The sequence below is a fragment of the Candidatus Nanopelagicales bacterium genome (assembly GCA_041393815.1).
GTDB lineage: Bacteria > Actinomycetota > Actinomycetes > S36-B12 > JAWKJK01 > JAWKJK01.
Map to the genome: position 1 here is coordinate 632915 of JAWKJK010000001.1, position 115343 is coordinate 748257.

Here is a 115343-nt window from a genome sequence, read left to right on the forward strand (position 1 = left end):
GCGGGCCGACGCCGGACCGTACGACCGCTCGTCGCTGCTGCCGCGAGCCGCGGCGCTGTCCCGCCCGCTGCTGCTCGTCCACGGACTGGCCGACGACAACGTGGTCGCCGCGCACACCCTGCTCCTGTCTGCGGAGCTGCTGGCTGCCGGGCGCCCGCACACCGTGCTCCCGCTGAGCGGGGTCACGCACATGACCCCGCAGGAGGTGGTGGCGGAGAACCTGCTGCTGCTGGAGCTGCGGTTCCTGCGCGAGGCGCTCGGCATCCCCGCCGAGGGGTAGCCGCTCGCGCGTCGGTCCGTGCCGGCCCGCTCCCGCTCGCCCGCGCCGGCCTCACCCGCCCCCCTCCGCGAGTGCTCGCCCGTGGGGGTTTCGGGACGGTCCCGAAACCCCCACGGGCGAGCAATCAACGGAGGGTCAGGTGTCCAGGCGGCGGCCGAGGCAGCGCGACAGCGGGGAGTCGCGGTAGTGGCCGAAGCCGGGGACGGGCTGGTACCCGCAGGACTCGTACAGCGCGATGGCCTCGGGCTGCTCCAGCCCGGTCTCCAGCACCATCACGTCGGCACCGGCGGCCCGGGCCGTGCCCTCCAGGTGGGCCAGCACGGCCCGCGCGAAGCCGCGCCGCTGCTGGGGTGGCACCACGTACATCCGCTTCACCTCGGCGGCCAGGCCGCCGCCGAGCGCGGACACGTCGGGGCGCAGCCGCCAGCCACCCATCGCGACCGGGGTGCCGTCGAGCAGCCCGACGAAGAAGGCCCCCGACGGGGGCGCGAAGTGGTCGTCGTCCACGGCGGTCTCGTCCTCGCCGCCGTAGCGGCGGACGAACTCCTGCTGCAGGTCCGCGACCAGCGCGACCACCTCGGGGTCGCCGTAGTCGCGTGCCTCGATCACGAGGGGCATGCGCTGGCGGTTCGGGCGCGGGCGGCCTAGTGGCCGTTCCCGGGGCCGGGGTCGCCCGGGCGGGCGATGCCGTGCAGGTCCACGCCCTCGGGCACCTCGCCCATCTGCAGGTCGTCCGGAGCCGGCTGGCCACGACGAGCCTCGGTCACCGCGGCCGCGTCGCGGGCCGCCTCCTCGGTGGACTTCTCCTCCGGGAAGTGACAGGCCACCTCGTGGCCGGGCGACAGCTCCCGCAGCTCCGGCACCTCCGCCTTGCAGCGGTCCTGCGCCTTCCAGCACCGGGTGTGGAACACGCAGCCGGGCGGCGGGTTGATCGGGCTGGGCAGGTCGCCCTCGAGCAGGATCTTGGTGCGGCGCTGCTCCTTCGCCGGGTCCGGCACCGGGACCGCGGACAACAGCGCGTGGGTGTAGGGGTGCCGCGGCCGCTCGTACAGCTCGTCCCGGTCGGCGGTCTCCATGATCTTGCCGAGGTACATGACCGCGACCCGGTCGGAGATGTGGCGGACCACGGACAGGTCGTGGGCGACGAAGACGTAGGCGATGCCGAACTCGTTCTGCAGGTCCTCGAGCAGGTTGATGACCTGCGCCTGGATGGACACGTCCAGGGCGGACACCGGCTCGTCGGCGACGATCAGCTTGGGCCGCAGCGCGATCGCCCGCGCCACGCCGATGCGCTGGCGCTGGCCGCCGGAGAACTCGTGCGGGTAGCGGTTGTAGTGCTCGGGGTTGAGGCCGACCCGCTCCATCAGGTCCTGGACCTCGGCCTTGATGCCGCGCTCGGTCTTGATCCCCTGCACGCGGAACGGGGCGCCCACGATCGTGCCGATGGTGTGCCGCGGGTTCAGCGAGGAGTACGGGTCCTGGAAGATCATCTGCATCTCGCGACGCAGCGGACGCATCTGCTGCCGACCGATGTGCGTGATGTCGCGGCCGTCGAACTCCACCTTGCCGCCGGTCGGCTCGAGCAGCCGGGTGATGGTCCGGCCCGCGGTGGACTTGCCGCAGCCGGACTCCCCCACCAGGCCCAGCGTCTCACCGGGGTTGACGTAGAACGACACCCCGTCGACCGCCTGAACGGCGCCGACCTGCTTCTGGAAAATGATCCCCTGGGTGATGGGAAAGTGCTTCTGCAGGTCCGTGACACGCAGCAGCGCATCACCGGACCCGGCGCCCGAGCGCTCGGCGACCGGCTCTGTCGTGGTCACGCGCGTCCCTCTTCCTTGCGTCCTCGTTCGTCCTGCGTCTGACGTGGCCGGCCGCTACAGCCGGGGCTTGATCTCCTGCTGGAAGATCTCCCGGCGCTCGCTGGCGGGCAGGTGGCAGCGCACCAGGTGGCCGGCGGTGGTGGGGGCCAGGTCGGGGTTCTCGGTCGTGCAGGCCGCACCCACCCGGTCGACGTACGTGCAGCGGGGGTTGAAGACGCACCCCTTCGGCACATTGATCAGCGACGGAGGGGAGCCGGGGATCGGGTCGAGCCGGGTCTTGCGGGCCCGGTCCATGCGCGGCATCGAGGCCAGCAGCCCGAACGTGTACGGCATCTCCGGGGTGTAGAAGACGTCGTTGACGGTGCCCTGCTCCACGCAGCGCCCGCCGTACATGACCACCACGTCGTCGGCGGTCTCGGCGACCACCCCGAGGTCGTGGGTGATGATGATGATCGCGGAGTTGAACTCCTGCTGGAGCTCCTTCATCAGTTCCAGGATCTGGGCCTGCACGGTCACGTCGAGCGCCGTCGTCGGCTCGTCGGCGATGAGCAGCTCGGGGTCGTTCATCAGGGCCATCGCGATCATGGCCCGCTGCCGCATGCCGCCGGAGAACTGGTGCGGGTAGTCGTCGAAGCGCTTGACCGGGTTGGGGATCCGGACCTTGTTGAGCATGTCGATCGCCCGGTCGCGCGCCTCGGACTTCGACGCCTTGGGGTGGTGCACCCGGTAGGCCTCGACCAACTGGGCACCGACCTTGTAGTAGGGGTGCAGCGACGACAGCGGGTCCTGGAAGATCATCGCGATCTTGGACCCACGCAGCGTGCGCATCTCCTCGGCGTCCATGCCGACGAGCTCCTGGCCGTCCAGCCAGATCTGGCCGGACACCTTCGCCCGCGTCTTCTTGTGCAGCCCGAGGATCGCCTGGCTGGTCACCGACTTACCCGACCCGGACTCGCCGACGATGCCGAGCGTGCTGCCGCGGTCGACGGTGAACGTCAGGCCGTCGACGGCCTTCACCAGGCCGTCCTCGGTCGGGAAGTGGACCCGGAGGTCGCGCACGTCGAGGAAGGCCCGCGGCGGCTCCGCCGGCGTCGCCGGCTGGGGCCGGTCGATGGTCGTGGTCATGACAGGTCTCCGGTCGTCGTGGCGGTCAGCTGTATCTGACCCGTGGATCGATGACGCCGTACAGCACGTCGACGACCACGTTGGCCAGGACGATGAAGATCGCGGCGAAGATCGTGACCCCCATGATGATCGGGAGGTCCTGCGAACGGATGGCATCCACCGCGAGCCGGCCGAGGCCGGGCAGGCTGAAGGTCGTCTCCGTCAGGATCGCACCGCCGAGCAGCGCGCCGATGTCCAGCGCGAAGATCGTGACGATGGGCGTGAGGGCCGCGCGCAGCGCGTGCTTGCCGATGACCTTGCGGCGCGGCAGTCCCTTGGCCGTCGCCGTGCGGATGTAGTCCTCGCTCATGGTCTCGAGCATGTTGGCCCGGGTCAGCCGGGCGTACAGCGCGGCGTAGAGGAACGCCAGCGACACCCAGGGCAGGACCAGGTTGCGCGCCCACTCGGCCGGGTTCTCCGAGAAGGGCACGAACGTCACGTTGGGGAACCATCTCAGCGCCGGTGGCCCGTAGCTGAAGATGTACAGCAGCAACAGACCGGTGAAGTAGATGGGCAGCGACACACCCGCGAGAGCGATGATCATCGCGAATCTGTCGAAGAAGGACCCGCGTCTCAGCGCGGACAGGATGCCGATGCCCAGGCCGACGATCAGCCACAGGATGCTGGCCCCGATCGCCAGGGACAGCGTCACCGGGAACCGGTCGATCATCAGTTCCCACACCGGGGTGTTCAGGCGGAAGGAGTAGCCGAAGCACGGCGCCGGGCACTCCACCTCCTGGGTGCCGTCGGTGAAGGTGCGACCGGTCACGATGCCGGTCATGTACGTCACGTACTGCTCGACGATGGGCTTGTCCAGCCCGAGCCGCTCCTCCACCGCGGCGACCTGCGCCGGGTTGGCGACCTTGCCGACGTAGAGGTACGCCGGGCTCGCTCCGGTCAGCACCGGGGTCACCTGGAAGATGCCGAAGGTCACGATGCTGACCACGACGATGACGAGGCCGGCGCCGAGGAGGCGGCGGATCACATAGCGAGCCATACGTGCCGCGCGGTGTGGCCGGCGGGGTTGCCCCCGCCGGCCACACCGGCGTTCACCTCATTCCTGCGAACTCGTGAGGATTACTGCGACTGGGGAATCACTGACCGTCGGAGACGCCGATGTTCACGTAGTCGTAGTAGTTGCCCACGCCACCGTTGAGGTAGATGTTCGTCAGGCGGGGGTTGCGGTAGTACAGCGCCTTGTCGAAGACGTAGGGCAGGTACACCGCGTTCTCCATGACGTACTGGTCGACGCTCTTGCCGAGGGTCTCCTGCGTCGCGGCGTCGGGAGAACCGGCGTCCACGGAGTTCAGCAGGTCGTTGATCCGCGGGTCGTCCAGCGACGGGTAGTTGGAGTTACCCGCCTCCTTGATCGCGTCGCCGTTGGCGATCGACTGCCAGAAGCCGAAGGCGTTCGGGAAGTCGGGGCCCCAGCCGGCGATCGCCAGGCCGAGCTTCTTGTCGATGATGTTCTGCGGCGAGCCGATGAACGTCGAGTAGTACGTCGCCTGCTCACCGGGGGCGGCCTTCACGTTGATGCCGACGCGGGCCAGGGCGGCCTGGGTCGCGTTGAAGACCGTGATGCCCTTGCCCTCGGGCACGTACGCCATGTTGACGTCGAAACCGTTCGGCTGGCCGCACTCGGCCAGCTTCTGCTTCGCCATCTCCAGGTCGCCGGTGCTGTCCGGACCCGTCGGGTACAGGTCGGACGTCTCGTCGTAGCCGGGCAGGTTCGGCGGGGTCATCACGTTCGCGATGTCGCCACCGACGATCTCGCCGCCACGGGCCAGCTGCAGGTCCTTCTTGTTGATCGCGTAGAAGATCGCCTCGCGGCAGGCCTTGTTGTCCAGCGGCGGGAAGGTCTGCGCCACGGACAGGTACCGGATGAAGCCGGTCACCGGGTTGTCGGCGTTCTCCTTCAGGGCCGGGTCGGTGAAGATCTTCGTCTGGAAGGTCTGCTGCACACCGCCGTCGGCGATCAGGTCGAGGTCACCGGCCTCGAGCCGCTTGTCGATGTCGTCCGGGTTGGTGTAGACGGTCAGCTCGACCGAGTCCACCTTCGGCGTGCGGATCTCGTCCGTCGCCTGGTCCCAGTTGTCGTTGCGGACGAACGTGACCGACTTGCCCGGCTCGTAGTTCTCCATCTTGAACGGACCGGACGACGCCGGGTCGTTCGTGTAGGTCGCACCGGTGTCGCGGGCCTTCGGCACGGGGGCCGAGGTCGGCAGCGCCATCAGGTAGTCGAAGGACGCGAACGGCTGGGTCAGGTTGAAGACGATGGTCTGGTCGTCGGGGGTCTCCACCGACTTCAGGCCACCGGTCTTGTCCTGGTACGGGCCCTTGTACTCGCACTCACCCGCGGCGTCGCACTTGGACAGGATCGGCTGGTAGTAGAACGACGGGCCACCGTTGATGACGTCGACCGCGAAGAGCCGCTCGATCGCGTACTTGACGTCGCCCGAGGTGATCGGGGTGCCGTCGTCCCACTTGAGGCCGCTCTTGAGCTTGTACGTCCACTGGGTCTTGTCCGCGTTGGACTCACCCAGCGACTCGGCGAGGTCGGGGACGACCTGCGTGCCGGCCGCGCCGGGCTCGGGCGCGAAGCCCAGCAGCGAGCGCGTCATCAGCCGCTGCATGTCCCAGCACCAGGCGTAGTAGGTGCGGGCCGGGTCCCACGAGTCGCAGTCGCCGGTCGCACCCAGCTTCAGGGTGCCGCCGGTTGCGTCGGACGGGTTGACCACGCCGTTGACCGCGGCGTCGAAGCCGGAGGCACCGCCACCGGACGACGCCGACGCCGACGCCTCACCGGACGCGGAACCGGACGTGTCGCTCGACGACCCGCCGCCACAGGCGGCCAGGGCCAGAGCCCCAACCACGCCGACGGCCGCGAGCTGCGTCGCGCGTCGATAGTTCGCCATGAACCTGATCCTTCTCCTCGGGATCCTCGGGTCACCGGATGGTGCCCGGTCCCGGCGCCGGGCGCCGGGAAGTCTGTGGTGCCCTCAGCCGCTGTGCGGCTCCGGGGCGGGATGGGTTCCGGTCATCGCTCGCCTCACCCGGCGGACTTCGGGTCGAAGGCGTCGCGCAGGCCGTCGCCGAACAGGTTGAACGCGAGCACCGTGATGAAGATGGCCAGGCCGGGGACCACCATGAACCACGGGTCGATCGAGAACGTCGTCGTCGCCGTCGACAGCATCTGGCCCCACGAGGGCGTCGGCGGCAGCAGGCCCACGCCGAGGAACGACAGCGCGGCCTCGGCCAGGATGTTCACCGGGATCGTCAGCGTCGCGTAGACCAGGATCGGCGCCACCAGGTTCGGCAACAGCTCCTTGTAGAGGATGCGGCCGTTGCGGGCGCCCAGGCTGCGGGAGGCGTCGACGAACTCCTTCTCCCGCAGCGAGAGGACCTGGCCGCGGATGATGCGGCCGATGTACGCCCAGCCGAAGAAGCCGATGATGACCACGAGCAGGCCGACCCGCAGGCCGTCCCCGCTCAGGCCGGCGAACGCGTCCACGCTCTGGAAGATGACCAGGATCGCGATCGAGAACAGCAGCACCGGGAACGCCAGCATGATGTCCATGAACCGGCTGATCAGGGTGTCGGCCCAGCCGCCGAAGAAGCCGGAGGCGATGCCCAGCAGCACGCCGATGACCACCGACAGCGCGGTGGCGGCGAACGCGATGATGAGGGAGTAGCGAGCGCCGTACACGATGCGGGCGAGGATGTCGCGGCCGCTGACCGGCTCGATGCCCAGCGGGTGCTCCCGGGACGCCCCGCTGAACGGGCCGACCGGAAGGCTCGTCGTGGGGTCGAGCTGGTCGGTGTTGAACGAGAACGGGTCCACGTTGAAGATCGAGCAGATCAGCGGGGCGAAGACCGCCATCAGGATGATCAGGACGATGACGACCCCGCCGGTCATCGCGATCTTGTCGCGGCGTAGCCGACCCCAGGCGATCTGCCAGAGCGAGCGACCCTTGATCGCGGTGCCGTCCTGAGCCTCGGGCACGCCGTCGGACGGCATCGGCTCCAGCGGAGCCTCGACGGGGACCGACATGGGCGTTCCGGGCCTTCCTGCGAAGGGGCAGTCCCAGGGGGACGGACGACGGTGCGCACGCTACGTCACTCGAGCGGCGCGATTGAAACACACCCCCGCCCACGTGTCCGAATCGTGACACCGCTTGGGACCGTAACCATCTCGCAACAATCGCCCCGTGACGGCAAGAACTGCGGGGGACCCGGCACCGGACGACAGATCGTCCCGCACCCGAGCCGTCGCGGGGCTCCGATGCGGGACGAACTGACGTGCCGTCAGCAGCGGCTCAGCCGCGGTTGCGTCCGCGGGCGCGGGTCTTCTCCCGCTCGACCGCGGCGAGGACCACCTTGCGCAGCCGGACCACCGCTGGAGCGACCTCCACGCACTCGTCCTCGCGGCAGAACTCCAGCGCCTGCTCCAGGGACATCTGCTTGTGCGGGATGAGGGGCACCAGGACGTCACCGGTGGACGCCCGCATGTTCGTCAGCTTCTTCTCCTTGGTCGGGTTGACGTCCATGTCGTCCGACCTCGAGTTCTCGCCGACGATCATCCCCTCGTAGACCTCGGTGCCCGGCCCGACGAACATGGTCCCGCGCTCCTGCAGGTTCGCCAGCGCGTAGCCGGTCGTCATGCCGCGCCGGTCGGAGACGAGCGAGCCCGTCGGCCGGGTGCGCAGCTCGCCGTGCCACGGCTCGTACCGGTCGAAGACGTGGTGCAGCAGCCCGGTGCCGCGGGTCTCGGTGAGGAACTCGGTGCGGAACCCGATCAGCCCTCGAGCGGGGACCAGGTACTCCATCCGGATCCAGCCGGTGCCGTGGTTGACCATCTGCTCCATCCGGCCCTTGCGCAGGGCCATCAGCTGCGTCACGACGCCGAGGTAGTCCTCGGGGATGTCGATGGACAGGTGCTCCACCGGCTCCATCAGCACGCCGTCCACGGTGCGGGTGACGACCTGCGGCTTGCCCACGGTCAGCTCGAACCCCTCGCGCCGCATGATCTCGACCAGGATCGCCAGCTGCAGCTCGCCGCGGCCCTGCACCTCCCAGGTGTCCGGGCGCTCGGTCGGCAGCACCCGGATCGACACGTTGCCGATGAGCTCCGCGTCGAGCCGGTTCTTCACCAGCCGGGCGGTCAGCTTGGTGCCGCTCTGGCCGGACAGCGGCGAGGTGTTGATCCCGATGGTCATGGAGATCGACGGCTCGTCGACCGTGATGACGGGCAGTGCCCGCGGGTCCTCGGGGTCGGCGAGCGTCTCGCCGATGGTGATTTCCGGTATCCCCGCGACGGCGATGATGTCGCCCGGGCCCGCCTCCTCGGCGGGCACCCGCTCCAGCGCGTCGGTCATCAGCAACTCGCTGATGCGGACCCGCTCGACGTTGCCGTCCTTGCGGCACCAGGCGACCTGCTGGCCCTTGCGGATGGTGCCCTGGTGCACCCGGCACAGGGCCAGCCGTCCCAGGTAGGGCGAGGCGTCGAGGTTGGTGACGTGCGCCTGCAGCGGCGCGCCCTCGTCGTACGCCGGGGCCGGGACGGTGCGCATCAGGGTGTCGAAGAGGACCTGCAGGTCCGGCCGGTCCGGCATGCCGCCGTCCTCGGGCCGGTCCAGCGAGGCCCGGCCGGCCTTCGCGGACGCGTACACGATCGGGAAGTCGATCTGCGACTCGTCCGCGTCGAGGTCCAGGAACAGCTCGTAGGTCTCGTCGACCACCTCGGCGATGCGGGCGTCGGAGCGGTCCACCTTGTTGACCACGAGCACCACCGGGAGCCGTTTCTGCAGCGCCTTGCGCAGGACGAACCGGGTCTGCGGCAGCGGGCCCTCGCTCGCGTCGACGAGCAGCAGGACGCCGTCGACCATCTCCAGGCCGCGCTCGACCTCGCCGCCGAAGTCCGCGTGCCCCGGGGTGTCGATGATGTTGATGGTGACCGGGTCGCCGTCGGGACCGCGGTGCCGGACCGCGGTGTTCTTGGCGAGGATCGTGATGCCCTTCTCCCGCTCGAGGTCCATGGAGTCCATGACACGGTCGGCGACGTCGCCGGTCTCGGCCTGGTGCTCGGTGAAGGCTCCCGACTGCCAGAGCATGGCGTCGACCAGCGTGGTCTTGCCGTGGTCGACGTGGGCGATGATGGCGACGTTGCGGAGGTCCTCGCGGGCGGGCATGCGGGCAGGCTCGATTCCGGTGGGGAGAGGGGGAGGGCCCCAGGATAGTCGCGGTCGGGGCCTGCTCCCGAATCGTCGCTCGTGGGCCGGGCCGAGCCTCCCCCGCCGGCCTACCCCTTCGACTTCCTCTTGTTCTTCTTGCCCGACTTCTTCGGCGTGTCCTTCGACGGTCCGGCGTCCTCGCCCTTCTCCGCCTCCAGCTGCGCCTTGATCTCCCCGAAGCGGGCCTCCACCTCGGCCGGGACCTCCGGGTAGCGCAGGTCCATGCCGGTGATCGTGGTGGACACGATGTCGGCGACCGCGGCGCGCATCGCCCACTTGCGGTCCGCGGGAATGACGTACCACGGGGCCCACCGGGTCGAGGTGGCGTTGATGGCCTCCTCGAACGCGGCCTGGTAGTCGTCCCAGTACGCCCGCTCCGCCAGGTCGTTCGGGCTGAACTTCCAGTGCTTGTCCGGGTTGTCCAGGCGCTCCAGGAAACGGTCGCGCTGCTCCTCCTGGGACACGTTGAGGAAGAACTTCAGGATCACCGTCCCGTTGCGCGCGAGGTGGCGCTCGAAGGCGTTGATGTCCTGGTAGCGGTCGTTCCAGAACTGCCTGCCGCGCGCGCCCGGCGGCAGCTTCTGGGACGCGAGGATGTTGGGGTGCACCTTCACCACGAGGACCTCCTCGTAGTAGGAGCGGTTGAAGATGCCGATGCGACCCCGCTCCGGCAGCGCCACCGTGTAGCGCCACAGGAAGTTGTGGTCGAGCTCCAGCGCGCTGGGCACCTTGAACGAGGAGACCTGCACGCCCTGCGGGTTCACGCCGGACATGACGTGCTTGATCGTCCCGTCCTTGCCGGCCGCGTCCATCGCCTGGAAGACCAGCAGCAGCGAGTAGCGGTCGTCGGCGTACAGCAGCTCCTGGGCCTCCGCCAGCGCCGCCTTGGACTCGGCCAGCAGGTCCGCGGCGCCTGCCTTGACCTCCTCCCGGGGCAGGTCGCGCAGGTGCGGCGGGAGCCAGCGGGGGTCGTGGTCGGTGATCCGGAAGGTCTCCCCGGCGCTCACCTTCAGCTGCTCCAGGACGGCGGGTTGCATGGGCACGGTGGCCTCCCGGTGACTGGCCGTGGCGGCGCCGCACCGGCGCCGGATTCGATCATGGCAGCCCCCGGCCCGCCATGCCCTCCCTATCGCTGCCCTCCCTGTCGCTGGCCCTAGCCGTCGTACGCGGCCCGGAGCAGGCTGGCGGCATGACGGGGCGGCTGGCACGGGTGGTGGCGGTGGGGCTCGCGGTCGGGGGGCTGGTGGCCGGCTGCGGGGGGTCCAGCGAGCCGACCGGCTCGGTGCCCGCCTCCCCCGACCGCACCGCCTCGGGAGACGTCGCCCCCGACGTCACGGCGACGCAGGACGTCCCCGCCAGCGAGGCCGCGGACCTGCCGGGTGACGCGTCGGCCGAGGCGGTCGTACTCCCGGCCCAGCCCGTGGCCTGGGACGTCGACCCCTGCTCGCTGGTCACCGCCGCCGAGGTGGAGGCCGCGACCGGAGAGACCGTCACAGGGACTGCGGAGCAACCCCCGATCACTTGCCTCTACACCCTGGACGGTGTCGACGTGTTCGTCTCGGTCGAGGACGGCGAGGGCCGGATGGGCGGCCCCGCGGCGGTGTACGAGGGCTACCTCGGCTGGCTGCCGACGGGAGAGGCGGTCGAGGTGGAGGGCGTCGGCGAGTCCGCGCTGTACGCGCCCAGCGTGCGCGGGCTGGCGGTGCACGTCGGCGACGGCCGCTACCTGGCGGTGGGGGTGAACGGCGGGTTCAGCGTCCTGGCCGAGCCACAGCAGGCCCTGGTCGAGGTGGCGAACGCCGCGGTGGGACGCGCGTAGACGTTGTGGTGCCGGTTGCGCGAGCTAGGGCTCGCGCAACCGGCACCACAACGTCTACCCGCCGGAGGGACGGGCTACGCGCGCACGGCCGTGGTGCGGACCTCGAGGCCCGTGCCGTCGTCGGTCACCCGGTAGTCGACGGACACGGCGGCCAGGTCGGCCAGGGAGGAGACGTGGGTTCCTCCGCACGGCACCGAGGCAGAACCCTCGGCGAGGTCGCACGACCACTGACGCCGCGCGGTCACGGTGTCGTCGCCGTCACTGAGGACCCGGACCTCGGCGCCGTCGGACAGCCAGGCGGCCAGCCGCGCGTTGACGCGGTCCTGGACGTCGGCCACCTGCGCCAGCAGGTCGGCGGACTCGAAACCCTTCTTGCGCAGCGACTTGCCCAGCCGATAGGCGTCGAACGCGCCGTCCGGGAGGATCCGCGATTCGGTCAGTGCCAGCTGGTCGAAGTCGGGGTGGCCCAGGGAGTCCGAACGGCCTGGGTCCTTCCGCCACATGCCGGCGACCTCTGCGTTGAGCGCGAACGCGGCCAGGTGGCAGGCGGTGTGGCCCGCCGACAGCGCCGCCCGGGACGGGCCGTCGACGGTGAGGGACACCGCGTCCCCCACGGCGGGCGCGGTCGCCGAGTCGTCGAGGACGTGGACCACGACCCACGACCAGCCCTCCTCGCCGCGGCGCACGGGGATGTCCGCGCCGACGAGGACGTTCCCGTCCGGCGACACGGCCCCGGTGACGCAGTCCACGACCGGGCGGGCAGCGAGACTCCCGACGTCGCCGGGCTGGTCGGGCCAGGTGTGGTCCACCGGATGGAACGGGGTGGTGTCGGTCACGACGCCCACCCGTCCGCCGTCGAGGGGCACCACCGCGACGACGGTCCCGGTGCCGTCGACCGCGCCGGAGGGGTACGTGACCAGGGTGCTGTCCATGGCCCGATACTGCCCGGCCGGCTCAGTGCGCGAGCGCGGTGGGGCTCTCCACGTGCGTGAGGTGGCCGTCGAGGATCTCGAACACCCGGTCGGTGTAGGGGACCATCCGCAGGTCGTGGGTGACCATGATCCCGGTCTTGCCCCGGCCCTTGATCTCCCGTCGCAGCAGCTCGACCACCTGCTTCCCCAGCTTCGTGTCGAGTGCTGCGGTCGGCTCGTCGACCAGGACCAGGTCCGGGTCGTTCATCAGCGCCCGGCCGATCGCCACCCGCTGCCGCTCGCCGCCGGACAGCTGCTCCGGCAGGTTCTTCGCGCGCGCGGCCAGCCCGAGCTCCTCCAGCAGCTGGTCGGCCCGCTGCTGCGCCTGCTTGCGACCGATGCCGGGAGCGAGCGTGGACACGTACAGCAGGTTCTCCTTGGCCGTGAGGAAGGGGACCAGGTTCGCCGACTGGAACACGAAGCCGACCTTCTCCGCCCGGAACCGGGTCAACTCCTTGCGGGAGAGCCCGGTCACGTCCGTCCCCCCGAGCTTGACCACGCCGGACGTGGGGGACAGCAGGCCGCCGATGATCGAGATCAGCGTGGTCTTGCCCGATCCGGAAGGCCCCAGCAGGGCGACGAACTCGCCCTGGTCGACCGCCATCGTCGCGTCGGCGACGGCGGTGACCGCGGTGTGGCCCTCGCCGTAGGTCTTGGTCACGCCGGCCACGTGCAGCAGCGCGTGCGTGTGCGTGGCGGCGTCCTCGGCCGGGTCCGGGCCCGGCCCGGACGGGACCGTGGTGGTGCCCTCGATCACCGGGTCGGGCTCCGTGGTGGGCTCGTGGGCGGCGGGCTCGTGGGTCGCGCTCACAGCGCTCCTCCGATCGCGGTGGCGGGGTCGATGCGGGCGATGCGCCGCAGCGAGAACGCGGCGCCGACGACGCCGGCGACGACGGTGAAGATGGCGATGGTGACGAGGGTCTCGGTGCGGAACAGGGTCGGCACGGCGGGCGGGATCGCCGCCCCGAGCAGCCGGGCCGCCAGGGCGCCGACGACGACTCCGACGGCGGAGGCGACGACGGCCTGCACGATCACCCCGACGCCCAGCCGGCCGGTGGACGTGCCCAGCGCCTTGAGGGCGGCGAACAGCTCCCGCTTCTCCAGGATCAGCAGCGCGAAGAACAGCGCGACCACCAGGGCGGCGACGGCCAGGGTCGTGTAGATGATCGCGCTGAGAGTGGACTTCTGCTGCTCCACGCCGGGGATGGCCAGGCCGGTGGCCTCGGCGCCGAGCACAGCGGTGCCCGGCACGGCGGCAGCGACCGCGGCCAGGTCCGCGCCCTCCGCGGTACGCAGCGCGACCGCGCTGACGACGTCGTCCTGACCGCGGAGCTCGGGGCGGACCGCGTCACGCATGGCGCGCCAGGTGTCGACGGTGGTCCAGACGGTGGGCTGCAGCTGGTACGAGGCGTCGGTGACGATGCCGACGACCTCGACCGGGACGTCTCCGACCGTCAGCGTGCTGCCGACCGCGACGCCTTCCTCGAGCAGCCGGGAGTCGACGGCCGCGGCACCGTCCTCGCCGGGCTCGGGCAGTCGGCCCTCCCGCAGCGTCGTGGGCACGCCGGCGCCCTCGGGGTCGACGCCCACGACGGCCAGGTCGACCTCTCCCTGCGGCCCGGTGCCGCCGGTCAGCAGCAGGCCGACGGGGGACGCCTGCTCCACCCCCGGAGCGGCGGCGAGCTCCGCCACATCCGCGGCGGGCAGCGTGGACCGCACCAGCGATCCCTCGGCCTCCTCGCTGAACGCGTACGCGGTGGCGTTGCTGGACCGGATGGCACCGGTGGAGCCGTAGAACAGCCCGTCGGACAGGGCGCCGAGGATCAGCACCAGGAAGACGATGAGGCTCAGCGCCGAGACGATCGACGCGAACCGGCCCTTGGACCGGCGGATCTCGTTCAGTGCCAGCATCACCGGGCTCCCGCCGCGCTGAAGGGGTCGATGCGCGCGATGCGCCGCACGCTGAGCAGGCCGGCCAGCAGCGAGAAGACCAGGACGCCGAGGACCGTACCGATGACGAGGCCGGGCTGGAGGCTGACCGGGATCCCGGTGTTCAGTCCCTGGACGGCCAGCAGGGTCAGGGCCACCGCGACGACGGAGGCCAGCAGGACCACGATCGTGATCTGCAGCGAGACGGTCGCGGAGAGCCGGCCGGTGGAGGCACCCACGGCGCGCAGCAACGTGAACACCTTGAGCTTCTGCACGGTGAGGATCAGGAAGAAGAACCCGATGACCACGATGCCGATGACGAACGTCAGCCCCACCAGGATGCCGAAGGTCTGGGACACCGACTCGACCCCGGGGATCTTGCCGACCGCGTCATCGAGCGTGTAGCCGGTGACGCCGTCCACCGCATCGGACACCGCGGCGGCCACCGCCGCCGGGTCCTGGCCGTCCGCCACCGTGACCGCGACGGCGTTGACCGGGACGAAGGGGGCCCCCGGGTTGGCCGACCGGACGATCTCGTCGTAGGTGCCGAGGTCGACGTACGCCGTGGGGATGGCGCTGAACTGCGCACCGCGCAGCAGCCCGACCACGGTGAGCTCGACGCCGCCGGGGCGCACCTCCACCGTGTCGCCGAGCGCGACCCCGCCGCCGTCGACTGCAGCCTCCCCCGGCGCCTCGGGCAATCGCCCGGACGACAGCCCGGTCGGCTGCCCCGGCGCGCCCGGCTCGAACCCGAAGACCTGCAGGTCCTCGGTGCCGTCGGGCAGCGGGCTGCTCGTCGTGAGCGTCGCGATGGCGGCGGCATCGGCCACGCCATCGACCGCCCCCACGGCCGTCACGACCTCGGGAGCCAGCCGGCTGGCCTGGATGTTGTCGCGCGCCGCGGCGGAGTAGACCAGGACGTCCGCGTCGAGTCCCTCCAGGGCACCGGTGAACGAGCGGATGAGCGCCGACGACAGGGTCGACAGCAGCAGCACCAGGAACACCAGCAGCGCGACCGCCCCGGTGAGCAGGCCGAAGCGCAGCGGCGCACGCCGCACCTCGGTCAGGGCCAGGCCCACGGTGACTCCCCTCGCGTCCTCGACGATCCGCACCCATCCTGGTGGCGGTACCCGCGTTCGGCATCTCGAGCCGCCGGGCGGCCCGACGTTCCTCAGCAGGCGAAGTATTTATACTCAGCATGCTGAGGATCAGCAAACTGAGGAACGCCGGATACGCTGTGACAGTGGTCTCACCCGGTCGCGATGTCCCCGCCGACGACTCCCCCGAGTCGTGGACGCTGAGCCGGCTGCTGGTGACCGCGACCCGGCTGGTGGAGCACGGGATCGCCGAGGAGCTCCGACCGTACGGACTGACCCATGCGGGCTTCGGAGTGCTCGCGATGGTGCATCCGGGACCACTCAGCCAGCGGGAGATCGCCCACCGCGCCCGCGTGGAGGAGCAGACGGTCAGCCGCACCGTCGAGCGGCTGGAGCGCCTCGACCTGGTCCGCCGGTCCCGTGACCCGCACGACCGACGGCGGGTACTGGTCGAGCCGACCGCTGCCGGCCGACGGGCGTTCCGGGCCGCGACCCGGCACGACCGCGCCGAGGAGTTGCTGGCCGAGCTGCCCGACCCGGAAGGGTTCCGGGCCCAGCTGGCGACGCTGGTCCGTCGCCTCGGCGGCGAGGACGCCGTGCCGCTCCCGGACGAGCACTGAGCGAACGAGCACCGGGCGGAGGGGCACCGGGCGGACGGGCACCGAGGTCGGTCGGCTACCGGAGCAGACCCGCCACCGCGCTCACCGCCGGCAGGTCGCCCGGCAGCCAGCCGACGTCGTTCAGCTCCGCCACCGTCAGCCACCGGACGGCGTCGTGGTCGAGCAGGGGCACCGGCTCGGCGTCGGGCGCCAGCCGCACCTCGTACACCACCAGGGCCAGGTGGTCGGCGAGCGGGAACGGTCCGCCGACCCGCTTCCCCACGTCGGCGGTGACACCCAGCTCCTCGCGCAGCTCGCGGGCCAGCGCCGCCTCCGGCTCCTCGCCGGGTTCCACCTTGCCGCCGGGCAGCTCCCAGCCGCCTGCGAGCTCGGGCGGCGCCGTCCGCCGCGCGGCGAGCAGTCGACCGTCACGCACCACCGCCCCTGCGACGACCAGCCGACGGCCGTCCGGCAGGACGTGCGTGTCGCGTACCCCGTCCCCGGTCACGCCGGCGGAGTCTGCCAGGCTCGCGACGTGGCGCGACGACTTGATGCCGCCGAGGTGGACCGTCAGCTGGTCAGCCTGCCCTCCTGGCGCGGGGACGTGACCGCGCTGCACCGAGAAGCGCGGATGCCCGACTTCCTCGCGGCGATCCGAGCGGTGGACGACGTCGCGCTGGAGGCCGAGGACATGGACCATCACCCCGACATCGACATCCGCTGGCGCACCGTGCGCTTCACCCTCCGCACCCACGCGCAGGACGGGGTGACGCAGCTCGACGTCGAGCTCGCACACCGGATCGACGAGATCGTCCGGAGGCACGACGGTGAGTGACGGGACCCGGCCAGGTCGCCGGGGGCTCCGCACGGCCGGGCCCCAGCATGAGCCGCACGACGCGGTCGCGCTGGCCGAGCGCACCAACCGGATCCGCGCGGCGGTGCTCGGTGCCAACGACGGGATCGTCTCGACCGCGGGTCTGGTCCTCGGCGTGGCCGGCGCCACCACCTCGACCCCGGCGATCCTCACCGCCGGCCTCGCCGGGCTGGTGGCGGGTGCCCTGTCGATGGCGGCCGGGGAGTACGTGTCCGTGAGCTCCCAGCGCGACACGGAGGCCGCGGCCGTCGACCGGGAGAAGGTCGAGCTGGCCACCGACCCGGACGGCGAGCTGGCCGAACTGGCCGACCTCTACCAGCAGCGTGGCCTGTCGCCCGAACTGGCCCACGAGGTGGCTGAGGAGCTGACCCGGCGGGACGCGCTGGCCGCGCACTCCGAGGTGGAGCTGGGCATCGACCCGGGAGAGTACGTCAACCCGTGGAACGCCGCGGTGTCGTCGCTGCTGTCGTTCACCGCGGGGGCCCTACTCCCGCTGCTCGCGATGGCGTTCGTCCCGCAGCCCCTGCGAGTGCTGGTCACCTTCGTCGCGGTCCTGGCGGCGCTGACCCTGACGGGGTACGTCAGCGCGCGGCTCGGCGGGGCCCGACCCTGGCGCGCGGTGGCGCGCAACGTCGGCGGCGGAGCGTTCGCGATGATCGTGACGTTCGCGGTCGGCCGGCTGATCGGGAACTGGGTCTGACCGCGACCTAGCCTGGTGCGATGCGCGGGCTGCTGATTCTGCACGGCTGGACCAACGTCCGGCCGGCCGGCCACTGGCAGCGGTTGCTCGCGGCCGCCGCCCGGGCCCGGGGCGACTGCGTGCTGTACCCGCAGTTCCCCGACCCGGACCTGCCCGTCCTGGCGGACTGGCTGGACCTGCTCGCCGCCGAACTCCACCAGCTCGACGAGGCCGGGGTGACCGAGCGGGTCGTCGTCGCCCACTCGCTGGGCTGCCTGACCTGGCTGCACGCCTGCGCCCAGGAGATCGTCCCCACATCGGTGGACCGGGTGCTGCTGGTGGCCCCTGCCGCCCCCGCGCTCCTGGACGAGATCCCGGACTTCCGTCTGGACCCCGCGGACCCGGGTGTGGGGTCCGCGCTGCGCGCGGCGAGCCGCTCGGCGCTCCTGGTGGGTAGCGACGCAGATCCGTGGACCCCGGCAGGGCTGCACGCGACGTTCGGGGCGCCACTCGGGATCCCGTCCGTGGTCATCCCCGGTGGCGGCCACCTGGCCCTGTCCGACGGCTGGGGTCCCTGGCAGGGCGTCATCGACTGGGTCGCAGACCCGTCCGCGGACCTGACCGTGCGCTGACTGGGCACGTCGACGCCCACAGATGTGAGCCCAGTGGTTGCTACCCGCACCCGATCGGCCCCGGAGACGACCACTGGGCTCACATCTGCGTGATGCGCTGCGCCGACGACCGGGGCCGCGCGGTCCGCGGGCTCGGTCTACACGTTGAAGCGGAACTCCACGACGTCGCCGTCCTGCATGACGTAGTCCTTGCCCTCCATCCGAGCCTTGCCCCGCGCCCTGACCTCCGCCATCGACCCCGCGTCGACCAGGTCGTCGAACGACACGACCTCGGCCTTGATGAAGCCCTTCTGGAAGTCGGTGTGGATGACCCCGGCGGCCTCCGGGGCGGTGGCGCCCTTGCGGATCGTCCAGGCCCGGGCCTCCTTGGGCCCTGCGGTCAGGTAGGTCTGCAGCCCCAGGGTGTCGAACCCGACCCGGGCGAGGGCGTTGAGACCGGACTCGTCCTGGCCGACCGACTGCAGCAGCTCCAGCGCCTCGTCGTCGGGGAGCTCCGCCAGTTCCGCCTCGAGCTTCGCGTCCAGGAACACGGCCTCGGCGGGGGCCACCAGCTCGCGGATCCGGGCCTTGAACGCCTCGTCGCCGAGTTCCTCCTCGTCGACGTTGATGACGTACAGGAACGGCTTGGCCGTCAACAGGAACAGCTCGCGCAGCGGCTCGGGGTCGAGGCCGGACGCGAAGAGCGTGGTCCCCCCGTCGAGCACCTCTCGGGCCTCCTCCGCCGCGGCGAGGGCACCGGCCCGGTCCTTGGCCATCCGCGCCTCCTTCTGCAGCCGCGGGATCGCCTTGTCGAGGGTCTGCAGGTCGGCCAGAATCAGCTCGGTGTTGATGGTCGCCATGTCCTCCTCGGCGGCCACGCGGCCCTCGACGTGGACGACGTCGGGGTCGGTGAACGCGCGCAGGACCTGGCAGATGGCGTCGGACTCCCGGATGTTGGCGAGGAATTTGTTGCCCAGCCCGGCTCCCTCGCTGGCGCCGCGCACCAGGCCCGCGATGTCCACGAACGAGACCGTGGCCGGGATGATGCGCTCGGACCCGAAGATCCCCGCGAGCACTGCCAGCCGGGGGTCGGGAACGCCCACGACGCCGACGTTGGGCTCGATCGTCGCGAACGGGTAGTTGGCCGCCAGCACCTCGTTCTTGGTCAGCGCGTTGAACAGCGTGGACTTGCCGACGTTGGGGAGACCGACGATGCCGATGGTGAGAGCCACGGGGCGCCATCCTAGGTCCGCGAGCGGGGTGCTCAGGCACGGGCGAGAGGCCGCGACGCCGTGACGGCACGCCTGGTCCGCGCGGGGTCCCGGGCGTTGTCAGACCCCCCGGGCATGCTCGGGGTATGGACACCACCGGGCTGCTCCCGCTCCTCCTCGCTGTCGCCCTCGCGCTGCTCGCCGCCGCAGCGGGAGGGGCCGTGGGTATGCGGCTGGGGAGGCGGTCCGCGACCGCCGAGGCCGAGCCGCGGCTGGCCGCGCTGCAGGCGACGCTGGAGGCCGAGCGGCGGGCCGCGGACGAGCGGGCGGCGCACGCGCGCGCCGAGGTGGCGCGCCGCGACGAGGTGGGCGCCCTGGTCGCACCCGTGGCCGGTTCGCTGCAGGCGTTGGAGGACCGGGTCGCCGCTGCGGAGCGGGCCCGGCTGACGGCCCAGGCCGAGCTGGCCGAGCAGGTACGCGGCCTGGCGACCGGGACCGAGGCCGTCCGGCGCGAGGCCGGTCGCCTGGTCACGGCCCTGGGCCGCAGCGAGGTACGCGGGCGGTGGGGCGAGATGCAGCTGCGCCGGCTGGTCGAGGTGTCCGGGCTGCTGGCGCACGTGCACTTCGTCGAGCAGGACACCCGGCGCTCGGACGACGGGGCGGTGCGCCCGGACCTGGTGGTGCACCTGGCCGACGACAAGCAGGTGGTCGTGGACGCGAAGGTGTCCCTGCACGCCTTCCTCGACGCCGAGGCGGCCGAGGACGAGGCCGGCCGCACCGAGGCCCTGGCCCGGCACGCCGCCGAGGTGTCCTCTCACGTGGACCGGCTGGCGTCGAAGGAGTACTGGCGGGCGTACGAGGGCACGCCGGAGTTCGTCGTGCTGTTCCTGCCGGCGGAGTCGCTGCTGGGTGCCGCGCTGGCCCAGGACCCGTCGCTGCTGGACCGGGCGTTCTCGCGGGGCGTGGTGCTGGCCACGCCGACCACGCTGCTCGCGCTGCTGCGCACCGTGGACCACGGCTGGCGGCAGGACGCGGTGGCGCGCAACGCGCGGGAGATCCACGAGCTGGGCCGGGAGCTGCACGCCCGGCTGGCCACCATGGGCGGCCACCTGTCCCGGCTCGGCACCGCGCTGGACGGGGCGGTCGGGCAGTACAACCGCACCGTCGCCTCGCTCGAGGGCCGGGTGCTGGTGTCGGCGCGACGGTTCACCGACCTTCGGGTGGCCAGCGAGCCGCTGCCGGAGATGGCCCAGGTGGAGCGGGTCGCCCGCCGGCCCCAGGCCCCCGAGCTCGGGCCGGAGGGTGCGGACGCGGTGGCGGTGGTCGCGACCGAGGAGGCGACGGGGGATGCGCATCCGGGCGCGACGGAGGACCCGCTCGCGGACCAGCCCGCCGACGCGGAGGCGGACGCAGCCGTGGCGGAGGCGGCGGGCTGGGGGGCCTCGGGCGCGCCCCGATCGGATGCGCGCGCCGGCTGACGTACCGTTTCCCCCCGTGAGCACGCAGCGGCCCGAGGACGAGGGCCCCGTCGGGGCGTCGGGTCGGCCGACCCACGACCCGATGTTCGAGGACCCGTCCGACACCCCGCCCGTGCTGGACCCCACCTGGCGCGAGCCACGACCGGCGACCGGGTCCGTCCGCACCTCGGGGGCAGCCGCGCCCTCCGCCCCGGCTCAGGACCGACCCGCGACCCCGGCACCGGCCCCCGCAGCCGCGCCCGAACCGGACCCGGACCCGGAACCGGAACCCATGCCGGAGCCCGTACCCGCGCCAGAGCCGGAGCCGGAGCCGCACGCGGCGGCGCAGCCCGAGCCGGAGCGGGTCCGGATCCTGGAGCCGGAGTCCGCACCGCCGGAGCCGAAGCCGGACGCGACGGCGCAGCCCGAGCCGGTCGTCGGGGGGCAGCACGAGGCGGACCCGGCCGCCGCGCCTGAGCCACTCGCCGCTACCCCACCGGCAGCCGAGCACGCACCCGCGGATCACGCCCCGCCCGGTGATGCCGAGCCGGCCGCCGCGGCCTACCCGGCCAATGCCGCGGACGCGGGCGCAGGGACGGGTCGGGAGGGTCGGCTGTACCGGTCGGTCGGGGCGGAGGGGGCCGCCGCGGTGGCGGCCACCCCGGCGCTGTCCGCGGACGCGCTTGCCACGCTGCGCTCGGTGGCCCGCCGGACCGGCGACGATCAGCGCCCGGTCATCAGCATCAGCTCCGGCACGGTCGCCGCCGGCGCCGCCGCACCGGCCGCGGGTGCCGCGGTCGGTGCCTGGGACGACCGGGTCGCAGACCCGGCCATGCCCGGCGACGCGGCACCCGGCCCCGCCGCACCGCCGGCGGCCGGGACGTCGGCGGGTGCGGCCGCCGGAGCCGACGCAGGCACTGCGGGATCCCTGGCGACGGAGGGGCACATGCACGCCGGCGGCGGCCTCACGGCCACCGGGGTCTGGGTCGTGGTGGTCGGGGTCACCGTCATGGTGGGGTTCGCCGACGCGCTCATCACCGGAGAACTGCGGTGGATCACCGGGCTGGGACTGCTCGCCTCGACGGTCTACGCCGCCCTGCTGGTGCGGCCGATGGACCTGTGGGTCGCGGTCATCGCGCCGCCGCTGGCGTTCCTGGCCGCGACCCTGACCGCGGGCCAGCTCACGGTCTCCGGCGGCGGCAGCCTGCTCACCCGGGAGGCGCTGCTGGTGTTCGAGTCGCTGTCCTTCAACGCCCCGTGGATCCTCGGCTCCACCGCCCTCGCGCTGGTGATCGTCTGGATCCGCCGGCGCCGCTACAAGAAGTCCGGCATCTACCAGCCGTAGCCGCGGTAGCGCCCAGCCGGCCCCGGCCGATCGGTCCGTACCGGCCGCTCAGTCCTTGCCGGCGGCCTTGAGGTCGCGGCGCAGCTCCGGCGGCAGCGAGAACACCAGCCGCTCCTCCACGGCGTCGACCTCCTCGAGGTCGTCGTAGCCGCGCTCGGCCAGCCACTCCAGCACGCCCCGGACCAGGACCTCCGGGACCGACGCGCCGCTGGTGACGCCCACCGTCCCCGCGTCCGCGATCCAGGCCTCGTCCATCTCATCGGCGGTGTCCACGCGGTACGCCGTCCGGGCGCCCGCCTCCAGCCCGACCTCGACCAACCGGACCGAGTTCGACGAGTTACCGGAGCCCACGACGATGAGGACGTCGCAGCGCGGGGCGATCACCTTGACCGCCGCTTGGCGGTTCTGGGTGGCGTAGCAGATGTCGTCGCTGGGCGGGTCGATCAGCTGCGGCACCCGCGCCTTGAGCCGTGCCACCGTCTCCAGCGTCTCGTCGACCGACAGCGTGGTCTGCGACAGCCAGGCGACCTTCTCGTCCGGGCCGATCTCGATCTCGTCGGCGTGCGAGGGGCCGTCCACCAGGGTGATGTGCTCGGGCGCCTCGCCGGTGGTGCCGATGACCTCCTCGTGGCCCTCGTGCCCGATGAGGAGGATCCGGTAACCGTCGTGCGCGAACCGGCGGGCCTCGGAGTGCACCTTGCTCACCAGCGGGCAGGTGGCGTCGATGGTCTTGAGGTTGCGCGCATCGGCCTCGTCGTGCACGACCGGGGCCACCCCGTGCGCGGAGAAGACGACGACCGAGCCCTCCGGGACCTCGTCGGTCTCCTCAACGAAGACCGCGCCCCGCTTCGTCAGCACGTCGACCACGTACTTGTTGTGCACGATCTCCTTGCGCACGTACACCGGCGCGCCGTACAGCTCCAACGCCTTCTCGACGGTGACCACGGCGCGGTCGACACCCGCGCAGTAGCCGCGGGGCGCGGCGAGCAGGACCTTGCGACCGGTGGGCATGCGGCCATCGTAAGTGCGCCCGGCGAGAGCCGCCCCCGGGCGCAGGCTGCGTACGCTCCCCCGCGTGGGCCTCGACACATCACCCGAGCACCCGGCCGCGGTCCGCACCGTCGCGCAGGGGATCGCCGGCTGGGTCGCCCGGCTGGGGCAGGTCTGGGTCGACGGGCAGGTGGCCCAGCTGTCCCGCCGCCCCGGCGCCCCCACCGTGTGGATCACGCTGCGCGACACCGATGCGGACATGTCGCTGACCGTGGTGACCCGGAGCGCGGTGGTGGACGCGGTCTCGCCGCCGCTGGCCGAGGGCCAGCGTGTCGTGCTGCTCGCGAAGCCGGAGTTCTGGACCGGTCGCGGCCAGCTGCAGCTGCGGGCCAGCGAGATCCGGCCGGTGGGACTCGGGGCGCTGCTCGCCGAGTTGGAGCGGCTCAAGGGGCTGCTGGCCGCGGAGGGCCTGTTCGCGGCCGAGCGCAAGCGGCCGCTGCCGTTCCTGCCCCGCCGGGTGGGCCTGGTGTGCGGTCGCAACAGCGCCGCCATGCGCGACGTGCTGGTCAACGCCCGGGCGCGCTGGCCCGCGGTCGACTTCGAGGTCCGCGAGGTGGCGGTCCAGGGGGTCCAGGCGGTCAGTCAGGTGGTCGCCGCGTTGCAGGAGCTCGACGCGCTGCCCGACGTCGACGTGGTGATCGTCACCCGGGGGGGCGGGGGCGTCGAGGACCTACTGCCGTTCAGCAACGAGGCCCTGGTACGCGCGGTCGCCGCCTGCCGGACCCCGGTCGTCAGCGCCATCGGCCACGAGCAGGACACGCCGCTGGTCGACCTCGTCGCCGACCTGCGCGCCTCCACGCCGACCGATGCCGCCAAGCGAGTAGTGCCCGACCACCGCGAGGAGACCGAGCGGATCGCCAGCGGCCTGGCCCGGGTGCGCCGGGCGTGGGCGCAGCGGGTCGCCGGGGAGGAGCGCTGGCTGGCGGACGTACGGCGGCGTCCGGCGCTGTCCGACCCGGACAGCCTGCTCGCGTCCCGGCGGTCCGACGTCGAGGGGCTCGCCCAGCGGGCGCTGCGCGCGGTGGACGTACGGGTGGACCGGGCTGTGGACGACCTCGAGCACGTCCGGGCCCGGGTCCGCGCCCTGTCTCCTGCCGCGACGCTGGACCGCGGGTATGCCGTCGTGCAGACCGAGGCCGGCGCGGTGGTCCGGGACCCCGCCCAGGTGGAGACCGGGGACGACGTACGGATCCGGGTGTCCGGCGGCGCGTTCGGCGCGCGGCGGACCTAGGGTTCCTGCCGTGACCGCGACCCCCGCCGACGCCCTGCCGGGCGGCCCCGAGCCCGAGGCACTCAGCTACGAGCAGGCCCGCGACGCCCTGGCGGCCGTGGTGCAGCGGCTGGAGTCCGGCGCGGGGACGCTGGAGGAGTCGCTGGCGCTGTGGGAGCGCGGCGAGGCCCTCGCCTCGGTCTGCCAGCGCTGGCTGGACGGCGCGCGGGCCCGGATCGACGCCGCCCGCGCTACCGCCACGGCCGCCGAGCGGCCCCCAGCGGGGACCGCAGACCCCGAGGACGAGGCCCCCTTCTAGTCCCGCAGAGGACGGGGTGAGCAGAACGGGGGCGGAGCGGGGCGGATGGCTCAGGCGGTGACAGCGGGCTCCGCGAGCGAGCCGGCGACCCGCTCCAGCAGGTCCCAGTCCACCGTGCCGGAGACCACGACGGTGACGCCGTCGACCACCGTCACCAGCGAGCGCCGCTGGGCGTCCGGCGACTCGTACCGCTGCCAGGTCGTGCCGTCCACGTCGGACTCCCCGGCGGGTCGGCCGTCGGCGGTCTGCTCCTCGACGTAGCTCGACCGGTCGGTGGCCGACTGGGCGACCTGCAGGTACTGGTCGTCCGGGGTGACGTATCCCAGGTGCCAGGCCGGGTCGGGGTCGGACTCCTCGGTCGGCTCCCACCGGGCACTGGTCACCCGCCACCCGTCGCCGAGGCCGGCGGGCACGAGCACCGGGTACTCCGCCTCCGACTGAGCCCGGATCAGGACCGGGCCGTAGTCCACGGCCTTGACCGCCTCCGGCTGCGGCCGCCAGGTCACCAGCAGCAGCAGGCCGACCACGACGAGGACGACCAGCATCGACCGGACCATGTCGCTCACGGTCCGGCTCGCCCGCGGTCTGCCCTCGCTCACCGGGCCATGGTCCCTGACCGGCGCCCCTCGCGCCCGACGGGGGTCGCCGACCCGTGCCGCGGGCAGCAGGCCCCTAGGCCGGGTAGACCTCCACCTCGGCCGCCTTCACGGTCGCCCACAGCCGGGAGCCCGGGGCCAGCTCCAGGGCCGCCACTGCCCCCGGGGTCACGTCGGCCGCGAGCGGGGTGGGGCCCGCCAGCGACACGCGGACCAGGTCGCCATGGCGCTGCAGGTCCGCGACGTCGACCTGCAGCACGTTGCGCGCGCTGCCCTCGGGGGGCTGCCGGTGCAGGGTGACCGCGCGCGGGGGGAAGCACAGCAGCACGGACCCCTGCGCGGAGTGGTCGCCGATCCACCGGGTGCCGTCCCCCAGCACCACCGACCCGCCGGCGGCGTCGCCGCGCAGCAGGTTCAGGCCCAGCACCCGCGCGGCGTAGTCGGTCCTCGGCCGCCGCACCAGCTCCGCCGGGGTGGTGTCGTCGGACACCCGCCCGTCCTCGACCACGAGCACCCGGCGGGCCAGCACGAACGCGTCCAGCGGGTCGTGCGTCACCACCAGCACCGGCGGTCCCGCAGCCGCGAGATGGTCGCGCAGCACGGTCCGGACGTCGGAGCGCGCGGCCACGTCCAGCGAGGCCAACGGCTCGTCCAGCAGGAGCAGCCGGGGCCGGGTGGCCAGCGCGCGGGCGAGCGCGACCCGCTGTGCCTGCCCCCCGGACAGCGTCCGGGGGCGACGCTCGGCCAGCTCGGCCAGGCCCACCCGCCCCAGCCACTCCAGTGCCTCGGTCCGCGCCACCGCGCGGCCCTCCCCCCGCATCCGCGGCCCGAAGGCCACGTTGTCCGCCACGGTCAGGTGCGGGAACAGCAGGTGGTCCTGGAACACCATCCCGACGGCGCGGCGGTCCGGCGGTGCGAACACGCCGCGGTCCGGCTCGTCCCACGGCTGCCCGTCGACGCGGACGAAGCCCGACGCCAGCGGCACCAGCCCGGCCAGCGCCCGCAGCAGCGTGCTCTTGCCCGCTCCGTTGGGGCCGAGCACGGCCACGACCTCGCCGGGCGCGACCCGCACGTCCGCTTCCAGCCGGAAGTCGCTGCGCTGCAACCGGATGTGGGCCACCAGCCCGGGTTCGGCACCGCCATCCGCGGTCACCGGAACGCACCCGCCGACGCCCAGCGGCCGCGGAGCGCGACCAGGACGGTCACGGACACCACGAGCAGGACGAGGCTGAGAGCGAAAGCCGCGTCGGGGTCGGTGTCCAGCGCGAGGTAGACGGCCAGCGGCATGGTCTGGGTGCGCCCAGGTACGTTGCCCGCGAAGGTGATCGTCGCACCGAACTCGCCCAGCGCACGGGCCCAGCACAGCACCGTGCCCGCCACCAGCGCCGGGGCCACCATCGGCACGGTCACCCGCCGGAACACCCGCCACGGCGACGCACCCAGGGTCGCCGCGGCCTCCTCGTAGCGCGGGTCGGCCGAGCGCAGCGCGCCCTCCACGGTGATCACCAGGAACGGCATCGCCACGAACGCCTCCGCGAGCACCACCGCCCAGGCGGTGAAGGGCAGCGAGAAGCCGGTGAGCTCGTACAGCGGACCGCCGACGACCCCGCGTCGGCCGAAGGCGAGCAGCAGCGCCACTCCCCCGACGACGGGCGGCAGCACCAGCGGCAACAACACCAGCGCGCGCACCAGGCCGCGACCGCGGAACGGCACCCGGGCCAGCACCCACGCCAGCGGCAGCCCCAGGACGAGCGACAGCGCGGTCGCTGCCGTGGCGGTGAGGACCGACAGCCGCAGGGCCTCCACCACGGCGGGCTCGGTGAGCAGGTCCGGCAGGGAGGACCACGGTGCCCGCAGCAGCAGGCCCACGAGCGGGACGAGGAGGAACGCGACCGCCAGCACCGCCGGGACGGACAGCAGCCAGGGCGGTCGCGCCCGCGTCTCCCGCCGTACCCGCGTCCCGCTGACGTCGGTGCTGGTGCCGGTGCCGAGGGACGCGCTCACGGCGACCCGAATCCCGCGGCGGCCAGCGCCGCGCGCCCCTGCTCGGACAGCACCAGGTCCACGAAGTCGGCGGCCGCGTCCGGGTCGGCCGCCTCCGCCAGCGCCGCGATCGGGTAGGAGGTGGTGACGTTGACGTCGTCCGGTACGTCCACCACGCGGACGCGGTCCCCCGCGGCGCGGGCGTCGGTCACGTAGACCACGCCCGCGTCCACCTCGCCCAGCGTGACCTTCGTGAGCACCGCCTTGACGTCGGCCTCGTACGTCGCCGCCTCGACCGGGACGCCGGCACGCTGCAGCATCTCGGCGGTCGCCGCCCCGCAGGGGACCTGCTCCTGGCAGACCGCGACGGAGACCCCGGGCGCCGCGAGGTCCTGGAGCGAGCCGACCCGGGTCGAGTCCGCGGGGGTGACGATCGCGAGCCGGTTGGTGGCGAAGACGGCAGGCGTTCCGGCCGCTGCGCCCGCGTCCACCACTGTCGCCATCGTCGCGTCGCTCGCTGCCGCGAACACGTCGGCCGGGGCGCCGGCGACCACCTGCTGCGCCAGCCCGGAGCTCGGACCGAACGACAGCCGCAGGTCGACGCCGGGGTGCTCGGACCGGTAGGTCTCCGCCAGCGCCTCGAAGGCCTCGGTGAGGGACGCCGCGGCGAGCACGGTCACGGTGCCCGACCCGCTGCCGCCGGAGCCCTCCGAACCCCCGGCGCCACCCCCGCACCCGGCCAACCCCAGGCTCACGGCCAGCGCGATCGCCCCCAGCGCAGCGACCCGGCGGTGCCCCCGCAGCGCCCGCTGCCGCTCAGTCGGCATCCGGCACCTCCAGGCCCAGGTTGGTGGCCTTGACCGTGCACACGACCAACGACCCCGGCTCCAGCCGGAGGTCGTCCACCGCTTCGGCACTGACCAGCGCCACCATCCGGAACGGGCCGGCCTGGACGTCCACCTGCGCCATCACGGTGTCGCGCACGACGCGCGTCACCAGGCCGGTGAACCGGTTGCGCGCCGAGGAGCGGCCGCCCGGCGTCGGCGTGTCCGCCGCCGCCTGCGCGACCCGGGCCAGCTCCACCCCGTCCACCACCAGCCGACCCGCCTCGTCGCGCTCCGCCGGCAGGCTGCCGCGGTCCACCCACCGGCGGACGGTGTCGTCGCTGACACCCAGCAGGCCGGCCGCCTGACTGATCCGGAAGTACGGCATGGATCGGCACCCTAGACCCGTATCTGCATCTACGCGCACCGTCTGGAGTTCCGTATCCGCGGGCACCACGGATTCGACCCCGGGACCCGGCGACGCCCCTGCCCCGGCCGATACGCTGAGCCCGTCCGGGGCGCCAACGTCCCCGGTGGCGTACGACCGCCGCAGCAGTCGCAGCGAGGAGGGGTCACCCCATGAACCCCGGCCGTGTCGGCCAGCCCGAGGCACCCGACCGCAACCTGGCCCTGGAACTGGTCCGCGTCACCGAGGCCGCCGCGATGGCGGCCGCCCGCTGGGTGGGCCGCGGGGACAAGAACGACGCCGACGGGGCCGCGGTCAACGCGATGCGCTCGCTGATCGGCAGCGTGTCCATGGACGGCGTCGTGGTCATCGGCGAGGGCGAGAAGGACAACGCCCCGATGCTGTTCAACGGCGAGCAGGTCGGCGACGGCACCGGTCCGGAGTGCGACGTCGCGGTCGACCCAATCGACGGCACGACGCTGACCGCGAAGGGCATGGCCAACGCGATCTCGGTGCTCGCGGTGGCGGAGCGCGGGGCGATGTACGACCCCTCGGCGGTCTTCTACATGGAGAAGCTGGTCACCGGGCCGGAGGCGGCCGACGTCGTCGACATCACCGCGCCGATCCGCAGCAACCTGCGCTGGATCGCGAAGGCGAAGGGCGAGAGCATCGGCGACCTCACGGTCTGCATCCTGGACCGGCCCCGGCACGAGCGGATCGTCCACGAGGTCCGCGAGGCGGGCGCCCGGATCAAGTTCATCACCGACGGCGACGTCGCGGGGGCGGTCATGGCCGTCCGCGACGGCACCGGCGTCGACCTGCTGCTCGGCATCGGCGGCACGCCGGAGGGCATCATCGCGGCCTGCGCGATCAAGTGCCTCGGCGGCGTGATCCAGGGGCGGCTGTGGCCGCGCGACGACGACGAGCGGGCCAAGGCGATCGACGCGGGCCTCGACCTCGAGGAGGTCCTGCTCACCGACGACCTGGTCACCGGCGACAACGTGTTCTTCTGCGCCACCGGGATCACCGACGGCGAGATCATGAAGGGCGTGCGCTACCGCCCGCACCGCGCGCTGACCCACTCGATCGTCATGCGCAGCAAGAGCGGCACGATCCGCGAGGTGCTCAGCGAGCACCAGCTCGACAAGCTCGGCCGCTACTCCTCGGTCGACTTCGACGGCGCCGGCTGATCCGGTGCCGGCCGGTCCGATGCTGGTGGTCCTGGGGGAGGTCGTCGTCGACCTCCTGGAGCAGTCCGACGGCGACCTGCGCCCGGTGCCCGGCGGCAGCCCCGCCAACGTGGCGCTGGCCCTCGCGCGCCTCGGTGACCACGTCGAACTGATGGCCCGGTTCGGCGGCGACGCTCTCGGCGACCGCTGCGAGCGGCACGTCCGGGACAACGGGGTCGGGCTCGCGTACGCGGTCCGCGCCGACCAGCCGTCCACGCTGGCCCTGGTGACGCTGGACGAGCTCGGGCACGCCCGCTACGGGTTCTGGACCGAGGGCACCAGCGACTGGCAGTGGACCGCGGCGGAGCTCGCCGCGACCCCCACCGACGCAGCGGCCCTGCACACCGGCTCACTGGCGTCCTGGCTGCCGCCGAGCGCGGCACCCGTGCTGGACCTGCTGCACCGAACCCGGGCGGCCGATGCCACCACGGTGTCGTACGACCCCAACGTGCGAGCGGCGCTGATGGGGACGCCCGACCAGGGGCGGGCGGCGGTCGAGGGGGCCGTCGCGGCCGCCCACGTGGTGAAGGCCAGCGACGAGGACGTGGCCTGGCTCTACCCGGGGACCGGGCTGACCGAGGTGGCCGCCCGCTGGCTCGGACTCGGGGCCGACCTGGTCGTCGTGACCCGCGGGGCGGACGGCCCGCTCGGGATCACGGCCGACGCCGTCGTGGACCGCGCCGCTCCCGGCGTGCGCGTGAGCGACACCGTGGGCGCGGGCGACACGTTCACCGCCGGCCTGCTGCATGGACTCGCCGCCCGGGACGCGCTGGGGGCAGGCCCGTCCGCGCGGCTGCGCGCGCTGTCCGCCGACGCCCTGGGGGACGTGCTGCACACGGCCGCGGCCGCCGCCGCGCTCACCTGCACCCGCCCCGGCTGCGACCCGCCCACGGCGGCCGAGCTCGACGCCTTCCTCGCCGCCGAGCCCACCCCGTGACGCCCGCGCACCCGCCCGAGCGAGCGGCTCCGCCGTACGCCGACACCGTGGCCGCCGGCCGATCGAGGCTGGCGGAGGCCCTCGCCGGCGACCCGGACCTCGGCGACGTCCTGGACCGCTACGACCGCTGGGCCGACGACCTCGCCGTGGCTCTGGCCGCGGTCTACCCGGTGGCGGAGGTGCTGCCCCGGGTGGTCGACCTGGTCGCCGCCGCGCACCTCGGCCGGTCGGCCCGGTTGCGCGGGCGGGACCGGCAGCGCCTGCTCAACCCGGACTGGTTCCAGCGCAGCGACGCCCTCGGCTACGCCGCCTACGCGGACCGCTTCGCCGGCACCCTGCGCGGCGTGGGCGAGCACATCCCGTACCTGTCCGAGCTGGGGGTCACCTACCTGCACCTGATGCCACTGCTGCAACCACGTCCCGCGCCCAACGACGGTGGCTACGCCGTGGCCGACTACCGCGCGGTGCGCTCCGACCTGGGCACCATGGCCGACCTCGAGCGGCTGGCCGAGGACCTGCACGAGGCGGGCATCTCGCTCACCCTGGACCTGGTCCTCAACCACGTCGCGCGCGAGCACGCCTGGGCCGAGGCGGCCCGCGCGGGCGACCCGCACTACCGCGACTACTTCTACGTGTTCCCCGACCGCACGGTCCCGGACCGCTACGAGCGGACGCTGCCGGAGGTGTTCCCCGCGTTCGCCCCGGGCAATTTCACCTGGGACGACGACCTGTCCGGCTGGGTCTGGACGACGTTCAACTCCTGGCAGTGGGACGTCAACTGGGCCAACCCGGACGTGTTCTGCGAGTACGCCGACATCGTGCTGTACCTCGCCAACCGGGGCGTGGACTGCCTGCGGCTGGACGCGATCGCGTTCACCTGGAAGCGGATGGGCACCGACTGCCAGAACCAGCCGGAGGTACACGACCTCACCCAGGCGCTGCGCGCGATCGCCCACATGGCCGCGCCGTCCCTGGTGTTCAAGGCCGAGGCCATCGTCGGTCCGGACCAGCTGGTGGCCTACCTGGGCACCGGGGCGCACGCCGGCCGGGTGTCGGACCTGGCCTACCACAACAGCCTGATGGTGCAGATCTGGTCGTCGCTGGCGACCCGGGACGCGCGACTGATGGCGCAGGCGCTCAAGCGGTTCCCGGTGATCCCGGTGACCGCGTCGTGGGCGACCTACCTGCGCTGCCACGACGACATCGGCTGGGCCATCGACGACGCCGACGCAGCCGCAGTCGGCTGGAACGGCTACGACCACCGCGCGTTCCTCTCGCGCTTCTACACCGGCGAGTTCCCCGGCACGTTCGCCCGCGGCGCCGAGTTCCAGCCCAACGAGCTCACCGGGGACCGGCGGGTCAGCGGCTCCGCCGCGAGCCTGGCGGGGGTCGAGATCGCCTGGGAGCACGGCGATCCGGCGGCGCTCGATCTCGCGATCGGACGCCTGCTGTGCGGCTACGCGATGGTCCTCGGCTTCGGCGGGCTGCCGCTGCTCTACATGGGCGACGAGTTGGGCCTGCTCAACGACCTGTCCTACCTGGACGAGCCACCGCATCGCGACGACAACCGGTGGATGCACCGGCCGCCGATGCCGTGGCACCTGGTCCAGGAGCGTCATGACCACCACACGGTGATGGGGCGGGTGTTCTCGGGGGTGCGCCACCTGGTCGCGGTGCGCCGGGCGACCGAGGCGCTGCACGCGTCGGTCGGGACCACCGTGCTCGCAGCCGCCGATCCCGCCGTCGCGGTGTTCGTGCGGCGGCACGCGGCCGCGACCGTGGTGGAGCTGTTCAACCTGTCCGAGCAGGACCGCGCCGTTCACCTGGACGAGGTGGCCGCGTACGGGGTGGGCAGGCCGTTCGACCTGCTGCACGACCGGGTCCCGGAGGTGCACGACGGCTGGATCCACCTGCCGCCGTACGCCGTCCGCTGGCTGGTGGACGAGTCGCGCAGCAGCTAGGCCGAGGGACCGGGCGGCAGCGCGGGGGTCTTCGGGCGCTTGATGTCGATCCCGCCGAAGATGGCGACGCCGACGACCCGAACGACGGGACCGCCGGCCGGTGGCACCACCGTGTCCGAGGGGGCGGAACGTCCGCCGAAGACCGCGAACCCCTCCAGCCGGACCTCGACCCCGTGCGGGACGACGATCTCGACACCCCCGAAGATCGCGGTCGCGGTGATGGTGACTTCGTTCCGCTCGAGCACCGCGGAGGACAGGTCGAGCTCGACCCCGCCGAACATCGCGAACGCGGTCAGCTCACCGGGCACGACCCACCGGCCCTTGCGCTCCTCGCCGCCGAAGACGGCGATCGCGGGCCCGGCGGCCGGCGCGGCGGTGCCCGCGGGCGCGACCTCGATGCCCCAGGCGCCACCCGGCTGCACGGTGCCGTGCGGGGCCGACGCGTGCGGGGGGACCGGCGGGCCCGCCTGCCGGGGGACCGCCGGCAGCGTTCCGTGCCCCACCGGCAGATCCGTGACCAGCCCGGCGAGGTCGTCGTACGTGCGCGCTCGGTAGGCGGCGTCCATCCGCTCCTCGTACTCCTCGCGCTGCAGCCGGCCCTCGGCGTACGCCTCCCGCAGCACCGCGACGTAGCGCTCGCGGTCGGTGTCGGAGGCGCGCAGGCCCCCGGGTCCGGCGGGCGACGCCGGGACCGGCCGGTCCGGCTCGGACGAGGCGGGCGGGGGCGGCGGCGACTCGGTCACGGCCCCGACGCTAGCGTGGCGGCGCCTGCCGGCCCGGACGAAGGGACACCATGACGACCGCCTACGGGATCGTGACCGGCGTCCTCGTCATGGCGGTGCTGGCCGCCGCGATCCCCAAGCTGCGGCTGACGGTGGGGGCGCGCCAGCAGTTCCGCCGGCTCGGCGGCGGGGACCCGGTCATCCGGCTGGCGGGGGCGACGGAGACGGCGGCCGCCGTCGGGCTGGTGGCGGGGTTCTGGCTGCCGTGGCTCGGGGTCGCCGCCGCCGCGGGTCTGGCCGTCCAGCTGCTGCTCGCGGTGGGCTGGCACCTGCGTGCGAAGGACGAGGCCCCGCGGGTGATCCTGCCCCTGGTCCTGCTGGCGCTCACCGCGGTCGCGCTGGTGCTGCGCCTGGAGACGATGCCCTGACGAGCGCGCGGCCGGAACGGGGCGCGGTCAGGAGCCGAGTTCGGTCAACGGCTCGGGCCCGGGGCGCGCGTACAGGTAGCCCTGACCGAGGCCCCACCCCGACACGAGGAGGGTCTCCTCCTCGTCGGCCGTCTCGATCCCCTCGGCCACCGCGGCCAGGCCGAGACCGGCGACCAGGCCAGCCATCCCGGTCACCAGCGCGCTGCTCGCCTGGTCGCGCCGGTCGAGCGCCCGCACGAAGCTGGCGTCGAGCTTCAGGCCCGTGACGGGGAGGTCGCGGAGCACGGCGACCGAGGAGTAGCCGGTCCCGAAGTCGTCGAGGTAGAGCCCGACACCGCTGTCGCGCAGGCGGGCCAGGTCCGCCCGGGTGGAGTCCAGGACCGTCAGCGCGGCCGTCTCGGTGATCTCGACGATGAGCCGGTCGGGCGGCACGCCGTACTCGTCGAGGGTGGCGGCGAAGCGGTGTGCCCACTCGGGTCGAGCCAGCTGGACCGCGGAGACGTTCACGCTCATGCGACCGGGCAGGTCGGGTCGGTCACGCAGCAGTGCGCAGACCTTCTGGAGGACCAGCTCGCCCAGAGGGACGATGAGCCCGGTCTCCTCCGCGACCTGCAGGAAGGTCCCGGGCAGCTGCAGCCCGCGGACGGGGTCACGCCACCGGACCAGTGCCTCGTGCCCGACGACCGTGCGATCGCGCAGGCTGATGACGGGCTGGTAGTGGACCTCGAACCCGTCCTCGACGAGCGCGCGACGCAGGCCGTCCTCGACCGTGAGCCGCGCCATCGCGCGCTCGTGCATCCGCAGGTCGGAGAACACCCAGCGCGCCCGGCCCTCGGACTTCGCGCGGTAGAGCGCCGCGTCGGCGTCGCGCAGCAGCGTCGCGGACGTCGACCTCGCCGTGGACACGGTCATGCCCAGCGACGCGGTGGGGACTACCCGGTGGCCCTGCAGCGACACCTCCTGGTTGATCGCGATCATGATGCGGTCGGCCAGCAGCTCCAGCGCGCGCGGCTCCGCGACACCGGGCACCACGGCCACGAACTCGTCCCCGCCCGAGCGCCCGACGTGGACGTCGACACCGGCAGCGCCGGCGACGCGGTCCGCCACGATCGCCAGCAGCTCGTCCCCGGCCTCGTGCCCGAGCGACTCGTTGACCACCTTGAAGTTGTCCAGGTCGAGGAACAGCACTCCCACCCCGGTGCCGCTGCGCTTCGCCGCGCGCAGCTCGGTCTCCAGGATGTCGGCGATCCAGGACCGGTTGCGCAGACCCGTGAGCGGGTCGTTGAAGGCCCGGTAGACCAGCTCCTCGCGGGCCCGGTGCTCCGCGGTCATGTCCTCGAACTGGGTCATGAAGTGCTGGACCTCGCCGTCCGGTCCGCGCAACGCGATGGCGGCGCAGCGGGTCCAGACGGTCTGGCCGTCGACCCGGACCAGGCGCAGGTCGCTCAGCATGATCCGGTCGGCTCCGCCGCGCAGCGCCTCGACCTGCTGGTCGACACGGTCGCGGTCCTCCGGGCTGATCTGGAGGTCGTAGCGGGAGCCGACCAGGGAGTCGACGTCGCGACCGAGCATGTGGCACAACGCCGGGTTGGCCGACTCGACGGTGCCTTCCGGGGAGACCAGGGCGATCCCGACCGTCGCGGACTCGACGGTGCTGCGGAACCTCCGCTCGGACTCCTCGAGCGCCCGCTGGCGTTCCAGCTGCTCGCTCATGTCCCGGCCGAACATCACGTAGCCGTCGCCGAACTTCCACACGTCCACCTCGAAGGAGCCGCGGACACCGTTCTCGTCGAACGTCGGGATGAAGACGTGCTGCTTCTCCCCGGACTCCACGGCCCTCTTGTAGACGTCGAACCACCCGTCGGGGACGTGCGAGGGGAACATCTCGACCAGGCCGCGACCCAGGATCTCCTCGGCCGCCCGGCCCATCATCCGCAGGCCCGCGGCGTTGAGGTAGACGTAGTCGAAGTCCACGATCTCGCCGGACGCGTCCCGGCGGGACCGGGTGATGATCATGATCGTGTCGATCTGGTCCAGGGACTCGCGGAACAGTTGCTGCGGATCGCCGCCGGCGAACTCGCTGCCGGCGTCAGGCTGCCCCGTCGCAGGTGACGAGGTGTCCATCGCTCCCCCCGGAGAGGTCACGAGTATCGTGGCCGGTCCCAGAGAAGCACCAGGGCGTGGAGGTGTCCACCCGACGGCACGTCGGGCGGACGCCGGCGATCGGCGCTCAGGCCGGCATCGCACGCACGAAGCGAGCGGCCGCCTCGACCTCAGGGGCGAGGTAGCGGTCCTGACCCGGACCCGGCACGGTCTCCCGCAGGGCGTCCACGACGGCGCGGCTCCGGGGCGACGGCGTCAGCGGCTGGCGCAGCTCGATCGCGCGCGCCGCCGTCATCAGCTCGATGCCGAGCACCGCGGTGAGGTTGTCGACGATGCTGCGCAGCTTGCGGGCGGCGTGCCATCCCATCGACACGTGGTCCTCCTGCATCGCCGAGCTCGGGATCGAGTCGACGCTGGCGGGTGCGGCCAGCCGTTTGCAGTCCGACACCAGGCCGGCCTGGGTGTAGTGGGCGATCATCAGGCCCGAGTCCACCCCGGGGTCCTCGGCGAGGAACGGCGGCAGGCCGTGCGAACGCTTGACGTCGAGCATCCGGTCGGTGCGCCGCTCGGCCATCGAGGCCACGTCGGCCGCGGGGATGGCCAGGAAGTCCAGCACGTACGCGACCGGCGCCCCGTGGAAGTTGCCGTTGGATGACACCGAACCGTCGTCGAGCACGACCGGGTTGTCGATCGCGGCGGCCAGCTCCCGGTCGGCGACGAGGGTCGCGTGCGTCACGGTGTCGCGCAGGCCACCGGTGACCTGCGGGGCACAGCGCAGCGAGTAGGCATCCTGGACCCGGTCGTCGCTCTCCAGGTGGCTGGCGACGATCGGGGACCCGGCCAGGTGGTGCAGCATCCGGGCCGAGCTGAGGATCTGCCCCGGGTGCGGCCGCAGCGGCTCGTGCAGCTCGGCCCGGAAGACGCTGTCCGTGCCGAGCAGCCCCTCCACGCTCATCGCCGCGCCGATGTCGGCGACGTCGCACAGGTGCGACAGGTCCTCGATCGCGAGGATCAGCATCCCCAACATGCCGTCGGTGCCGTTGATGAGCGCGAGGCCCTCCTTCTCGTGCAGCTCGACCGGCGCGATCCCGTGCTGGGCGAGCATCGGGGCCGCCGGGACCGCGGTCCCGTCCGGACCGAGCACCTCCCCCTCGCCCATGAGCACCAGGGCGCAGGAGGCGAGCGGCGCCAGGTCGCCGCTGCAGCCCAGCGAACCGAACTCCCGCACGACGGGGGTGATCCCGGCGTTGAGCAGGGCGGCCATCGTCTCGGCGACGACCGGGCGAGCGCCGGTCCTGCCGGAGGCCAGGGTCTTCAGCCGGAGCAGCATCATCGCCCGGACCACCTCGGGCTCGACCGGGTCGCCCCAGCCGGCCGCGTGCGAGCGGACCAGCGACCGCTGCAGCTGGACCCGGTCCGCCACGGGGATGTGCCTCTGGGCCAGCGCACCGAAGCCGGTGGAGATCCCGTAGACCGGCTCCGCGGCCACGGCCAGCCGCTCGACATGGGCGCGGGCGACGGCCATCGCGACCAGCGCCTCGTCGGACAGCGCGACCCGGGCGTCCTCGCGGGCGACGGCGACGACATCGGCACGCGTCATTCCGAACGTCCCGACGGTCACGGTCTGCGTCATCAGGGGACTCCTTCGTGAAGGTCGGCCGGGCGGAACCGGGTCGTGCCGCGGCGGCGCCGGTGACAGTGTGCCGCGTCGTACCCGGGCATAGGGTCGGAGCATGCCCGAGTTCGTCTACACCGACCTGCTCCCCCTCGGTCCCGACCGGACCCCGTACCGGCAGATCGCGGTGGACGGGGTCGACACGGTCGAGGTGGGGGGGCGCACCTTCCTCACTGTCGAGCCCGAGACCCTGCGCGCCCTGACCTTCGAGGCGATGCGCGACATCCAGCACCTGCTCCGGCCGGCGCACCTGGCCCAGCTGCGGTCGATCCTCGACGACCCGGAGGCCAGCCCGAACGACCGGTTCGTCGCGCTGGACCTGCTGAAGAACGCGAACGTGGCCGCCGGCGGCGTCCTGCCGATGTGCCAGGACACCGGGACCGCGATCGTCATGGGCAAGCGCGGCCAGCACGTGCTCACGACGGGCCCGGACGAGGCGGCCATCTCCCGGGGCGTGTTCGACGCCTACGAGCAGCTGAACCTGCGCTACTCGCAGATGGCTCCGCTGTCGATGTGGGAGGAGCGCAACACCGGGACCAACCTGCCCGCCCAGATCGAGCTGTACGCCGACACCGAGCCGGGTCACGAGACGACCTACAAGCTGCTGTACATCGCCAAGGGCGGTGGCTCGGCGAACAAGAGCTACCTGTACCAGGAGACGAAGGCGATCCTGAACCCCGCGTCGTTCCGGACGTTCCTGGACGAGAAGCTCCGCCTGCTCGGCACCGCGGCATGCCCGCCCTACCACCTGGCCATCGTCGTCGGCGGCACCAGCGCGGAGTACGCCCTGAAGGCGGTGAAGTACGCCAGCACCCACTACCTCGACGAGCTGCCCGTGCACGGGTCGGAGCTCGGCCACGGTTTCCGCGACCTGGAGATGGAGGCCGAGGTCCTTGCGATGACGCGGGAGTTCGGGATCGGGGCGCAGTTCGGCGGAAAGTACTTCTGCCACGACATCCGGGTCGTGCGGCTGCCGCGGCACGGTGCGTCGGTCCCCATCGCCATCGCGGTGTCCTGCTCCGCGGACCGGCAGGCGCTCGCGAAGATCACACCGGAGGGCGTGTTCCTCGAGCAACTGGAGACCGACCCGGCGCAGTACCTGCCGGACGTGTCCGACGAGCACCTCGACGACGACGTGGTCCGGATCGATCTGAACCAGCCGATGGACGAGATCCGAAAGGCGTTGTCGCGGCTGCCCGTTCGGACCCGGGTCTCGTTGACCGGGCCCCTGGTGGTGGCACGCGACATCGCGCACGCGCGCATCAAGGAGATGCTGGACCGGGGCGAGCCGATGCCCGCGTACCTGCGCGACCACGCGGTCTACTACGCCGGACCGGCCAAGACGCCGGAGGGTTACCCGTCCGGCTCCTTCGGGCCGACGACGGCGGGCCGGATGGACGCCTACGTCGACCAGTTCCAGCGTGCCGGCGGCTCATTCGTCATGCTGGCCAAGGGAAATCGGTCGAAGGCCGTGACGGATGCGTGCCGGGACAACGGCGGCTTCTATCTCGGTTCGATCGGCGGCCCGGCTGCGCGGCTGGCGAAGGACAACATCCGCAAGGTCGAGGTGCTGGACTTCCCCGAGCTGGGGATGGAGGCGGTCTGGCGGATCGAGGTCGAGGACTTCCCCGCGTTCGTCGTCGTCGACGACAAGGGCAACGACTTCTTCGCGGACACGCTGCGACCGGTGGCCCTCACGATCCCCGTGGGGCCGCCCGAGAGTCGTTGAGCGACAACCGAAGTCGACCAGCCGAATTGCGTCGGGGCCGCACTCCCTCATACGGAGTGCGGCCCCGACGTGTGTGCTGGGGTGGCTGGGGTCAGAAGCCGCAGCTGTAGCGGCCCCCACGCCAGTGGCCGGAGCCCCGGCCGTGGTTCCACATGGTCCAGAAGGCCTCGTCCTGCTCGGCGCGGTTCCACCGCGCGGGCGACGTGCCCGCGAGGTCCGGGCGGCCCATGCGGCGGGCAGCCTCGGCGGCGGTGCCGATCGTGAACTGGTAGGCCCCGTGCCACGCGCCGTTGGAGGACACGACACGGTAGTAGCCCATCGACTCACGCTTCACGATGCACTTGCGGGTGCTCTCGTAGCGGGCGTCGTAGTACTTGCCGGTGTAGGCGCTGCGGTGCACGCCGGTCATGTCGTTGGCCAGCCGGGCGGCGGCGCGGGCGGCGCGCTGCGCGGCCAGCTTGCGCTTGCGCTCCTTGGCCTTGCGCTTGGCCTCGGCCTTCGCCTTGGCCTTGGCCTTCGCCTTGGCCTCGGCCTCCTTGCGGGCCTTCTCCGCGGCTGCCGCCTCGGCGGCGCGGCGCTCGGCGGCCTCGGCCTGGGCGAGGGCGGCGGCGTCGGTGGCCGTCGTCGTCAGCGTCTGGGCGCCCGACCCCTGCGAGGTCTCGGCGAACGTGGGGCCGGCGACGAGTCCCAGGGTGAGGGACGCGGCGACGAACCCGGTCACGAGCTGAGGTACCACGAACAGTTCCTTCATCGGGCGTCGCGCTCCGGCGCGCCGACGCTGGCGTTCCCCTGTCGCGGTCACAGCCGAGCCGGACTTCCGGACTCACTCGCTCGGCGGTGCTCGGGCCCGGCGGCGCCGCGTGGGGCGCCCGGCGGGCGGCGCCGGTAGGGGACCGACCGAGTTCCTCCTCGGCTGACGCGTGGGCGTCCGATCCGCTCCCGGCACGGGGAGCTTGCGCCTCTAACGTGCCCGCATGTCACAGGAATGTCACGCCAAGGTCACGTGGCGCCCCTCACGCCGATAAGGGACGTACGGGGAGCGAAACGGACATCTCGCCCACGCAGCCCCACGTGGCCGTGTGAGGTAGACCACAGGAAGTCCCGGGGACTGCTGTCCCGCGGGTCGGGACGGATCGGGGAGATGACACGCTTCGTCACGGGGCGGATGCATTGCGCGACAACGGAAACGGCCCTTCCGGGTCACTCCGGGACGCCCTCGGGGTCTCCCCAGGGTCGGCCTCGCCGGCGGCGCGGCGGGTCAGATCGGGAGGTCCTCCAGCATCTCGGTGACCAGGGCCGCGATCGGCGAGCGCTCCGAGCGGGTCAGCGTGACGTGGGCGAACAACGGGTGCCCCTTGAGCTTCTCCACCACCGCCACGACCCCGTCGTGGCGACCCACCCGCAGGTTGTCCCGCTGGGCGACGTCGTGGGTGAGCACCACGCGGGAGTCCCGCCCGATGCGCGACAGCACGGTCAGCAAGACGTTGCGCTCCAACGACTGTGCCTCGTCGACGATGACGAACGAGTCGTGCAGCGAGCGGCCGCGGATGTGGGTGAGGGGCAGCACCTCCAGCATCCCGCGGTCGACGACCTCCTCGACGACCTCCTGCGTGGTGAGCGCACCGAGGGTGTCGAACACGGCCTGGCCCCAGGGCGACATCTTCTCGTGCTCGGTGCCGGGCAGGTAGCCGAGGTCCTGTCCCCCGACGGCGTAGATCGGCCGGAAGACGACCACCTTGCGGTGCTGACGGCGTTCGAGCACCGACTCCAGCCCGGCGCACAGGGCCAGCGCGCTCTTGCCGGTGCCCGCGCGACCGCCGAGGGAGACGATGCCGACCTCGGGGTCGAGCAGCAGGTCCAGCGCGATCCGCTGCTCCGCGCTGCGGCCGTGCAGCCCGAACGCCTCGCGGTCCCCGCGCACCAGCCGGACCCGCTTGTCGGAGGTGACCCGGCCCAGCGCGCTGCCGCGGTCGGACAGCAGGACCAGCCCGGTGTGGCAGGGCAGCTCGCGCGCGGCCTCGACGTCGACCACGCCGTCGTCGTACAGCGCGTCGATGTCACCGCTGGCGACCTCGAGCTCGGACATCCCGGTCCAGCCGGACTCCACGACGAGCTCGGCGCGGTACTCCTCCGCGGCCAGCCCGACCACCGACGCCTTCACCCGCATCGGGAGGTCCTTGCTGACCAGAACGACGTCGCAGCCCTCGGCGGACAGGTTGCGCGCGACGGCCAGGATGCGGGAGTCGTTGTCCCCCAGCTGGAAACCGGTGGGGAGCACGGAGGTGTCGGTGTGGTTCAGCTCCACCCGCACGGTTCCGCCGGCGTGGCCGACGGCGATCGGCTCGTCCAGGCGTCCGTTCTCGACGCGCAGGTCGTCGAGCAACCTCAGTGCGGTTCGGGCGAAGTAGCCCAGCTCCGGGTGCGTCCGCTTGGCCTCCAGCTCGGTGACCACCACGACCGGGACGACCACCTCGTGCTCGTCGAACCGCAGCAGCGCGTGCGGGTCGGAGAGCAGGACGCTGGTGTCGAGGACGTACGTGCGGCGATCACGCGCGCGGGAGGAGCGTCGTCGGGCAGCGGGCACATCGGCCTCCCCGGTGCGGGGCGGCCGAGAGCCGGTCCCCGCGGCAGTCGGTGGACCGGCGGGCGCCGGCCCGGTGCGGACGACGCTACGGCCCGGTGGGGCCCGGGACGGGGAGCGCCACGCCGACGCCGGGTGGACGGCGGATGTCGGGTGGCGGAACTTGGCGCGGGGGCGGGGAAGCCGTGTCGGGCGCCGGGTCAGGCGCCGTAGCGGCGGTGGCGGTCGGCGTAGGCGCGCAGCGCACGCAGGAAGTCGACGCGCCGGAAGTCGGGCCAGTAGGCCTCGCAGAAGTAGAACTCCGAGTGGGCGCTCTGCCACAGCAGGAACCCGGACAGCCGCTGCTCCCCGGACGTGCGGATGAGCAGGTCGGGGTCGGGCTGGCCCTTGGTGTAGAGGTGCTGCGCGATGTCCTCGACGTCGAGCACCTGGGCCAGCTCGTCCAGGCTGCCGCCGCGCTGGGCCTGCTCGTGCAGCAGGGCGCGGACGGCGTCGACCACCTCGCGCCGGCCGCCGTACCCGACCGCGACGTTGACGATCATCCCGTCGACGTCACGGGTGAGGTCCGCGCTCTCCTTGAGGATGCGGGCGGTCTCGTCGGGCAGCAGGTCCAGGGCGCCGACCGGGTGCAGCCGCCAGCGTCGGGTCGACGCCAGGGCGGTCACCGTGTCCTCGATGATCCCCATCAGCGCGGCCAGCTCCGGGGCGGGACGGGTGAGGTTGTCGGTCGAGAGCAGCCACAGGGTGACGACCTCGACCCCGGCCTCCTCGCACCAGCCGAGGAACTCCTCGATCTTGGCGGCGCCCGCGCGGTGGCCGGCCGAGGAGGTGGACCCGTGCATCTCGGCCCAGCGGCGGTTGCCGTCGAGGATGACGCCGACGTGCCGCGGGTGCCGGTCCGGCGGGATCTGCGCCCGCAGCCGGCGCTCGTACGCCCCGTAGAGGAGGTCGGACAGGCCCACGCTCGGAGGCTACCGCGCGCATCGGCCCGAACCCGCCCGGTGGCGGTGACGTCGGGCAGGGTGGCAACCTACGCTGACGTAACCGTAGGGAGTACGCTCCCGGCCGTGAGCGAGATCGTCGATGCCCCCTCGCGCTCGCCCGCGGGGGTCCGGCCGGCGCTGCGCGGCTGGCTGCACGCGGGTGCCGCGCCCGCCGTGGCGGCTGCGGGGCTGGTGCTCGTCGTCCTGTCCCCGTCGTCGATGCGGGTCGCGGTGAGCGTGTACGCGGTCACCGCCACGCTGCTGTTCGCGATCAGTGCCGCGTACCACCGGCTGGCCTGGGGGCGGCGCGGGGAGAGCGTCTTCAAGCGCCTCGACCACGCGACGATCTTCCTCATCATCGCGGGCAGCTACACGCCGTTCGCGCTGGCGCTGCTGGATCCGGGGACGGCCCGGACGCTGCTGCTCGTCGTGTGGTCGGGAGCCCTGCTGGGCGCGGTGTTCCGGGTGCTGTGGGTGGAGGCGCCGCGGTGGCTCTACACCCCGATCTACGTCGCGCTGGGGTGGACGGCGGTGTTCTTCCTCGGGGACTTCGCGCGGACCGCCGGTACCGCCGTGCTCGTGCTGATCGTCGTGGGCGGCGTCCTGTACTCCTTGGGCGGGCTGGTGTACGGCCTGCGCCGGCCGGACCCGTCGCCGCGATGGTTCGGGTTCCACGAGGTGTTCCACGCGTTCACGCTCGGGGGTTGGACGGTGCAGCACGTGGCGGTGTGGCTGGCGGTGCTCCGGATCGCGACGTAGAGCCCGGGACGTCGGGGACGTCGGGGACGTCGGGGACGTCGGGGACGTCGGGGACGTCGGCGGCGTCGGGGCAGAGCGATGCCGGGTTTTCGTCTGCGGCGTAACGGATTTCGTGTGCACAGGGTCTTGCGCGGTGTCGGACCTGGCGGGTACACTCGTACACATGTTCGATCCCGTGGTTCCCGGTCCGCGGACCTCCCGCGCGTGGGACGCCGCCCTGCTCGCGCAGGCCGTGGCGGTGGGGCCGGGTCCGGTGGCGATCGGTCTGCTGGAGCAGGTCGACCCCGACGCGTTGTGCGGGCATGACCGGGTGGTGTTCCTGACGACGTGGCAGGCCCAGGCCGCGTGGGTGACCGCCCGGTCGTACGCCGCGATCGTCCCCGTGGTCGGGCCGGAGCCGGCCGGGGATCCCGACCCGGACGACGAGGCGGGCGGCCCGGTGGACCTCGGGCCGTTCGAGTGCGTGGAGGAGGCCCGGCACGCCGAGGTCGCCGCCGCCTGCCGGCTGTCCACCACCGCGGCGTCGGACCGCATCAGTACCGCCCGGTTCCTGGCCGGTCCCGGTGCCCCGGTCGCCGGCATGCTGGAGACCGGGGCGTGGGGGTACGGGCACCTGTGCGCGGTGGTGTCCGAGACCGCCGAGCTGTCCGCGGACCTGACCGAGAAGGTCGTGCAGGTCGTCGTCGCCGACACCCTGCCGGACGCGGACGGGCAGCCCTCGCGGTACGCGGAGGAGACCCCGGGCCGGCTGCGGCACCGCATCCGCCGCACCATCCTCAGGATCGACGCCGCCGCCGCCGCGGAACGCGCGAAGAAGAGGCGGCGGGAACGGTCCCTGCGGATCAGCCCGCTGCCGGACTTCCGCGCCAAGATCACCCTGGAGGCCTCCCAGCCGATGGCCTCATGGGCCTGGCGCCAGTTCGACACCTGGGCCCGCGCCCGGCAAGCCACCCTGAAGGACCCGGCCGCGGACCTCACCGCCCTGCTCGGCCCGTGCACCTGCCCCGACGACACCGACACCACCCGAGCCGCCGGGCCGGTGGGCACCCTCGCCGCCTTGCGCGGCCATCGCGCGACCGGCAGTCACGGCACCGCTGCCGCCGCTGACCCGGGCAGCGTCCGGGCGCACCAGCTCGGCTGCCCGCACCACCCCGACACCACCCTGGAAGCCCTGCGCGCCGACGCCGTCATCGAAGCCGCCCGCCTGCTCATGCGGACCCTGGGCCACGACAGCGGCGACGCCCCGCCCACCACCGGCTCTGCCACCGGCATGGTCGCCCACGGCAGCAGCGCCGCGACCGCGGCCACCGGGACCACGGGCAGCGGGACCTCAGGCAACGGCACCGGGACCTCAGGCAGCGGGACCTCAGGCAGGGACACCGCCGGCGGCACAGGGGCGAACGCGGGTGCTGGTGCGGACGCTGGAGCGAGCACGGGCGCTGGCGCTGGCACGGGTGGCAGCGGCGGGCGGGGACGGTCGTGGTCGTCCGCGGTCGTCATCGTCGACGCCGCCACCCTGCTCGGCCTGGCCGACAACCCCGGCTGGGTCCCCGGCCACGGCTGGGTCCCCGCACCCCTCGCCCGCGAACTCGCCGCCACCGCCGATGCCTGGCGGGCGTTCCTCACCGACCACGGCCGCCTCGTCGCCACCGGCGCCGCCCGCTACCGGCCCAGCGACCGGCTGCGGGAGCTGGTCACCGCCCGGGACACCACCTGCACCTTCCCCGGCTGCACCATCCCCTCAGTCCACACCGACCTCGACCACGCGGCCACCTACGACGGGGCGAACACCACAGCGGCGAACCTGCATCCGGCCTGCCGGCGGCATCACCGGATCAAGACCCACACGGCCTGGTCCGCCGCACCGGATCCGGGCAGCGGAAGGATCCGGTGGACCAGCCCCACCGGACACACCTACCCCACACCCCCGGACCCCATCTGGGACACCGGTCCCGTCGGTCCTGACCTTCCCGCGAGCACACCGAAGATCGCCGACCCCGACACCCTCGAGGCCGGAGACCGCGCCCGAACCGACCCGCCGGACAGGACCGACTCACCCGGCAGCACCGTCCCGTCGGTCAGCGCGCTCGAGACCTGGCTCACCGCGTACCTCGCTGCCTGACCGCGTCGCGCTCTCCGGTGCAGCGCGGGAGAGCTGCCCGCCCATCCCGCCGCGGTCACGCGGTGCCGGTGAGTCGGCGGTGCAGCGCGCAGGCCGACATGGATCGGCAACTCGGACGATGGACCACGCTCCCCACGACCGGCGTGCCAGCTGCCCGCGCGCCGCATCCCGACGAGCGAGACACGCGGTGGCCACGGACGAAGGCCACCGCGAACACCGGTGGCCCCGTCCGTGGCCGCGCCACCCACCCGGGCGGCGTCCGCCGGCTGGCGGTGGATTCAGTCGGCGTCGGGGCCCTGCTCCCGAACCCGCTGCACCTGCTCCATCGCCTCGCGCAGCTCGGCCAGCCAGGTCTCGGCGTTGCGTCCGACCAGCTTCACGCACCAGGCGAGCGCGTCCGAGCGGGACCGGGCCACCCCCGACTCCACCAGGGTGTCCAGCACGACCCGCTCCGGCTGGCGCAGCCGCGTCATCACCGGTGCCGACAGGTTGGTGAACAGTTCCCGCCTGCCGTCGACCACCACGCCCCAGGCCACGTGCCGCTGTGCGCGGTGCTCCAGCTCGCGGGCGATCTCGATCCGGGCCTCCCGGGTGGACTCCCGGAAGGCGGCGGCACGTCCGGCCGCCGCGGCGGACCGCTCCGCGTCCGCCGCATCGTCGGCCACCTCGACGGCCGGCAGCGTTCCCACGATGGTGATCTCCTCGCGGTCCACCGTCACCTCGGGGGCGGCGGTGAACCAGTCCTGCGGGAGTCGTCCGGTCAGCCAGCCGCGGATCGTGGCCGCGGCGTCCTGTGTCGTCGTCATGGAGCGACGATTACATGATTACCTGCTTGCGTCCATAGCACCGGAGCCTGGTTCACCGAGGGCGGACAGGGCCACCCGGACGGGTCCCGGAGCGCACCTCGGCACCGCGCTCCCGTCAACCCACCCGGGTCCCCAGCTCCCCCGCCAGTACCGCCGGATCCGTCGTGGGCAACCCGCACACGAAGTGCCGACACACGTACGCCGCGGGCGCCCCGCCCACCAGCGGCCGGTCGCGCAGCAACGGCACGGACGGATCGGTGGCCGGGTCCCCCACCGCCACAACGAGGCCCGGGGCCGGCGAGCCGAGGGCCAGCCGGTGCAACGCCCCGGTGCGCGGGTCGTCTGCAGGCCCGACGACGGCGACCTCCCGCGGCCCGTCGACCAGGGCCTCCGCCACCGCCAGTCCCCAGCCCACGGCCCGGGGCGCCCGCACCGCGAAGCTCGACACCACCCCCAGCGCCCGCTCCGCCGCTGTGCGGTGGGTGTCCGAGCCGGTGTACGCCGCGTACGTCAGCAACGCACCGGCGGCGGCCAGCCAGCCGGACGGGGTCGCATTGTCCGAGGGGTCCCGCGGCCGGCGGACGAGCCGCTCGGCGTCGTCCGCGGTGTCGTGGAAGCCACCCTGCCCGTCGGCGAAGTGCGACAGCAGCACGTCCAGGAGCACCCCGGCGAACGCCAGCCACTCCTCCTCGCCGGTGACGGCGAACAGGGTGAGGAACCCCTCCGCCACGTCGGCGTAGTCCTCCAGCACCCCGTCGTTGCGACCCGGTCGCCCGTCGCGGGAGGTACGGCACAGCCGGTCCCCGTGCTCCCCCACGCCGAGGTGCACGGCGAGCAGCAGGTCGGCGGCCGCCTCGGCCGCCTCCACCCACCGCGGCTCGTCCAGCAGCGCCCCCGCCTCCGCGAGAGCGGCGATCGCGAGGCCGTTCCACGCGGCCACCACCTTGTCGTCCCGGCCGGGCTGCGGCCGCTGACCGCGAACCTCGAAGAGCCGGACCCGTACGGACTCCCAGCGGTCGGCGTCGTCCGGGTCGTGGCGCAGCTGCAGCACCGAACGGCCGTGTTCGAACGTGCCGTGCTCCGTCACGTCGAGCAGCGCGGCCGCCCACGCCCCGTCGTCCGCGCCGAGCACCTCGACGAGCTCATCCGGTGTCCACGCGTAGGTGAGCCCCTCGACCCCGTCGGTGTCGGCGTCCAGCGCGGAGGCGAAGCCCCCCTCCGGCGTCCCCAGGTCCCGCACCAGGAACTCTGCGGTCTCGCGCGCGACCCGGGCCGCCAGCGGAGACCCCGTCAGCCGCCACCAGTGCAGGTACACCCGCAGCAGCAAGGCGTTGTCGTACAGCATCTTCTCGAAATGCGGGACGACCCAGTCGGCGTCCACGGAGTACCGCGCGAAGCCCCCGGCCAGCTGGTCGTACATGCCGCCCCGCGCCATCGCGTCACAGGTCCCCACCACCATCGCCAGCGCGGCCGGGTCACCGGTCCGGGCGTGCTGGCGAAGCAGGAACTCCAGGATCATCGACGGCGGGAACTTGGGCGCCCCGCCGAACCCCCCGCGCGCCGGGTCGTACTGCCGCTCCAACGCGCGCACTGCCGCGTCCAGCAGCTCCGCGGGCGGCGGCTCCTCACCCGCCGGTGGCATCTGACGGGAGGTCAGCGCCGCGGTGATCCGCTCCGCCGACTGCAGCACGTCATCCCGACGCGTTCGCCACGCGTCGCTGATCGACTGCAGCAGCTGCAGGAACGACGGCATCCCGTGCCGCGGCGCCGGCGGGAAGTACGTGCCCGCGTAGAACGGGTTGCCGTCGTGGTCGACGAACACCGACATCGGCCAGCCGCCGCTCCCCGTGAGCGACACGGTCGCCTCCATGTAGACAGAGTCGACGTCCGGTCGTTCCTCCCGGTCCACCTTGACGCTCACGAAACGGTCGTTCAGGTAGGCGGCCGTCCCGTCATCCTCGAACGACTCGTGCGCCATGACGTGGCACCAGTGGCAGGCGGAGTACCCGATCGACACGAACACCGGCACGTCCCGGCGGCGTGCCTCCTCGAACGCCTCCGGTCCCCACTCCCACCAGTCCACCGGGTTGTCTCTGTGCTGCACCAGGTACGGGCTGGTCGCGTCCGCGAGACGGTTCGGCACGGGTCGTCCTTCCGGGAGGCTCGGAGCCGGACCCGGCCATCCTCCCCCGGCCCGGGGCGAGGCACGAGCGGAAACCCCGGTCGCGGGCGCCGCCGCCGGTCGTTACCCTGGCCGTAACGACCCTCACATCCACCGGCCGCGGGCCGCGCGTCGGCCTAGCATGGAAGAGCAGCGGCGACGCCGCGGTCGATCTGGGGGCCCGATGAAGGTCGTCAGCCACGGGGGGTTGGTCAGACCGGTGCGTGCCGAGGTCGCGATCCGTTCGCTGCTTGACGCGTTTGCTGACCCCGTCGTGCTGCTCGCCCCCGTCCGAGACGATCAGGGACGAGTCGTCGATTTCGAGTACGTCGAGGCCAACGCGGCGGCGTGCGCGTTCGAGGGGATCCAGCACGAGCGATTCCTCGGGTCACGGATGCTGCAGATGCACCCGGGCAACCTGGAGGCGGGAACGTTCGACAGCTACGTCCGGGTCCTGGAGACCGGCGAGCCCTTCTCACTGGACGATGCCGTGTACACGTTGGAGGCATCCGGGCACGTCCGGGTGTTCGACGTGCGTGCGGTCCGGGCGGACGGCCTGGTGACCCTGACGTGGCGGGACGTGACGGCCAGGCACGAACGGGTTCGGCTGCTGGCGGAGTCCGAGGAGCGCTACCGGCTGCTGGCCGAGAACTCCTCGGACGTGGTGATGCGCTCCCGCGACAACCACGTGGTGTGGGTCTCGCCCTCGCTGGAGCGCATGCTGGGCTGGACGCCGGAGGAGTGGATCGGGCACTCGCTGGCCGAGTTCGGCCACCAGGAGGACTACCCGGTCGTGCAGGACGCGCTGCAGCGGATGGACGCGGGGGAATCCATCGTGATGCGTGTCCGCGTCGTCGACAAGACCGGAACGCTGCACTGGGTCGAGCTGCATGCTCGGACGTACCTGGACGCGAGCGGGACTCCGAACGGTGTCCTGTCCAGCTTCCGCACGGTGGACGAGGAGGTCGCCGCCGCCGCGGCCCTGGAGCGGCTGGCCCGGTTCGACGCGCTGACGGGGCTGCTCAACCGCCACGAGGCCTTCCGCGTCATCCAGGCCGCGGGCTCGCGTCGCCGCCGGCCCGGCGACCAGCTCGCGGTGCTGTTCTGCGACGTCGACCGGTTCAAGGACATCAACGACGAGCATGGGCACGCGGCCGGGGACGCGGTGCTGCGGGAGTTCGCGCTGCGCATCAGCGAGACGGTGCGACGCGACGACCTGGTGGCGAGATTCGGAGGTGACGAGTTCGTCGTCCTCCTCGAGGGCGTGCACGACCTGGCCGAGGTCGTGGGGATCGCCGAGAAGATCCGCGTGGCGGCGAGCCGGCCGGTGCGGCACGACGGCATGGCGATCTCGTCCAGCGTGAGCATCGGCGCCGCCCTCGCTCCTCCCGGCGGGGACACCGAGCAACTGCTCAACCGCGCAGACACGGCCATGTACGAGGCCAAGCGCGCCGGGCGGAACCGCGTCGTCGCGATCGACGACCGACACACGCCTGCGGGCCTCGACGTCGACCCGGACCGTCCGAGCAGCTGAAGCAGCGCCTGACCCACGCACCGGCGTGACGTGGCCCGCCCCGCGCTGGCTGCGCAACGTCAGCCTGACCCGGCGTAGCGTCGCGTCCGGCGCCAGCGCCACCCGGCTGGCAGCTCCTCGGAGAGGGGACTCCGGTGCGATCGTTGCGGACGTCCGCAGTCATGGCTGTCGTCCTTGCTGGTTCCGTCCTCAGCACCGGGATCGCCACAGCCGGACCCGCTGCGGCGGGGAGACCGGCCGCGAGTCCTTCGGCGGCGCCGATGGGGTCCGCCCCGGCTGTCGCCCCGACCGGGGAGTCCACTGCACCGGCTGCACTTCGCTGGCGCCCCTGCGAGAGCCGGGCACTGCGGGGCTACGACTGCGCCCGGCTGAAGGTCCCCCGGGACTGGCAGCAGCCGGCACTGGGGACGATCACGCTGGCGATGGTCCGCCACCGCAGCACAGGAGCGACATCCGAACGGATCGGGTCCCTGTTCATGAACCCCGGTGGCCCGGGAGGAACCGGGCTGGACACCATCACCGCCGCCTGGGGCTTCCTGCCCGAGGCGGTGCAGGAGCGGTTCGACCTCGTCTCGTGGGACCCGCGCGGGCTCGGTGCGTCCACGGCGCTCGTGGGCTGCCGGTCGGTGACGTGGTCGCCCCCGCCAGCGACCGGCCCGGTCGACTGGTCCGCGATACAGGCCCGGGTGCGGGCCCAGGTGGCCGACGCCAACGCCGACTGCGTGGCGAAGAACCCGCAGCTGGCCCCGTACATCGGCACCCGCCAGGTGGTCCGCGACCTCGATGCAATGCGCTCCGCGGTCGGGGACACCCGGCTCAACTACTGGGCCTGGAGCTACGGGACTCGCATCGCGTACACGTACGCACTGACCTTCCCGGGGAAGCTTCGGGCTCTGGTGCTCGACGGCAGCATCAGCCCGCACGGATCCCTGGCCGGGTTCGCTGCCCAGTTCGACACTGCCGCCGACACGGCCCTGGGCCTGCTGTTCCAGACCTACCCGCAGTCCGCCACGCACTACCGTCGCGTGCTGCGTGGCCTGCACCAGGCGCCGTTGCGGCTCAACGCGCAGCGCACGTTCACCCGGTGGGACCTCGGCCGGTTCCTCGAGGAGTACGCCCAGTGGGAAAGCCTGTATGAGCCCGTGGCCGGCTACCTGAAGGACCTCGACACGGCCCTGTACGGCAGCCCCGCCGAGCGGCGGCGCGCGAAGGCGCGGCTGCTGCGTGCGGCCCCCTTGCCGTACGACGCCATGACCGGAGCCCCCGCGATCATCCAGTGCCTGGACTACGCCGACCGCCAGACCGCCGCGCAGCTCGACGCCGCCGCCGCCCAGGCCCGCATCGCCGCCCCCATCACCGGTTGGTACCGCAGCGTCGGCGTCGCCGCACCCTGCGAGGGGCTGAACCTGACCCCCGACCCGGTGCCCACGACGGTGCCGGCCAACTGGACGGCGCGGCTGCTGCTCCTGGGCGCCACCCTGGACGCCCAGACGGCGTACGTCTGGACGACCCAGATGGGGACCCTGTTCCGCGCCTCCCGGGTCGTGACCTACGTCGGCGCCAAGCACGTCACGTTCGGCGCCGCCGGTTCCGCCTGTGTCGACCGGCATGCCACCCGCTACCTTCTCACGCTCCGGCTGCCGTCGGTGAACGTGAGCTGCCCACACGTCCCGTCACGGCCCTGATCCGCGTCGGTGACAATCACGCCGTGGAGCACACGTTCACCGCGCCCCTGTGGCGCTGGCAGGGGGACGGGGCCTGGCACTTCGTGTCGCTCCCGGAGGCGGTCGCCGACGAGCTCGACGACTCCCCGCTTCCGCGACGCGGCTTCGGGTCGCTCCGGGTCCGGGTGACCGTGGGAGGCACGACCTGGTCCACCTCGGTGTTCCCCGATACCGCACGGGGGACCTTCCTCCTGCCGATGAAGAAGCAGGTCCGTGACCGGGAGGGGCTGCTGGAAGGGGACCCGGTCACGGTGACGCTGCAGCCGCTGGAGTCCGAGTAGGACCCGGCGACCCCTCGCGACCAGCAGGCCCGCGACAACGTCGGGTCCGCCTGATGCCGCGCATCCCGTAGCGGCGGCTGCGAGACTCGCGACGCGCCCGGCGCTCACCGGGCCGATGCCGGACGGAGGCGACCATGAACCAGCGGCCGGTCGGGGTGACCGTCGTCGGAGTCCTCGTGCTCATCGCCGGCGTCTTCTACGCCGTCGGCGGGATCCTGGCGCTCGTCTCCGAAGTCGGTCTCGGGATCGAGGACTTCGCCGCCTTGCCGATCATCCTGCTCGTCGTCGGCCTCATCTACCTGCTGGTCGCGAAGGGCTTGTTCGACGGCAGCCCGGTCGCCCAGCTCGTCGTCGGCATCGTGACGGTACTGGCGCTGATCGGCCTGGTCATCAACCTGTTCGCGGGCGGGATCAAGGCCGAGGAGATCCCCGGCTTCGTCGTCGCCGCCGCGATCAACCTGCTGATCCTGGTGATCCTGTTCGGCGCCAAGGGCCGCGCCTTCTTCAGCCGCTGACCCCCCGGGCGACCCGGAGCACCTCCACCCCCCGTCGAGTCGCTCTGCCCCGCGCGTCGAGGCCCGTTCCGACCTCGCGGACGCGATGCTGTCCACGGGCCGCCATCACCGGCCCGACGGCCGGAGGGAGCGCACGTCCGTGGGTTACCGGCGTCAGCTGCGACGACTCTCCCTCCTGGCGGTGCTCCTCCCCGTCGTCGTGGCCCTGCTGGCCGGAGCGGCACCCGCCCGCGCCGCCGACGACGCCGGTGCGGACCCGGCGGCCGTGGAGCTGGCCGAGCGCTACGCCCCGGTCGTCGTCATCCGCCAGCAGGAGGTCGAGTGCGGCCCCGGCGAGCCGTACCTGCCCACCTCCGTCGACGTCGTGCTCGGCCGCAACGACGTCGTCCTGCGCGGGCCGGACGGAGCCGTGGTCACGACCGCCCCGACCGCGGCCGACCTGTTCGGCCTCGGCGACGGCTACTACCTCGACCTGCCCGGCAACCCGCTGGACCCCGGGTGCACGTACGAGGAGTGGTTCCGCGAGGTCGCCCGCGACCTCCCCCCGACCGTCTACGCCCGGGTCGCGACCGACCCCGCCCACCCCGAGCAGCTGGCTGTTCAGTACTGGTTCTTCTGGGTCTTCAACGACTGGAACGACAAGCACGAGGGCGACTGGGAGATGGTCCAGCTGCTCTTCGACGCCGACACCGCCGAGCAGGCGCTGGCGTCCGAGCCGACGACGGTCGCGTACGCCCAGCACGAGGGCTCGGAGACCGCCGACTGGTCGTCCGACAAGGTGCTGCGCGACGGAGACCACCCGGCCGTCTACCCCGGGCAGGGGTCGCACGCGGCGTACTTCACCCAGGCGCAGTGGTTCGGCAAGTCCGCGGCGGCCGGCTTCGGCTGCGACGACACGACGGCGCCCGGCGAGGAGCTGCGGCCCGAGGTGGTGCTGCTGCCCGACGCCGTCACCTCCGCCAACGACCCGTTCGCGTGGCTGGGCTTCACCGGACGCTGGGGGCAGAAGGAGGCGTCGTTCAACAACGGCCCGACCGGGCCGAACACCAAGGACCAGTGGGACGCCCCGGTGACCTGGGTGGTGGACGAGGGCCGTCCCGACGCCGTGGCACTGCCGCCGCTGCCGGGCGAGGCGGTGGACGCCTTCTGCGGACTCACCGCGGCCGGGTCGCTGCTGTTCGTCGACCTGATGGACTCGCCCTGGATCGTCGTCGGCGTCCTGGCGGTGCTGGTCGCTCTCCTCGCGCTCGGCATCGCCCGGACCCGATGGCGGCCGGTGAGCGTCGACCCGGTGGACCAGCAGCGGCGTGCCGGCCAGATCGTGCTGGCGTCGTTCCGGCTGGTGCTGGGCCGCCCGGCGGTGTTCGTCCCGCTGGCGCTGATCACCCTGGCCAGCACGGTCCTCGTCGGCACCCTGCAACGGGTGCTGCTGGAGATCGGGATCCCCGAGGGCCTCACCGACGTGCGCGGCACGACCGGAGCGTGGCTGCCCCAGCTGCTGGCGGGCCTGCTCACCCTGCTGGTCGCCTTCCCGCTGTACCTGTGGGTCGTGACCGCGACCGCCCGCGCCGTGGGCTACCTCGCCGAGGGCTCCACCGCGACCCCCGGTCGCGCGCTGGGGGAGGCCGCCCGGCATCCGCGCGCCGCCGTCACCGTCGTCGTGCAGCAGATCGTGCCGGCCGTCCTCGTGGCCACGCTGCTGCTCTCGCCGCTGGGGCTGTGGCTGCTGGCGCGGTGGGCGGTGGCCTACCCGGCCGCAGCGACCGAGGGCGCGGGCATCCGCGCGTCACTGCGCCGCAGCGCGACCCTGACGAAGGGGCACCGCTGGCGCACACTCTGGCTGACTCTGCTGGTCCTGCTCGGCGCAGCCTGGGTCGGCCCGCTCGTGGGCGCGCTGCTCCTCCTGGTCACCGGCGTCCCGTTCTGGGTCGCCAACCTGGCCACCGGCATCGTCGCCGCCCTGCTGGTGGTCGTCTCCGCGACGGCGTTCGCCCTCCAGCTGCTCGACCTGAGGACGCGAATCCCGACCGACGAGCAGGTCAGACCGGGTGCGCCCGGCCGCCGGAGATGATCCCGCCGAGGAAGCGCACCACCCCGACGATGATGCCGATGCCGCTGCCCAGGATCCCGATCGCGAGCCCGAGCCGGACCAGCCAGGCCCAGCCCTCCCCCGCGAAGGTGAACGGGAAGACCGTCCAGACCTGCACCAGGACGGCGAGCGCGAACACCGCGGTGACCGCGTCCCCCAGCCCGCGCAGCCAGCGCGGGTCACCGATCACGTACAGCAGGTTCACCACGATGCCGGCGATCAGGGAGGCGTCCACGATCGGCAGGACGTCGACGGTCGCATCGGTGAGGAACGGGACCGCCTCCCAGCCGGGCCAGACGTGGATCGCGTACAGCAGGGCTGCGTTGATGGCGGCGGCGATCAGGTAGCCGGCGACCCGGGAGCCGCGGGACCGGGGGCGTCGGTCCCGGCGCACGGACGTCGCGCCCGTAGGTGGCGACGGGTCCGGGGAGTTCGGGGACGAGGGGGACGTCGGGATCGTCGACACGGCAAGCACCTCCGCGGGACCGCTCCCGTCCACCGTAGGCGGCCGCGATCCGTGTGCCATGGGGCGAAGGTCAGGCCGCGAGCCGGGGCAACGCGAAGCCGTCCCCGATCACCGCGGCTGCGCACGCGGCGCGGACGACACCCGGATCCCCCCGCGGTCTGCCCGCTTGGCCTCGTACAGCGCGCGGTCGGCGGACCGGACGAGCTCCTCCAGGTCCGTCGGCTCCCGGCCGACCGGGAGCGCGGCGATGCCCGCGCTGACCCGGATCTGACCGCCCTCGCCGGGCCCCGCCGCCGGGGCGATCAGCTCCTGCTGGATCCGGCGGACCACCTCCCACGCCTGGGTCAGGTCGGCGCCGGGCAGCAGCAATGCGAACTCGTCACCCCCGATGCGTGCCACCACGTCGACCGTGCGGCAGGACCGCGCGAGCGTCTCGGCGACGCGCAGCAGCACCGCGTCCCCCGCCGCGTGGCCGAACCGGTCGTTGACCGGCTTGAGGTCGTCCACGTCGAGGATCACCACGCTGAGGGGTGTCGGACGGCGGCGCACCCGCTCGATCGCGCGGACCCCCCGTTCGCTGAACGCCCGGCGGTTCGCCAGCCCGGTCAGCGGGTCGGTGCGCGCCTGCTCCTCCAAGTCGTGCTCCAGCTGCCGGCGCGCCGTGACATCGCGGAGGACGACGACCCGGCCGATCCGCCGGCCGCGCCCGTCGTCGAGCGGGGATATCGAGACGTCGACCACCAGCGGAGGCGCGGCCGAGAGGGACACGTCGCCCCCGGCGCCCACCGGGTCGGACACCAGGAACAGCAGCCCCGGTACGGCACAGACCTGCACGAGCGGGGCCCCGGAGGGAAGCGGGTCCGGGAGCCCGAGCATCCCGACGGCTGCCGCGTTGGCGTCGGTGACCCGGTCCTGCGGGTCGAGCACCAGGACGCCGTCCGGGATGTGGTCCAGCACCGCATGCCGCGCCACCGGGAGCACGGTCAGCAGTCGGAATCTCACCAGCGCGAACGCGAAGGCCGCGGCGCTGATCGAGAAGGCGAACGGGGTGGGGTCCGCAGCCAGCGTCGCCGAGCTCGCCACCAGCAGGATGTTGGCCAGCCAGGGGACGCTGATGCCGACCAGCACGGTGGCGGCCTGGCGGCGGAAGACCCCGTGCGCCCGGGTGAAGCGGAGGACCAGCACGACCGTGGCCACCAGGACCAGCAGGTACGAGTAGGCCACGTTCAGCCAGAACACCGGGCCACCGGTGCGGATCAGCTCGACGGAGTCCGACCGGTCCGGTCCGAAGAACAACCCGTGCGCCCCGTCGGTGAACAGCAGCAGACCGACGACCACCGGCTCCACGCTCAATGCCGCGATCACCGGTCCCGTCAGCCACGCGTCCCGGGCGGAGAACCGGACCGCGAACACCAGCAGCGCGACCGGCACGACGAGCACGCCCACGTACGTCAGGTCCAGCCAGAAGTGGACCGAGGGGGCCGGCGCGGCAGCCCAGGTCGCCGCGTACGCCAGGTCCCACCACGAGGTCGCCAGCAGCAGCACGGTCAGCGCGGGAGCGGCCGCGGAGAACCGGCGCCCCTGCCACACCACGACCGCCAGCACGAGGCAGACCAGGCCGGTGGTGCCGAGCACCGCGGCCAAGGCAGGGACGGGCGGGGCCAGGGTAGTCACCTCCGGATCGGTCCTCTCCGCACCGTAGTTGCCGGGTCCGTAGCGTTTCTCGGCGACGCGACCGCCCCGAGGGCTAGGGTCCGCGCCATGGGCACGACATCCGTCTCCGAGAAGATCACCGTCAACGCGCCGTTCGCGACCGTGCTGGCCGCGGTCCGCGACACCGCGTCCCAGCCCCAGTGGTTCCCCGGGATGATCAGCGCCGAGGTGCTCGAGGCTGACGACGAGGGCAGGACGCTGCGCGCGCACCAGGTCAACGACGTCAAGATCGCCAAGGACGAGTTCGACCTCGCGTTCGTGCACACCGACACCGGCGTCTCGTGGGAGCTCGAGGCGCCCAGCAAGGCGCAGAAGTCCGCCAGCGGCTCCTGGCAGCTGGTCGACAAGGGCGGCAGCACCGACGTGACGCTCAGCCTCGCCATCGACTCCTCGCTGCCCCTCCCCGGGTTCGTCCTCAAGAAGACGTTGGGCGACACCGCCAAGGGCGCCTGCAAGGGTCTGAAGAAGTGGTGCGAGTAGCAGCCGGGCCGCGCACCCGGTGGGACCGCTAGCAGGGCTCCGCGTCGTCGAACTGGCCGGCATCGGACCGGTGCCGTTCGCCGCGATGCTGCTCGCCGATCTCGGCGCGGATGTCGTCCGCGTCGACCGCCCCTCGCCGTTCCCGGTCGACCCTGCGGCTCCCCGCGATCCGGTCCTGCGCGGCCGGCGCTCGGTGGCGGTGGACCTCAAGGCCGAGGCGGGCCGCGACGTCGTGCTCGATCTCGCCGGCTGGGCCGACGTGCTCCTCGAGGGCTTCCGCCCCGGGGTGATGGAGCGCCTCGGACTGGGACCCGACGCGTGCCACCTGCGCAACCCCGCCCTGGTGTACGGCCGCATGACCGGCTGGGGCCAGGACGGCCCCCGCGCCTCCCAGGCGGGGCACGACATCGACTACATCGCCCTCACCGGCGCCCTGCACGCCACGGGTCGCGCCGACGAGCAGCCGGTGCCGCCGCTGAACCTGGTCGGTGACCTCGGCGGTGGCGCCCTCTACCTCGTCGTCGGCGCGCTGGCGGGGGTGCTGCACGCGCGGACCACGGGCCAGGGCCAGGTCGTGGACGCCGCCATCGTCGACGGCACCGTCTCCCTCGCGCACTTCATCCGCGGGCTGCAGCACCTGGGGATGTGGGGCGCCCCGCGCGGGCGCAACCTGCTCGACACCGGCGCCCCGTTCTACGAGGTGTACGCCTGCGCCGACGGCCTGCCCCTCGCGGTGGGCGCCCTCGAGCCGCAGTTCTACGACGAGCTGGTGCGGCGCAGCGGCATCGAGGTCACGCCCGAGGTCTCACCCGAGCGGCGGCTGGACCCGCGGACCTGGCCCGAGGCCAAGCGCCAGTGGGCGGCCCTGTTCGCGACCCGGCCGCGGGCGGAGTGGCTGGACCTGCTGGACCACACCGACGCCTGCGTCGCCCCGGTCCTGGACTGGGACGAGTCGCTGCGCGACGAGCACCTGGCGGCGCGGGGCACGTACGTCGAGCACGACGGGTTCCTCCAGGCGTCCCCGGCGCCGCGGTTCGACGTCACCCCCGCCGCGCTGGACCGGCCGGCGCCGTGGCCGGGACAGCACACCGACGAGGTGCTGGCGCTGCTGGGTCGCGACGCCGTTGCCGTGTCCGCCCTGCGGTCGGCCGGCGCGGTCGCCTGACGCGACCGGCGTCCCACCCCTCGCCGGACGGGGACCATCCGCCCTGCAACCACCCCTCCGGTCGGACTAGCGTCGAAGGCGTCAGGCCGCCGTCCGGAAGGGGGTGCGCCGTGATCGCGACGCGCTCGACCCCGATGCCGTCCACCTCCCCCACCCGTGCCCCCGCCCGCGCGACGCGCACCCGACGCCGCTGGGTCGCCGTGATGGCGGCCGGCACCCTCGCCCTGGCCGGCGCGGCCTGCTCCCCCCAGCGGGTCGAGCCGTCGGCGTCGACGTCGGGCGGGCAGACGGTCCCGTTCCACCCGCTCTACTTCTCGGGGGCGGCGCCGAACGCGACCGGCGGCGTCAGTGACGCCGACGTCACCTTCCAGCGCGGGGGCGACGTGCTGCGGGTCGAGTTCTCCGAGGACCAGGTCGAGGGGGTCGGCGACCAGATCCGGGCCGCCTCGTGGAGCGCGGTCACGGTGGCCTCGCTGCTCACCGGAGCGCCCGTCACGGGCACCTACCGGTTCACCTACACCGGCTACGCCGACGGTCCCAGTGCAGGAACCCTCACCACCGTCGCCGTCCTTGCCGCGCAGCGCGGGATCACGATCGACCCGAAGGCGACCATGACGGGGACGATCAACCCCGACGGCACCGTCGGACCGGTCGGTGGCATCCCGCAGAAGCTCCAGGGGGCCGCGGACAACGGGTTCACCACCGTCCTGGTGCCGGCCGGCCAGCGCAACGACGTCGACGCGAACACCGGCAACCTGGTCGACCTGGTGGAGCTCGGCAAGACCCTGGGCGTCGAGGTCGCCGAGGTCGCGAACGTGTACGAGGCGTACTCGACGCTGACCGGGCAGACGCTGCCCCGATCGACGGGCAGCGGCTCGGACCGGCTCGACGACGAGGTGTACGCGAAGTTCAAGGCCCAGACCGGGCTGGCACTGTCCCGCTACGGAGAGGACGAGAGCCGCTTCCTCAACCTTCCCGACGCGATCCAGGAGGCGCTCATCGACAGCGCGCTGGAGGCACAGGGCAACGCCCAGCGGGCCCAGGACCTGTCCGACCAGGGCCTGCAGGCCGGGGCCTTCGAGGCCGCCTGGCTCGGCGCCGCGGAGATGCACGCCGTGGTCGCCACCGGGCAGGCGCTCATCGACGTGGTCAACGGCGACCTGGCCGCGACGGTGAACCGGGTCACCGGCGCTCAGAGCGCCGAGACCGACATGTACGCGCTGCTGGACTCGCTGGCCACGTACGACCCGGCCAACATCAGCGACGCCGCCGCGCTGGCGTTCGCGTACGGGCAGGCGCTGGACTCCTACACGCTGTCGGTGTTCGCGGAGAACCAGCTCGCGGGCATCAGCGACGCGTACGACCAGGGCCAGATCGGGGACCAGGAGGCGCTCACCCAGCTGCTCGTCCCGCTGCTGTACTTCGAGTTCGCCGGCAGCATGGTCGACTATGGCCGGTCGGTGTTCGAGGTGGGCCGCGACCTGGCCGGGCCGGCGATCTCGGACAACGTCGACCTCGAAGGCGTCGCCGACTTCTTCCGCAAGGGTGCCGACGCGAACTGGGCGGCGTTCAACGACGTCGTCATCCATTCGATCGCGGTGCAGTACGAGGCCAGCGACGAGCGGGTCGTGACCGCGCTGGCCGACTCCGACCTGGAGATCGCGATCAGCCTCACCCAGCAGCAGGCCATCGACGGGCTGAAGCAGTACATCGGCGCGGGCGAGCCCAATGCCGCGTACGCCCAGCTCGGCTACGCGATCGGCAACTACGCCCGCAACGCGCTGCTGCTCTACAAGTACTACTCCAACGGCGAGCTGGACGAGGACTTCCAGCTGACCGGCGTGAAGTCGGAGCGCGCGTTCAACGCGTCCCTCGACCTCGGCCAGGAGCAGCTGTCGTCGATCGTGAAGGTGCTGCAGGAGAAGGGGGCCCAGCCCGCGTACCAGGCCGCGCTGCTGGAGTCGGCCGACATCGACCGCAACGGCGACGTCGACGACAAGTTCGAGGCGCTGCGGTACTACTGGGCCGGCTTCGTCAGCGGCCGGGTGATGGCCTACCTCGGCGGGTTCGCCGGCTCCGGGTTCGCCGACTGATCCGCGGCCTCCTGCGCCGCGGCCAGCCGCGCGCGGACGTCGCGGGTCACGTAGTGCTCGGCGACGAAGGACATGAACGGGATGGTGCCGGCGACCAGGACCGCCAGCGTCCGCAGCACGCCCCACCGGCAGCGGAACGCGAGGTCCACGCCGGTGACCAGGTACGCCGCGTACAGGTAGCCGTGGCCGGTCCACATCAGCACGTACGCCGACGGCTTGACGCCCTCGCCGGAGTAGCCCCACAGCGTGTAGCCGAGGACCAGCCACCCGGTCATGAACAGCAGGAACACGCCGGTGACGAAGGCCATCACGCGGTAGCGGGTCAGTGCGCCCTGCACGGGCCGTCCTCCCGGGGTGGGACCGGCGCCGGGTGCGCCGCGGGTCGGACCAGGCTAACCCGCCGACGGGGGCGCCTCGGCCGCGGCGGGTGCCGGCTGCGCCTCCTCGGCCCGCTCGCGGGCCTCCAGCCGCAGCCAGCGGAACCACAGGAAGACCACGAACGCGGCGAAGAACCACCACTGGAACGCGTAGAAGAAGTTCTGCAGCGGGAACGGCACGTCGGCGGTGACGACCGTCGGCGGCACCGGCACGGGGGCGGGATCCGACGCCGGCCGCTGGCCGGTGAGCATGACGTAGCCGGACCGCAGGTCGCCGGTCACCAGCGGCGCGACGGTGTCGGACGAGATCCGGGTCAGCCGGCCGTCCGCCCGGGTCCCGCCCTCGGCGTAGAACGCCTCCTCCGGCTGCAGCACGCCGGTGACCTCGACCGACCCGGCCGGCACCTGCTCGGCCTCGGTGCCGATCTCGGGCACCCAGCCGCGCACCACCGCGACCGCGGTCCCGTCCTCGAGGAGCAGCGGGGTGAGCACCCACGAGCCGGCCCGGCCGTCCAGGCCGCGGTCGGCGACCAGCCGCTGGCCGTCGGCGGCGTAGCGCCCGGTCGCGGTGACCGGCCGCCCCACCGACACCCCGGGCAGCGGCTCGCCGGCCGGCGCGACCTGCTCGACGGGGACCGGCAGCCGGGAGGCGGCGCGCTCGGCCTCGAGGATGTCCTGGGTCCGCTGCCACTGCCAGGTGCCCAGCGCGGCGAACGCGACCACGGCGACCAGGGCCAGGGCGGTCAGCCCCAGCCAGCGGCGGGTGAGGAGGGTGCGCCTCACCGCGACTTCGGGGGCGGCGACTTCGGGGGCTGGCCCGAGTTCGGCGGCTGGCCCGCGCCCGGGGGCCCGTCCTGGTCCGGGGGCTGGTCCGGGTCCTCCGGGCCGCCAGGCAGGTCCGGCCGGACCTTCGCCATCTGGCTGCGCATCGAGCGGTACAGCAGCCAGACCGCCACGACCAGGAACACGAAGGAGATCAGGCCGAGGATGCCGGGGGTGACGCGCTCCGGGTCGATCGGGGGGGCGTCGGGCGTCACCGGCGTCGGCGACGGCGAGTCCTCGCCGCCCAGCCCGGCCAGCGCGACCGCGACCTGCGCGACCAGCCCGGTCATGCGACACCGTCCACCCGGCGCGCGCCGAGGTGCCGGGCGCTGCCGCGGGTGCGGGCCCGCTCGGCGACCGCGTCCGGATCTTCGTCCCGCAGCCCGACGAACAGGTCGTCCTCCGGCAGGTCGACGTCGACGTACGTGCTCGCCAGCTGGTAGTCCTCGGTCGGCCACACCCGCCGCTGCATCTCCATCGGCACTGCGAACCAGCGCCCGTCGGGGTCGATCTGCGTCGCGTGCGCCCGCAGCGCGGCGTCGCGCACGTCGAACCAGTCCGCGGCCGGCACCAGCGTGGTCAGCCGCTCCGCGTCGTGCTCGCGGTCCTCCCAGTGCGCCAGCCAGTCGGCGTACGGGGACTCCAGCCCGGCGCCCTCCATCGCCTCGTGCAGCGCGAGCACCCGGGCCTTGTGGAACGTCATGTGGTAGTAGAGCTTCACCGGCTGCCACGGGTCGCCGGTCCCCGGGTACCGGGTGGGATCCCCGGCCGCCTCGAAGGCCTCGACGCTCACCTCGTGGCAGCGGATGTGGTCCGGGTGCGGGTAGCCGCCGTGCTCGTCGTACGTGGTGACGACGTGCGGTCGGAACTCGCGGACCAGCCGGACCAGCGGCTCGGACACCGTCTCCAGCGGCAGCGCGGCGAAGCAGCCGTCCGGCAGCGGCGGCTTCTCCCCCGTCTCGGCGTCCGGCTCCGGCCAGCCGCTGTCCTCGAAGCCCAGCCAGGCGTGCCGGATGCCGAGCAGCTCGGCCGCCGCCGCCATCTCCCGGCGTCGCACCTCCGGCAGGCCGTGCTCGTCGACCTCGGCCTGGGCCCGGGCGTTGAGGACGTCCCCGCGCTCACCCCCGGTGCAGGAGACGACGAGGACCTCGACCCCCTCGGCGACGTAGCGCGCCGTCGACGCCGCGCCCTTGCTGGACTCGTCGTCGGGGTGCGCGTGCACGGCCATCAGCCGGAGCCGCGGGGCGGGCTCGGACACGACGGGCTCCCGGGGTTCGCTCTGGTCGGGGGACGGTGGCCCGCGGCGCCGCGGGCGACGCCTAGGGTCCCACGACCGCAGGTCCGGCGACCCCGCCGGGCCCGGGGACGGCGGGACGGGGCCGGGACGGGAGACTGGGCGCGTGCCCGTCCCCGACACCGCGCTGCCGCCGCACCTGCGGGCCCGCTACGGCGTGCGCAGCGGCCCGCGCTGGGGGCTGGCCGTGCTCGCCGTCGTGGTCGGAGCGCTGGTGGTGGCGCTGGGCGTGCTCGGCTACCGGCTGGCGAACCCGCCGGTGACCTCGAAGCTGCTGGCCTGGCGGGACGTGTCCGCGGAGCGCGTGGACATCACCTTCGAGGTCCGCGGCCCGGAGTCGGCGACGGTCTACTGCGTGCTCCGGGCGCAGGACGTCAGCCGGGCGGACGTCGGCTACGCGGTGGCCGAGCTGCCGCCGGGGTCGTCCTATCGGCAGACGACCTACCGGATGCGCACGGTCGCTCCCGCGTACACCGCGGAGGTGCTGGAGTGCGCCGCCGGGGAGCCGCCGGTGCGGGTGGCGCCGCCGCAGTTCCCCGCCGGGGTGGTCCCCCCCGAGCAGCCGTGGACCGACCAGCCGCAGACCGGCCAGCCCTAGACCGACCAGCCATCGCCCGACGCGGTCGGCAGCACCGGCCCCCGGCGGTTACCCTCGACGGCACGAGCCCCGGTACCACCGTGCCGACCGACCCGACCCGCGACGAGACCGCGTACGCCGCGCAGGAGGACCGCCGTGACCGAGCACGTGACCTGGCTGACCCAGGAGGCCTACGACCGGCTGCAGGACGAGCTGGCCGACCGCGAGGGACCGCGCCGGGGCGAGATCACCAAGCGGATCGAGGCCGCCCGCGAGGAGGGCGACCTGAAGGAGAACGGCGGCTACCACGCCGCCAAGGAGGAGCAGGGCAAGAACGAGGCCCGCATCCGGCAGCTCAAGCACCTGCTCGACCACGCGCAGATCGGGGCCCCCGACGCCGACCACGACGAGGTGGCGCAGGGCAAGGTGGTGACGGTGCGCTTCCCGTCGTTCGACGAGGAGGAGACGTTCCTGCTCGGCTCCCGCGAGGAGGCCGCGCACGCCTCGCTCGAGGTCTACTCGCCGACGTCGCCGCTGGGGTCCGCGGTGCTCGGCCGCCGGGTGGGCGACTCCGCCACCTACTCGCTGGCCAACGGCAAGGACATGACCGTGGAGATCCTCAAGGTCGAGGCCTACACCGGCTGACGCCTGCTCAGCGGCTGGTGGTGTGGCGGTAGCGGCGCACGGCCAGCGGCGCGAAGATCGCGATCAGCACCAGGCACGAGATGATCGTGTAGGCCTGCGGGTGCTGCATCGGCCACTGGTCGGTGACGATCCCGGTGGGGTTGCCGAACAGCTCACGGCAGGCCAGCACGAGCGCCGAGATCGGGTTCCACGCCGCGAACGTCTGCAGCCAGGCCGGCATCGACGTGATCGGCACGAACGCGTTGGACAGGAACGTCAGCGGGAACAGCCAGACCAGCCCCGCCGTGTTCGCCGTCTCCGGGTTGGGCATGTACAGCCCGATCCACGCCCCGATCCACGCGACCGTGTAGGCGAACAGCAGCAGCAGCGCGTACGCGAAGGCCGCGTTGAGGAGCCCGTCGTTGATCCGCCAGCCGACCAGGTAGCCGGTGACGCTGAGCACCGCCAGGACCAGGATCTGCCGGGTGGCGTCGGCCAGCGTGCGCCCGAACAGCACCGCGCCGGGGTCCATCGGCAGCACCCGGAACCGGTCGATCAGGCCCTTGTGCATGTCCTCGGCGAGTCCGACGGTGGACGACGCCGCGGCGAACGCGACGGTCTGGCCGAAGATGCCGGGCATGAGGTACTGCCGGTAGATGTCGTCGGTCGGCACCGTCGCCGGGTCGGCGCCCGGGACCGGGATCGCGCCACCGAACACGAACGCGAACAGCAGCACGAAGATGACCGGCTGCACCAGCGAGAAGAACAGCAGCTCGGGCACCCGAATCGTCTGGATCAGGTTGCGGCGGGCGACGACGAGGCCGTCGTGCAGCGCCCAGCCGAACCACGGGCGCCGCATCGGGGCGACGGCGGAGGCGACGTGCGGGGTGGTGGCGGCCATGGTCAGGCTCCCCTCGTCCCGGCACCGCGTCGGTCGCGGGCCGCGGGTTCGGCGGCGGGCGGCTCCTCCTCGGCCACGTGCCCGGTCAGCGCCAGGAACACGTCGTCCAGCGTCGGTCGCCGCAGGGTCAGGTCGTCCACCTCGATGCCGGTGGCGTCCAGCTCGCGGACCACGCTCACCAGCACCGTCGAGCCGCCGGACACCGGGACGGACAGCCGCCCGTCCTCCGCGTCGACGACGATCTCGCCGGTGGCCAGGCCGGACAGGGCGGTGCGCGCGTCGTCGGCGCGGGCCCGGTCCCGGACCGTGATCTGCACCCGGTCGCCGCCGACCTGGTCCTTCAGCACGTCCGACGTGCCCTCGGCGATGACCCGGCCGTGGTCGATCACCACGATGTTGTCGGCGAGCTGGTCGGCCTCGTCGAGGTACTGCGTGGTCAGCAGGACCGTCGCCCCCTCCGCGACCAGGTCTCCGATGACGCCCCACAGGTCCAGCCGCGACCGCGGGTCCAGGCCGGTGGTCGGCTCGTCCAGGAACAGGATGTCCGGCTTGGCGACCAGGCTGGCCGCGAGGTCGAGCCGGCGCCGCATGCCCCCGGAGTAGGTGCGTACCGGCCGGTCGGCCGCGTCGGACAGGTCGAACTTGTCCAGCAGCTCCCGCGACCGGTCCCGTACGTACGCCGGCGGCAGGTGGTAGAGCCCGCCGAACATGCGCAGGTTCTCCCAGCCGGTGAGGTACTCGTCCACGGCCGCGTACTGGCCGGTCACGCCGATGACGCGACGCACCGCGTCGGGGTCCTTCGTGACGTCGTAGCCGCCCACCGTCGCCCGACCGGCGTCGGCGTTGAGCAGCGTGGTGAGGATGCGCACCGCGGTCGTCTTGCCCGCCCCGTTGGGGCCGAGGACGCCGAGCACGGTGCCCTGCTCGCAGCGCAGGTCCAGGCCGTTGAGGGCGACGACGTCGCCGAACTTCTTGACCAGGCCCTCTGCCGCGATGACAGGGGTGGATGACATGGCGGTCCCTTCCTCCGGGTGGGCGCGACGCTAGCCCGGCGGTCCGACATCGGCCAAGGGGAATGCGGCGGAGCCCCCGACGGGCACAGGGCGTCACGGGCCGGCCACCCGCCGAGCAGCCGCTCGGCCTCGTCCTATCCGCCGAGCAGCCGCTCGGCCTCGTCGACGTCGATGGCCCCGGACGCCAGGTCCGCGAGCACCTGCTCGCGCGCGCGGCGGGCCTCGTCCGCGGACGTGGTCTCCAGCCCGAGCCGGGCCAGCAGGTCGGCGTAGCGCTGGCGTGCCGTGGGGTACGAGACCCCGAGGTGCGCGGCGAGCTCGCGCATGTTGCCGCGCGAGACCAGGAACACCCGCAGGGCCTCGAGGTCGTCGTCATCCAGCCCGCAGTACGGGCAGGCGCGGAAGACGCCGGTCAGCCCGGTGCCGCACTCCGGGCAGCCGAGTGCGGTCACGACCAGTTCCTCGGCGCACACCGGGCAACTGCGCGGCGGCCGGTGCGAGGCCGCGGACGGGCTCACGGGAGCACCACCGCGACGGCGCCGAGGCGGGCCTCGACCCGCAGGGTGGCGGCGCCCGATCCGACGCGCGCGGTCCGGGTCGTCACCGGGAGGTCGCCGTCGGCCGGCACCGTCGGGACCTCGTCGTCCCGACGGTCCTTGACGCTCACGGTGCCGAGGTCGGCGCTGGCCCGGACCTCCACGTCCGAGCCCGGCAGCAGCCGGACGGTGGCGGACGACAGCTCCGACACGACCCGGGACTCGCCCGCGTCCAGGAGCGCCTCGACGTCGATGCCGGCCGTGGTCCCGGCCAGGTCGACGGGGCCGCGGTGGTCGGCGACCCGCAGCGAGGCACTGCTCACCCGCGCGCGCAGGGCCGCGCGCAGCCCGGTCACCTCCGCGGAGGAGCCGATCACGTCCAGGTCGACCGCCAGCGCGGGATTGACCCGGACGACCACCCGGGTGCCGCGGTCGGTGACCTTGGGCAGCCAGCTCAGCCAGGTGGGGATCCGCTCGTCGACGCGGTAGCCGTCGGCCGCGGGTGCGTCCTGCGAGGCGCCGGCGTCGACGCGCAGGGTGTCCCCCTCGGGGACGATGCGGTGCGGCCCGGTGACGGACACCACCGCCACGGCCGGGTCGGCCTCGACCCGCAGCCGCAGGTGGGACCCGCGGATCGCGACCCGGGTGGGCGTCGCGGTGGAGGTGGCCGTCGAGGGGTGCGGCGGGGTGGCGGCGGAGCCGTCCGGGGCCACCGGGGCGGGGGTGCCGTCCTCCAGCCGGCGGGCGGCCTCGGCGGGCGACACCGCACCGGCGGCGACGGACTCGAGCAGGGAACGCAGTGACTCGGTCATGCCGCCAGGGTGACCCCGGAGTTGCCGTTCTGTCAATTCGACTTTCGATAATGAGAGTCTTGTTGTCGTTTCTAGTGGGCCCGGACCTCGTAGCCGTGGTCCACCAGCCGGCGCAGTAGCTCGTCGCGGTGGTCCGGGCCGCGGGTCTCGACCTGGACCACGATCTCGACCTCGTCGACGGCCAGGGTCGGCTCGGTCCGCACGTGCTCGACCTCCAGCACGTTGGCGTCGGCGTCGCCGAGCTCGACCAGCAGCTGCGCCAGCGAGCCGGGGGTGTCGGGCATCCGGACGGCGAGCGACAGGTAGCGCCCGGCCGACGCCAGCCCGAACCGGATGACGCGCAGCAGCAGCAGCGGGTCGATGTTGCCGCCGGACAGCACCGCCACGACCGGCGGCTCGAACGCAGCGGGGTCGTCCAGGATCGCCGCGACCGCCGCGGCCCCGGCCGGCTCGACCACCAGCTTCGCCCGCTCCAGCAGGAGCAGCAGGGCCCGGGACAGCGACGCCTCGGACACCGTGCGGATCTCGTCGACGTACCGCTGCACCAGGGTGAACGGGACGTCGCCGGGCCGGCCGATGGCGATGCCGTCGGCCATCGTGTGCATGCCGGTCACGGGGACCGGGTGGCCGGCAGCCAGCGAGCCGGGGTACGCCGCCGCGCCCGACGCCTGCACGCCGACCACGCGCACGTCGGGCCGCACCGACTTCACGGCCAGCGCCGTGCCGGCGAGCAGGCCGCCGCCGCCGGTGCAGACGAGGACCGTACGGACGTCGGGCAGCTGCTCGAGGATCTCGACGCCGACGGTGCCCTGGCCGGCGACGATGTCCGGGTGGTCGAAGGGGTGGATGAGCACCGCCCCGGTCTCCTCGCTGAACGCGCGGGCGGCGACGAGCGCCTCGTCGACGGAGTGGCCGTGGAAGCGGACCTCCGCCCCGTAGCCGCGGGTGGCCTGCACCTTGGGGATCGCTGCGCCCTCGGGCATGAAGACCGTGGCGTGCACGTCGAGCATCTGGGCGGCCACGGCCACGCCCTGGGCGTGGTTGCCCGCACTCGCCGCGACCACGCCGAGGGCGCGCAGGTTCGGCCCGAGCCGGGAGATGCGGGTGTAGGCGCCGCGGATCTTGAACGAGCCCGCGCGCTGCAGGTTCTCCGCCTTGAGCAGCACCGGGCCGCCGACGCGATCGTCCAGCCAGCGGGCCCCGGCCAGCGGGGTCTCGCGGATCACGCCGCGCAGCGCGTCCCGCGCGGCCAGCACGTCGTCCAACGTCACCGGGTCCGGCTCGGCGTCCATACCGCGCATCCTCCCCCCCGCCCCTCGCGGGCGGGGCCCCGACGGCGTAGAACGGATGCCGTGAGCACCCCGCTGACGCAGCGACCCGAGCCCGGAACGGCGAGCGACCCGGCCGCCCGCTGGCGTGAGGCACGCGCGGCGACCCGGGCCGCCCGCGGCGAGCCGCAGCCCGCCAACGTCCCGCGACCGCCGGGGCCGCGGGGGCTGGACGCCTGGCGCCAGCTGGTGCTGACGCGCAAGCCCCCGACGGACGTGTTCACCGAGCTGGCCCGCCGCCACCCGCGGATCGCCTACCTGCGGGTCGGGCCGGAGCACCTGTACTTCCTCAACCACCCCGACGCCGTCGCCGAGGTCTACCTCAGCCACGCCCGGGACACGATCAAGGGACGGGCGCTCCAGCAGACCCGCGCGGTCCTCGGCGACGGGCTGCTCACCGCGGACGGCGAGCACCACCTGCGCCAGCGCCGCCTGGTCCAGCCGGCCTTCCACCGCAACCGGATCGCCCGGTACGCGCAGGACATGGTCGAGGCCACCCTCGCGCACGAGGCGGGGTGGACCGAGGGCCGGCGGGTGGACCTGGCCGTCGACATGAGTGCCCTGACCCTCGACATCGTCGGACGGACCCTGTTCGGCACCGACCTGCGTGGCAAGGCCCGCGAGGTGGGCCATGCGCTGGACGAAGTCCTGGAGACCTTCCCCGTCCTGCTGCTGCCCGGGGCGGAGACGTTCATGCGGCTGCCGATCCGCCCGCGGCGCCGGATGGACCGGGCGACCGCGGACCTCGACGCGCTGGTCGCCCGGATGGTGCAGGAGCACCGGGAGTCCGGCGACACCGGCGACCTGCTGTCGATGCTGGTCGCAGCCCGGGAGGACGGCGTCGGCATGACCGACACCCAGCTGCGCGACGAGGTCGTCACGCTGGTCCTGGCCGGGCACGAGACCACCGCGATGCTGCTCACCTGGACCTGGTGGCTGCTGTCCACGCACCCCGCGACTGCGGGCGCGCTCCACGCCGAGCTCGATGGCGTCCTCGCCGGTGCCGCGCCGACGGTGGACGACGTCGCCCGACTGCCCTACACCCGCGCGGTCGTGGCCGAGTCGCTGCGGCTGTACCCGCCGGCATGGACCCTCGGCCGCCGCCTCGTCGCCGACGTCGAGGCCGACGGCTGGCTGATCCCTCGCGGCTCGCAGGTGTTGGCCAGCCAGTGGGTGCTGCACCGCGACCCGCGGTTCTGGGACTCGGCGCTGGCCTACCGGCCGGAGCGCTGGTTGGGCGCGGACGGCGCGTACGACGAGTCCGCCCCCGGACAGCCGCGCGGCGCGTGGTTCCCGTTCGGCTGGGGCAACCGGCGATGCATCGGCGACCAGTTCGCGCTGACCGAGGCGGTCCTGGTCCTGGCGACGCTGGCGCAGCGCTGGGCACCCGAGACCGTTCCGGGCCACCCGGTGGACGTGCGCCCGGCCGTCACCCTGCGCCCCAAGTACGGCATGCCCGCGGTCCTGCACCGCCGCGCCTGACCGGTCGCGGTCAGTCCGCGTTCCAGTAGCGGTCGCCGGCGAGGACGAGGGCGGCGGCGCCCAGGACGCCCGCGGCCTGCCCGCCGGCGGCCGGCTCGACCCGCACGCGGCGGGTGAACTCCAGCCCGGCGTACCGCGACAGTGCTTCGCGCAGCGGGCCGAACACCGGCTCCCCCACCTGGGAGATGCCGCCGCCGATGACCACCAGGTCGATGTCCAGCAGCGCGGCGGCGGACGCGACGGCGATGCCGACCGCCTCACCGGCGCGGGCGAACGCCGCGGCCCCGATGGGATCACCTGCGGCCGTGTCGGCGGCCAGCGTCACCGCGGTGGCCTCCGCGCCGGCCGCGCCTCTAGCGGCACCGGGCACCCAGCCCAGCTCCAGCGCCCACGCGGAGATCGCGGGGCCCCGGGCGTAGGCCTCCAGGCAGCCGCGTCCTCCGCACGCGCACGGCACCCCGTGCGGGTCCACCACCAGGTGCCCGACGTGCCCGGCGTTGCCGGTGCCGCCGTCCACCAGCCGCCCCCCGAGGATCAGTCCGCCGCCGACCCCGGTCGACACCACCATCCCGAGCATGTCGTCAAGCCCGCGCCCGGCCCCGCGCCAGTGCTCAGCGACGACGAGGCAGAGCGCGTCGTTGTGGACGCGCACAGGAACACCCGGGTATCGCTGGATGAGCCTGTCCCGCAACGGGAAACCGCGCCACCCCGTGATGTTGAGCGGCGACACCCGGCCGGCCGGCCACTCCATCGGCCCACCGCACCCCACGCCCACGCCGACCAGGTCCGGTGGCGATACGGCAGCACCGGCGGCGACCTCGTCGAGCAGCGCGACGATCTCCGCCCACATCCGCTCGCCGTCCGCGGCCGGCGTCGGGCGGCGACCGACGGACAGCACGGTCCCGTCCGCATCGACGACCCCCGCCGCCAGCTTGGTCCCGCCGATGTCGATCCCGAGGACGACCTCAGCCATCGAGCAGCTCGCGCAGTTCGGCGTCGATCTGCTCCTGCGACATCCCCGCCACGCTCGGCCGCGCCGCCTCGATGTGCCCCGGCGGCCGCTCGCCGGAGGGGAACGCGAGCATCGAGGCGGTGAAGCCGTGCAGGTGGGTGCGGCCGCCGACGGGGCCGATCTCCCCGGCGGCGAAGAAACCCGCGACGGGGACCCCGCCCAGGACGCGGCGCACCTCCGCCACGTCGTGGTCCGCCGTGGGGAACATCGACCGGCCGCGCCCGTTGCACGAGACCAGCAGCGCCCCGGCCAGCCCGCTCGGTCCCAGCCGGTCGCGTACGGAGTCCAGGATCGTCGTGAGGTCGTCGTCGGCCGCGTCGGCGTCGCGCAGGTGGAACTGCACCGTGCTGCCCACCGGCAGCACCTCGCCCACCGACAGGCCGCCGCGGTCCTGGTCGACGCCCACGATGCCGCGCACCAGGAAGTCCCCGCAGGCGTGCGTCGGCGCGTACTCGTCGATCGCGATCCCCAGGTGTAGCCCGCGGACGGCCAGCGCCTGCTCCTCCCGGGGCAGCGACTCCACGACCGCCCGCGCGCTGGCGAGCGCGGTCGAGCCGGCGAGCTCGAGGAGCACCGGCCCGTCGACCGCGGTCACCGTCATGGGCGGGCCGATCGGGCGGCAGCCTTGCGACACCATCGTCTGCACGGCCACGTCGCCGCCGAGGACGACCCCGACGGCACCGCGCTCGCGGATCCGGCCGTCGACGAGGAGCCGCGTGCCACCCCGGGTCGCCGACCCCGACGCGAAGCCGCCGATCACCGGTAGCCCCTCGAAACCGTTGTCCCGCTGAGCGAAGAACGCGTCGGCGGGGAACGTCCAGGGGTCCACCAGCAGGACCGCCACGACGTCGTCCTCGGCGCGGTGGGGGACGCCGTCGACGACGACCAGGTCCTCCGCGGCACGGGTGTCGAGGGTGAACGTGTCCACGCGGGCCCCGGGCAACCGGGCCGCCCACACGCTGGCCGCGGGAACCCGCTCGACCCCGACGCCGCCGCCGATCACCCCGTGCGCGTCGCACCCCACGACCGCCGCTGCGTCCAGCTCGCCCGCGGCCGCCCTCAGCGCGGCCGCCGCATCGGGCGGCTCGGCCCCCGACACGAAGACGAACGCCAGGTCGGGGGCTCCCCCGCCGAGGCCGTCGCGCGCCGCTCGGGCCGCCTCCGTGGCCGACGCCACCACGTCGTCGCCGATGACGAGGCCGTCGGCCACCCGGGTACGGCCGTCCCCGGCACCCGCTGCGGCCCGCTCGTCCACGTTCCCCATCCTGACGCACCGGGCATCCCGAAGGGGCTCGCCCACGGCGAACAGCAGGGGCGCGCCGCCGGGATCGGACGTACCGTCGGCGCATGACGGCCGTCGCTCCCCCGGTTCCACCCGACCTGCCCCGCACGCTCGCCGCGCTGCGCGAGTCCGGGCACCGGCACCGCACCGTCAAGGAGGAGGTGCGGGACAACCTGCTGCAGCGGCTGGGGCGCGGCGCGGACCCCTTCCCCGGCATCGTCGGGTTCGACGACACGGTGCGCCCCGAGCTGGAGCGGGCCCTGCTCGCCGGCCACGACGTGGTGCTGCTCGGCGAGCGCGGCCAGGGCAAGACCCGCCTGATCCGCAGCCTGGTCGGGCTGCTCGACGAGTGGGTCCCCGTCGTCGAGGGTTGCGAGATCAACGACGACCCCGGAGTGCCGGTGTGCGCCCGCTGCCGGCGACTGGCCGGCGAGCTCGGGGATGCCCTGCCCGTGACCTGGCGGCACCGCAGCGAGCGCTACGGCGAGAAGCTCGCGACGCCGGACACGTCCGTCGGCGACCTGATCGGCGACGTGGACCCGGTGAAGGTCGCCGAGGGCCGCACGCTCGGTGACCCCGAGACGGTCCACTACGGGCTGGTCCCCCGCACCAACCGGGGGGTGTTCGCGGTCAACGAGCTGCCCGACCTGGCCGAGCGCATCCAGGTCGCGCTGCTGAACGTGCTGGAGGAACGCGACATCCAGGTCCGCGGCTACACGCTCCGGCTCCCGCTCGACCTGCTGATGGTGGCCAGCGCCAACCCCGAGGACTACACCAACCGCGGGCGCATCATCACCCCGCTGAAGGACCGGTTCGGGGCGGAGATCCGCACCCACTACCCGCTGCGGGTCGAGGACGAGGTCGACCTAGTACGCCAGGAGGCGGAACTGCCCGCCCTGGTGCCGCAGCACCTGCTGGACACCGTGGCCCGCTTCACCCGGCTGGTCCGCGAGTCGCCGTCGGTCGACCAGCGCAGCGGGGTGTCCGCGCGGTTCGCCGTCGCCGCGGCGGAGTCGCTGGCCGGTGCCGCGCTGCGCCGCGCGGCGATCACCGGGGAGCAGGAGCCGGTAGCCCGGGTGTGCGACCTGCCTGGCGTCGTCCCCACGCTGCGCGGCAAGGTGGAGTTCGAGGTGAGCGAGGAGGGCCGCGAGGTCGAGGTGCTGCAGCACCTGCTGCGCCGCGCGGTCGCGGAGACGTTCCGCAGCCGGCTCGGCGGCGTGGACCTGGCCGCCCTCATCGACCGCTTCGACGAGGGCGGCACCGTGGTCACCGGGGACCTGGTGCCCGCGACCGCGCTGCTGGACGAGATCGGGCCGCTGGAGGGCCTGGGCCGACTGGTCGCGGCCGTCGAACCGGACGCCGGCGAGTCGCCGGGGCTGGTCGCCGCCTGCGTCGAGCTGGCGCTGGAGGGCCTCTACCTGACCCGGCGCATCACCAAGGACGACGTCGCCGGTCGCAGCGTGTACGGCGGCGCCGGTGGCTGACCCGGCGCTCGCCGCCGTCCCCGCCGCGGCCGGCCGGTCGCCGGTCCGGTCAGATCCGCTCGACCGTGACCGCGGTTCCGTACGCCGCGACCTCGTTCATCATGTCCGCGATCTCGCCGGAGTCGTAGCGCATCGCGACCACCGCGTTGGCGCCCACCTGGTTCGCCGCGTAGCGCAGCCGGTCGACCGCTTCGAGCCTGCTGTCGGCCAGCAGCTTGGTGTAGCCCTTCGCCTCGCCGCCGACCAGGGTGCGGAAGCTTGCGCCCATGTTGGAGAAGGCGTTGCGGGCGCGGACCGTCACACCGAAGACCTCGCCGTGCACCTCGGTGATGCGGTAGCCGGGCAGGTCGTTCGTGGTCACGACGATGATCGGCGGGCCGCTGTACTGCGCGGGGGCCGCGCCGATCTCGCCGGGCTGCTGCTCGCTGATCGACGCCTGGGTCTGGTCGGTCCACTGGGCGCCGTCCCACCAGCGCAGGCGGGTCGGGTCGTGCGGGTCGGGGTACCACCCGGCGGGCGGGTTCGCGGAGCCGGTGCTCCCGGTCTGGTCGGTCATGCCGGGACCGTACTGCCTGGGCGTACGGTGACGCGATGAGCCGGTTCCGCTACGGCGCCTACCGCGAGGGACCGGACCCGCTCGCGGCTCCGTACGACGCCGGCCGGGCCGTCGACGAGCTCGGCGAGCGGATCCTGGACGGCTCGTCGGTGCGCGACGCTCTCCGGGACCTGATGCGCCGCGGCGCCGACGGGCTGCGCGGGCTGGACGACCTGATGCGGCGGGCCCGCCAGCGCCGCCGGGAGCTGCAGCGCAGCGGCCGGCTGGACGGGACGCTGGAGGAGGTGCGCCGCCTGCTGGACGAGGCCGTCGACGCCGAGCGGCGGGAGCTGTTCCCCGACCCCTCCGACGACGCCCGCTTCCGCGAGGCTCAGCTGGACGCACTGCCGGACGACGCCGCCGGCGCCGTACGGGAGCTGGCGGAGTACGACTGGCGCTCCGCGGAGGCCAGGCAGTCGTACGAGCAGATCCGCGACCTGCTGCGCCGCGAGGTGCTGGACCAGCAGTTCGCCGGCATGAAGCGGTCCTTGCAGGACCCCGCGGACCCGGCCGCGCAGCAGGCGCTGAAGGACATGCTGGCCGACCTGAACGCGTTGCTGGAGAAGAAGTCCCGCGGGGAGGACACCGAGGAGGACTTCGCCGAGTTCATGCGGCGGCACGGGGGGATGTTCCCGTCGGACCCGCAGGACCTGGACGAGCTGCTCGACGACCTGGCGCGACGCGCCGCCGCGGCCCAGCGGCTGATGGACTCGCTCAGCCCTGAGCAGCGGGCCGAGCTTCAGGACCTGATCGACCAGGCCATGTCCGACCTCGACCTGGCCGCGGAGATGGGCCGGCTGCAGGACAACCTCCGGGCGCTGCGACCCGACCTGCCGTGGCAGGGCCGGCAGCGGATGGACGGCGACGAGGGCCTGGGGCTGGGCGACGCGACGGGCGCGCTGGCCGACCTCGCCGACGTGGAGTCGCTCGAGAGGTCCCTGCGCCAGGACTACGCGGGCGCGTCGCTGCAGGACGTGGACGAGGACGCGGTGCGCCGGGCGCTGGGCCGGCAGTCGGTCGATGACCTGCGCCGTCTGCAGGAGGTGGAGCGCGAGCTGGAGCGCCAGGGGTTCCTGACGCGTTCGGGTGGCCGGGTGGAACTGACGCCGAAGGCGATGCGACGACTCGGCCAGACCGCGCTACGGCGGGTGTTCGCGTCGCTGGAGTCCGGGCGCCGCGGCGACCACGACGTACGGGACGCGGGTGCGGCCGGGGAGTTCACCGGGACCACGCGGGAGTGGCGGTTCGGCGACGAGCAGCCGATCGACGTGGTCCGCACGGTCGGAAACGCCGTACGCCGGCATGTCACGACCCGCTCCGACGACCGGGTCCGGCTGACGGCGGACGACTTCGAGGTGCGCGAGACGGAGCGGCGCACCAGGGCCGCCGTGGCGCTGCTCGTCGACCAGTCGTTCTCGATGGTCATGAACGACACCTGGCGGGCGGCCAAGACGACGGCGATGGCGCTGCACGCGCTGGCGACCGCGCAGTTCCCGCAGGACGCCGTGCAGGTCGTCGCGTTCGCGAACATGGCCCGGGTGATCCGGCCGCACGACCTGCCGGACCTCGACGCCAGCGACATCCAGGGCACCAACCTGCAGCACGCCCTGATGCTGGCCGGCCGATTCCTGGACCGGCACCGGGACGCCGAGCCGGTCCTCATCGTCATCACCGACGGGGAGCCGACCGCGCACATCGACCGCGACGGCGAGTGGCGGTTCAGCTGGCCGCCGTCGCAGCAGACCGTGGACCTGACCGTCGCGGAGGTGGACCGCCTGACCAGGCGAGGCGTCCCGATCTCCTGGTTCCGGCTCGGTGACGACCCGCGGCTGGAGCGGTTCCTGGACGCGATGGCCCGCCGCAACGGCGGCCGGGTGCTGTCCGCCTCCGGGGAGCGGCTCGGCGACGTCGTCGTCACCGACTACCTGCGCCGGCGGCGCGGACGCCGAGCGTCGGCGTGACGGAGGGAGTCCGGCCCGGCCGCGGCCGGGCCGGGGACGCGCTCCCGGGATAGGGTCGCGCCTCGTGTCCGAGCCCGCGCCCGCGTCGAGGGGCGTCGCGCCGCACCGACGCGTCGGGCGCGCGCTACGGCGCACACCGATGTTCGCCGACCTGCCGCGCGAGGTCGCGGTCCTGTCGGCGATCGCCTTCTGCGTCGCGCTGGGCTTCGGCATCGTGGCGCCGGCGCTGCCGGTGTTCGCCCGGTCCTTCGACGTGTCCGCCCTGGCCGCGAGCGCGGTCATCTCGGTGTTCGCGCTGGTCCGCTTCGTCACCTCGCCGCTGGCGGGCGCGCTGGTCGACCGGGTCGGCGAGCGCACCGTGCTGGCCTCGGGGCTCGCGATCGTGGCCGTGTCGAGTGCCGTCGCCGGCCTGTCGCAGTCGTACGCGCAGCTGCTGGTGCTGCGCGGCATCGGCGGCCTCGGCTCGTCGATGTTCACCGTGTCCGCCATGGCGCTGCTGCTGCGGGTCGTGGAGCCGCAGCAGCGCGGTCGGGCGTCCGGCGCCTTCCAGGGCGGCTTCCTGCTCGGCGGCGTCGCCGGTCCCGCCGTCGGTGGCCTGGTGGTGGCGTGGTCGATCCGCGCGCCCTTCTTCGTGTACGCCGGCACGCTCGCGCTCGCCGTCGTCGTCACGCTCGCGTTCCTCACCCGCGCGCACCTGCGGGAGCGGGAGCAGAAGGTGGCCGGGGACGACGCGGGCGGCCTGGAGCCGCTGCGGGCGGCGCTGCGGGACCCGGCCTACCGGGCCGCGCTCGCGGTGAACCTGAGCAACGGGTTCGTGTCCTTCGGGTTGCGGGCCGCGCTGGTCCCGCTGTTCGTGGTGGAGGGCCTGCAGCAGGGTGCCGGCCTGGCCGGCGCGGGATTCCTGGTGGCCGCCGCCGTGCAGGCGGTCTTGCTGCTGCCCGCCGGCCGGTCGGCCGACACCCGTGGTCGCCGCCCCGCGCTGATCGTGGGCACGTCGGCCAGCGTGGCCGGGATGGCGTTCCTGGTGCTGTCCGACGCGACCGCGGGCGACGCCGGCACCGTGGTCGGGATCGTGCTGTTCTTCGTGTCGATGGCGGTGCTGGGCTTCTCCGCCGCCTTCCTCGGCTCCGCGCCCGCGGCGGTCGTCGGCGACATCATGGGCGGCCGGCGCGGCGGCATCGTCGTGGCGGCGTACCAGATGGTCTCCGACCTCGGCGCGGTCGCCGGCCCGCTGCTCGCCGGACTGCTGGTGGACCTGTTCGACTACGACTGGGCGTTCGCCAGTGGCGTCGCGGTGACCGTGCTGGCCCTGGTGATGGTGCTGCTGATGCCCGAGACCCTGCACCGCGGCCGGCACCCCGAGCCGGCCGCCGACGAACCCGCTGAGGAGGCGCCGTGACGGACCGTCCCGCCGAGGTCCCGGAGGACCCGATCGGCGCGAACCGGGACTACTGGGAGTCGCTGGCGGGCTTCCACGGCAGAGGCAACGACTCCTACTACGACGTCGAGGCGCTGGTCGCCGGCGAGCGCATCATGACCGAGCACGAGCAGTCGGCCCTCGATCGAGCGACGGAGGGGCACGGTGTCGCGGGGCTGCGGGTGGCGCACCTGCAGTCGCACATCGCGTTCGACAGCATCACGATGGCGCAGGACGGGGCCTCGGTCACCGCGCTGGACTTCTCGCCGACCGCGCTGGAGCGGGCCCGCGAGATCGCGGCGCGTGCCGGCGTCAGCATCGAGACCGTGCTGGCGGAGGCGACGTCCCTGTCGGGCGAGGAGTACGCGTCCCTGCACGGCTCGTTCGACCTGGTGTACGCGACGATCGGCGCGATCTGCTGGATCGAGGACATCGACGCGTGGATGCGGTCCGCCGCCGCGCTGCTGCGACCGGGCGGGCGCCTGGTGCTGGTCGACATGCACCCGCTGGCGAACTGCGTCGGCTCGACCGACCCGCTGCGGCTGGACTTCCCGTACGCCGGCGACGGCCCGCAGGCCTGGTCCGGGACCGGGTCGTACGCCAACGCCGACGCCCCCGTTGGCGGGACGACGGTGGAGTACGCGCACTCCCTCGGCGAGGTCGTGACGGCGGCGATCGACGCGGGGATGCGGGTGGATCGGCTCGAGGAGCACCTGTCGGTGGCGTTCGACCCGCGGGGGGACCTGCTGGCGGACGAGGGCGACGGCCGCTACCGGCTTCGGATCGGCCAGGGACGCGACGGCGGTCCGGGGGTCCCGCTGCCGATCATGTTCACCCTGCTCGCGACACGGTCGGCCTGAGGCCGGCGCGGCGCCTCCCGCCCCTCGGGTCAGACGCCGGCGAAGGCCGGGGCGACGCGCGGCCAGGGCCGGACCCGCTCCAGGGTCGCGGCCAGGGACAGCAGCAGGTGCTCGGTCCCGGGGCGGCCGACGAGCTGCACCGCCACCGGGGTCCCGGTCTCCGGGTGGGTGGCGACGGGCACCGTCATCGCGGGGAAGCCGGCGATGTTCCACGGCGCGGCGAAGGGGGCGTAGCGGATGTTGGCCGCCATGGTCTTGGCCCAGGAACCGTCGCCCCAGCGCTTGGCCTCGATCGGCGGCTGCGCCAGCGCAGGGGTGACCAGGACGTCGAACTGGGTGAGGTACTCGTTCGCCTTTCGCCGCCACGACTCCCGCAACCGCTCCGACATCAGCGGGCTGGTGCGCACCGCGCGACCGATCCGCGCGTGGGTACGCACCCGCGGCTCGATCCTGTTCTCGTCCAACGAGTCCACGTCGCCGGCGGCTCCCGCGAACCAGCGGACCAGGGCCGCGATCGCGGCACCTTGCGGGTAGGTGGGGCTGTCGCGTCGTACGTCGTGGCCCTCGACCCGCAGCACCGAGCCGACGGACTCGACCGCGGCGGCGTACGCGGGGTCGACCCGGACGCCGAGGACGGGTGGCCGCAGGGACAGCGCGACGCGCAGCCGGCGATCCGGTTCCGACACCTCGGCCCACTGCGGCCGGGCGGCCAGCACCGACATCACCAGGGCGGTGTCGGCGACCGTGGTGGCCAGCGCGCCGTTCTCGGACATGCCGTACCAGTCGGTGGCGCCGAGGTCTGCGGGGACGATGCCGAAGCCGGGCTTGAGACCGACGAGGCCGGTGCAGGCGGCTGGGATGCGGATGCTGCCCATCCCGTCGTTGCCGTGGGCGACCGGGACCATTCCGGTGGCGACGGCCGCCGCGGAACCGCCGGAGGATCCACCGGGGGTGCGGGTCGGGTCCCAGGGGTTGCGGGTGATGCCGAAGACCGAGTCGGTGGCGCCGTAGACGCACAGCTCGGGAACCCGGCTGAGGCCCACGACGACCGCGCCGGCGCCGCGCAGCCGCTTCACCACGGCATGGTCCTCGGCCTGCGGCGCGTCGCTGGTGGCGGCAGAGCCGACCCGCATCGGCTCGCCCTCGACGGGGACATTGTCCTTGACGGCGATGGGGACCCCGGCGAGCGGGAGTCCTGCCTTGTCCGCGCGCGCGTCGACGGCCGCGGCCTCGTCCAAGGCCTTGGCGGTCCGGACGACCTGGAAGGCCTCGATCTCGCCGTCGCGGGACGCGATGCGGGCCAGCGCCTCGGCGGTCGCGTCGTGGGCGCTCGCCGTCCCCGTGCGGACCGCGTCGGCGATCGAGGTCGCCGTCCACTCCTCGCGCCAGCTCGTCATGGCCGCCTCCTCACCCGAGTGCCTGCCCGAGGTCGTCGAGCAGGTCCTGCGTCGTCTCCAGCCCCACGGACAGCCGGACCAGGTCTGAGGGGACCTCCAGCGGGCTGCCCGCGGCGGACGCGTGCGTCATCCGGCCGGGGTGCTCGATCAGCGACTCGACTCCGCCGAGCGACTCGCCCAGGGTGAAGACCCGGGTCCGACCGCACACGGCGACGGCCTCCTCCTCGCCTCCGGCGACCCGGAAGGACACCATCCCGCCGAAGTCGCGCATCTGCCGGGCGGCGACGTCGTGGCCAGGGTGGTCGGCGTGCCCGGGGTAGTGGACGGCGGTGACCTGCGGGTGCGCGTCGAGCAGGTCGACGACGGCGCGGGCGTTGGCGCAGTGCCGGTCCATCCGTACCGCCAGGGTCTTGATGCCGCGCAGCACCAGCCAGGAGTCGAACGGACCGGCGACGGCGCCCTGCGCGTTCTGGTGGTAGGCGAGCAGCTCGGCGAGCTCGGGGTCCGCGGCGACGAGGGCACCGCCGACGACGTCGCTGTGGCCGCCGAGGTACTTGGTGGTCGAGTGGACGACGACGTCGGCGCCGAGGGACAGCGGCTGCTGGAGGTACGGCGACGCGAAGGTGTTGTCCACCACAAGGATCGCGCCGGCCTCGTGGGCGATACCGGCGAGCGCCTCGATGTCCGCGATGCCGAGGAGGGGGTTGGTGGGGGTCTCGACCCACACCACCTTGGTGCGGCCGGACCGGATAGCGGCGCGGACCGCATCGGGGTCGGAGATGGCGGCGGCCGTGTGCTCCAGGCCCCATGGCTCGGCGACGCGGGCGAAGAGGCGGTAGGTGCCGCCGTACGCGTCGTCGGGGATGACGGCGTGGTCGCCGGGGCGGCAGACGGTGCGCAGCAGGGTGTCCTCGGCGGCGAGGCCGCTGGCGAACGCGAGGCCGCGAGCGTCGGGGACGTCCGGGGCCTCCAGCGAGGCGATGCACTCCTCGAGGGCGGTGCGCGTGGGGTTGGCGCTGCGCGAGTACTCGTACCCGCCGCGCAGGCCGCCCACGCCGTCCTGCTTGTAGGTGGAGACCTGGTAGATGGGTGGCACGACCGCCCCGGTGGTGGGGTCGGGGTCCTGCCCGGCGTGGATGGCCCGGGTCTCGATCCCTGCGGACGACCAGTCGTGCCCGTCAGTCATGGGCCGACCTTACGAGGTGCTGACGGCGATCGGTCGGCTGCCCGGCGGTGGAACACCCGGTGGCCGCGTCCGGTTGTGCAGGTCGCAGGAAGGACGGAGGCTTGATGACCATGTGGGACACCCTGTTCGGAGCCGGTCGCAGCGCGAAGAGCCGGATGGTGGCGCCGGAGGAGGCGCTGCCCGGTCGGGCGGTGCGCCCGTTCGCCATCCCGTCGGTGCACGCGGTGCTGGGGACGCCACTGGAAGGGCCGTGGCCGGAGGGGATGAAGCACCTGTACGTCGGCCTCGGCTGCTTCTGGGGGGCGGAGAAGCGGTTCTGGCGGCTGGACGGCGTGTACACGACCGCGGTCGGCTACCAGGGCGGCATGACGCCCAACCCGACGTACGAGGAGGTGTGCACCGGCAGGACCGGGCACGCCGAGAACGTGCTGGTGGTTTACGACCCGGCCCGGCTGTCGACGTACGACGTGCTGAAGGTGTTCTGGGAGAACCACGACCCGACGCAGGGGTACCGCCAGGGCAACGACGTCGGGACGCAGTACCGGTCCGCGCTGTACTGGACCGACGACGAGCAGCGCGAACTGGCGGAGCGGACCCGGGACGCGTACGACGCGGTCCTGCGCGGCCAGGGCTTCGACCCGATCACCACCGAGGTGCTGCCCGCGGAGGGCCGGCCGTTCTACTACGCCGAGGACTACCACCAGCAGTACCTCTACAAGGTGCCGCACGGCTACGACTGCCACGCGCACACCGGCATCGACCTGCCCGCGGTCAGCGAGGTCTGACCGGAAGCCGGCAACCGGCGTGCGCGATCAGTAGGGGACGGCGCCGCCGCCCGGCGGGGGCCGCGGCCGATGCGCGAAGCGTGGGGCCCGTACCCGGGTCTGGCAAGGGATTTCCCGACCGGGTTGGCGGGACGTCGGGGGACGCGGGTCAGCGGAAGTCGTGCCAGATCGCCGCGTACGCCTCCACGACGTCGACGATGCCGACGGCCAGGAGAAGCGCGACAGACAGGCCCGTGGCGACCCACGGGATGCTGGTCGGAGTCCGGCGAGCCCTCGCGCTGAGCAGGGAGCCAAGGCTCGCGGCCAGCGCGACGGCGCAGATCGGCGTGCTGACGACGAACCAGCGCACGGCCCCCCGGGGACCCTCGGGTCCCGGCATCAGCGCGACGACCTGGAGGGCAGCGACACCCCGAGGGCGAGCCTGGACAGCGTCGACGTACGACAGTCCCTGGCAGCTGCGATCGACATGGGGGCGGTCCTCCTCGCGGGTCCGTGCCAGGGTACCTGCGGGAGGGCTTTGCTGATCATTTCGCTTGCGGCGTAACGGATTTCGTGTGTACGGGGTCTTGCGCGGTGTCGGACCGGGCAGGTACACTCGTACACATGTTCGATCCCGTGGTTCCCGGTCCGCGGACCTCGCGCGCGTGGGACGCCGCCCTGCTCGCGCAGGCGGTGACGGTGGGCCCGGGGCCGGTGGCGATCGGGCTGCTGGAGCAGGTCGACCCCGACGAGCTGTGCGGGCATGACCGGGTGGTGTTCCTGACCGCGTGGCAGGCCCAGGCGGCGTGGGTGACCGCGCGGTCGTTCGCCGCGATCCTTCCCGTGGTGGGGCCCCAGCCGGCACGGGATCCCGACCCGGACGACGAGGGCGGCCCGGTGGACCTCGGTCCGTTCGAGTGTGTGGAGGAGGCCCGGCACGCCGAGGTCGCCGCCGCCTGCCGGCTGTCCACCGTCGCGGCGTCGGACCGCATCACCACCGCCCGGTTCCTCGCCGGTCCCGGTGCCCCGGTCGCCGGCATGCTGGAGACCGGGGCGTGGGGGTACGGGCACCTGTCCGCGGTGGTGTCCGAGACCGCCGAGCTGTCCGCGGCCCTCACCGAGCGGGTCGTGCAGACCGTGGTCGCCGAGACGCTGCCCGACGCGGACGGGGTCGCGTCCCGGTACGCGGAGGAGACCCCGGGCCGGCTGCGGCACCGCATCCGCCGCACCATCCTGCGCCTGGACGCCGCCGCCGCCGCGGAACGGGCGAAGAAGAGGCGGCGGGAACGGTCGCTGCGGATCAGCCCGCTGCCGGACTTCCGCGCCAGGATCACCCTGGAGGCCTCCCAGCCGATGGCGTCGTGGGCGTGGCGGCAGTTCGACACCTGGGCCCGCGCACGGCAAGCCACCCTGAAGGACCCGGCCGCGGACCTCACCGTACTGCTCGGCCCCTGCACCTGCCCCATCGAGACCGGCACCGGCACCTCACGGGCGGAATCGGTCGGCACCCTCGCCGCCCTGCGCGGACACCACCGCCGCCAGCCCGAAGGGTCCGGGACCGGTGCCGTCGCCGACCCGAACAGCGAGCGGACGCACCAGCTCGGCTGCCCGCACCACCCCGACACCACCCTGGAAGCGCTACGCGCCGACGCCGTCATCGAAGCCGCCCGCCTACTCATCCGGCACCTCGGCCTGGACACCAGCGACGCCCCGACCACCACCGGGGCGACCATCCCGGCCAGCGGCGCCGCCACCACGGACACCGGGCTCCCCGGCACCGGGACCAGCGGCAACACGGGAGCGAACGAGAGCGACGGAGCCGGGACGGGCGCAGACGCCGGTGCCGGAGCCGGCGCGGCTGCAGGGTCGGCACCTGCCGGTGCCAGCGCGGGAGCCGGGACCGGTGCCGGGCGGGGCAGGTCGTGGTCGTCCGCGGTCGTCATCGTCGACGCCCCGACCTTGCTCGGGCTGGCCGACAACCCCGGCTGGGTCCCCGGCCACGGCTGGGTCCCCGCACCCCTCGCCCGCGAACTGGCGGCCGGCGCGGATACCTGGCGGGCGTTCCTCACCGACCACGGCCGCCTGGTCGCCACCCGCTACCGGCCCAGCGACCGGCTGCGCGAACTGGTCACCGCCCGGGACACCACCTGCACCTTCCCCGGCTGCACCATCCCCTCGGTCCACACCGACCTCGACCACGCGGCCAACTACGACGGCGGCAACACCACCGCCGCGAACCTGCACCCGGCCTGCCGGCGACATCACCGGATCAAGACCCACACCACCTGGTCCGCCGCACCGGATCCGGGCAGCGGGCAGATCAGATGGACCAGCCCCACCGGACACACCTACCCCACACCCCCCGATCCGATCTGGGACACCGGACCCCCGCCGGGCGACGTCAGTCCCGACCTTCCCGCGATCACCCCGGAGAGCGCCGACCCCCAGACCCTCGACGCCGTCGACCCCGCCCGCACCGACCCGCCGGTCAGCGCACTCGAGATCTGGCTCACCGCACACCTCGCCGCCTGATCACCTCGCGCGGTCCGGTGCGACGCGGGACTGATGTCACCCCGTCCCCGCGATCCCACAGTGCCTGACCTTGCGGCGGGCGCTCGCGGCGCACCCACACCCTCTGGCCGGGCGCGGCGACCCAGCCCGAACGTCACTCGGAAGAGTGGGACATGCTCGCCCTGCTCTGGGTGGCCGGCATCGGGGCGATCCCGCCGGCCTTCCTCCCGTGCCCGGCCGCCGGCGTCGACCTGACGGCTCGATCCCTCGCTACCCGGCGAGGTACCCCAGCACGTCCTGCCGCGTGATGATCCCGGCCGGCTTGCCGTCCTCCACCACGATCGCGGCGTCCGACGACTGCAGCGCAGCCACGGCGGTCGCCACCGGCTCCCCCGCACCGATCATCGGCAGCGGCGATGACATGTGCTTGTCCACCGCGTCCGCCAGGTGCGCCCGACCGTCGAACAGCGCGTCCAGCAGGTCCCGCTCCACCACGCTGCCGACCACCTCCGCAGCCATCACCGGGGGCTCGGCCCGCACCACCGGCAGCTGCGACACCCCGTACTCCCGCAGGATGTCGATCGCCTCCCGCACCGTCTCCTGCGGATGGGTGTGCACGAACGGCGGCAGCACCCCGGTCTTGCCGCGCAGCACGTCCCCCACGGTCCGGTCCGGCGAGGTCGCCAGGAACCCGTACGACGCCATCCAGTCGTCGTTGAACACCTTCGACAGGTAGCCGCGGCCGCCGTCCGGCAGCAGCACCACCACCACGTCGTCGGGCCCGGCCTTCTCCGCGACCCGCAGCGCGGCCACTACGGCCATCCCGCACGACCCGCCGACGAGCAGCCCCTCCTCGCGCGCCAGCCGTCGCGTCATCTCGAACGAGTCCTTGTCCGATACCGCGATGATCTCGTCGGCCACGGACGGGTCGTACGTCGACGGCCAGAAGTCCTCGCCCACGCCCTCGACCAGGTACGGCCGCCCGGTGCCGCCGGAGTAGACCGACCCCTCCGGATCCGCCCCGATGATGCGCACCCGACCGTCGGAGACGTCCTTCAGGTACCGCCCGGTCCCTGTGATCGTCCCGCCGGTCCCGACCCCCGCGACGAAGTGGGTGATCCGGCCGTCGGTCTGCGCCCACAGCTCGGGACCGGTCGTCTCGTAGTGCGACCGCGGGTTGTCCGGGTTGGAGTACTGGTCCGGCTTCCACGCCCCCGGGATCTCGCGCGCCAGCCGGTCCGACACCGAGTAGTACGACCGCGGGTCCTCGGGATCGACCGCCGTCGGGCACACCACGACCTCGGCCCCGTACGCCTTCAGCACGTTGCGCTTGTCCTCGGACACCTTGTCCGGGCAGACGAACACGCACCGGTACCCCCGCTGCTGCGCCACCAGCGCCAGCCCCACCCCGGTGTTCCCCGACGTCGGCTCGACGATGGTCCCGCCCGGGCCGAGCAGCCCGGACGCCTCCGCCGTCTCGATCATGCGGGTGGCGATGCGGTCCTTCACCGACCCCCCGGGATTGAGGTACTCCACCTTCGCCAGCACGGTCGCGGGCAGCCCCGCGGCAACCGAGCGGAGCCGGACCAGGGGCGTGTCGCCGATCAGGTCGACGACGGACTCGTACACCTGCACGCAGCGGAGCCTACGGGTCAGCAGCCCCGCCGTCCCCACCCCGCCGATGGCTACCCTGCCCCCATGGCCCGACCGGTCGTCACGCTCGCCCCGGGGGTGCACCGCATCCCGACCCTGGGTGACTACATCAACTCCTTCGCCCTCGTCGACGACGACGGCCAGGTCACCCTGGTCGACACCGGCCTGAAGCGGGCCCCCCGCCGGATCGTGGCTGCGCTCGCCGCCCTCGGGAAGCACCCCTCCGACGTCACCCGCATCGTCCTCACCCACGCGCACCTCGACCACGCGGGCGGCGCGGCGCGCATGGTCGCGGACACCCGAGCCAGCGGCGTGGACGTCCACGAGGACGACGCCGACTACATCCGGACGGGCGCCGCACCCCCGGTCGACCGCTCCTCCACCGCAGGGCGGATCTTCTCCCGCCTGCCGGGCCAGGGCTTCGCGGCCGCCCCTGTCGCGGCGGTCCTCCACGACGGGCAGCTGCTCGACGTCGCCGGCGGCCTGCGCGTCGTGCACACCCCGGGCCACACCCCCGGCCACGTCTCGCTGCTGCACGAGCCGACCGGGGTGCTCGTCACCGGCGACTCGATCTTCAACATGCGCAGCCGGATGACCTGGCCGATGTCCGCCGCGTGCACCTCCATTCGCCAGACCCGCGAGACCGCGGCCCGGCTGGCCGACCTCGAGTACGACGTTGCCGCCTTCACCCACGGCCCGGAGATCCGCGACGGCGCCCGGGAGGCCATCCGGGGCTTCCTGCGCCGACGCGCCACGGGCTGACGGCGGCGGCGGAGCCCCCTCGTGCTGCACCGACGGCAGCTCTCGTACGGCACGGCCGGCCTGCTCGGGTTCTCCGCAGCGGCCGTCGGCGTGCTGGCCGCGCAGGCCGTCGCCGCCCGGCGCACCATCGGACCGCGCCGCACCGTGCCGCCGTACCACGACGGCCGCTACCTGCCCCGCGACGGCGCCCGCGGCGGCACCTCCATCCGGATCGCCGTCCTCGGCGACTCCGGAGCCGCCGGCCTCGGCGTGGACCACGCCGCCGAGACGATGGGGGCCGTCATCGCGCACGGTGTCGCCGACGCGCTGCGGCGCCCGGTCGTCCTCACCAACCACGCCGTCGTCGGCGCCCAGACCAAGGACCTCGACGCGCAGATCGACCGGGCGCTGACCGCCTACCCGCAGGTCGCCGTGATCATGGTGGGGGCCAACGACGTCACCCACCTCGTCCCGGTGGCCCTGTCCGCCCGCCGGCTCGAGGCCGCGGTCGCCCGGCTGCGGGCCGCGGGAGCCCAGGTGGTCATGGGCACCTGCCCCGACCTCGGCACGGTGCGACCCATCTCCCCGCCGCTGCGCCAACTGATGCGCCGCTACTCCCGGCGCCTCGCCGCCCGGCAGGGCGGGGCCACCCTCGCCGCCGGCGGCCGGCCGGTGCTTCTCGGCGACCTGATCGGGCCGGAGTTCGACGCCTATCCCGAGGTCATGTTCTCCGTCGACCGCTTCCACCCGTCGGCCGACGGGTACGCCGCGGCCGCCCAGGCGCTGCTGCCGGAGGTCATCGCGGCACTGCGCCGGGGACCGACCGGCGGCATGCTGCCCGAGGCGTACGTACCACCCGCGCCCCGGTAGCGGCCCGCCTCGGGGCTCACAGCGCCAGCCGCAGCGCGCGGCAGTCCTCCGCCGCCTGCGCGAGAACCCCCCGCACGGTCTCGTCGTCGGCCCGGCCCGCCGCCACCACCAGGTCCGTTCCCGTCACCGCCACCAGGTCGGCGGCCGCGGCGTCCGCCAGCACCGGGACCTCCCGGGCCCGCGCCGGCCGGCCCGCCGCGGCGGCCTCCAGCGCCTCCGCGGCGTCCGCCAGCCGCTGCGCCAGCGCCCGCGCCGCCAGTGCCCGGGACTCGTACGGAGGCAGCGCCGCGGCCAGTCGGGCCAACGGCATCCCGCGCAGCCGGTCGGCCACCCGGGCCACCTCGCGGGCCAGCCGCTCGACCGGGTCGGTCGGGTCCGGGGCGCCCCACATGACGGCGAGGCTAGCGGCGGGGGCCCGAAGTCCCGCGGCGGAGTGACGGACGGGCTATCGCGCCCGCGGGACCGACGGCTACGGTGGGGGCACCCACGGCGACAGGTCGAGAGGAGCCCGCCGATGACACTCCACCACTCCGAAGAGACCCACCGTCAGCTCGTCGACCGAGTACCCGGAGCCACCGGTCGCGAGCTGCAGGAGTGGTTCCGGATCCTCGAGGAGGGCCCCGCGTTCTCGCGCTTCGACGAGCGCGTGCACTGGCTGCAGGACGACTACGCGCTGTCGCACGGCCAGGCGACGGCGATCGTGCACGAGTACGACAAGACCCGCGCCGCCCGCAAGCTGGCCTGACGGATCCCGCAACGACCAGGGCCGCCGCCTCCCGGAGGAGGACGGCGGCCCTGCTGTCGTTCTGCGGCCGGGCGGATGACCCGACCGGGCGGTCAGTGGCGCCCGAAGATCAGTTCCGGCTGAGGATGGACAGCAGCCGCAGGATCTCCAGGTACAGCCAGATCAGCGTGACCAGCAGGCCGAAGGCCATCCGCCACGACTCCCGCTCCGGCAGCCCCATCGCGATGCCCTGCTTGATGGCCTCGAAGTCCAGCGCCAGGCTGAACGAGGCGAGCAGCACGCCGAAGGCGCACAGGATCAGGCCCCAGCCGCTGACCCCGTAGAAGCCCCAGCCGCCGCCGACGCCGAACAGCGCGGCCACCAGCGACGCCAGGCCGATGACGAGGTACGAGACCATCGCCACGATCATGACCTTCACGAACGTGCCGTTCACCCGGATGATCCGGGTGCTGTACAGCAGCAGCATCACGCCGAACGCGGTGAACGTGCCGATCACCGCCTGCTGGACCAGGCCGTAGTAGTCGTTGGCGACGGCCAGCGTGTTGTACCAGTAGCTGATCCCGCCGAGCATCACGCCCTGGACCAGCGAGTACACCAGCACCAGCGCCGGGGACACCGACTTCTTGAACGCGTTCACCAGGCCGAGCACCAGGCCGATCACGGCGGCGCCGATCCAGATGTAAGGCATCGACTCGGCGGTGTTCCAGCCGAAGACCGCGCCGATCACGACCAGGACGAACGCGATCCCGGTCTTCACGATCACGTCGCCGAGGGTCACGCGGGCGCCCGCCTGCGGGCCCGCGACCATCTGGTGCAGCTGGTCGGCGGTCACGGTGTCGCTCACGGCAGCGCCAGAGGTCGCCTGGGCCACCGCGGACCGGCCCTCGTCGTAGGCGAACCCGGCACCGCCCGGGGCGGTGGTGCCCTCCTGGCCGATCCGGGCCAGGATCGGGTTGGTCGTCTGCATCGAGTCGTGCTCCTCGTGGTCGGGGCCGCGAACGTCGCGGCCTCACGTCCAACGGTAACCCACGAACCAGGATTCCCCGATCCGAACAGTCCCGTCAGCCGGTCGAGTGCCCCCGGGGGGATTCGAACCCCCACCACGGGCTGTTTAAGAGCCCTGCCTCTCACCAGTTGGGCTACGGGGGCCCGACTGCTGGACCGTCCGCCCGACGTTGCGCCCACGGTACGTGGGCGTCGTCGCGTGGCAGTTGGGACACAGCAGACGGAGGTTGCGCAGGCGATTATCCCAACGGTCTCCGTTGATGTGATCCAACTCCAAGGGAATGGGTTGCGCCGCCCACCGATCCCGTCCACACATCGCACACGCAGCAGCGAAAACCCCCTCCTCGACCAGTCGGCGGCGAAGCTTGGCCGTGCTCACCAGCCGACCCGCCACCAGGAGCTCGCTCAGCGGTGCGCGGGCCCGAGGCGTGGGTTCATCGCCCAGGTCGTCCACGAGGGCGATGCCCAGGTGGGCCAACTGTCGCCTCAGCCGACGCCGATGCACGACCGTCGGGCGCAGCTCCAGCTCGGCCAGCAGCGCCGACAGGTCGGGGCTGCGGGCCGCGGCCGCGCGAACCGTGTCGTCGGGCCGCAGAGCCGACGGACGCACGCGGAGGTGCTCGGCGTCCAGGCCGAGGCGGGCGATCTCTCGCCGGACCGTCTCGTAGTTGCCGCCGCGCGGCACCAGGCCGAGGGCGGTGCAGACCTCGCGCATCGTGCGGGAGGCGGCGACGGCCTCCCGGAGCTGGTCGTCGGTGTAGCGGCGGCGGGTCACGTCCCGGGACGCTATCGGCGGGGTCGGACGGCAGGCGTCCGCCGTCCACAGGCCCCAGCCCCCCGGCCGCGCCCCGGGCGGTCGACGACCGGGAGGGACCTACAGGTAGGTCTGGCGGGGATGGATCGCGTGCGCGCCGACGACCCGGTCCAGGAACAGGAACCCGTCGAGGTGGTCCAGCTCGTGCTGCAGCGCACGGGCCTCGAAGGCGTCGGTCGCCAGCACGACCTCCTCCCCCGTTCCCGGCAGCCAGCCTCGGACCGTGAGCCGGGTGGCCCGCTTCACGTCCCCGGTGAAGTCCGGGACGGACATGCAGCCCTCCCGGGCCCGCTCGTTGCGCGAGGCGGCCTCGACCCGGGCGTTCACCAGGACGTACTCGCCGTGGGAGATCCGGGTCTTCGGGTGCCGGCTGACGTCGAGGGAGAACACCCGCAGCCCCACCCCCACCTGGTTGGCGGCCAAACCCACGCAGCCCGGTGACACCCGCATGGTGGCGACCAGGTCGGCGGCCAGCTGCGCCACGACCGGGTCGCGGGGGTCCACCTCCGCGCACGGCGTCGACAGCACGGGCTCCGGGGCGCGGACCACGGGCAGGACGCGGCCCGCCGGCAGGTCCGGCATCCGTACCGGGCCGTCGAGGGGAGTGGTCACAGCACGTCCGGGTCGTGCGGGCGCAGGGTCGCGTCGACGCCGAGCTCGTGCGCGACCTCCGTGACCCGGGCCTGGAGCGCGGCGACGTCCACGTCGGCCGGCACGTCCACCTCGGCGAGCAGCACGTACATCCCGCCCGCCAGCCGCGTGGTCAGGTCCGTGACGTTGCCCCCGACGTCGGCGAGCACCCGGGTCAGCCGCGACACGATCCCCGGGCGGTCACCACCGTGGACCGACAGCAGGTACGCGGGCCCGGCCGCGGCCGGGGACGCCTCCTCCACCGGCACCGGCAACACCGACACCACCAGACCCTGGTCGGACAGCGGCGCCAGTCGCGCCGCCACGTCGTCGGCCGGCACGTCCAGGTCGGCGATCAACGTCCAGGCGAAGTGCCCGCGCAGCAACGTCATCGACGAGTCCTCGAGGTTCCCCCCGAGGTCGGCCACGGCACCGGTGACGTCGGCGATGATGCCGGGTCGGTCATGGCCCAGGACGGTGACGGCGAGCAGGCTCATGGCCCCACCCTAGGTGTCGGCCACCCACGCCCCCGCCAGCATCACCCGCCGCACCTGCAGGTCGGGCGACAGCACCACCAGGTCGGCGCGCTGCCCCGCGGCGAGCCGGCCCCGGTCGCCGTCCAGGCCCAGCACCGCGGCGGGGACCGCCGACGCCATCGCGCTGGCCGAGACCGGGTCGACGCCCACGACGTCCACGACGTACCGGAAGGCGGCGTCCATCGTCAGCGTGCTGCCGGCGATGGCCCCGCCGTCGACCAGCCGCGCCACGCCGTCCGTCACGCGCACGGCCAGCGAGCCCAGCCGGAAGTCGCCGTCGCCGACACCGGCCGCGGCCATCGCGTCCGTGATGAGCGCGACCCGCCCCGCCCCGGCGTGCGCGACCGCGAGGTGGACCACGGCCGGGTGCAGGTGCACCCCGTCGCAGATCAGCTCCACCACGCAGCCCGGGTCGTCCAGCAGCGCCGTGACCGGACCGGGGCTGCGGTGCCCCAGCGGCGGCATCGCGTTGAACAGGTGGGTCGCCACCGACGCCCCCGCCTCCCGCGCGGCCCGGACCGTGCCGTAGTCGGCGTCCGTGTGGCCCACCGCCGCTCGCGCACCCGCCGCGACGACGGCGCGTACGGCGTCCAGGCCGCCGCGCAGCTCCGGGGCCAGCGTCACCATCCCCACCGCCCCGGGGGAGGCGCCGAGCAGGGCCTCCACGTCGTGCGGGTCCGGGTCGCGCAGGAACCGCGGGTCGTGCGCCCCGCGTCGGGCCGGGCTCAACCACGGCCCCTCCAGGTGCACCCCGGCTAGGTCACCGTCGGCCACCAGCTCGGCCAGGTCGCGCACCTGCCGCACCAGCTGGTCCACCGGCGCGCTGACCAGCGAGGCCTGCAGCGTCGTCGTGCCGTGCCGCCGGTGGAACGCGATCGCCCGACGGTCCTGCTCCGCCCCCGTCCCGAACGTCGCGCCGCCGCCCCCGTGCACGTGGATGTCGACGAACCCGGCCACCACCATGGCGTCGCCGAGATCGACCGCGGGGCCGATCACGCCGGCCTCGTCGGTGGGCGGGCCCTCGCCCACGGCCACGATCCGGTCGTCCTCGACCGCGACCCAGCCGCGGGACAGCACCCGGTCCGGCGCGACCACGCGGTCGGCGCGCAGCAGCGTGCTCACCAGGTCTCCGTCACCTTGCGCAGCCCGCGGGGGGCGTCCGGGTCGTGCCCCCGGGCCACCGCCATCCGCAGCGCGAGCTGCTGCAGCGGCAGGATCTGCAGCACCGGCCCGAGCTCCTCCGGCGCACCCGCCGCGACCGGCAGCCAGCCGTCCGCCCAGGGAGCCGCCGCCGGGTCGCCGACGAGCGTGACGTCCGCGCCGCGCTCGCGCAGCCGCTCCAGCACCGGGACGAGCGCGTCGCCACCCACGCCACCCGGCGCCACCACGATGACCGGCCGGTCCTCGTCGATCATCGCGAACGGCCCGTGCAGGAGGTCCGCGCCGGAGAAGGCGTGCGCCGAGACGTACGACGTCTCCATCAGCTTCAGCGCGGCCTCACGCGCGGTCGGGTACGCGTACCCGCGTCCCGTCGTCACCAGCCGCTCGACGAAGCGGAACCGCGGGGCGACCTGCGCCGCCGCGCCCGAGCCCAGCGTCTGCTCGGCCAGCTCCGGCAGGTCCCGGGCCGCGTCGCCGGAACCACCCCGCCAGGCGTCCACCAGCAGCCACAACGCGAGCAGCTGCCCGGTGTAGGACTTGGTCGCCGCCACCGCCCGCTCCGGTCCGGAGCGGGTGTCGACGTGCAGCCGGGCCGCCGAGGCCAGCGGGGACCCGGGCGCGTTCGTCACGGCCACGGTGAGCGCTCCGCACTCCGCCGCCACGCGGGTCGAGTCCACCAGGTCCGGCGACCCGCCCGACTGGCTCACGGTCAGCCACAGCACCCCGTCCATCCGCGGCCGCGCACCGTACGCGGTCAGCGTCGACGGGGATGCTAGGCCGGCGGGCAGGCCCAAGGTGATCTCGACCAGGTACTTCGCGTACAGGGCCGCGTGGTCGCTGGTGCCGCGCGCCGCCAGCAGCACGAACCGCGGCTGCGCGTCCCGGACCGCGGCCGCCACGGCAGCCACTTCCGCGCGCCCCTCGTCCAGAAGTCGCTGCAGGGCCGCCGGCTGCTCGGCGACCTCGGCGGCCATCAGCTGGCCGCGCTCGTCGCTCATGACCGGCCCGCCGGCGCGTCGCTCGCAGCCACCGACGGTTCCTCGTCCGGCCACCGGCCACCGTTGGTCCAGTAGTGCTGGATCGCGTCGACGTCACGGCCCTTGGTCTCCGGCGCGAACCGAAACACGAACAGCCAGGCGAGGACCGCGAAGAACGCGAACAGCCCGAACGATCCCGCGCCGCCGAGCGTCCCCATCACGGTGAGGAAGAACTGGGCGATGATCAGGTTCGCGACCAGGTCCGCGGTGAGCATCGCCGACGCGCCATAGGCACGAAGCCGGGCGGGGAACGCCTCGCCGGCGTACACCCAGACCAGCGAGCCGAAGCCGAACACGAACCCGACGTTGATCAGGGCCAGGCCGGCGAACCCGAGCGCGATCGTGAACCCGCCGAACTCCCCGTCGCCGACGATGAGGAACGTCACGACGAGCATCAGCTGCGCCACGATCATGATGCCGATGCCGGTGAGCAGGATGGGCCGGCGGCCGATCCGGTCGATGAGCGTCAGCGACGTGATGACCGCGACCAGGGCGATCAGCTGCACCAGTCCGGCCATCAGCAGCTTCTGCTCGTCGGACTCCACGCCCATCGCCTCGAAGATCCGCGGCCCGTACGTCACCGTGGCGTTGATCCCGGTGATCTGGATGAAGAAGCCCAGCACCACGACGAAGACCGTCGCCCGCAGGTACGGCTTGCGCAGCATCTGGCCCCACGCGCCACCCGTCTCCTCCGAGAGGGCCGACCGCATCTCGGCGATCTCGGCGTCGTGGTCCGCGTCCGGGTCGACCCGCTGCAGCAGCGCGCGGGCCTCGTCCCAGCGCCCCTTCATCGCGTACCAGCGCGGGGTGTCCGGCAGTCGCAGGACGAACGGCAGCAGGACCAGCGCCGGCACGGCCGCGACCCCGAGCATCAGCCGCCAGTTGCCCGTGCCGAACACGTCGGCGGAGGAGCTGAACTCGGTGCCCGAGCCGACGAGCGTCAGGGCCACCAGGTAGCCGAGCAGGACCCCGACGACCGTGACCACCTGGTAGAGCACCAGCATCGCGCCGCGGATCCCGGCCGGCACCGACTCCGCGACGAACACGGGCACGACGACGATGGAGATGCCGACGGCGAAGCCGAGCAGCACCCGGGCGGCGAACAGCTGACCGGCGTTCTGCGCCAAGGCGGACAGGACGCAGCCGAACACGTAGCCGACCGTCACCAGGATCACCGACAGGCGCCGGCCGATCTTGTTGGCCACCCAGCCGCCGACGACGGCGCCGGCCAGCTCACCCCACACGATCCCCGCGGTGACGTACTCCACCTGGCTGGAGCTGAGCCCCAGGTCGCGTTCGAAGAACAACTGGGCGCCGCCGACGTTCGACTGGTCGTAGCCGTACAGGATGCCCAGGGTCGCGGCGGTGCCCGCGACGACCAGCGCCTGCCGGCTGATCCGGCGGCCACCCCGAGTGCGGGTCGTGGTCATGCCGTCAGCGTGGCACCGACGGCACCGCCGATGCGCGCTGGCGTCAGGCCACCCGCGGAGCCCCCGAGGACTCTGTCGTCGGCCTGCCCTCCGAGGCCACGGACGTGAACTCGCGGAACGGGTCGTGCATGCCCCACAGCGAGGTGATGTCGCGCTGGAAGAAGAACGCCAGCGTCCAGTCCGCGACGACCGCGACCTTGCGCTGGAGGGTCGGCACCCGGCTCATGTGGTAGGTCCGGTGCATGAACCACGCGGGGAACCCGCGCAGCTTCACCCCGTAGACCTGCGCGACGCCCTTGTACAGGCCGAGCGACGCGACCGAACCGGCGTAGCGGTGCTCGTACTGCCGCGGTTCCTCACCCCGCAGCGCCGCAACGATGTTGTCCCCCAGCACCTTCGCCTGCCGGACCGCGTGCTGCGCGGAGGGCGAGCAGAACTGCCCGGGGTTCGTCAGGTCCGGCACGGCGGTGCAGTCGCCCGCGCCCCAGGCGTCGTCGACACCGTCGACCGCGAGCGTCGCCCTGCAGCGCAGCCGGCCCCGCTCGTCCAGGGGCAGGTCCGTGCTCGCCAGAAGCGGGTTGGGCTTGACCCCGGCCGTCCACACCACGGTGTCGGACAGCATCCGGGTGCCGTCGCTGAGGACGACCTCGCCGTCGACCGTCGACTCCAGCCGCGTGCTCAGCCGCACGTCGATGCCGCGCTCGCGCAACTGGGCCAGTGCGTAGCGACCCATGTCCTCGCCGACCTCGGGCAGGATCCGGTCGCTGGCCTCGACCAGGACCCAGCGCATCTCCTCCGGGCTGATGTTCGGGTAGAACCGGCAGGCGTAGCGGGCCATGTCCTCCAGCTCGGCGAGTGCCTCCGTCCCGGCGTAGCCCCCGCCGACGACCACGAAGGTCAGGTTGCGCTCCCGCACGCGCGGGTCCCGCGCCGAGTCGGCCACGTCGAGGCACTCCAGCACCCGGTTGCGCAGCTGGATGGCCTCCTCGACGGTCTTGAACCCGGTGGCCCACTCGGCCAGCCCGGGCACCGGCAGCGTGCGCGACACCGACCCGGCAGCCATCACGAGGATGTCGTAGGGCAGGTCGTACGGCTCGCCCTCCAGCGGCTCGACGGTCGCGACCCGGCGCTCGTGGTCCACAGAGGTGACGTAGCCGGACAGCACCCGGGCGCCGCGCAGCACCTTGCGCAGCGGGACGACGGTGTGGCGGGGCTGGATCGAGCCCGCTCCCGCCTCCGGCAGGAACGGCTGGTACGTCATGTAGGAGCGGGGGTCGACGACGGTCACCGTCGCCTCCCCCGCGCGCAGCCGGCGCAGCAGCCGCAGGGCGGTGTACATGCCGACGTAGCCGCCCCCGACGACCAGGATGTGCGGCGAGCGCGTGGACACGGGCGTGGGCTCGGTAGCCACGGGAACCTCCGGGATCGGGAGCGGCCTCCTCGCCGCTCCGGACAACCACGCTAGGTCCGCTCGTGGCGAACCGCACCCGACGAAGCGGAAACCCGCGCGTGACAAACCTGACACGTCGGAGCGCGGCGGTGCGCAAGGATGGCGGGGCGCGGCCGGACGATGGGTCCTGGCCCGGGAAGGACGACGATGCAGGTCTGGCCGGGATCGGCCTACCCGTTGGGAGCCACGTACGACGGCAGCGGCACCAACTTCGCCCTCTTCTCCTCGGTGGCCTGGGCGGTCGAGCTGTGCCTGTTCGACGCGGACGGCACCGAGACCCGGGTGGAGATCGCCGAACGGGACGCGGACGTCTGGCACGTCTACCTGCCGGGGATCCTGCCCGGGCAGCGCTACGGCTACCGCGTGCACGGGCCGTACGACCCGCACTCCGGCCAGCGGTGCAACCCGGCGAAGGTGCTGCTGGACCCGTACGCCAAGGCGGTCGAGGGCGACGTCGACTGGGACGAGGCCTGCTTCGGCTACCTGTGGGCCGACCACGACCAGGCCAACTACCTGGACTCGGCACCGCACGTGCCGAAGGCCGTCGTCATCAACCCGTACTTCGACTGGGCCGACGACCGCCCGCCGCGCACGCCGTACCACGAGTCCGTCATCTACGAGGCGCACGTCAAGGGCCTCACCATGCGTCACCCCGACATCCCGCCGGAGATCCGCGGCACCTACGCCGCGGTGGCGCACCCGGCGATGCTGGAGCACTACCGGCGCATCGGGGTGACGGCGATCGAGCTGATGCCGGTGCACCAGTTCCTGCAGGACCACCACCTCACCGAGCGGGGCCTGTCCAACTACTGGGGCTACAACACGCTGGCGTTCCTCGCGCCGCACGCCGCCTACAGCTCCAGCGGCACCGACGGCCAGCAGGTCGCCGAGTTCAAGTCGATGGTGCGTGACCTGCACCGCGCCGGGCTCGAGGTCATCCTCGACGTCGTCTACAACCACACCGCCGAGGGCAACCACCTCGGACCCACGCTGACGTTGCGGGGCATCGACAACGCGGCCTACTACCGGCTCGTCCCGGAGGACCCGCGGCACTACTACGACACCACCGGCACCGGTAACTCGCTGCTGATGCGCAGCCCGCACGTGCTCCAGCTGATCATGGACTCGATGCGCTACTGGGTGACCGAGATGCACGTGGACGGCTTCCGCTTCGACCTCGCCGCCACGCTCGCCCGCCAGTTCCACGAGGTGGACCGGCTCAGCGCCTTCTTCGACCTCGTGCAGCAGGACCCGATCGTCTCGCAGGTCAAGCTGATCGCGGAGCCGTGGGACCTCGGCGAGGGCGGCTACCAGGTGGGCGGCTTCCCGCCGCTGTGGACGGAGTGGAACGGCCGCTACCGCGACACCGTCCGCGACTTCTGGCGCGGCGAGCCGTCGACGATGCCCGAGTTCGCATCCCGGCTGACCGGCTCGTCCGACCTGTACGAGAGCAGCGGGCGCCGGCCGATCGCGTCCATCAACTTCGTCACCGCGCACGACGGCTTCACCCTGCGGGACCTGGTGTCCTACAACGAGAAGCACAACGTGGCCAACGGTGAGGACAACAACGACGGCGAGAGCCACAACCGATCCTGGAACTGCGGGTTCGAGGGTCCGACCCGGCGGGTCGCGGTGAACCAGCTGCGCGCCCGGCAGCAGCGCAACTTCCTGGCCACCCTGTTCCTCAGCCAGGGCGTGCCGATGCTCCTGCACGGTGACGAGCTCGGGCGGACCCAGCGGGGCAACAACAACGTCTACTGCCAGGACAACGAGATCTCCTGGGTCGACTGGAAGCCGACTCGCGACAGCGAGAGCCTGCTCGAGTTCACCGAGCGGATCGCGCGGCTGCGCCGCAAGAACCCGGTGTTCCGTCGGCGCCGCTTCTTCCAGGGCCACAACCTGCGCGGCACCTCCGACGAGCACGAGATCGCCTGGTTCCGGCCCGACGGCGAGGAGATGGACGAGTCGGACTGGACCAACGGGTTCGCCCGCACGCTGGGGGTGTTCCTCAACGGCGAGGCGCTCGACGACGTCGACGAGCGCGGTCAGCCGGTGGTCGGGGACTCGTTCCTGCTGCTGATGAACGCCCACTCCGAGCCGATGGACTTCACCCTGCCCGGGGCCCCGTTCGGTGAGGACTGGCTGGTGGAGATCGACACGTCGGCGCTCACCGGCGGTCCCACGCCGCGCGACCGGGTGGGCGGGACGGTGGAGGCCGGGCACAGCCTCCCGATCGCGAGCCACAGCACCGTGGTGCTCCGACGGGTGCCCTGACACACGCCGCTGCTGTCGGGCGGACCCGTAGGGTTGATCGGGATGGCCCCCCTGTCGACGTACCGCATCCAGCTCACGCCCGCGCACGGGTTCGGCTCGCTCGAGCAGCGCGCCGACTACCTGCGCGACCTCGGTGTCGGGCACGCGTACCTGTCCCCCGTCCTGCAGGCCACCCCCGGGTCGACGCACGGCTACGACGTCGTCGACCACGGCCACGTCAGCTACGAGCTCGGCGGTGAGCCGGAGCTCCTGCGGGCCGCAGCAGCCCTGGCCGACCGGGGCATCGGTGTCGTCGTCGACGTCGTGCCCAACCACATGGCGCTGCCGGTGCCGGAGCACCTGAACGCCGCCTTCTGGTCGGTCCTGCGCGACGGCGGCGAGTCACCCTCCGCCGAGTGGTTCGACATCGACTGGACCCTGGACCAGCCGGTCCTGATCCCGGTCCTGGGGCGCCGGATCGGGGAGTGCCTCGACGCCGGCGAGATCACCCTGGAGCGCCAGGGCGGCCCGGATGGGCTGCCGGTCGTGCGCTACTACGAGCACGTCCTGCCGGTCCGGCCTGGCACCGAGGACCTGCCGCTGGAGGACCTGCTGGCGGCGCAGCACTACCGGCTGGCGTACTGGCGGGCGGCCGGGGAGGAGCTGAACTACCGGCGCTTCTTCGACGTCGACACCCTGCTCGGCTTCCGGGTCGAGCAGGAGGAGGTCTTCGACGCCAGCCACGGCGTGCTGCTGCGACTGGTCCGCGACGGGGTGGTCAGCGGGTTGCGCATCGACCACCCCGACGGTCTCGCCGACCCGCGGGGCTACCTGCGCCGCCTCAGCGCGGCGACCGGCGGTGCGTGGGTGGTCGTGGAGAAGATCCTCGAGGGCGACGAGGAGCTGCCGCCGGACTGGGAGTGCGCGGGGACCACGGGATACGAAGCGCTGCAACGGGTGTGCGGGCTGTTCGTCGACCCGGACGGCGGCCCGGTCCTGACGGGGGCACTGGCCGCCCTGGCCCCGGCCGGCGACCCCGCCACGCTGCCGTGGGAGGCGGCACAGGAGCAGGCCCGCCGGGACGTGCTCGGGGGCATCCTCGCGGCCGAGGTGGACCGGTTGGCGGCGGTGGCGTACGACGTGTGCCAGTCGTCGGTGCGGCTGCGGGACTTCTCACGCCGCGGTCTGACCGAGGCGCTGGTCGAGCTGCTGGCGGCGGTCCCGGTCTACCGGGCCTACGTGGTGCCCGGCGAGGAGCCGCCCGAGGAGTCGGTGCGGGTCGTCGACGGGACGGCCGAGGTCGCCACCTCCCGGCTGCCGGCACGTGCCGCGGAGATCGCGCTGCTGCGCGACCTGGCCCTGGGTCGGCTCGGCCGCGGCGAGCGGCGGGACGAGTTCTGCCTGCGGTTCCAGCAGACGACCGGCCCCGCGGTGGCGAAGGGCGTGGAGGACACCGCGTTCTACCGCTGGTTCCCGCTGTCCGCGCTGGACGAGGTCGGCGGCGAGCCGGCCCGGTTCGGCTTCTCCGCCGAGGAGGTCCACACGTGGGCGGCCCGCCGGCAGCAGCGCTGGCCCGACGCGATGACCGCGCTGTCGACCCACGACACCAAGCGCAGCGAGGACGTGCGCGCGCGGCTCGCCGCCCTGAGCGAGCGGCCGGACCTGTGGGTGGAGGCGATCCGGCACTGGCGCGACATCAGCGGCGGGCTGACCGCGCCGGACGGCACCGTCGACGGGGCGACCGGCTGGCTGCTGTGGCAGACCCTGGTCGGGGCGTGGCCGATCGACGCCGAGCGGCTGTCGGCCTACCTGGTCAAGGCCACCCGCGAGGCGAAGCTGCGGACCTCGTGGACGGCGCCGGACGAGGAGTACGAACGGCACCTGGTCGAGTCGGTGCACCGGCTGGTCAGCGACGAGCAGGTGGCGGCGAGGGCGCGCGACGTGGTGGCGGCACTGCACCCCGGCTTCGTCGGCAACGTGCTCGGTCAGCGGGCCGTGCAGCTGCTGCTGCCCGGGGTCCCGGACGTCTACCAGGGCTGCGAGACGGTGAGCCTGCGGCTGGTCGACCCCGACAACCGGGTGCAGCCGGACCAGGACCACCTCGACGCCTTGCTACGGCGGTCCCTGGCGGAGAGCCCCGACCCGTACCGGGACCTGGACGCCGCCAAGATGCGGCTCACCGCGCTGGGGCTCCGGCTCCGACGGGACCGCCCCGGGCAGGTGGGCGCCCGGGGGTCGTACCAGCCGTTGGCCTTCACCGGACCCGCCGCCACGCACGGTTTCGGCTTCGCGCGGGGCGACGACCTGGCGGTCACGGTGACCCGGTTCTCGTTGCGGCTGAACGACTCCGGGGGCTGGCAGGACACCGTCTGCCTACTTCCCGACGGCACCTGGCGGGACCTGCTCACCGGAGCGACCCACCACGCCGCCGGTCCGGGCGGCCTGCGCGTGTCGGCGCTGCACGCGCGTTGGCCGGTGACGCTGCTGGTACGGCAGCCGTGACCTCCGGGATCCCCGTCCTCGGGGGCCTTCCGCTGCGGGTGTGGGCGCCGTACGCGCATACCGTGCGGGCGCTGGTCACCGGGGCCCCCGCGGAGACGCTGGTCGCGATCGAGGACCGTCCCGGCTGGTTCGCCGGCGGGGCCGGCTGGTGGCGCTCCGGCGCGGAGTACCTGCTGGAGCTGGACGGCCGTACCCTGCCGGACCCGCGCGCGCGGCACCTGCCGCAGGGGGTGCACGGGGTGGCGCGGGTGGTGGACCCGGCCGGGTTCGCGTGGACGGACGGGGACTGGCGCGGGCGCGACCTGGCCGCGGGCGCGGTCGTGTACGAGATGCACGTGGGGACCGCGACCGAGGCCGGCACGCTGGACGCGGCGGTCGGGCTGCTGGACCACCTGGTGGACCTGGGCGTCACGCACGTGGAGTTGCTGCCGTTGGCCGCGTTCGACGGCACCCACGGCTGGGGCTACGACGGGGTGGCGCTCGACGCAGTGCATGCCGCCTACGGGGGGCCGGAGGCACTTGTCCGGTTCGTCGACGAGGCGCACCGTCGGGGGCTGGCCGTGCTGCTGGACGTGGTCCACAACCACCTGGGGCCCAGCGGGAACTACTGGGGCGAGTTCGGGCCCTTCTTCACCACCGCGCACACGACGCCCTGGGGGCCCGCGCTCAACCTGGACGACCGCGGGTCGGACGACGTGCGCGCGATCCTGGTCGACTCGGCCTGCGCCTGGCTTCGCGACTACCACCTCGACGGTCTGCGGCTGGACGCGGTGCACGAGCTGCGCGACCACCGGGCGATGACGTTCCTGGAGGAGCTGGCCCGGGCCGTCCGCGCCCTGGCGGACGAGGTGGGACGGCCGCTGGCGATCGTCGCCGAGTCCGACCGCAACGACGTACGCACCGTGACCTCCTGCGACGACGGCGGGCTGGGCATGACCGCGCAGTGGGACGACGACGTGCACCACGCACTGCACTGGCTGCTCACCGGCGAGACCGCCGGTTACTACGCCGACTTCGGCTCCTGCGAGGCGGCAGCGCACGCGCTGGAGCACGGCTTCCTGCACGACGGCCGGTGGTCGACCTTCCGCGGCCGCAGCCACGGCCGCCCGGTGGACTGGACGCGCACCGAGCCCTGGCGGATGGTGGTCGCGCTGCAGACGCACGACCAGGTGGGCAACCGGGCCGCCGGGGACCGACTGGTGGCCCTGTGCGGGCCGGACCGCGCGGCCGCGGGCGCCGCGCTGCTGCTCACGCTGCCGTATACGCCGATGCTGTTCATGGGCGAGGAGTGGGGGGCCTCGACGCCCTGGTGCTTCTTCTCCTCGTTCCCCGGCGCGGACCTGGCCCGCGCGGTCACCGAGGGCCGGCGCCGGGAGTTCGCGGACCACGGCTGGGACCCCGAGTCCGTGCCCGACCCGCAGGACCCGCAGACCCGGGAGCGGTCGGTGCTGCGCCAGGGCGAGGCCGGGACGTCGTGGCACGCAGACCTGCTGCGCTGGTACCGGGACCTGGTGGCGCTGCGCGGGGAGCCCGGCGGCCCGGGTCCGGCGAGCGCGTCGACAGACTCGCCCACTGCGCCCGGAGGCGCGGGCACCGCGGGCGGGGTGCGCTGCGACTGGCGGGCCGGCGACGACGGACGGCCGCGCTGGTTCGCCACGCACCGGGGACCGTGGTCCACCGTGGCCAACCTGTCCGACGACGCCGTCACCGTGCCCGTGGCGGGAGCCCACCAGGTCGCCCTCGCCTGGCCGGGGGCCGCGGCGGCCACCGTGACCGGGGACGAGGTGCGACTCGAGCCGGGGGCCAGCGCCGTCGTCCGGAAGTCCGCGCGCTGACCGGCGCGGTCCCTACCCGGCCAGCCCGCGCGCCCGCTCCAGCACCGCGTCCAGCATCGGCTCGGTCAGCCGGCCGGTGAACGTGTTCTGCTGGCTGGGGTGGTAGCAGCCGAGCAGGAACACGGGCCGGCCGTCGGGACGGTCCAGCAGGGCCTCGGCGCCGTGGCCGAAGCGCGGGCGGGGTCGGGGCGCCCGCCAGCCGGACTCCGCGGCCAGCGCCAGCGCCGCGTCCCAGGCGAACCCGCCCAGCGCCACGACGACCGTCAGGTGCGGGCCGAGCAGGGCCACCTCCCGCAGCAGCCACGGCCGGCAGGCGTCCCTCTCCGCCGGGGTCGGCTTGTTGGCCGGCGGGGCGCAGCGCACGGCAGCGGCGACCCGGACTCCGTCGAGCCGCAGCCCGTCGTCCGCGGCGACGGAGTGGGGCTGCGACGCCAGCCCGGCCCGATGCAGCGCGGCGAACAGCCAGTCCCCCGACCGGTCCCCGGTGAACACCCGCCCGGTGCGGTTCGCGCCGTGCGCCGCCGGGGCCAGGCCGAGGACGAGGATGCGCGCGGCCGGGTCACCGAACCCCGGTGCGGGGCGCCCCCAGTACTCCTGGTCCGCGTAGGCCTTCCGCCGCTCGCGGGCCACGTCCTGGCGCCAGGCCACAAGCCGCGGGCAGGCCCGGCAGACCGAGACCCGGGCGTCGAGGGCCGCCAGCGTGCGCGCCGACGCCGCCAGCCGTACGACGTCCGCGGGCGTGCCCGCGACCGGGGTCCGGCGCGTGGCGCGGTCGCCGGGCCAGCCGGACCCGGGCGGTGCCGCAACCACCGGCGGATCCCCTGGGCGACTATGCGGCGCTGCCGCCGAGGCGGGCGCGGAACATGTCGAGGGTGCGCGTCCACGCCAGTTCGGACGCGGCCGCGTCGTAGACCTCGGGCCGGTGGTCGTTGAAGAAGGCGTGCTGCGTACCCGGGTAGGACTCGACGATGGCCTCGCCGCCGGCCCGGGTGATCTCCACGGCGTAGCGCTCGACGGCCGGTGCGGTGTCGGGCGAGTCGTGCTCGGCGAGGTGCACCATCGCGACCTTGCCGCGGTAGCGCGACCAGTCCGGGGAATAGTCCGGCCACGGCATGGCCGGGTAGAACGCGCTGGCGCAGTCGATGTGGCGGTAGGCGGTGGGGCCGAGCAGCGCCAAGCCGCCGCCCATGCAGAACCCGACGACGCCGACCCGGTCCCCGTCGACCTCGTCGCGGGTCAGCAGGTACTCCGCGGCGCCAGCGATGTCCTCGGCCGCCTGGCGGACCTTCAGTCCGAGCATCAGCTTGGCGGCCTCATCCGGCTCGGTGGTCGCCTCGCCGCGGTAGAAGTCCGGCGCGACGACGACGAACCCCGCGGCCGCGAGGCGGTCGGCCACCTCGTCGATGTGGGGCACCAGCCCCCACCACTCCTGGATCAGGACGACCCCCGGGCCGTGGCCGGCGGCGGGAACGGCGAGCAGCCCCTCGCAGCGGCCGCCGAAGCTGGCGAAAGAGACGGTGTCTGCCATGCCCGCGACCCTAGCCTGAGGTCACCGGGCCGAGGTGTCCGGCGCGGAACATCCCGCCGTGGAGAGGACCTCGTGATGACCGACTCCCGCGCCGCGGAGCTGCGGCTCCCGCCGGACCTGGAGATGGGGGTGGCCACGTCGTCCTGGCAGATCGAGGGCGCGGTGAACGAGCGCGGCCCGTCGATCTGGGAGGACTTCGCGGCGGTCCCCGGAGCGATCGTGGACGGCGCCACCGGCGAGCCCGCGTGCGACCACGTGCACCGGCTGGCCGGGGACCTGGACCTGCTGGGCTGGCTCGGCGTGGACGCGTACCGCTTCTCGATCTCCTGGCCGCGGGTCCAGCCGGGCGGGACAGGCGCGCTGTCCGCGGCGGGCCTGGACTTCTACGACCGGCTGGTCGACGGCCTGCTCGAGCGCGGGATCCGGCCGGTGGCGACGCTGTACCACTGGGACCTGCCCAGCCCGCTGCAGACGGCCGGTGGCTGGCCGGTGCGGGACACCGCCGAGCGGTTCGCCGACTATGCCGAGGCGATGGCGCAGCGGTACGGCGACCGGGTCGACCGCTGGGCGACGCACAACGAGCCGTGGTGCGCGGCGTTCCTGGGGTACGCCGCCGGGGCACACGCCCCGGGGGTGCGCGACGGGGGCGCCGCGCTCGCGGCGGCGTACCACCTGATCCTCGGGCACGGGCTGGCAGTGCCGCGGCTGCGCGCGGCGGGCGCCCGCAACGTCGGCATCGTGCTCAACCTGATCCCGGTCATCGCGGAGGACGAGTCGTCCGCCGCGGCCGCGAGGCACATCGACGGCCTGCAGAACCGGCTGTTCCTGGACCTGCTGGCCGGGCGCGGCGTCCCGGAGGACATCCGTACCGGGTGTGCCGCGTCCACCGACTGGTCGTTCGTCCGCGACGCGGACGCGGCGGTGATGGCGGCGCCGATGGACTGGCTGGGCGAGAACTACTACACGGTGATGCGGGTGGGGCCGCCGTCCGCGGCCGACCCGCACGCAGTGGGCCAGGACACCGGCGCGTTCCCCGACTCGCCGCCGCTGGGCTTCGCGCCGCGCCCCCCGGTGACCGCGATGGGGTGGGAGGTGGTCCCGCAGGGCCTGCCCATGGCGCTGCACCAGGCGGCCGAGGCGCTGCCCGGCGTGCCGCTGTGGATCTGCGAGAACGGCGCCGCGTACGACGACGTGCGCGAGGGCGACGCGGTGCACGACGCGGACCGGGTGGCCTACTACCGCGCGCATCTCGAGGCGCTGCTCGACGCCCGGGCGGCGGGGCTGGACGTGCGCGGCTACTACGCCTGGTCCCTGATGGACAACCTGGAGTGGGCCGAGGGCTGGACCAAGCGGTTCGGGCTGGTCCGGGTGGAACCGGGGACGCTGGAGCGGGTGCCGAAGGACAGCGCCCACTGGTACCGCGCCCTCCTCGCCGCCCGGGAGCGCTAGCCCCCTCGCCCCCTCGCCCCGAGTTGTGGTGCCGGTTGCGTGGCCTGTGGCTCACGCAACCGGCACCACAAGCAGGGTGGACCGGGGCGGGGTTGTCCACGGATCCGTCGGCACCCGGTGACGCGGGCACCGGCCGCGGGTCACGGTGCCACCCATGCCCACCTCGAGAAGGCTGCTGCGGCAGGCCCGCGCCACCCGTACCGACGACCGCACCGCACGGCCGGGGACCCACGCGGTGCTGGCCCGGTCCGACTGGACCGCACTGGGCTGGACCGACGCCGCGGTCCGGCACCGGGTCGGTCAGGGCCTGTGGCGCCGCCTGCACCGCGGCGTCGTGCACGCCTCGGCGACCGCGCCCGACTTCGCCGCCCGGGTCCGGGGTGCCTGGCTGGCCGGCGGCCGCGGAGCGGTGGTCGGCGGCCGGGCCGCCGCCCATGCGCTCGGGCTGGACGACCAGGAGCCGGTGACCGTGGAGGTCCAGGTGCCGCACGGCCGCACTCCGGCGCATCGGGCCGGGATCCGCTTCCGCCACGTCCGCCGCATCCGGGAGTCGATCCTCTGGGACAGCGTCCGCGTCACCACGGTCGAGGAGACCGTGCTCGACCTGGTCGGCGACGCCTCGTCGCCCGCGGTGGCCGCACGCTGGGTGGAGCAGGCCTGCTCCCGCCGGCTGACGTCACCGCAGCGGTTGCTGGAGGCCCTGGCGCACCGCCGACGCCTTCGCCACCGAGGCCTGGTCCTCGCGATGTGCGTACGGGTGGACTCCGGTGAGACGTCCTGGCTGGAGGGCTGGTACGCCCGGCGGGTGGCACGCGACCACGGCCTGCCGCCGGGGCGCCGACAGGTGCGCCACCGCGTCGCGGGCCGCATCACGTACGCCGACGTGGAGCTGGACGAGTACGGCGTCGTGATCGAGCTCGACGGCCGGCTCGGGCACGAGGACCCGGCCGGGCGGCACCGGGACATGGTCCGCGACAACGCCGGTGCCGTCGAGGGGCGCGTGACCCTGCGGTACGGATGGCGGGATGCGACCGGGTCCCCGTGCGCGGTGGCCGGGCAGATCGCCCGGGTGCTGCGCGACCGGGGCTGGACCGGCGAGCTGAGCCGGTGCGGGCCGGACTGCGGCCTCCCCGCCGCCCCCGACACGACTGTGGTGCCGGGTGCGTGTGCGACAGCTCCCGCAACCGGCACCACAACGTCGGAGAAGCGCCGAGGGACGCGGGGACCGCGGGGCTAGCCCTTGACGGAACCCGCCAGCAGGCCGCGGACGAAGAACCGCTGCAGCGAGAAGAACACGATCAGCGGCACGATGATCGCGATGAACGCGCCCGCCGTGATCAGGTGCAGCTGGGCGCCGTACGTGCCCTTGATGTTGGCCAGGTAGACCGTCAGCGGCGCCACGTCGGGTGTGCCGCCGGCGAAGGTCAGGGCGACCAGCAGGTCGTTCCACACCCAGAGGAACTGGAAGATCGCGAAGGACGCGATGGCCGGCACCGACAGCGGCAGCACGACCTTGCGGAAGGTGAGGAACGGGTTGGCCCCGTCGACCTTCGCGGCCTCCATCAGGTCACGCGGCAGCTGGGCGACGAAGTTGTGGATCAGGAAGATCGCCAGCGGCAGCGCGAACATGGTGTGCGCGATCCACAGCGGGATGTACGTACCGGCCCAGATCGACGCGGTCGAGTTGGGCGCGTTGATGTCCGGGAAGATGGGGATCGGGCCGAGGCTCCAGCCGAAGTTGAACATCTGCAGCAGCGGCAGCAGTGCCATCTGCAGCGGCACGACCTGCAGTGCGAAGATCGTGAAGAAGACGAACGTGGCGCCGCGGAACGGCACCCACGCGATGGCGTAGGCCGCCATGCAGGCGATGACCAGCGGGAAGATCGCCGCGGGGATCGCGATGGCGAAGGTGTTGAAGAAGTACGGCGTGATGCCGCTGGGGATGATGTCGCCGCCGGTGATGACCTCGGAGTAGTTGTTGAGCGTGAACTCCGGGTTGGTGAACGCGGTCCACCAGCCGGTCGACGTGGCCGGCCCGGCCGGACGAAGCGACGTGACCAGCAGGCCGAACGTCGGGATGGTCCACAGGACGGTGAGCAGGACCACCAGCCCCGTGGCCCAGGGGCTGGACAGCTTCCGCTTCGCCGCCTCCGGGATCGACTCCTCCTGAGCCGGCTGCGGGATCGGGACGATCTCGTGCGCCTCGACGCTCATCGGACCTGACGCTCCTTCTGCAACTGGATGACGTTGTAGACGACGAGCGGGATGACCCCGACGAACAGGATCACCGCCAGGGCGCTACCTCGGCCGTAGTCGAACTGGACGAACGATTGGGAGTACATCTCGTTCGCCACGATCTGGGTGCCGAAGTTTCCGTTGGTCATCACTCGGACGATGTCGAAGACCTTGAGTGTGGCGATCATGATCGTGGTCAGGACGACGATCAGCGTGCTGCGGATCATCGGGACCGTCACCTTGGTGAACAGCCGCCAGCCGGTGGCGCCGTCGAGCTCCGCGGCCTCGACCACGTCCATCGGGATCGCCTTGATCGCCGCGGACAGCACGACCATCGCGAAGCCGGTCTGGATCCAGATCATGATGACCATGAGCAGGAAGTTGTTCCACGGCTGCCACAGCAGCCAGTTCGGCGGATCGTCGATGCCCACCCAGATCGCGAGCTGACTGAGCAGTCCGACTTGGTCCTGCGACGGGTCGCGGTACTCGTACATCAGGCCCCAGATGATCGAGGCGCCGACGAACGAGATCGCCATGGGCATGAAGATCAGGGACTTGGGGATCGACTCCCGGCGCATCCGGTCGAGCAGGAGAGCCAGGGTGAGACCGAGCACCGTCGCGGCGATCGGGGCGATCAGCAGCCACAGCAGGGTGTTGATGAGGATCTGCCGGTTGTCCGGCGTGGTGAAGATCCACGAGTAGTTGTCGAAGCCCACCCACTCGGTGCTGTTGGAGTTCTTGAAGCTGTCGCCCGTGGTCCGGATCGCCGGGACGATCAGGCCCATCGTCACCAGGATCAGCGCCGGGAGCAGGAACACGACGAACGCGAGCGGGCGCGAGACCCGGCCCTTGGCCAGCCCCGCCAGCCAGAACACCAGGAACAGGACCGCGAAGAACACCAGCACGGTGAACAACGCGTCGATGATCTTGCCCCACTGGCCCAGGTTGTTCAGCCACTCGTCGAAGGTCGGAATGACTCGAAGCACGACAACTCCTCAGGGGACGAGCCTCGCGCGTCGCGTGCCCCCGCAGGGGTCCGGACGCGGCTGACGCCGGGTTCCGAGAGTGTTCCTACACCCCTCGGAACCCGGCGTCAGCGATTTAGCGGATCAGCGCGGGTCGTGCCGGACGATCAGGACGGCCAGGCCGCGTCGATCGCCTGCAGGACCTCCTGGGTCGGCTTGTCCTCGCCGAACCACGCGGTCATCTGCTTCCACTCAGCACCGGCGCCGACGGCGGCGGGCATCAGGTCGGAGGCGTCGAACCGCAGGGTCGCGTTCGGGTCGGTCAGGTACTGCGCCGACAGCTTCTGGATCGGGTCGCTGTAGGAGTCCAGCGGCACGCCGTTGTTCGCCGAGACCCAGCCGCCCTGCTCGACCTTGAGGGTCGCGAAGGTGTCGCTGGCCAGGTAGGTCTGGAAGGCCTGCACCTCGGGACGGTCGGAGAACGCGGCCACGTACTCGCCGCCGAACACGACCGGGGTCGGGACGTCGGCGCTGATCTGCGGCAGGTAGAACGCGAAGACGTCACCGTCCTCGGCCACCGTGACGTCCGGCTTGAACGACGGCCACTGCGCCGCGTAGAAGGACGCCTGCTGCAGCATGTAGCACTTGCCGTCGAGGATCGGCTTGCCGGCGTCCTGGAAGGCCGTCGTCGCGATCGTCTTGACGTCGCCGAAGCCGCCGTTGACGTAGTCGGGGTTCTTCATCCAGCCCGCGACCGTGTCCATGGCCTCGGTGATCTGCGGCGAGTCGAACAGCACGGTGTGCGCGACCCACTGGTCGTAGACGTCCCCGCCCTGCTGGCGCAGGACGACCTGCTCCAGCCAGTCGGTGGCCGGCCAACCGGTCGCCCCACCGGACTCGATACCGCCGCACCACGGCTTGTTGCCGTCGGCCACGATCTTGTCGCTCAGCGCGAACATCTCGTCCCAGGTCGTCGGCACGGTGTAGCCCGCATCCGCGAACGCGGTCGGGGAGTACCAGACCAGCGACTTCATGTTGGAGCTCAGCGGAGCGCCGTAGTAGACGTCGTTGACCTTGCCGTACTGGCTGATGCCCGGGTTCCAGAACTGCTCGATGTTGGCCTGGGTGGCCTCGGACACCTGGACCGGGGGCTGCTGGCCGTTGACCAGCTGCTGGAGCAGACCCGGCTGCGGGATGAACGCGATGTCGGGGGCGTTGCCACCCGCGATGCGGGTCGGCAGCTGCGCCTCGAACTGGTCGCTGCCCTCGTAGACCACGTCGATGCCGGTGCACTTCTCGAAGTCGGCCCAGGAGGCCTCGTACTTCTGCTGCTCCGGCGGGAGGATGGAGGTGAAGATCGTCACCTTGGCGCCCTCGAAGGTGCCGTACGAGGCGTAGTCCTCACAGCCGGGCTCGACGGAGGCGGCCGAGGACTCGCCCCCGCCCGAGGCGCTCGCCGAGGCGCTCGAGCCGCTGTCCGAGCTGCTCGAACAGGCGGCCAGCACCATCGTCGCGGCGATGCCGGTCGCCAGCAGAGCGGCGCCCTTGCGGCGCGCGCGTGCGGTCATGTCATCTCCTTGCATCGGATGTTCCGGGCGGGTTCCCCCCGGAGGTCTCTACCGCAGCCGATCGTTGTCGCAACGCGCGGCACGGGCAACAGCGGACACCGAAACGAGATCATGTAAACGGTTACGATTCGACAACAGTGTCCTTCGTCCGGGCCGAACGTCCCCGCAACGGCGAGCGGCCCGCGCCGGTCGGTCCCGCGCGGAAACCGCCCGCGGGGCGCGCTGCGGCGCTAGCCTCGGCGCTGCTGCACCCCCCACTCGGATCGTCCGGCACGTTCCTGCCGGTGAAGGGATGTACTCCATGTCCAGCGAAGTCCGCTTCGACGACGTCAGCCTGGTCTACCCCGGCACGACGCGTCCGGCCGTCAGCCACCTCAACCTCGACATCGCCCAGGGCGAGTTCCTGGTCCTGGTCGGGCCGTCCGGCTGCGGCAAGTCCACCTCCCTGCGGATGCTCGCGGGCCTGGAGCCGGTCAGCTCCGGCAACATCTACATCGGCGAGAAAGACGTCACGCGGATCGACCCCAAGGACCGCGACATCGCCATGGTGTTCCAGAACTACGCGCTCTACCCGCACATGAGCGTCGCGGACAACATGGCCTTCGCCCTGCACATCCAGAAGATGCCGAAGGACGAGATCGAGCGCCGGGTGAAGGAGGCCGCGGACCTGCTCGACCTGACCCAGTACCTCGACCGCAAGCCCAAGGCGCTGTCCGGCGGCCAGCGCCAGCGCGTGGCGATGGGCCGCGCCATCGTGCGCGAGCCCGAGGTCTTCCTGATGGACGAGCCGCTGTCCAACCTCGACGCGAAGCTGCGGGTGCAGACCCGCACCCAGATCGCGTCGCTGCAGCGCCGGCTCGGGACGACCACCCTGTACGTGACCCACGACCAGGTCGAGGCCATGACGATGGGCGACCGGATCGCGGTGCTCAAGGACGGCCTGCTGCAGCAGGTGGGCTCGCCCAGCGACCTCTACAACGACCCGGCGAACATCTTCGTGGCCGGCTTCATCGGCTCCCCGGCCATGAACATCATCGAGATGCCCCTGGTGGAGGGCGGTGTCGGCCTGGCCGGGCGCGTCGTCCCGGTCGCTACGGAGATCGTCTCGAAGGCCACGGCCGACGGGTCGAAGACCGTCATGGTCGGCTTCCGCCCGGAGGACGTGCGGATGAGCGGGGACGCGACCGGCTGGCCGGTGGAGGTGGACGTGGTCGAGTCCCTCGGGGCTGACGCGTACGTCTACGGCGGCATGACCCTGCCCGGCGGTGAGCGCCGCGAGGTGGTCGTCCGCACCGACGGCCGCGACGCCCCGCGCAAGGGCCAGATGATCAACATCGAGGTGGTCCGCGACCACGCCTACTACTTCGCGACCAACTCGGGGGAGCGGCTGCGCGTCTCCTGACCCAGCAACACCCTCCAGCACTGTGGTGGCGGGTGGGGGGGGGGGAGCGCGACCCCACCCGCCCCCCCTGGTGTCAGGGATGGGGTGGCGGGGCGGTCGAGGACCGCACCACCAGCCGGGTGGGCAGCACCCGCGGCCGGGCCGGTACCGACAGCGCCACCGGCCCCGCCAGGTCCACCGGGCGGCGGTCCATCTGCATCAGCAGCGTCTCCGCGGCGATCCGGCCGAGGTCGGGCACGGGCTGGGCGACGGTGGTCAGGCCCACGACGTCCCCGAGGTCGTGACCGTCCACGCCCACGACCGAGACGTCCGCCCCGGGGCGCAGCCCGCGGGCGGTGAGCGCGCGGATCGCGCCGAAGGCCATCTCGTCGCTCATGGCGAACACGGCGGTGGGCGGGTCGGGGTTCGACAGCAGGGCCTGCATCGCGGCCTCCCCGCCGGCGACGGTGAAGTAGCCGAAGGCCTCCAGCATCGGGTCCGGCTCGCGGCCCACGGCGGCCAGCGCCCGCCGGTAGCCCTCGTAGCGGTCGTGCTCGGGCGCGAAGGCGCTCGGCATCGGCCGGCCACCGATGACGCCGATCCGGCGGTGCCCCAGCTCGACCAGGTGCGTGACCGCACGCTCGCCCGCGGCCACGTCGTCGATGAGCACGCTGGGGGTGCGCGGGGCCTGCACGCCGATCAGGCTCGTGGGCAGCCCGGTGGTGAGCAGGGCGGCCGCCTCGTCCTCCTCGATCGGCAGGGAGATCACGATGATGCCGTCGACGCGGCTGCGCAGCCGACGCTCGGGCGGGATGCGGTGCTCCTCGGTCGGGTCCCCGACCGCGAAGAGCAGCAGGTCGAGGTCGCGGCCGCGCAGGACCTGCTCCACCCCGGACAAGACGGTGGCGAAGAACCACCGGGACAGGAACGGCGTCACCACGGCGACGCTGCCGGTGCGCCCGCTAGCCAGCCGCGAGGCGCTCGGCGTCACCACGTAGTCGAGCTCCTGGGCCACCCGGCGCACCCGGTCACGGGTCTCGTCGTCGACGTGCGGCAGCCCGCGCAGGGCGCGGGAGACGGTGGCCGTGGAGACCCCGGCCGCCGCGGCGACGTCGCGGATGGTGATGCCCATGGGCGCACCGCCTCGCGCTCGACCGACCCGTCGGCGTCACCGACTCTTCGGCGGCACCGATCTTCGGCCTCACTGTAGGCGGGACCAGCCCGCCGATCCGCGCCGGACCAGCCGGTGCGTACTGCTGGGGTCCCCTCAGCCGGGCTGGGCCCCCTCGTGCAGCACGACAGCGTCGGGCCCGGGGAAGAACAGGCCCTCGTGGCCGTCGTCCTCCCAGCGCACGACGTACGGCGGCCCGCCGTCCTCGCCGCGGACCTCGAGGACCTCCCCCGACCGGCCGTGGTCACCGACGTGCAGACCCTTGACGCTGATGTGGTCGCCCACCGCAGCCTTCACCGGGACACCTCCGTTGCGGTCGCCGGAACCGTCGTCTCCCTAGCCTCGGGCGGACGGCGACGACGGGTCAAGGACCAACGGCCCGAGCGGCCACCGACCAGGCGATCCCGTCGAGGATGTCGTGCTCGCTGACCAGCACCTCCGGCAGCCCGACCCGCTCGACGATGCAGCGCAGCACGAGGGCGCCGGCGGCGATGACGTCGACGCGGCCGGGGTGCATGACCGGGACGGCGGCGCGCTCGGCCCGGGTCATCAGCAGCAGCTCGTCGGAGATGCGTGCGACGTCCCGCGCGGCGATCCGGCTGCCGTGGATGGCGTCGGCGTCGTAGGCCGGCAGCCCGAGGGCCATCGCGGCCACGGTCGTGACGGTGCCGGACAGCCCGACCAGCGTCTCCGCCGCGTCGAGCGGGACCACCTGCGCCGCACGGTCGATCGCCGCCTCGACGTCCGCGCGGACAGCCGCCACCTCCGCGGCCGTCGGCGGATCGGAGCGCAGATGCCGCTCGGTCATCCGGACGCAGCCGACGTCGACGCTGCGCGCCGACCACGGCCGGGTGTCGCCGAGGACGAACTCGGTGGAGCCCCCGCCGATGTCGACGACCAGTGCCGGCAGCGCCGCTGCGGCCAGCCCGGGCAGGCCGCGGGTCGCGCCGAGGAAGGACAGGTCGGCCTCCTCGTCCCCGCTGATCACCTCCGGCTCCACCCCCAGCCGCACCCGCACCCCCCGGACGAAGGCGGCCCGGTTGGTGACGTCGCGGGACGCGCTGGTGGCGACGAACCGCAGCGCCTCCGCCCCCAGCGCGTCCACGACCGCGGCGTAGCGCTCGCAGGCGGCGAAGGTGCGCTCCAGTGCGGCCGCGGCGAACTCGCCGGTGCGGTCCACGCCCTCGCCGAGGCCGACCACCTCCATCCGCCGGTCGAGGTCGACCAGCGTGCCCGCCACCGGGTCGACATCGGCCACCAGCAGGCGGATCGAGTTGGTGCCGCAGTCGACCGCGGCGACCCGGACCGGGGGCGAGGCCTGCCCGGTCACGGCGCGCCGCCCGGGTCCGGCCGCCCCGTGGTGGACGCCTCGGCCAGGTCCAGGCCCACGTCCACGCACGGTCCGGCCGCCCCCCA

The 115343-nt window shown here is 73.3% G+C and carries 106 protein-coding genes and 1 tRNA gene (2 of these 107 running past the window's edge); 43 read left to right on the plus strand and 64 right to left on the minus strand.

The genetic code is table 11. The features are described 5' to 3' along the window. Positions 1-280 carry the 3' portion of a prolyl oligopeptidase family serine peptidase gene (locus R2737_02865; protein MEZ5115188.1) on the plus strand. Its footprint begins 1877 nt before the window's first position, so the window shows 280 of its 2157 coding nt (coding positions 1878-2157); its start codon lies beyond the left edge, outside the window; the stop codon is at positions 278-280. 135 nt (positions 281-415) lie between these two features. Here R2737_02865 and R2737_02870 read toward each other — a convergent pair whose 3' ends face one another. The 8 genes from R2737_02870 to R2737_02905 form a co-directional block, all read right to left on the minus strand. After that, positions 416-898: a GNAT family N-acetyltransferase gene (locus R2737_02870; GenBank protein ID MEZ5115189.1), complete on the minus strand. Its 483-nt coding sequence runs from the start codon at positions 896-898 to the stop codon at positions 416-418. 26 nt (positions 899-924) lie between these two features. Beyond that, positions 925-2103, minus strand: coding sequence for a dipeptide ABC transporter ATP-binding protein (locus tag R2737_02875; protein MEZ5115190.1), 1179 nt, complete (start codon positions 2101-2103; stop codon positions 925-927). A gap of 54 nt (positions 2104-2157) precedes the next feature. Continuing rightward, positions 2158-3228: an ABC transporter ATP-binding protein gene (locus R2737_02880; protein ID MEZ5115191.1), complete on the minus strand. Its 1071-nt coding sequence runs from the start codon at positions 3226-3228 to the stop codon at positions 2158-2160. A gap of 25 nt (positions 3229-3253) precedes the next feature. Beyond that, the gene (locus R2737_02885; protein MEZ5115192.1) at positions 3254-4252 is read right to left on the minus strand and encodes an ABC transporter permease; all 999 of its coding nucleotides are present in this window, start codon (positions 4250-4252) and stop codon (positions 3254-3256) included. Positions 4253-4361: 109 nt separating this feature from the next. Next, positions 4362-6182, minus strand: a complete 1821-nt coding sequence (locus R2737_02890; protein ID MEZ5115193.1) for an ABC transporter substrate-binding protein — start codon at positions 6180-6182, stop codon at positions 4362-4364. A gap of 134 nt (positions 6183-6316) precedes the next feature. Next, the gene (locus R2737_02895; protein MEZ5115194.1) at positions 6317-7318 is read right to left on the minus strand and encodes an ABC transporter permease; all 1002 of its coding nucleotides are present in this window, start codon (positions 7316-7318) and stop codon (positions 6317-6319) included. Between the two features lie 265 nt (positions 7319-7583). Continuing rightward, complete coding sequence (typA, locus tag R2737_02900) at positions 7584-9455, minus strand: translational GTPase TypA (protein ID MEZ5115195.1); 1872 nt, start codon at positions 9453-9455, stop codon at positions 7584-7586. Positions 9456-9565: 110 nt separating this feature from the next. After that, positions 9566-10534 carry a polyphosphate kinase 2 family protein gene (locus R2737_02905; GenBank protein MEZ5115196.1) on the minus strand — a complete coding sequence of 323 codons (969 nt, stop codon included), beginning with the start codon at positions 10532-10534 and terminating at the stop codon, positions 9566-9568. A 152-nt stretch (positions 10535-10686) separates the two neighbouring features. Here R2737_02905 and R2737_02910 point away from each other — a divergent pair, with 152 nt between their 5' ends. Beyond that, a complete protein-coding gene (locus R2737_02910) occupies positions 10687-11316 on the plus strand; it encodes a hypothetical protein (protein ID MEZ5115197.1) in 630 nt (209 codons plus the stop codon). A gap of 74 nt (positions 11317-11390) precedes the next feature. Here R2737_02910 and R2737_02915 read toward each other — a convergent pair whose 3' ends face one another. Genes R2737_02915 through R2737_02930 form a run of 4 tightly spaced genes read right to left on the minus strand, consistent with a single transcriptional unit; the run spans position 11391 to position 15328 of the window. Continuing rightward, positions 11391-12248 (minus strand): hypothetical protein, encoded by an 858-nt coding sequence (locus R2737_02915; protein MEZ5115198.1) that lies wholly within the window; start codon positions 12246-12248, stop codon positions 11391-11393. A gap of 22 nt (positions 12249-12270) precedes the next feature. Next, a complete protein-coding gene (locus R2737_02920; GenBank protein MEZ5115199.1) occupies positions 12271-13098 on the minus strand; it encodes an ABC transporter ATP-binding protein in 828 nt (275 codons plus the stop codon). After that, entirely contained in the window at positions 13095-14198 is a 1104-nt protein-coding gene (locus tag R2737_02925) for an ABC transporter permease (protein ID MEZ5115200.1), read from the minus strand. The genes R2737_02920 and R2737_02925 overlap by 4 nt, the downstream gene beginning before the upstream one ends. Next, on the minus strand, positions 14198-15328 hold the full coding sequence (locus R2737_02930; protein MEZ5115201.1) for an ABC transporter permease: 1131 nt from the start codon (positions 15326-15328) through the stop codon (positions 14198-14200). The genes R2737_02925 and R2737_02930 overlap by 1 nt, the downstream gene beginning before the upstream one ends. A 131-nt stretch (positions 15329-15459) precedes the next feature. Between R2737_02930 and R2737_02935 the strand changes: the two genes are divergently transcribed. Beyond that, a complete protein-coding gene (locus tag R2737_02935; GenBank protein MEZ5115202.1) occupies positions 15460-15933 on the plus strand; it encodes a MarR family transcriptional regulator in 474 nt (157 codons plus the stop codon). 55 nt (positions 15934-15988) lie between these two features. Here R2737_02935 and R2737_02940 read toward each other — a convergent pair whose 3' ends face one another. Next, positions 15989-16420 carry a (deoxy)nucleoside triphosphate pyrophosphohydrolase gene (locus tag R2737_02940; protein ID MEZ5115203.1) on the minus strand — a complete coding sequence of 144 codons (432 nt, stop codon included), beginning with the start codon at positions 16418-16420 and terminating at the stop codon, positions 15989-15991. Positions 16421-16447: 27 nt separating this feature from the next. Here R2737_02940 and R2737_02945 point away from each other — a divergent pair, with 27 nt between their 5' ends. The 3 genes from R2737_02945 to R2737_02955 are packed head-to-tail and all read left to right on the plus strand — an operon-like array spanning position 16448 to position 18097. Further along, the gene (locus tag R2737_02945; GenBank protein MEZ5115204.1) at positions 16448-16747 is read left to right on the plus strand and encodes a 4a-hydroxytetrahydrobiopterin dehydratase; all 300 of its coding nucleotides are present in this window, start codon (positions 16448-16450) and stop codon (positions 16745-16747) included. Beyond that, the gene (locus R2737_02950) at positions 16740-17486 is read left to right on the plus strand and encodes a VIT family protein (protein MEZ5115205.1); all 747 of its coding nucleotides are present in this window, start codon (positions 16740-16742) and stop codon (positions 17484-17486) included. The genes R2737_02945 and R2737_02950 overlap by 8 nt, the downstream gene beginning before the upstream one ends. A gap of 20 nt (positions 17487-17506) precedes the next feature. After that, complete coding sequence (locus R2737_02955; protein MEZ5115206.1) at positions 17507-18097, plus strand: alpha/beta hydrolase; 591 nt, start codon at positions 17507-17509, stop codon at positions 18095-18097. 137 nt (positions 18098-18234) lie between these two features. On the opposite strand, the gene ychF is transcribed toward R2737_02955, so the two are convergent. Further along, positions 18235-19308 carry a redox-regulated ATPase YchF gene (gene ychF, locus R2737_02960; protein ID MEZ5115207.1) on the minus strand — a complete coding sequence of 358 codons (1074 nt, stop codon included), beginning with the start codon at positions 19306-19308 and terminating at the stop codon, positions 18235-18237. 125 nt (positions 19309-19433) lie between these two features. Between ychF and R2737_02965 the strand changes: the two genes are divergently transcribed. Both R2737_02965 and R2737_02970 read left to right on the plus strand, forming a co-directional pair. Then, positions 19434-20765, plus strand: a complete 1332-nt coding sequence (locus R2737_02965; GenBank protein MEZ5115208.1) for a DNA recombination protein RmuC — start codon at positions 19434-19436, stop codon at positions 20763-20765. A gap of 16 nt (positions 20766-20781) precedes the next feature. Then, on the plus strand, positions 20782-22089 hold the full coding sequence (locus tag R2737_02970; protein ID MEZ5115209.1) for a DUF6542 domain-containing protein: 1308 nt from the start codon (positions 20782-20784) through the stop codon (positions 22087-22089). Positions 22090-22137: 48 nt separating this feature from the next. Here the strand turns inward: R2737_02970 and R2737_02975 are convergent, their stop codons facing one another. Continuing rightward, a complete protein-coding gene (locus R2737_02975; GenBank protein ID MEZ5115210.1) occupies positions 22138-23100 on the minus strand; it encodes a 4-hydroxy-3-methylbut-2-enyl diphosphate reductase in 963 nt (320 codons plus the stop codon). A 64-nt stretch (positions 23101-23164) separates the two neighbouring features. Between R2737_02975 and xseA the strand changes: the two genes are divergently transcribed. Then, positions 23165-24370 carry an exodeoxyribonuclease VII large subunit gene (xseA, locus tag R2737_02980; GenBank protein MEZ5115211.1) on the plus strand — a complete coding sequence of 402 codons (1206 nt, stop codon included), beginning with the start codon at positions 23165-23167 and terminating at the stop codon, positions 24368-24370. Between the two features lie 10 nt (positions 24371-24380). Then, positions 24381-24668 (plus strand): exodeoxyribonuclease VII small subunit, encoded by a 288-nt coding sequence (locus tag R2737_02985; protein MEZ5115212.1) that lies wholly within the window; start codon positions 24381-24383, stop codon positions 24666-24668. Between the two features lie 50 nt (positions 24669-24718). Here R2737_02985 and R2737_02990 read toward each other — a convergent pair whose 3' ends face one another. From R2737_02990 to R2737_03010, 5 genes are all read right to left on the minus strand, one after another. After that, a complete protein-coding gene (locus R2737_02990; GenBank protein MEZ5115213.1) occupies positions 24719-25267 on the minus strand; it encodes a DUF4245 domain-containing protein in 549 nt (182 codons plus the stop codon). Positions 25268-25340: 73 nt separating this feature from the next. Next, positions 25341-26417, minus strand: coding sequence for an ABC transporter ATP-binding protein (locus tag R2737_02995; GenBank protein ID MEZ5115214.1), 1077 nt, complete (start codon positions 26415-26417; stop codon positions 25341-25343). Then, positions 26414-27268, minus strand: coding sequence for an ABC transporter permease (locus tag R2737_03000; protein MEZ5115215.1), 855 nt, complete (start codon positions 27266-27268; stop codon positions 26414-26416). Before R2737_03000 ends, R2737_02995 begins: the two co-directional genes overlap by 4 nt. Then, positions 27265-28074: a molybdate ABC transporter substrate-binding protein gene (gene modA / locus R2737_03005; protein MEZ5115216.1), complete on the minus strand. Its 810-nt coding sequence runs from the start codon at positions 28072-28074 to the stop codon at positions 27265-27267. The genes R2737_03000 and modA overlap by 4 nt, the downstream gene beginning before the upstream one ends. Then, entirely contained in the window at positions 28064-28459 is a 396-nt protein-coding gene (locus tag R2737_03010) for a helix-turn-helix transcriptional regulator (protein MEZ5115217.1), read from the minus strand. The genes modA and R2737_03010 overlap by 11 nt, the downstream gene beginning before the upstream one ends. A 191-nt stretch (positions 28460-28650) precedes the next feature. Here R2737_03010 and glpX point away from each other — a divergent pair, with 191 nt between their 5' ends. Genes glpX through R2737_03025 form a run of 3 tightly spaced genes read left to right on the plus strand, consistent with a single transcriptional unit; the run spans position 28651 to position 32604 of the window. Beyond that, a complete protein-coding gene (gene glpX / locus R2737_03015; protein ID MEZ5115218.1) occupies positions 28651-29667 on the plus strand; it encodes a class II fructose-bisphosphatase in 1017 nt (338 codons plus the stop codon). 4 nt (positions 29668-29671) lie between these two features. Then, positions 29672-30643: a carbohydrate kinase gene (locus R2737_03020; protein MEZ5115219.1), complete on the plus strand. Its 972-nt coding sequence runs from the start codon at positions 29672-29674 to the stop codon at positions 30641-30643. Beyond that, positions 30640-32604 (plus strand): alpha-amylase family glycosyl hydrolase, encoded by a 1965-nt coding sequence (locus tag R2737_03025; protein MEZ5115220.1) that lies wholly within the window; start codon positions 30640-30642, stop codon positions 32602-32604. The genes R2737_03020 and R2737_03025 overlap by 4 nt, the downstream gene beginning before the upstream one ends. Here R2737_03025 and R2737_03030 read toward each other — a convergent pair. Continuing rightward, the gene (locus R2737_03030) at positions 32601-33347 is read right to left on the minus strand and encodes a DUF1707 domain-containing protein (protein MEZ5115221.1); all 747 of its coding nucleotides are present in this window, start codon (positions 33345-33347) and stop codon (positions 32601-32603) included. The two genes, R2737_03025 and R2737_03030, sit on opposite strands and share 4 nt — an antisense overlap. Positions 33348-33397: 50 nt before the next feature. On the opposite strand from R2737_03030, the gene R2737_03035 reads away from it, so the two are divergent. After that, complete coding sequence (locus R2737_03035; GenBank protein MEZ5115222.1) at positions 33398-33754, plus strand: DoxX family protein; 357 nt, start codon at positions 33398-33400, stop codon at positions 33752-33754. A gap of 27 nt (positions 33755-33781) precedes the next feature. Here the strand turns inward: R2737_03035 and R2737_03040 are convergent, their stop codons facing one another. Next, the gene (locus R2737_03040) at positions 33782-35878 is read right to left on the minus strand and encodes an EAL domain-containing protein (protein MEZ5115223.1); all 2097 of its coding nucleotides are present in this window, start codon (positions 35876-35878) and stop codon (positions 33782-33784) included. 106 nt (positions 35879-35984) lie between these two features. Then, positions 35985-37490 (minus strand): histidine ammonia-lyase, encoded by a 1506-nt coding sequence (gene hutH, locus R2737_03045; GenBank protein MEZ5115224.1) that lies wholly within the window; start codon positions 37488-37490, stop codon positions 35985-35987. A gap of 100 nt (positions 37491-37590) precedes the next feature. On the opposite strand from hutH, the gene R2737_03050 reads away from it, so the two are divergent. Then, positions 37591-39261 carry a fumarate hydratase gene (locus R2737_03050; GenBank protein MEZ5115225.1) on the plus strand — a complete coding sequence of 557 codons (1671 nt, stop codon included), beginning with the start codon at positions 37591-37593 and terminating at the stop codon, positions 39259-39261. Between the two features lie 91 nt (positions 39262-39352). Here R2737_03050 and R2737_03055 read toward each other — a convergent pair whose 3' ends face one another. From R2737_03055 to R2737_03065, 3 genes are all read right to left on the minus strand, one after another. Beyond that, on the minus strand, positions 39353-39997 hold the full coding sequence (locus R2737_03055) for a hypothetical protein (protein MEZ5115226.1): 645 nt from the start codon (positions 39995-39997) through the stop codon (positions 39353-39355). A gap of 522 nt (positions 39998-40519) precedes the next feature. Beyond that, positions 40520-41845 (minus strand): PhoH family protein, encoded by a 1326-nt coding sequence (locus R2737_03060; protein MEZ5115227.1) that lies wholly within the window; start codon positions 41843-41845, stop codon positions 40520-40522. Positions 41846-42042: 197 nt separating this feature from the next. Then, positions 42043-42804 (minus strand): isoprenyl transferase, encoded by a 762-nt coding sequence (locus R2737_03065; protein MEZ5115228.1) that lies wholly within the window; start codon positions 42802-42804, stop codon positions 42043-42045. A gap of 105 nt (positions 42805-42909) precedes the next feature. On the opposite strand from R2737_03065, the gene R2737_03070 reads away from it, so the two are divergent. Both R2737_03070 and R2737_03075 read left to right on the plus strand, forming a co-directional pair. After that, the gene (locus tag R2737_03070; protein MEZ5115229.1) at positions 42910-43584 is read left to right on the plus strand and encodes a hemolysin III family protein; all 675 of its coding nucleotides are present in this window, start codon (positions 42910-42912) and stop codon (positions 43582-43584) included. A gap of 163 nt (positions 43585-43747) precedes the next feature. Then, a complete protein-coding gene (locus R2737_03075; GenBank protein ID MEZ5115230.1) occupies positions 43748-45706 on the plus strand; it encodes a DUF222 domain-containing protein in 1959 nt (652 codons plus the stop codon). Positions 45707-45984: 278 nt separating this feature from the next. Here R2737_03075 and R2737_03080 read toward each other — a convergent pair whose 3' ends face one another. Together R2737_03080 and R2737_03085 are read right to left on the minus strand one after the other, a co-directional pair. Further along, the gene (locus R2737_03080) at positions 45985-46512 is read right to left on the minus strand and encodes a hypothetical protein (protein MEZ5115231.1); all 528 of its coding nucleotides are present in this window, start codon (positions 46510-46512) and stop codon (positions 45985-45987) included. 115 nt (positions 46513-46627) lie between these two features. Continuing rightward, the gene (locus tag R2737_03085) at positions 46628-48655 is read right to left on the minus strand and encodes a thioredoxin domain-containing protein (GenBank protein ID MEZ5115232.1); all 2028 of its coding nucleotides are present in this window, start codon (positions 48653-48655) and stop codon (positions 46628-46630) included. Between the two features lie 238 nt (positions 48656-48893). Between R2737_03085 and R2737_03090 the strand changes: the two genes are divergently transcribed. The 5 genes from R2737_03090 (at position 48894) to R2737_03110 (ending at position 54798) form a co-directional block, all read left to right on the plus strand. Further along, positions 48894-50207: a diguanylate cyclase gene (locus R2737_03090; protein ID MEZ5115233.1), complete on the plus strand. Its 1314-nt coding sequence runs from the start codon at positions 48894-48896 to the stop codon at positions 50205-50207. A gap of 260 nt (positions 50208-50467) precedes the next feature. After that, on the plus strand, positions 50468-51892 hold the full coding sequence (locus R2737_03095; GenBank protein MEZ5115234.1) for an alpha/beta fold hydrolase: 1425 nt from the start codon (positions 50468-50470) through the stop codon (positions 51890-51892). Positions 51893-51915: 23 nt separating this feature from the next. Beyond that, positions 51916-52212 carry a DUF1905 domain-containing protein gene (locus R2737_03100; protein MEZ5115235.1) on the plus strand — a complete coding sequence of 99 codons (297 nt, stop codon included), beginning with the start codon at positions 51916-51918 and terminating at the stop codon, positions 52210-52212. A 134-nt stretch (positions 52213-52346) separates the two neighbouring features. After that, positions 52347-52727: a hypothetical protein gene (locus tag R2737_03105; protein MEZ5115236.1), complete on the plus strand. Its 381-nt coding sequence runs from the start codon at positions 52347-52349 to the stop codon at positions 52725-52727. A 181-nt stretch (positions 52728-52908) separates the two neighbouring features. Next, positions 52909-54798 carry a hypothetical protein gene (locus R2737_03110; protein ID MEZ5115237.1) on the plus strand — a complete coding sequence of 630 codons (1890 nt, stop codon included), beginning with the start codon at positions 52909-52911 and terminating at the stop codon, positions 54796-54798. On the opposite strand, the gene R2737_03115 is transcribed toward R2737_03110, so the two are convergent. Both R2737_03115 and R2737_03120 read right to left on the minus strand, forming a co-directional pair. Then, positions 54767-55282 (minus strand): hypothetical protein, encoded by a 516-nt coding sequence (locus R2737_03115; GenBank protein MEZ5115238.1) that lies wholly within the window; start codon positions 55280-55282, stop codon positions 54767-54769. The two genes, R2737_03110 and R2737_03115, sit on opposite strands and share 32 nt — an antisense overlap. 108 nt (positions 55283-55390) lie before the next feature. Next, complete coding sequence (locus R2737_03120) at positions 55391-56956, minus strand: histidine kinase N-terminal 7TM domain-containing protein (GenBank protein MEZ5115239.1); 1566 nt, start codon at positions 56954-56956, stop codon at positions 55391-55393. 87 nt (positions 56957-57043) lie between these two features. On the opposite strand from R2737_03120, the gene R2737_03125 reads away from it, so the two are divergent. The 3 genes from R2737_03125 to R2737_03135 all read left to right on the plus strand — a co-directional run bounded on the left by R2737_03125 (position 57044) and on the right by R2737_03135 (position 60733). Beyond that, positions 57044-57475: an SRPBCC family protein gene (locus R2737_03125; protein MEZ5115240.1), complete on the plus strand. Its 432-nt coding sequence runs from the start codon at positions 57044-57046 to the stop codon at positions 57473-57475. Between the two features lie 19 nt (positions 57476-57494). Then, on the plus strand, positions 57495-58640 hold the full coding sequence (locus tag R2737_03130) for a CaiB/BaiF CoA-transferase family protein (protein MEZ5115241.1): 1146 nt from the start codon (positions 57495-57497) through the stop codon (positions 58638-58640). Between the two features lie 110 nt (positions 58641-58750). Continuing rightward, a complete protein-coding gene (locus R2737_03135) occupies positions 58751-60733 on the plus strand; it encodes a S16 family serine protease (protein ID MEZ5115242.1) in 1983 nt (660 codons plus the stop codon). Here the strand turns inward: R2737_03135 and R2737_03140 are convergent. The 4 genes from R2737_03140 to mca are packed head-to-tail and all read right to left on the minus strand — an operon-like array spanning position 60694 to position 63190. After that, positions 60694-61071 carry a DUF3817 domain-containing protein gene (locus tag R2737_03140; protein MEZ5115243.1) on the minus strand — a complete coding sequence of 126 codons (378 nt, stop codon included), beginning with the start codon at positions 61069-61071 and terminating at the stop codon, positions 60694-60696. The genes R2737_03135 and R2737_03140 overlap by 40 nt on opposite strands. 54 nt (positions 61072-61125) lie before the next feature. Continuing rightward, the gene (locus R2737_03145) at positions 61126-61893 is read right to left on the minus strand and encodes an SURF1 family protein (GenBank protein ID MEZ5115244.1); all 768 of its coding nucleotides are present in this window, start codon (positions 61891-61893) and stop codon (positions 61126-61128) included. Continuing rightward, the gene (locus tag R2737_03150; GenBank protein ID MEZ5115245.1) at positions 61890-62222 is read right to left on the minus strand and encodes a hypothetical protein; all 333 of its coding nucleotides are present in this window, start codon (positions 62220-62222) and stop codon (positions 61890-61892) included. The genes R2737_03145 and R2737_03150 overlap by 4 nt, the downstream gene beginning before the upstream one ends. Next, on the minus strand, positions 62219-63190 hold the full coding sequence (gene mca, locus R2737_03155) for a mycothiol conjugate amidase Mca (protein ID MEZ5115246.1): 972 nt from the start codon (positions 63188-63190) through the stop codon (positions 62219-62221). Before mca ends, R2737_03150 begins: the two co-directional genes overlap by 4 nt. Before the next feature lie 142 nt (positions 63191-63332). On the opposite strand from mca, the gene R2737_03160 reads away from it, so the two are divergent. Beyond that, entirely contained in the window at positions 63333-63824 is a 492-nt protein-coding gene (locus R2737_03160; GenBank protein ID MEZ5115247.1) for a DUF4307 domain-containing protein, read from the plus strand. 135 nt (positions 63825-63959) lie between these two features. Then, positions 63960-64448, plus strand: coding sequence for a transcription elongation factor GreA (greA, locus tag R2737_03165; GenBank protein ID MEZ5115248.1), 489 nt, complete (start codon positions 63960-63962; stop codon positions 64446-64448). Between the two features lie 7 nt (positions 64449-64455). Here the strand turns inward: greA and R2737_03170 are convergent, their stop codons facing one another. The 5 genes from R2737_03170 to ilvA form a co-directional block, all read right to left on the minus strand. Next, positions 64456-65328 (minus strand): ABC transporter permease, encoded by an 873-nt coding sequence (locus R2737_03170; protein MEZ5115249.1) that lies wholly within the window; start codon positions 65326-65328, stop codon positions 64456-64458. 2 nt (positions 65329-65330) lie between these two features. Next, positions 65331-66341, minus strand: a complete 1011-nt coding sequence (locus tag R2737_03175; protein MEZ5115250.1) for an ATP-binding cassette domain-containing protein — start codon at positions 66339-66341, stop codon at positions 65331-65333. 134 nt (positions 66342-66475) lie between these two features. After that, positions 66476-66859, minus strand: a complete 384-nt coding sequence (locus R2737_03180) for a DUF2089 domain-containing protein (GenBank protein ID MEZ5115251.1) — start codon at positions 66857-66859, stop codon at positions 66476-66478. Beyond that, positions 66856-67689: a hypothetical protein gene (locus tag R2737_03185; GenBank protein MEZ5115252.1), complete on the minus strand. Its 834-nt coding sequence runs from the start codon at positions 67687-67689 to the stop codon at positions 66856-66858. Before R2737_03185 ends, R2737_03180 begins: the two co-directional genes overlap by 4 nt. 71 nt (positions 67690-67760) lie before the next feature. Continuing rightward, positions 67761-68981 (minus strand): threonine ammonia-lyase, encoded by a 1221-nt coding sequence (gene ilvA / locus R2737_03190; protein ID MEZ5115253.1) that lies wholly within the window; start codon positions 68979-68981, stop codon positions 67761-67763. A 60-nt stretch (positions 68982-69041) separates the two neighbouring features. Between ilvA and R2737_03195 the strand changes: the two genes are divergently transcribed. Next, positions 69042-70499, plus strand: a complete 1458-nt coding sequence (locus tag R2737_03195) for a cytochrome P450 (GenBank protein ID MEZ5115254.1) — start codon at positions 69042-69044, stop codon at positions 70497-70499. A 10-nt stretch (positions 70500-70509) separates the two neighbouring features. On the opposite strand, the gene R2737_03200 is transcribed toward R2737_03195, so the two are convergent. Together R2737_03200 and R2737_03205 are read right to left on the minus strand one after the other, a co-directional pair. Beyond that, positions 70510-71472, minus strand: a complete 963-nt coding sequence (locus tag R2737_03200) for an ROK family protein (GenBank protein ID MEZ5115255.1) — start codon at positions 71470-71472, stop codon at positions 70510-70512. After that, entirely contained in the window at positions 71465-72766 is a 1302-nt protein-coding gene (locus R2737_03205; protein ID MEZ5115256.1) for an FIST N-terminal domain-containing protein, read from the minus strand. The genes R2737_03200 and R2737_03205 overlap by 8 nt, the downstream gene beginning before the upstream one ends. A gap of 92 nt (positions 72767-72858) precedes the next feature. Between R2737_03205 and R2737_03210 the strand changes: the two genes are divergently transcribed. After that, positions 72859-74277 (plus strand): magnesium chelatase, encoded by a 1419-nt coding sequence (locus R2737_03210; protein MEZ5115257.1) that lies wholly within the window; start codon positions 72859-72861, stop codon positions 74275-74277. Between the two features lie 49 nt (positions 74278-74326). Here the strand turns inward: R2737_03210 and R2737_03215 are convergent, their stop codons facing one another. Continuing rightward, entirely contained in the window at positions 74327-74833 is a 507-nt protein-coding gene (locus tag R2737_03215) for a heavy metal-binding domain-containing protein (protein MEZ5115258.1), read from the minus strand. A 35-nt stretch (positions 74834-74868) separates the two neighbouring features. Between R2737_03215 and R2737_03220 the strand changes: the two genes are divergently transcribed. The 3 genes from R2737_03220 (at position 74869) to R2737_03230 (ending at position 79110) form a co-directional block, all read left to right on the plus strand. Beyond that, positions 74869-76833 carry a VWA domain-containing protein gene (locus tag R2737_03220; protein MEZ5115259.1) on the plus strand — a complete coding sequence of 655 codons (1965 nt, stop codon included), beginning with the start codon at positions 74869-74871 and terminating at the stop codon, positions 76831-76833. A 139-nt stretch (positions 76834-76972) separates the two neighbouring features. Beyond that, on the plus strand, positions 76973-78232 hold the full coding sequence (locus tag R2737_03225) for an MFS transporter (GenBank protein MEZ5115260.1): 1260 nt from the start codon (positions 76973-76975) through the stop codon (positions 78230-78232). Beyond that, the gene (locus R2737_03230; GenBank protein MEZ5115261.1) at positions 78229-79110 is read left to right on the plus strand and encodes a class I SAM-dependent methyltransferase; all 882 of its coding nucleotides are present in this window, start codon (positions 78229-78231) and stop codon (positions 79108-79110) included. The genes R2737_03225 and R2737_03230 overlap by 4 nt, the downstream gene beginning before the upstream one ends. Positions 79111-79139: 29 nt before the next feature. Here the strand turns inward: R2737_03230 and R2737_03235 are convergent, their stop codons facing one another. Both R2737_03235 and R2737_03240 read right to left on the minus strand, forming a co-directional pair. Beyond that, positions 79140-80507 carry an amidase family protein gene (locus tag R2737_03235; protein MEZ5115262.1) on the minus strand — a complete coding sequence of 456 codons (1368 nt, stop codon included), beginning with the start codon at positions 80505-80507 and terminating at the stop codon, positions 79140-79142. A 10-nt stretch (positions 80508-80517) separates the two neighbouring features. After that, the gene (locus tag R2737_03240) at positions 80518-81693 is read right to left on the minus strand and encodes a cystathionine gamma-synthase (GenBank protein ID MEZ5115263.1); all 1176 of its coding nucleotides are present in this window, start codon (positions 81691-81693) and stop codon (positions 80518-80520) included. A 110-nt stretch (positions 81694-81803) separates the two neighbouring features. Between R2737_03240 and msrA the strand changes: the two genes are divergently transcribed. Then, complete coding sequence (gene msrA, locus R2737_03245; protein ID MEZ5115264.1) at positions 81804-82478, plus strand: peptide-methionine (S)-S-oxide reductase MsrA; 675 nt, start codon at positions 81804-81806, stop codon at positions 82476-82478. A gap of 148 nt (positions 82479-82626) precedes the next feature. On the opposite strand, the gene R2737_03250 is transcribed toward msrA, so the two are convergent. Beyond that, positions 82627-82827: a hypothetical protein gene (locus R2737_03250; GenBank protein ID MEZ5115265.1), complete on the minus strand. Its 201-nt coding sequence runs from the start codon at positions 82825-82827 to the stop codon at positions 82627-82629. A gap of 254 nt (positions 82828-83081) precedes the next feature. Between R2737_03250 and R2737_03255 the strand changes: the two genes are divergently transcribed. Beyond that, positions 83082-84989, plus strand: coding sequence for an HNH endonuclease signature motif containing protein (locus R2737_03255; protein MEZ5115266.1), 1908 nt, complete (start codon positions 83082-83084; stop codon positions 84987-84989). A 249-nt stretch (positions 84990-85238) separates the two neighbouring features. Here R2737_03255 and R2737_03260 read toward each other — a convergent pair whose 3' ends face one another. Next, positions 85239-86603, minus strand: a complete 1365-nt coding sequence (locus R2737_03260) for a cystathionine beta-synthase (protein ID MEZ5115267.1) — start codon at positions 86601-86603, stop codon at positions 85239-85241. 63 nt (positions 86604-86666) lie between these two features. On the opposite strand from R2737_03260, the gene R2737_03265 reads away from it, so the two are divergent. Together R2737_03265 and R2737_03270 are read left to right on the plus strand one after the other, a co-directional pair. After that, on the plus strand, positions 86667-87383 hold the full coding sequence (locus R2737_03265; GenBank protein ID MEZ5115268.1) for an MBL fold metallo-hydrolase: 717 nt from the start codon (positions 86667-86669) through the stop codon (positions 87381-87383). 21 nt (positions 87384-87404) lie between these two features. After that, positions 87405-88232, plus strand: a complete 828-nt coding sequence (locus R2737_03270; protein MEZ5115269.1) for an SGNH/GDSL hydrolase family protein — start codon at positions 87405-87407, stop codon at positions 88230-88232. Between the two features lie 16 nt (positions 88233-88248). Here the strand turns inward: R2737_03270 and R2737_03275 are convergent, their stop codons facing one another. Continuing rightward, positions 88249-88623, minus strand: a complete 375-nt coding sequence (locus tag R2737_03275; protein ID MEZ5115270.1) for a hypothetical protein — start codon at positions 88621-88623, stop codon at positions 88249-88251. A 123-nt stretch (positions 88624-88746) separates the two neighbouring features. Here R2737_03275 and R2737_03280 point away from each other — a divergent pair, with 123 nt between their 5' ends. Next, a complete protein-coding gene (locus R2737_03280; protein MEZ5115271.1) occupies positions 88747-88977 on the plus strand; it encodes a DUF4287 domain-containing protein in 231 nt (76 codons plus the stop codon). A 109-nt stretch (positions 88978-89086) separates the two neighbouring features. Here R2737_03280 and R2737_03285 read toward each other — a convergent pair whose 3' ends face one another. The 8 genes from R2737_03285 to R2737_03320 all read right to left on the minus strand — a co-directional run bounded on the left by R2737_03285 (position 89087) and on the right by R2737_03320 (position 96980). After that, positions 89087-89944 carry a Bax inhibitor-1/YccA family protein gene (locus R2737_03285; protein MEZ5115272.1) on the minus strand — a complete coding sequence of 286 codons (858 nt, stop codon included), beginning with the start codon at positions 89942-89944 and terminating at the stop codon, positions 89087-89089. 107 nt (positions 89945-90051) lie between these two features. Then, positions 90052-90126: transfer RNA gene (locus R2737_03290), tRNA-Leu, on the minus strand. A gap of 730 nt (positions 90127-90856) precedes the next feature. Then, positions 90857-91408, minus strand: a complete 552-nt coding sequence (locus R2737_03295; GenBank protein MEZ5115273.1) for a peptide deformylase — start codon at positions 91406-91408, stop codon at positions 90857-90859. Next, positions 91405-91923: an ACT domain-containing protein gene (locus R2737_03300; protein MEZ5115274.1), complete on the minus strand. Its 519-nt coding sequence runs from the start codon at positions 91921-91923 to the stop codon at positions 91405-91407. The genes R2737_03295 and R2737_03300 overlap by 4 nt, the downstream gene beginning before the upstream one ends. Positions 91924-91932: 9 nt before the next feature. After that, on the minus strand, positions 91933-93084 hold the full coding sequence (gene nagA, locus R2737_03305; protein MEZ5115275.1) for an N-acetylglucosamine-6-phosphate deacetylase: 1152 nt from the start codon (positions 93082-93084) through the stop codon (positions 91933-91935). Beyond that, positions 93081-94121, minus strand: a complete 1041-nt coding sequence (locus tag R2737_03310) for an SIS domain-containing protein (GenBank protein MEZ5115276.1) — start codon at positions 94119-94121, stop codon at positions 93081-93083. The genes nagA and R2737_03310 overlap by 4 nt, the downstream gene beginning before the upstream one ends. Next, on the minus strand, positions 94118-95590 hold the full coding sequence (locus tag R2737_03315) for a sugar porter family MFS transporter (GenBank protein ID MEZ5115277.1): 1473 nt from the start codon (positions 95588-95590) through the stop codon (positions 94118-94120). Before R2737_03315 ends, R2737_03310 begins: the two co-directional genes overlap by 4 nt. A 43-nt stretch (positions 95591-95633) precedes the next feature. Next, complete coding sequence (locus tag R2737_03320) at positions 95634-96980, minus strand: NAD(P)/FAD-dependent oxidoreductase (GenBank protein ID MEZ5115278.1); 1347 nt, start codon at positions 96978-96980, stop codon at positions 95634-95636. A gap of 207 nt (positions 96981-97187) precedes the next feature. Here R2737_03320 and glgX point away from each other — a divergent pair, with 207 nt between their 5' ends. The 3 genes from glgX to treZ are packed head-to-tail and all read left to right on the plus strand — an operon-like array spanning position 97188 to position 103630. Beyond that, on the plus strand, positions 97188-99314 hold the full coding sequence (gene glgX, locus R2737_03325) for a glycogen debranching protein GlgX (protein ID MEZ5115279.1): 2127 nt from the start codon (positions 97188-97190) through the stop codon (positions 99312-99314). A 42-nt stretch (positions 99315-99356) separates the two neighbouring features. Then, on the plus strand, positions 99357-101795 hold the full coding sequence (treY, locus tag R2737_03330) for a malto-oligosyltrehalose synthase (GenBank protein ID MEZ5115280.1): 2439 nt from the start codon (positions 99357-99359) through the stop codon (positions 101793-101795). Continuing rightward, on the plus strand, positions 101792-103630 hold the full coding sequence (gene treZ / locus R2737_03335; protein ID MEZ5115281.1) for a malto-oligosyltrehalose trehalohydrolase: 1839 nt from the start codon (positions 101792-101794) through the stop codon (positions 103628-103630). The genes treY and treZ overlap by 4 nt, the downstream gene beginning before the upstream one ends. A 12-nt stretch (positions 103631-103642) precedes the next feature. On the opposite strand, the gene R2737_03340 is transcribed toward treZ, so the two are convergent. Next, the gene (locus R2737_03340) at positions 103643-104440 is read right to left on the minus strand and encodes a uracil-DNA glycosylase (GenBank protein MEZ5115282.1); all 798 of its coding nucleotides are present in this window, start codon (positions 104438-104440) and stop codon (positions 103643-103645) included. Between the two features lie 19 nt (positions 104441-104459). Next, positions 104460-105158, minus strand: coding sequence for a dienelactone hydrolase family protein (locus tag R2737_03345; GenBank protein ID MEZ5115283.1), 699 nt, complete (start codon positions 105156-105158; stop codon positions 104460-104462). A 75-nt stretch (positions 105159-105233) separates the two neighbouring features. Between R2737_03345 and R2737_03350 the strand changes: the two genes are divergently transcribed. Both R2737_03350 and R2737_03355 read left to right on the plus strand, forming a co-directional pair. After that, entirely contained in the window at positions 105234-106607 is a 1374-nt protein-coding gene (locus tag R2737_03350) for a GH1 family beta-glucosidase (protein MEZ5115284.1), read from the plus strand. A 154-nt stretch (positions 106608-106761) separates the two neighbouring features. Beyond that, the gene (locus R2737_03355) at positions 106762-107844 is read left to right on the plus strand and encodes a hypothetical protein (protein MEZ5115285.1); all 1083 of its coding nucleotides are present in this window, start codon (positions 106762-106764) and stop codon (positions 107842-107844) included. On the opposite strand, the gene R2737_03360 is transcribed toward R2737_03355, so the two are convergent. The 3 genes from R2737_03360 to R2737_03370 form a co-directional block, all read right to left on the minus strand. Next, positions 107841-108821 (minus strand): carbohydrate ABC transporter permease, encoded by a 981-nt coding sequence (locus tag R2737_03360; GenBank protein ID MEZ5115286.1) that lies wholly within the window; start codon positions 108819-108821, stop codon positions 107841-107843. The two genes, R2737_03355 and R2737_03360, sit on opposite strands and share 4 nt — an antisense overlap. Continuing rightward, positions 108818-109828, minus strand: coding sequence for a sugar ABC transporter permease (locus R2737_03365; GenBank protein ID MEZ5115287.1), 1011 nt, complete (start codon positions 109826-109828; stop codon positions 108818-108820). The genes R2737_03360 and R2737_03365 overlap by 4 nt, the downstream gene beginning before the upstream one ends. A gap of 146 nt (positions 109829-109974) precedes the next feature. Then, on the minus strand, positions 109975-111375 hold the full coding sequence (locus R2737_03370; GenBank protein ID MEZ5115288.1) for an ABC transporter substrate-binding protein: 1401 nt from the start codon (positions 111373-111375) through the stop codon (positions 109975-109977). A 301-nt stretch (positions 111376-111676) separates the two neighbouring features. Here R2737_03370 and ugpC point away from each other — a divergent pair, with 301 nt between their 5' ends. Continuing rightward, positions 111677-112777: a sn-glycerol-3-phosphate ABC transporter ATP-binding protein UgpC gene (gene ugpC / locus R2737_03375; GenBank protein ID MEZ5115289.1), complete on the plus strand. Its 1101-nt coding sequence runs from the start codon at positions 111677-111679 to the stop codon at positions 112775-112777. Between the two features lie 73 nt (positions 112778-112850). Here ugpC and R2737_03380 read toward each other — a convergent pair whose 3' ends face one another. From R2737_03380 to R2737_03395, 4 genes are all read right to left on the minus strand, one after another. After that, positions 112851-113888, minus strand: coding sequence for a LacI family DNA-binding transcriptional regulator (locus tag R2737_03380; GenBank protein MEZ5115290.1), 1038 nt, complete (start codon positions 113886-113888; stop codon positions 112851-112853). A gap of 135 nt (positions 113889-114023) precedes the next feature. Further along, positions 114024-114224: a DUF1918 domain-containing protein gene (locus R2737_03385; GenBank protein ID MEZ5115291.1), complete on the minus strand. Its 201-nt coding sequence runs from the start codon at positions 114222-114224 to the stop codon at positions 114024-114026. Positions 114225-114291: 67 nt separating this feature from the next. Continuing rightward, complete coding sequence (locus R2737_03390; GenBank protein MEZ5115292.1) at positions 114292-115257, minus strand: Ppx/GppA phosphatase family protein; 966 nt, start codon at positions 115255-115257, stop codon at positions 114292-114294. Continuing rightward, a protein-coding gene (locus tag R2737_03395) for a DUF501 domain-containing protein (protein MEZ5115293.1) crosses the window boundary here: on the minus strand, positions 115254-115343 show its end. The gene runs 477 nt beyond the window's last position; 90 of the gene's 567 nt are visible here — the last part of the coding sequence; its start codon lies off the right edge, out of view — the gene reads right to left on this strand; the stop codon is at positions 115254-115256. The genes R2737_03390 and R2737_03395 overlap by 4 nt, the downstream gene beginning before the upstream one ends.

Coding starts and splice junctions, on each gene's coding strand:
- R2737_02870 (MEZ5115189.1), bottom strand. CDS start 898: ATGCCCCTCGTGATCGAGGCACGCGACTACGGCGACCCCGAGGTGGTC.
- R2737_02880 (MEZ5115191.1), bottom strand. CDS start 3,228: ATGACCACGACCATCGACCGGCCCCAGCCGGCGACGCCGGCGGAGCCG.
- R2737_02890 (MEZ5115193.1), bottom strand. CDS start 6,182: ATGGCGAACTATCGACGCGCGACGCAGCTCGCGGCCGTCGGCGTGGTT.
- R2737_02895 (MEZ5115194.1), bottom strand. CDS start 7,318: ATGTCGGTCCCCGTCGAGGCTCCGCTGGAGCCGATGCCGTCCGACGGC.
- typA (MEZ5115195.1), bottom strand. CDS start 9,455: ATGCCCGCCCGCGAGGACCTCCGCAACGTCGCCATCATCGCCCACGTC.
- R2737_02905 (MEZ5115196.1), bottom strand. CDS start 10,534: ATGCAACCCGCCGTCCTGGAGCAGCTGAAGGTGAGCGCCGGGGAGACC.
- R2737_02910 (MEZ5115197.1), top strand. CDS start 10,687: ATGACGGGGCGGCTGGCACGGGTGGTGGCGGTGGGGCTCGCGGTCGGG.
- R2737_02915 (MEZ5115198.1), bottom strand. CDS start 12,248: ATGGACAGCACCCTGGTCACGTACCCCTCCGGCGCGGTCGACGGCACC.
- R2737_02925 (MEZ5115200.1), bottom strand. CDS start 14,198: ATGCTGGCACTGAACGAGATCCGCCGGTCCAAGGGCCGGTTCGCGTCG.
- R2737_02955 (MEZ5115206.1), top strand. CDS start 17,507: ATGCGCGGGCTGCTGATTCTGCACGGCTGGACCAACGTCCGGCCGGCC.
- R2737_02965 (MEZ5115208.1), top strand. CDS start 19,434: ATGGACACCACCGGGCTGCTCCCGCTCCTCCTCGCTGTCGCCCTCGCG.
- R2737_02975 (MEZ5115210.1), bottom strand. CDS start 23,100: ATGCCCACCGGTCGCAAGGTCCTGCTCGCCGCGCCCCGCGGCTACTGC.
- modA (MEZ5115216.1), bottom strand. CDS start 28,074: ATGCCGACTGAGCGGCAGCGGGCGCTGCGGGGGCACCGCCGGGTCGCT.
- R2737_03010 (MEZ5115217.1), bottom strand. CDS start 28,459: ATGCCGTACTTCCGGATCAGTCAGGCGGCCGGCCTGCTGGGTGTCAGC.
- glpX (MEZ5115218.1), top strand. CDS start 28,651: ATGAACCCCGGCCGTGTCGGCCAGCCCGAGGCACCCGACCGCAACCTG.
- R2737_03035 (MEZ5115222.1), top strand. CDS start 33,398: ATGACGACCGCCTACGGGATCGTGACCGGCGTCCTCGTCATGGCGGTG.
- R2737_03040 (MEZ5115223.1), bottom strand. CDS start 35,878: ATGGACACCTCGTCACCTGCGACGGGGCAGCCTGACGCCGGCAGCGAG.
- hutH (MEZ5115224.1), bottom strand. CDS start 37,490: ATGACGCAGACCGTGACCGTCGGGACGTTCGGAATGACGCGTGCCGAT.
- R2737_03050 (MEZ5115225.1), top strand. CDS start 37,591: ATGCCCGAGTTCGTCTACACCGACCTGCTCCCCCTCGGTCCCGACCGG.
- R2737_03075 (MEZ5115230.1), top strand. CDS start 43,748: ATGTTCGATCCCGTGGTTCCCGGTCCGCGGACCTCCCGCGCGTGGGAC.
- R2737_03080 (MEZ5115231.1), bottom strand. CDS start 46,512: ATGACGACGACACAGGACGCCGCGGCCACGATCCGCGGCTGGCTGACC.
- R2737_03095 (MEZ5115234.1), top strand. CDS start 50,468: ATGGGGTCCGCCCCGGCTGTCGCCCCGACCGGGGAGTCCACTGCACCG.
- R2737_03105 (MEZ5115236.1), top strand. CDS start 52,347: ATGAACCAGCGGCCGGTCGGGGTGACCGTCGTCGGAGTCCTCGTGCTC.
- R2737_03125 (MEZ5115240.1), top strand. CDS start 57,044: ATGGGCACGACATCCGTCTCCGAGAAGATCACCGTCAACGCGCCGTTC.
- R2737_03150 (MEZ5115245.1), bottom strand. CDS start 62,222: ATGACCGGGCTGGTCGCGCAGGTCGCGGTCGCGCTGGCCGGGCTGGGC.
- R2737_03170 (MEZ5115249.1), bottom strand. CDS start 65,328: ATGGCCGCCACCACCCCGCACGTCGCCTCCGCCGTCGCCCCGATGCGG.
- R2737_03175 (MEZ5115250.1), bottom strand. CDS start 66,341: ATGTCATCCACCCCTGTCATCGCGGCAGAGGGCCTGGTCAAGAAGTTC.
- R2737_03185 (MEZ5115252.1), bottom strand. CDS start 67,689: ATGACCGAGTCACTGCGTTCCCTGCTCGAGTCCGTCGCCGCCGGTGCG.
- ilvA (MEZ5115253.1), bottom strand. CDS start 68,981: ATGGACGCCGAGCCGGACCCGGTGACGTTGGACGACGTGCTGGCCGCG.
- R2737_03200 (MEZ5115255.1), bottom strand. CDS start 71,472: ATGGCTGAGGTCGTCCTCGGGATCGACATCGGCGGGACCAAGCTGGCG.
- R2737_03210 (MEZ5115257.1), top strand. CDS start 72,859: ATGACGGCCGTCGCTCCCCCGGTTCCACCCGACCTGCCCCGCACGCTC.
- R2737_03215 (MEZ5115258.1), bottom strand. CDS start 74,833: ATGACCGACCAGACCGGGAGCACCGGCTCCGCGAACCCGCCCGCCGGG.
- R2737_03220 (MEZ5115259.1), top strand. CDS start 74,869: ATGAGCCGGTTCCGCTACGGCGCCTACCGCGAGGGACCGGACCCGCTC.
- R2737_03225 (MEZ5115260.1), top strand. CDS start 76,973: ATGTTCGCCGACCTGCCGCGCGAGGTCGCGGTCCTGTCGGCGATCGCC.
- R2737_03235 (MEZ5115262.1), bottom strand. CDS start 80,507: ATGACGAGCTGGCGCGAGGAGTGGACGGCGACCTCGATCGCCGACGCG.
- R2737_03240 (MEZ5115263.1), bottom strand. CDS start 81,693: ATGACTGACGGGCACGACTGGTCGTCCGCAGGGATCGAGACCCGGGCC.
- msrA (MEZ5115264.1), top strand. CDS start 81,804: ATGTGGGACACCCTGTTCGGAGCCGGTCGCAGCGCGAAGAGCCGGATG.
- R2737_03255 (MEZ5115266.1), top strand. CDS start 83,082: ATGTTCGATCCCGTGGTTCCCGGTCCGCGGACCTCGCGCGCGTGGGAC.
- R2737_03265 (MEZ5115268.1), top strand. CDS start 86,667: ATGGCCCGACCGGTCGTCACGCTCGCCCCGGGGGTGCACCGCATCCCG.
- R2737_03275 (MEZ5115270.1), bottom strand. CDS start 88,623: ATGTGGGGCGCCCCGGACCCGACCGACCCGGTCGAGCGGCTGGCCCGC.
- R2737_03280 (MEZ5115271.1), top strand. CDS start 88,747: ATGACACTCCACCACTCCGAAGAGACCCACCGTCAGCTCGTCGACCGA.
- R2737_03285 (MEZ5115272.1), bottom strand. CDS start 89,944: ATGCAGACGACCAACCCGATCCTGGCCCGGATCGGCCAGGAGGGCACC.
- R2737_03300 (MEZ5115274.1), bottom strand. CDS start 91,923: ATGAGCCTGCTCGCCGTCACCGTCCTGGGCCATGACCGACCCGGCATC.
- R2737_03310 (MEZ5115276.1), bottom strand. CDS start 94,121: ATGAGCGACGAGCGCGGCCAGCTGATGGCCGCCGAGGTCGCCGAGCAG.
- R2737_03315 (MEZ5115277.1), bottom strand. CDS start 95,590: ATGACCACGACCCGCACTCGGGGTGGCCGCCGGATCAGCCGGCAGGCG.
- glgX (MEZ5115279.1), top strand. CDS start 97,188: ATGCAGGTCTGGCCGGGATCGGCCTACCCGTTGGGAGCCACGTACGAC.
- treY (MEZ5115280.1), top strand. CDS start 99,357: ATGGCCCCCCTGTCGACGTACCGCATCCAGCTCACGCCCGCGCACGGG.
- R2737_03345 (MEZ5115283.1), bottom strand. CDS start 105,158: ATGGCAGACACCGTCTCTTTCGCCAGCTTCGGCGGCCGCTGCGAGGGG.
- R2737_03350 (MEZ5115284.1), top strand. CDS start 105,234: ATGACCGACTCCCGCGCCGCGGAGCTGCGGCTCCCGCCGGACCTGGAG.
- R2737_03355 (MEZ5115285.1), top strand. CDS start 106,762: ATGCCCACCTCGAGAAGGCTGCTGCGGCAGGCCCGCGCCACCCGTACC.
- R2737_03360 (MEZ5115286.1), bottom strand. CDS start 108,821: ATGAGCGTCGAGGCGCACGAGATCGTCCCGATCCCGCAGCCGGCTCAG.
- R2737_03370 (MEZ5115288.1), bottom strand. CDS start 111,375: ATGACCGCACGCGCGCGCCGCAAGGGCGCCGCTCTGCTGGCGACCGGC.
- ugpC (MEZ5115289.1), top strand. CDS start 111,677: ATGTCCAGCGAAGTCCGCTTCGACGACGTCAGCCTGGTCTACCCCGGC.
- R2737_03380 (MEZ5115290.1), bottom strand. CDS start 113,888: ATGGGCATCACCATCCGCGACGTCGCCGCGGCGGCCGGGGTCTCCACG.